The sequence below is a fragment of the Micromonospora sp. WMMD735 genome, from assembly GCF_049178995.1.
Taxonomy (GTDB): domain Bacteria; phylum Actinomycetota; class Actinomycetes; order Mycobacteriales; family Micromonosporaceae; genus Micromonospora; species Micromonospora wenchangensis.
In genome coordinates this window covers 6,742,241-6,856,818 of the sequence record NZ_JBMHMJ010000002.1, presented here as the reverse complement: position 1 = coordinate 6,856,818, position 114,578 = coordinate 6,742,241, and the positions used below count along the sequence as shown (strand labels likewise).

General features: G+C 73.5%; 104 protein-coding genes and 5 pseudogenes (2 of these 109 running past the window's edge). 42 read left to right on the top strand and 67 right to left on the bottom strand.

All coding sequences use genetic code 11. The features are described 5' to 3' along the window. Positions 1-1,341 carry the start of an FtsX-like permease family protein gene (locus ACN268_RS30100; RefSeq protein WP_421486407.1) on the bottom strand. 1,845 nt of this gene lie to the left of the window's left edge, so only the first 1,341 of its 3,186 coding nucleotides appear in the window; its start codon is at positions 1,339-1,341; the stop codon falls past the left edge of the window. 140 nt (positions 1,342-1,481) lie between these two features. On the opposite strand from ACN268_RS30100, the gene ACN268_RS30095 reads away from it, so the two are divergent. Next, positions 1,482-1,775, top strand: coding sequence for a hypothetical protein (locus ACN268_RS30095; protein ID WP_402890847.1), 294 nt, complete (start codon positions 1,482-1,484; stop codon positions 1,773-1,775). A gap of 390 nt (positions 1,776-2,165) precedes the next feature. Here the strand turns inward: ACN268_RS30095 and ACN268_RS30090 are convergent, their stop codons facing one another. After that, a complete protein-coding gene (locus ACN268_RS30090; protein ID WP_421486405.1) occupies positions 2,166-2,753 on the bottom strand; it encodes a GNAT family N-acetyltransferase in 588 nt (195 codons plus the stop codon). Between the two features lie 14 nt (positions 2,754-2,767). Then, entirely contained in the window at positions 2,768-2,956 is a 189-nt protein-coding gene (locus ACN268_RS30085; RefSeq protein ID WP_421486403.1) for a hypothetical protein, read from the bottom strand. 154 nt (positions 2,957-3,110) lie between these two features. On the opposite strand from ACN268_RS30085, the pseudogene ACN268_RS30080 reads away from it, so the two are divergent. Further along, a pseudogene (locus ACN268_RS30080) lies at positions 3,111-3,344 on the top strand (hypothetical protein); the annotation flags it as partial. Between the two features lie 103 nt (positions 3,345-3,447). Here the strand turns inward: ACN268_RS30080 and ACN268_RS30075 are convergent. Together ACN268_RS30075 and ligD are read right to left on the bottom strand one after the other, a co-directional pair. Then, the gene (locus ACN268_RS30075; protein ID WP_363656503.1) at positions 3,448-3,603 is read right to left on the bottom strand and encodes a hypothetical protein; all 156 of its coding nucleotides are present in this window, start codon (positions 3,601-3,603) and stop codon (positions 3,448-3,450) included. A gap of 345 nt (positions 3,604-3,948) precedes the next feature. Next, positions 3,949-4,989, bottom strand: coding sequence for a non-homologous end-joining DNA ligase (ligD, locus tag ACN268_RS30070; protein ID WP_421486402.1), 1,041 nt, complete (start codon positions 4,987-4,989; stop codon positions 3,949-3,951). 47 nt (positions 4,990-5,036) lie between these two features. On the opposite strand from ligD, the gene msrB reads away from it, so the two are divergent. Next, positions 5,037-5,447 (top strand): peptide-methionine (R)-S-oxide reductase MsrB, encoded by a 411-nt coding sequence (gene msrB, locus ACN268_RS30065; RefSeq protein ID WP_421486400.1) that lies wholly within the window; start codon positions 5,037-5,039, stop codon positions 5,445-5,447. A 79-nt stretch (positions 5,448-5,526) separates the two neighbouring features. On the opposite strand, the gene ACN268_RS30060 is transcribed toward msrB, so the two are convergent. Then, positions 5,527-5,802: an isoamylase early set domain-containing protein gene (locus tag ACN268_RS30060; protein WP_421486398.1), complete on the bottom strand. Its 276-nt coding sequence runs from the start codon at positions 5,800-5,802 to the stop codon at positions 5,527-5,529. Positions 5,803-5,959: 157 nt separating this feature from the next. On the opposite strand from ACN268_RS30060, the gene ACN268_RS30055 reads away from it, so the two are divergent. The 3 genes from ACN268_RS30055 (at position 5,960) to ACN268_RS30045 (ending at position 8,030) form a co-directional block, all read left to right on the top strand. Further along, positions 5,960-6,217: a Prokaryotic metallothionein gene (locus tag ACN268_RS30055; protein ID WP_088645482.1), complete on the top strand. Its 258-nt coding sequence runs from the start codon at positions 5,960-5,962 to the stop codon at positions 6,215-6,217. A 110-nt stretch (positions 6,218-6,327) separates the two neighbouring features. Further along, entirely contained in the window at positions 6,328-6,792 is a 465-nt protein-coding gene (locus tag ACN268_RS30050) for a GNAT family N-acetyltransferase (RefSeq protein ID WP_421486396.1), read from the top strand. A gap of 119 nt (positions 6,793-6,911) precedes the next feature. Next, positions 6,912-8,030, top strand: coding sequence for a lytic polysaccharide monooxygenase auxiliary activity family 9 protein (locus tag ACN268_RS30045; RefSeq protein WP_421486394.1), 1,119 nt, complete (start codon positions 6,912-6,914; stop codon positions 8,028-8,030). A gap of 130 nt (positions 8,031-8,160) precedes the next feature. Here the strand turns inward: ACN268_RS30045 and hemQ are convergent, their stop codons facing one another. Genes hemQ through hemE form a run of 3 tightly spaced genes read right to left on the bottom strand, consistent with a single transcriptional unit; the run spans position 8,161 to position 11,384 of the window. Beyond that, positions 8,161-8,874 carry a hydrogen peroxide-dependent heme synthase gene (gene hemQ, locus ACN268_RS30040; protein WP_363656387.1) on the bottom strand — a complete coding sequence of 238 codons (714 nt, stop codon included), beginning with the start codon at positions 8,872-8,874 and terminating at the stop codon, positions 8,161-8,163. Beyond that, entirely contained in the window at positions 8,871-10,283 is a 1,413-nt protein-coding gene (hemG, locus tag ACN268_RS30035; RefSeq protein ID WP_421486393.1) for a protoporphyrinogen oxidase, read from the bottom strand. The genes hemQ and hemG overlap by 4 nt, the downstream gene beginning before the upstream one ends. 3 nt (positions 10,284-10,286) lie before the next feature. Beyond that, positions 10,287-11,384 (bottom strand): uroporphyrinogen decarboxylase, encoded by a 1,098-nt coding sequence (hemE, locus tag ACN268_RS30030; RefSeq protein WP_421486391.1) that lies wholly within the window; start codon positions 11,382-11,384, stop codon positions 10,287-10,289. 302 nt (positions 11,385-11,686) lie between these two features. Between hemE and ACN268_RS30025 the strand changes: the two genes are divergently transcribed. The 6 genes from ACN268_RS30025 to ACN268_RS30000 all read left to right on the top strand — a co-directional run bounded on the left by ACN268_RS30025 (position 11,687) and on the right by ACN268_RS30000 (position 19,604). Further along, positions 11,687-12,259 carry a DUF3000 domain-containing protein gene (locus ACN268_RS30025; protein WP_302741547.1) on the top strand — a complete coding sequence of 191 codons (573 nt, stop codon included), beginning with the start codon at positions 11,687-11,689 and terminating at the stop codon, positions 12,257-12,259. Between the two features lie 204 nt (positions 12,260-12,463). Next, positions 12,464-13,780: a ribonuclease D gene (locus tag ACN268_RS30020; protein ID WP_421486389.1), complete on the top strand. Its 1,317-nt coding sequence runs from the start codon at positions 12,464-12,466 to the stop codon at positions 13,778-13,780. Between the two features lie 212 nt (positions 13,781-13,992). Further along, entirely contained in the window at positions 13,993-15,189 is a 1,197-nt protein-coding gene (locus ACN268_RS30015; RefSeq protein ID WP_421486388.1) for a thiolase family protein, read from the top strand. Beyond that, the gene (locus ACN268_RS30010; protein ID WP_421486387.1) at positions 15,186-17,252 is read left to right on the top strand and encodes a 3-hydroxyacyl-CoA dehydrogenase NAD-binding domain-containing protein; all 2,067 of its coding nucleotides are present in this window, start codon (positions 15,186-15,188) and stop codon (positions 17,250-17,252) included. Before ACN268_RS30015 ends, ACN268_RS30010 begins: the two co-directional genes overlap by 4 nt. Before the next feature lie 168 nt (positions 17,253-17,420). Further along, on the top strand, positions 17,421-18,695 hold the full coding sequence (locus tag ACN268_RS30005; RefSeq protein WP_421486386.1) for a hypothetical protein: 1,275 nt from the start codon (positions 17,421-17,423) through the stop codon (positions 18,693-18,695). Positions 18,696-18,872: 177 nt separating this feature from the next. After that, positions 18,873-19,604 (top strand): hypothetical protein, encoded by a 732-nt coding sequence (locus tag ACN268_RS30000; protein ID WP_421486385.1) that lies wholly within the window; start codon positions 18,873-18,875, stop codon positions 19,602-19,604. A 99-nt stretch (positions 19,605-19,703) separates the two neighbouring features. Here the strand turns inward: ACN268_RS30000 and ACN268_RS29995 are convergent, their stop codons facing one another. The 5 genes from ACN268_RS29995 to ACN268_RS29975 all read right to left on the bottom strand — a co-directional run bounded on the left by ACN268_RS29995 (position 19,704) and on the right by ACN268_RS29975 (position 24,928). Further along, positions 19,704-20,090, bottom strand: a complete 387-nt coding sequence (locus tag ACN268_RS29995) for a VOC family protein (protein ID WP_421486384.1) — start codon at positions 20,088-20,090, stop codon at positions 19,704-19,706. Positions 20,091-20,255: 165 nt separating this feature from the next. Further along, positions 20,256-21,407: a sensor histidine kinase gene (locus tag ACN268_RS29990; RefSeq protein WP_421486383.1), complete on the bottom strand. Its 1,152-nt coding sequence runs from the start codon at positions 21,405-21,407 to the stop codon at positions 20,256-20,258. Positions 21,408-21,628: 221 nt separating this feature from the next. Next, the gene (locus ACN268_RS29985) at positions 21,629-22,288 is read right to left on the bottom strand and encodes a response regulator transcription factor (protein ID WP_421486382.1); all 660 of its coding nucleotides are present in this window, start codon (positions 22,286-22,288) and stop codon (positions 21,629-21,631) included. A 79-nt stretch (positions 22,289-22,367) separates the two neighbouring features. Next, positions 22,368-23,642 (bottom strand): PQQ-binding-like beta-propeller repeat protein, encoded by a 1,275-nt coding sequence (locus ACN268_RS29980; RefSeq protein ID WP_421486380.1) that lies wholly within the window; start codon positions 23,640-23,642, stop codon positions 22,368-22,370. Then, the gene (locus ACN268_RS29975) at positions 23,639-24,928 is read right to left on the bottom strand and encodes a PQQ-binding-like beta-propeller repeat protein (protein WP_421486379.1); all 1,290 of its coding nucleotides are present in this window, start codon (positions 24,926-24,928) and stop codon (positions 23,639-23,641) included. The genes ACN268_RS29980 and ACN268_RS29975 overlap by 4 nt, the downstream gene beginning before the upstream one ends. 121 nt (positions 24,929-25,049) lie before the next feature. Between ACN268_RS29975 and ACN268_RS29970 the strand changes: the two genes are divergently transcribed. Next, positions 25,050-26,933 (top strand): hypothetical protein, encoded by a 1,884-nt coding sequence (locus tag ACN268_RS29970; protein ID WP_421487032.1) that lies wholly within the window; start codon positions 25,050-25,052, stop codon positions 26,931-26,933. Between the two features lie 158 nt (positions 26,934-27,091). On the opposite strand, the gene ACN268_RS29965 is transcribed toward ACN268_RS29970, so the two are convergent. Beyond that, on the bottom strand, positions 27,092-28,888 hold the full coding sequence (locus ACN268_RS29965; protein WP_421487031.1) for a hypothetical protein: 1,797 nt from the start codon (positions 28,886-28,888) through the stop codon (positions 27,092-27,094). Positions 28,889-29,310: 422 nt separating this feature from the next. Between ACN268_RS29965 and ACN268_RS29960 the strand changes: the two genes are divergently transcribed. After that, positions 29,311-30,507 carry a hypothetical protein gene (locus tag ACN268_RS29960; RefSeq protein WP_421486378.1) on the top strand — a complete coding sequence of 399 codons (1,197 nt, stop codon included), beginning with the start codon at positions 29,311-29,313 and terminating at the stop codon, positions 30,505-30,507. Between the two features lie 294 nt (positions 30,508-30,801). Here ACN268_RS29960 and dxs read toward each other — a convergent pair whose 3' ends face one another. From dxs to ACN268_RS29940, 4 genes are all read right to left on the bottom strand, one after another. After that, entirely contained in the window at positions 30,802-32,757 is a 1,956-nt protein-coding gene (gene dxs, locus ACN268_RS29955; protein ID WP_421486376.1) for a 1-deoxy-D-xylulose-5-phosphate synthase, read from the bottom strand. A gap of 122 nt (positions 32,758-32,879) precedes the next feature. Then, entirely contained in the window at positions 32,880-34,064 is a 1,185-nt protein-coding gene (locus tag ACN268_RS29950; protein ID WP_421486374.1) for an anhydro-N-acetylmuramic acid kinase, read from the bottom strand. A 13-nt stretch (positions 34,065-34,077) separates the two neighbouring features. Next, positions 34,078-35,349 (bottom strand): class I SAM-dependent RNA methyltransferase, encoded by a 1,272-nt coding sequence (locus ACN268_RS29945; RefSeq protein ID WP_421487030.1) that lies wholly within the window; start codon positions 35,347-35,349, stop codon positions 34,078-34,080. 140 nt (positions 35,350-35,489) lie between these two features. Then, complete coding sequence (locus ACN268_RS29940; RefSeq protein ID WP_421486372.1) at positions 35,490-37,559, bottom strand: APC family permease; 2,070 nt, start codon at positions 37,557-37,559, stop codon at positions 35,490-35,492. A 161-nt stretch (positions 37,560-37,720) separates the two neighbouring features. Here ACN268_RS29940 and ACN268_RS29935 point away from each other — a divergent pair, with 161 nt between their 5' ends. Further along, a complete protein-coding gene (locus tag ACN268_RS29935) occupies positions 37,721-38,386 on the top strand; it encodes a potassium channel family protein (RefSeq protein ID WP_204923984.1) in 666 nt (221 codons plus the stop codon). A gap of 3 nt (positions 38,387-38,389) precedes the next feature. Further along, on the top strand, positions 38,390-39,079 hold the full coding sequence (locus ACN268_RS29930; protein WP_204923983.1) for a potassium channel family protein: 690 nt from the start codon (positions 38,390-38,392) through the stop codon (positions 39,077-39,079). A gap of 71 nt (positions 39,080-39,150) precedes the next feature. On the opposite strand, the gene ACN268_RS29925 is transcribed toward ACN268_RS29930, so the two are convergent. The 4 genes from ACN268_RS29925 to dut all read right to left on the bottom strand — a co-directional run bounded on the left by ACN268_RS29925 (position 39,151) and on the right by dut (position 41,806). Continuing rightward, a complete protein-coding gene (locus ACN268_RS29925) occupies positions 39,151-39,834 on the bottom strand; it encodes a DUF3159 domain-containing protein (protein ID WP_204923982.1) in 684 nt (227 codons plus the stop codon). Continuing rightward, positions 39,831-40,211, bottom strand: coding sequence for an OB-fold nucleic acid binding domain-containing protein (locus tag ACN268_RS29920; protein WP_088646422.1), 381 nt, complete (start codon positions 40,209-40,211; stop codon positions 39,831-39,833). Before ACN268_RS29920 ends, ACN268_RS29925 begins: the two co-directional genes overlap by 4 nt. A 340-nt stretch (positions 40,212-40,551) precedes the next feature. Then, positions 40,552-41,208: a DUF3710 domain-containing protein gene (locus tag ACN268_RS29915; protein ID WP_421486370.1), complete on the bottom strand. Its 657-nt coding sequence runs from the start codon at positions 41,206-41,208 to the stop codon at positions 40,552-40,554. Between the two features lie 25 nt (positions 41,209-41,233). After that, on the bottom strand, positions 41,234-41,806 hold the full coding sequence (gene dut, locus ACN268_RS29910) for a dUTP diphosphatase (protein WP_421486368.1): 573 nt from the start codon (positions 41,804-41,806) through the stop codon (positions 41,234-41,236). 42 nt (positions 41,807-41,848) lie between these two features. Between dut and ACN268_RS29905 the strand changes: the two genes are divergently transcribed. Further along, positions 41,849-42,349 carry a DUF3093 domain-containing protein gene (locus tag ACN268_RS29905; RefSeq protein ID WP_421486366.1) on the top strand — a complete coding sequence of 167 codons (501 nt, stop codon included), beginning with the start codon at positions 41,849-41,851 and terminating at the stop codon, positions 42,347-42,349. 116 nt (positions 42,350-42,465) lie between these two features. Here ACN268_RS29905 and ACN268_RS29900 read toward each other — a convergent pair whose 3' ends face one another. Then, positions 42,466-43,395 (bottom strand): hypothetical protein, encoded by a 930-nt coding sequence (locus ACN268_RS29900; RefSeq protein WP_421486365.1) that lies wholly within the window; start codon positions 43,393-43,395, stop codon positions 42,466-42,468. 135 nt (positions 43,396-43,530) lie between these two features. Continuing rightward, positions 43,531-43,827, bottom strand: a complete 297-nt coding sequence (locus tag ACN268_RS29895) for a DUF4193 domain-containing protein (protein ID WP_067315205.1) — start codon at positions 43,825-43,827, stop codon at positions 43,531-43,533. Positions 43,828-44,260: 433 nt separating this feature from the next. On the opposite strand from ACN268_RS29895, the gene ACN268_RS29890 reads away from it, so the two are divergent. Then, positions 44,261-44,776, top strand: a complete 516-nt coding sequence (locus tag ACN268_RS29890; RefSeq protein WP_363656431.1) for a LytR C-terminal domain-containing protein — start codon at positions 44,261-44,263, stop codon at positions 44,774-44,776. A gap of 99 nt (positions 44,777-44,875) precedes the next feature. Here the strand turns inward: ACN268_RS29890 and ACN268_RS29885 are convergent, their stop codons facing one another. Then, on the bottom strand, positions 44,876-45,688 hold the full coding sequence (locus ACN268_RS29885; RefSeq protein ID WP_421486363.1) for an inositol monophosphatase family protein: 813 nt from the start codon (positions 45,686-45,688) through the stop codon (positions 44,876-44,878). A gap of 449 nt (positions 45,689-46,137) precedes the next feature. Between ACN268_RS29885 and ACN268_RS29880 the strand changes: the two genes are divergently transcribed. Beyond that, on the top strand, positions 46,138-47,745 hold the full coding sequence (locus tag ACN268_RS29880; protein WP_421486361.1) for an RNA polymerase sigma factor: 1,608 nt from the start codon (positions 46,138-46,140) through the stop codon (positions 47,743-47,745). Between the two features lie 248 nt (positions 47,746-47,993). Beyond that, on the top strand, positions 47,994-48,227 hold the full coding sequence (locus tag ACN268_RS29875; RefSeq protein ID WP_088646450.1) for a DUF7455 domain-containing protein: 234 nt from the start codon (positions 47,994-47,996) through the stop codon (positions 48,225-48,227). A 278-nt stretch (positions 48,228-48,505) separates the two neighbouring features. Here ACN268_RS29875 and ACN268_RS29870 read toward each other — a convergent pair whose 3' ends face one another. The 3 genes from ACN268_RS29870 to ACN268_RS29860 form a co-directional block, all read right to left on the bottom strand. Then, positions 48,506-50,239, bottom strand: a complete 1,734-nt coding sequence (locus tag ACN268_RS29870; RefSeq protein WP_088646427.1) for a DEAD/DEAH box helicase — start codon at positions 50,237-50,239, stop codon at positions 48,506-48,508. 164 nt (positions 50,240-50,403) lie between these two features. Continuing rightward, positions 50,404-51,054, bottom strand: coding sequence for a trimeric intracellular cation channel family protein (locus ACN268_RS29865; protein ID WP_421486360.1), 651 nt, complete (start codon positions 51,052-51,054; stop codon positions 50,404-50,406). Between the two features lie 41 nt (positions 51,055-51,095). Beyond that, complete coding sequence (locus tag ACN268_RS29860; RefSeq protein ID WP_176739083.1) at positions 51,096-51,320, bottom strand: DUF3039 domain-containing protein; 225 nt, start codon at positions 51,318-51,320, stop codon at positions 51,096-51,098. Between the two features lie 84 nt (positions 51,321-51,404). On the opposite strand from ACN268_RS29860, the gene ACN268_RS29855 reads away from it, so the two are divergent. Together ACN268_RS29855 and ACN268_RS29850 are read left to right on the top strand one after the other, a co-directional pair. After that, the gene (locus ACN268_RS29855; RefSeq protein WP_421486359.1) at positions 51,405-52,331 is read left to right on the top strand and encodes a pseudouridine-5'-phosphate glycosidase; all 927 of its coding nucleotides are present in this window, start codon (positions 51,405-51,407) and stop codon (positions 52,329-52,331) included. Beyond that, positions 52,328-53,236 carry a carbohydrate kinase family protein gene (locus ACN268_RS29850; protein ID WP_421486358.1) on the top strand — a complete coding sequence of 303 codons (909 nt, stop codon included), beginning with the start codon at positions 52,328-52,330 and terminating at the stop codon, positions 53,234-53,236. Before ACN268_RS29855 ends, ACN268_RS29850 begins: the two co-directional genes overlap by 4 nt. A gap of 33 nt (positions 53,237-53,269) precedes the next feature. Here the strand turns inward: ACN268_RS29850 and ACN268_RS29845 are convergent, their stop codons facing one another. Then, the gene (locus ACN268_RS29845; RefSeq protein ID WP_194821888.1) at positions 53,270-53,629 is read right to left on the bottom strand and encodes a DUF3099 domain-containing protein; all 360 of its coding nucleotides are present in this window, start codon (positions 53,627-53,629) and stop codon (positions 53,270-53,272) included. Between the two features lie 103 nt (positions 53,630-53,732). Between ACN268_RS29845 and ACN268_RS29840 the strand changes: the two genes are divergently transcribed. Beyond that, a complete protein-coding gene (locus ACN268_RS29840; RefSeq protein ID WP_281899565.1) occupies positions 53,733-54,020 on the top strand; it encodes a hypothetical protein in 288 nt (95 codons plus the stop codon). A 14-nt stretch (positions 54,021-54,034) separates the two neighbouring features. Further along, the gene (locus tag ACN268_RS29835) at positions 54,035-54,346 is read left to right on the top strand and encodes a hypothetical protein (RefSeq protein WP_302741505.1); all 312 of its coding nucleotides are present in this window, start codon (positions 54,035-54,037) and stop codon (positions 54,344-54,346) included. A 9-nt stretch (positions 54,347-54,355) separates the two neighbouring features. Here ACN268_RS29835 and ACN268_RS29830 read toward each other — a convergent pair whose 3' ends face one another. The 3 genes from ACN268_RS29830 to ACN268_RS29820 form a co-directional block, all read right to left on the bottom strand. Then, a complete protein-coding gene (locus tag ACN268_RS29830; RefSeq protein ID WP_421486356.1) occupies positions 54,356-55,555 on the bottom strand; it encodes a low temperature requirement protein A in 1,200 nt (399 codons plus the stop codon). 56 nt (positions 55,556-55,611) lie between these two features. Beyond that, positions 55,612-56,187 (bottom strand): HhH-GPD-type base excision DNA repair protein, encoded by a 576-nt coding sequence (locus tag ACN268_RS29825; protein WP_421486354.1) that lies wholly within the window; start codon positions 56,185-56,187, stop codon positions 55,612-55,614. A gap of 149 nt (positions 56,188-56,336) precedes the next feature. After that, positions 56,337-57,560, bottom strand: coding sequence for a S8 family peptidase (locus ACN268_RS29820; protein WP_421486353.1), 1,224 nt, complete (start codon positions 57,558-57,560; stop codon positions 56,337-56,339). Between the two features lie 191 nt (positions 57,561-57,751). Between ACN268_RS29820 and ACN268_RS29815 the strand changes: the two genes are divergently transcribed. Together ACN268_RS29815 and dtd are read left to right on the top strand one after the other, a co-directional pair. Next, positions 57,752-59,236: a DUF7059 domain-containing protein gene (locus ACN268_RS29815; RefSeq protein ID WP_421486351.1), complete on the top strand. Its 1,485-nt coding sequence runs from the start codon at positions 57,752-57,754 to the stop codon at positions 59,234-59,236. After that, positions 59,236-59,658 (top strand): D-aminoacyl-tRNA deacylase, encoded by a 423-nt coding sequence (gene dtd, locus ACN268_RS29810; protein WP_421486349.1) that lies wholly within the window; start codon positions 59,236-59,238, stop codon positions 59,656-59,658. The genes ACN268_RS29815 and dtd overlap by 1 nt, the downstream gene beginning before the upstream one ends. Before the next feature lie 191 nt (positions 59,659-59,849). On the opposite strand, the gene ACN268_RS29805 is transcribed toward dtd, so the two are convergent. Further along, the gene (locus tag ACN268_RS29805) at positions 59,850-60,638 is read right to left on the bottom strand and encodes a sporulation protein (protein ID WP_204924161.1); all 789 of its coding nucleotides are present in this window, start codon (positions 60,636-60,638) and stop codon (positions 59,850-59,852) included. A 222-nt stretch (positions 60,639-60,860) separates the two neighbouring features. On the opposite strand from ACN268_RS29805, the gene sigB reads away from it, so the two are divergent. Continuing rightward, entirely contained in the window at positions 60,861-61,877 is a 1,017-nt protein-coding gene (gene sigB, locus ACN268_RS29800; protein WP_377687505.1) for an RNA polymerase sigma factor SigB, read from the top strand. An 82-nt stretch (positions 61,878-61,959) separates the two neighbouring features. Here the strand turns inward: sigB and ACN268_RS29795 are convergent, their stop codons facing one another. From ACN268_RS29795 to ACN268_RS29785, 3 genes are read right to left on the bottom strand one after another with little or no spacing between them, the layout of a single operon-like run. Then, positions 61,960-64,503 (bottom strand): GNAT family N-acetyltransferase, encoded by a 2,544-nt coding sequence (locus tag ACN268_RS29795; protein ID WP_421486348.1) that lies wholly within the window; start codon positions 64,501-64,503, stop codon positions 61,960-61,962. A 23-nt stretch (positions 64,504-64,526) separates the two neighbouring features. Next, a complete protein-coding gene (locus ACN268_RS29790) occupies positions 64,527-65,708 on the bottom strand; it encodes an acetoin utilization protein AcuC (protein ID WP_421486347.1) in 1,182 nt (393 codons plus the stop codon). 48 nt (positions 65,709-65,756) lie between these two features. After that, a complete protein-coding gene (locus ACN268_RS29785) occupies positions 65,757-66,614 on the bottom strand; it encodes a sulfurtransferase (protein WP_421486346.1) in 858 nt (285 codons plus the stop codon). A gap of 97 nt (positions 66,615-66,711) precedes the next feature. Here ACN268_RS29785 and ACN268_RS29780 point away from each other — a divergent pair, with 97 nt between their 5' ends. Further along, positions 66,712-67,398, top strand: a complete 687-nt coding sequence (locus ACN268_RS29780; RefSeq protein WP_088646456.1) for a metal-dependent transcriptional regulator — start codon at positions 66,712-66,714, stop codon at positions 67,396-67,398. A 55-nt stretch (positions 67,399-67,453) separates the two neighbouring features. Here the strand turns inward: ACN268_RS29780 and ACN268_RS29775 are convergent, their stop codons facing one another. The 6 genes from ACN268_RS29775 to nrdR form a co-directional block, all read right to left on the bottom strand. Next, on the bottom strand, positions 67,454-68,005 hold the full coding sequence (locus tag ACN268_RS29775; protein ID WP_421486344.1) for a hypothetical protein: 552 nt from the start codon (positions 68,003-68,005) through the stop codon (positions 67,454-67,456). Positions 68,006-68,151: 146 nt separating this feature from the next. Continuing rightward, a complete protein-coding gene (locus ACN268_RS29770) occupies positions 68,152-68,394 on the bottom strand; it encodes a DUF5522 domain-containing protein (protein ID WP_421486342.1) in 243 nt (80 codons plus the stop codon). Between the two features lie 27 nt (positions 68,395-68,421). Continuing rightward, complete coding sequence (locus tag ACN268_RS29765; RefSeq protein ID WP_421486340.1) at positions 68,422-69,924, bottom strand: alpha/beta fold hydrolase; 1,503 nt, start codon at positions 69,922-69,924, stop codon at positions 68,422-68,424. Positions 69,925-70,144: 220 nt separating this feature from the next. Further along, a complete protein-coding gene (locus tag ACN268_RS29760) occupies positions 70,145-71,086 on the bottom strand; it encodes a DUF2332 family protein (protein WP_421486338.1) in 942 nt (313 codons plus the stop codon). A gap of 187 nt (positions 71,087-71,273) precedes the next feature. Continuing rightward, positions 71,274-74,162, bottom strand: a complete 2,889-nt coding sequence (locus ACN268_RS29755) for a vitamin B12-dependent ribonucleotide reductase (RefSeq protein ID WP_421486337.1) — start codon at positions 74,160-74,162, stop codon at positions 71,274-71,276. A gap of 80 nt (positions 74,163-74,242) precedes the next feature. After that, positions 74,243-74,731: a transcriptional regulator NrdR gene (gene nrdR, locus ACN268_RS29750; protein ID WP_363656466.1), complete on the bottom strand. Its 489-nt coding sequence runs from the start codon at positions 74,729-74,731 to the stop codon at positions 74,243-74,245. 581 nt (positions 74,732-75,312) lie between these two features. On the opposite strand from nrdR, the gene lexA reads away from it, so the two are divergent. Further along, positions 75,313-76,098, top strand: a complete 786-nt coding sequence (lexA, locus tag ACN268_RS29745) for a transcriptional repressor LexA (protein ID WP_088646445.1) — start codon at positions 75,313-75,315, stop codon at positions 76,096-76,098. A gap of 581 nt (positions 76,099-76,679) precedes the next feature. Here the strand turns inward: lexA and ACN268_RS29740 are convergent. Together ACN268_RS29740 and hflX are read right to left on the bottom strand one after the other, a co-directional pair. Beyond that, positions 76,680-78,332, bottom strand: a pseudogene (locus ACN268_RS29740) (hypothetical protein); the annotation flags it as partial. Between the two features lie 48 nt (positions 78,333-78,380). After that, positions 78,381-79,859, bottom strand: a complete 1,479-nt coding sequence (gene hflX / locus ACN268_RS29735; RefSeq protein ID WP_421486335.1) for a GTPase HflX — start codon at positions 79,857-79,859, stop codon at positions 78,381-78,383. A 148-nt stretch (positions 79,860-80,007) separates the two neighbouring features. On the opposite strand from hflX, the gene ACN268_RS29730 reads away from it, so the two are divergent. Continuing rightward, complete coding sequence (locus ACN268_RS29730) at positions 80,008-81,480, top strand: NAD-dependent malic enzyme (RefSeq protein ID WP_421486333.1); 1,473 nt, start codon at positions 80,008-80,010, stop codon at positions 81,478-81,480. A gap of 446 nt (positions 81,481-81,926) precedes the next feature. Here the strand turns inward: ACN268_RS29730 and dapF are convergent, their stop codons facing one another. The 4 genes from dapF to ACN268_RS29710 form a co-directional block, all read right to left on the bottom strand. Further along, positions 81,927-82,760 (bottom strand): diaminopimelate epimerase, encoded by an 834-nt coding sequence (dapF, locus tag ACN268_RS29725; protein ID WP_421486332.1) that lies wholly within the window; start codon positions 82,758-82,760, stop codon positions 81,927-81,929. Positions 82,761-82,767: 7 nt separating this feature from the next. Beyond that, the gene (gene miaA / locus ACN268_RS29720) at positions 82,768-83,679 is read right to left on the bottom strand and encodes a tRNA (adenosine(37)-N6)-dimethylallyltransferase MiaA (protein WP_421486331.1); all 912 of its coding nucleotides are present in this window, start codon (positions 83,677-83,679) and stop codon (positions 82,768-82,770) included. Continuing rightward, positions 83,676-84,653: a hypothetical protein gene (locus tag ACN268_RS29715; RefSeq protein ID WP_421487029.1), complete on the bottom strand. Its 978-nt coding sequence runs from the start codon at positions 84,651-84,653 to the stop codon at positions 83,676-83,678. The genes miaA and ACN268_RS29715 overlap by 4 nt, the downstream gene beginning before the upstream one ends. Positions 84,654-84,752: 99 nt before the next feature. Beyond that, positions 84,753-85,202 carry a hypothetical protein gene (locus ACN268_RS29710; RefSeq protein WP_421486329.1) on the bottom strand — a complete coding sequence of 150 codons (450 nt, stop codon included), beginning with the start codon at positions 85,200-85,202 and terminating at the stop codon, positions 84,753-84,755. 254 nt (positions 85,203-85,456) lie between these two features. On the opposite strand from ACN268_RS29710, the gene ACN268_RS29705 reads away from it, so the two are divergent. The 3 genes from ACN268_RS29705 (at position 85,457) to ACN268_RS29695 (ending at position 90,501) form a co-directional block, all read left to right on the top strand. After that, on the top strand, positions 85,457-86,665 hold the full coding sequence (locus ACN268_RS29705) for a DUF349 domain-containing protein (RefSeq protein ID WP_421486328.1): 1,209 nt from the start codon (positions 85,457-85,459) through the stop codon (positions 86,663-86,665). 486 nt (positions 86,666-87,151) lie between these two features. After that, entirely contained in the window at positions 87,152-88,819 is a 1,668-nt protein-coding gene (locus ACN268_RS29700) for a cellulase family glycosylhydrolase (RefSeq protein ID WP_421486327.1), read from the top strand. Positions 88,820-89,124: 305 nt separating this feature from the next. Further along, entirely contained in the window at positions 89,125-90,501 is a 1,377-nt protein-coding gene (locus ACN268_RS29695) for a cellulose binding domain-containing protein (protein WP_421486325.1), read from the top strand. Positions 90,502-90,547: 46 nt separating this feature from the next. Here ACN268_RS29695 and miaB read toward each other — a convergent pair whose 3' ends face one another. Further along, positions 90,548-92,062 carry a tRNA (N6-isopentenyl adenosine(37)-C2)-methylthiotransferase MiaB gene (gene miaB, locus ACN268_RS29690; protein WP_421486323.1) on the bottom strand — a complete coding sequence of 505 codons (1,515 nt, stop codon included), beginning with the start codon at positions 92,060-92,062 and terminating at the stop codon, positions 90,548-90,550. Between the two features lie 66 nt (positions 92,063-92,128). Between miaB and ACN268_RS29685 the strand changes: the two genes are divergently transcribed. After that, positions 92,129-92,353 carry a DUF2277 family protein gene (locus tag ACN268_RS29685; RefSeq protein ID WP_421486321.1) on the top strand — a complete coding sequence of 75 codons (225 nt, stop codon included), beginning with the start codon at positions 92,129-92,131 and terminating at the stop codon, positions 92,351-92,353. A gap of 70 nt (positions 92,354-92,423) precedes the next feature. On the opposite strand, the gene ACN268_RS29680 is transcribed toward ACN268_RS29685, so the two are convergent. Together ACN268_RS29680 and selD are read right to left on the bottom strand one after the other, a co-directional pair. After that, positions 92,424-92,903, bottom strand: a complete 480-nt coding sequence (locus tag ACN268_RS29680) for a hypothetical protein (RefSeq protein ID WP_421486319.1) — start codon at positions 92,901-92,903, stop codon at positions 92,424-92,426. A gap of 257 nt (positions 92,904-93,160) precedes the next feature. Next, positions 93,161-94,150 carry a selenide, water dikinase SelD gene (gene selD / locus ACN268_RS29675; protein WP_421486317.1) on the bottom strand — a complete coding sequence of 330 codons (990 nt, stop codon included), beginning with the start codon at positions 94,148-94,150 and terminating at the stop codon, positions 93,161-93,163. A gap of 197 nt (positions 94,151-94,347) precedes the next feature. On the opposite strand from selD, the gene ACN268_RS29670 reads away from it, so the two are divergent. Genes ACN268_RS29670 through ACN268_RS29655 form a run of 4 tightly spaced genes read left to right on the top strand, consistent with a single transcriptional unit; the run spans position 94,348 to position 97,751 of the window. After that, a complete protein-coding gene (locus ACN268_RS29670; protein WP_357758863.1) occupies positions 94,348-95,103 on the top strand; it encodes an amino acid ABC transporter ATP-binding protein in 756 nt (251 codons plus the stop codon). A gap of 57 nt (positions 95,104-95,160) precedes the next feature. After that, positions 95,161-96,039, top strand: a complete 879-nt coding sequence (locus ACN268_RS29665) for a glutamate ABC transporter substrate-binding protein (RefSeq protein ID WP_281899617.1) — start codon at positions 95,161-95,163, stop codon at positions 96,037-96,039. Between the two features lie 39 nt (positions 96,040-96,078). Continuing rightward, positions 96,079-96,786 carry an amino acid ABC transporter permease gene (locus ACN268_RS29660; protein WP_421486316.1) on the top strand — a complete coding sequence of 236 codons (708 nt, stop codon included), beginning with the start codon at positions 96,079-96,081 and terminating at the stop codon, positions 96,784-96,786. Next, a complete protein-coding gene (locus ACN268_RS29655; RefSeq protein WP_421486314.1) occupies positions 96,783-97,751 on the top strand; it encodes an amino acid ABC transporter permease in 969 nt (322 codons plus the stop codon). The genes ACN268_RS29660 and ACN268_RS29655 overlap by 4 nt, the downstream gene beginning before the upstream one ends. Before the next feature lie 61 nt (positions 97,752-97,812). Here the strand turns inward: ACN268_RS29655 and rny are convergent, their stop codons facing one another. From rny to ACN268_RS29605, 10 genes and pseudogenes are all read right to left on the bottom strand, one after another. Continuing rightward, on the bottom strand, positions 97,813-99,579 hold the full coding sequence (gene rny, locus ACN268_RS29650; protein ID WP_204923940.1) for a ribonuclease Y: 1,767 nt from the start codon (positions 99,577-99,579) through the stop codon (positions 97,813-97,815). 546 nt (positions 99,580-100,125) lie between these two features. Next, positions 100,126-100,830 carry a 3-keto-5-aminohexanoate cleavage protein gene (locus tag ACN268_RS29645; RefSeq protein ID WP_421486312.1) on the bottom strand — a complete coding sequence of 235 codons (705 nt, stop codon included), beginning with the start codon at positions 100,828-100,830 and terminating at the stop codon, positions 100,126-100,128. A 2-nt stretch (positions 100,831-100,832) separates the two neighbouring features. Further along, positions 100,833-101,546, bottom strand: coding sequence for a regulatory protein RecX (locus tag ACN268_RS29640; RefSeq protein ID WP_421486310.1), 714 nt, complete (start codon positions 101,544-101,546; stop codon positions 100,833-100,835). Positions 101,547-101,560: 14 nt separating this feature from the next. Then, positions 101,561-102,061, bottom strand: coding sequence for a hypothetical protein (locus ACN268_RS29635; protein ID WP_372445910.1), 501 nt, complete (start codon positions 102,059-102,061; stop codon positions 101,561-101,563). Positions 102,062-102,232: 171 nt separating this feature from the next. Beyond that, positions 102,233-102,805: pseudogene (locus tag ACN268_RS29630) on the bottom strand (LAGLIDADG endonuclease); the annotation flags it as partial. A 42-nt stretch (positions 102,806-102,847) separates the two neighbouring features. After that, positions 102,848-103,699, bottom strand: a pseudogene (gene recA / locus ACN268_RS29625) (recombinase RecA); the annotation flags it as partial. Between the two features lie 184 nt (positions 103,700-103,883). Beyond that, positions 103,884-104,084 carry a DUF3046 domain-containing protein gene (locus tag ACN268_RS29620; RefSeq protein ID WP_088647147.1) on the bottom strand — a complete coding sequence of 67 codons (201 nt, stop codon included), beginning with the start codon at positions 104,082-104,084 and terminating at the stop codon, positions 103,884-103,886. 4 nt (positions 104,085-104,088) lie between these two features. Continuing rightward, the gene (locus ACN268_RS29615; protein ID WP_421486308.1) at positions 104,089-105,402 is read right to left on the bottom strand and encodes an MFS transporter; all 1,314 of its coding nucleotides are present in this window, start codon (positions 105,400-105,402) and stop codon (positions 104,089-104,091) included. A gap of 82 nt (positions 105,403-105,484) precedes the next feature. Then, complete coding sequence (locus tag ACN268_RS29610) at positions 105,485-106,174, bottom strand: UdgX family uracil-DNA binding protein (RefSeq protein ID WP_421486307.1); 690 nt, start codon at positions 106,172-106,174, stop codon at positions 105,485-105,487. 71 nt (positions 106,175-106,245) lie between these two features. After that, positions 106,246-106,449, bottom strand: coding sequence for a helix-turn-helix transcriptional regulator (locus ACN268_RS29605; RefSeq protein WP_421486305.1), 204 nt, complete (start codon positions 106,447-106,449; stop codon positions 106,246-106,248). A gap of 312 nt (positions 106,450-106,761) precedes the next feature. Here ACN268_RS29605 and ACN268_RS29600 point away from each other — a divergent pair, with 312 nt between their 5' ends. Next, positions 106,762-106,968 (top strand): hypothetical protein, encoded by a 207-nt coding sequence (locus ACN268_RS29600; protein WP_421486303.1) that lies wholly within the window; start codon positions 106,762-106,764, stop codon positions 106,966-106,968. Beyond that, positions 106,965-107,225, top strand: a complete 261-nt coding sequence (locus ACN268_RS29595; protein WP_421486301.1) for a hypothetical protein — start codon at positions 106,965-106,967, stop codon at positions 107,223-107,225. The genes ACN268_RS29600 and ACN268_RS29595 overlap by 4 nt, the downstream gene beginning before the upstream one ends. Here ACN268_RS29595 and ACN268_RS29590 read toward each other — a convergent pair. Further along, positions 107,215-108,555: an aminotransferase class I/II-fold pyridoxal phosphate-dependent enzyme gene (locus ACN268_RS29590; RefSeq protein ID WP_421486300.1), complete on the bottom strand. Its 1,341-nt coding sequence runs from the start codon at positions 108,553-108,555 to the stop codon at positions 107,215-107,217. The genes ACN268_RS29595 and ACN268_RS29590 overlap by 11 nt on opposite strands. Before the next feature lie 38 nt (positions 108,556-108,593). On the opposite strand from ACN268_RS29590, the gene ACN268_RS29585 reads away from it, so the two are divergent. Together ACN268_RS29585 and leuE are read left to right on the top strand one after the other, a co-directional pair. Then, entirely contained in the window at positions 108,594-109,967 is a 1,374-nt protein-coding gene (locus ACN268_RS29585; protein WP_421486298.1) for a GNAT family N-acetyltransferase, read from the top strand. Beyond that, on the top strand, positions 109,964-110,629 hold the full coding sequence (leuE, locus tag ACN268_RS29580; protein ID WP_302741451.1) for a leucine efflux protein LeuE: 666 nt from the start codon (positions 109,964-109,966) through the stop codon (positions 110,627-110,629). Before ACN268_RS29585 ends, leuE begins: the two co-directional genes overlap by 4 nt. A gap of 57 nt (positions 110,630-110,686) precedes the next feature. Here the strand turns inward: leuE and ACN268_RS29575 are convergent, their stop codons facing one another. The 4 genes and pseudogenes from ACN268_RS29575 to mnhG form a co-directional block, all read right to left on the bottom strand. Beyond that, on the bottom strand, positions 110,687-111,616 hold the full coding sequence (locus ACN268_RS29575) for a sporulation protein (protein WP_421486296.1): 930 nt from the start codon (positions 111,614-111,616) through the stop codon (positions 110,687-110,689). 173 nt (positions 111,617-111,789) lie between these two features. Continuing rightward, positions 111,790-112,854, bottom strand: a complete 1,065-nt coding sequence (locus ACN268_RS29570) for a hemolysin family protein (RefSeq protein WP_204923927.1) — start codon at positions 112,852-112,854, stop codon at positions 111,790-111,792. Between the two features lie 143 nt (positions 112,855-112,997). Continuing rightward, positions 112,998-114,350, bottom strand: a pseudogene (locus tag ACN268_RS29565) (hemolysin family protein); the annotation flags it as partial. A 161-nt stretch (positions 114,351-114,511) separates the two neighbouring features. After that, positions 114,512-114,578: the 3' end of a monovalent cation/H(+) antiporter subunit G gene (gene mnhG / locus ACN268_RS29560; RefSeq protein ID WP_421487028.1), read on the bottom strand. Its footprint extends 281 nt past the window's final position; only the last 67 of its 348 coding nucleotides appear in the window; its start codon lies off the right edge, out of view; its stop codon occupies positions 114,512-114,514.

The window sequence follows — 114,578 nt, the reverse complement described above, 5'->3', positions numbered from 1 at the left end:
CCAGGCGAGGACGGCGAAGGCGACCAGGGCCAGGTCGAGTCCGGCCCGGCTGACGGTGGTGACCCGGTCGGGGCGGGACCGGGCGGCCAGGTCGGCCACGTAGGTGCCCGCGCCGCGCAGGGTGGGGGCGACCATCGCGACGAGGCAGCCGGCGGCGGTGACCAGGGCCGCCGCCCAGACCCACCGGCCGCCGCCGACGGCACCGCCGAGGTCGACCGGGCCGTCGGCGGCGACCCGGCGCAGCGCCCCGCCGGCGAGCAGGGGCCCGAGCAGGGCGGCGGGGACGACCACCAGGGTCGCCTCCCGGGCGGCGAGGCCGGCGAGTTGCCGGCGGGCCGCACCCCGGGCCCGCAGCAGCGCGGTCTGGGCGCGCCGGTCCTCGTGCAGCAGGGCGGCGATCAGCACCAGCGCGTACCCGCCGAGGACCACGATCAGCAGCAGCGGGGTGGCCAGGGCCGAGCGGCCGGCCAGGTCGGCCCGGCTGATCCGGTCGATGAGCCGGTCGAGGGTGGTCACCGCCTGGGCCGACGAGCCGAGCCCGGCCGCCTCGGGCACCCCGGTCGCGGCGGTGGCGACGGCCCGGCGCAGCGCCGCCAGCCGGTCCGCCCCGACCACGGTCAGGTCGGGCGCGACCACCCAGGCGGCGGAGACCGGGCCGGGGAAGGTGGCCGCGAAGTCGGCCGGGTCGAGCACGAACGGCCCGTGCGTGGCGTCGCCGTCCGCGTCGGTGCCCAGTCCGGGGGCGAGCCGCCAGTACGGGTCGGCCGGGTCGCGGGGACGCCAGGTGCCGGCGAGCACCACCTCGGTACGCCGGTCGGCGCTGCGGTCGCGCATCGGCACCCGGTCGCCGGTGCGTAGGCCCAACGCGCCGGCGACCTTCTCGGGCAGGGTGGCCTGGAGCGGGCCGGCCCCGGCGGTCGGCCAGACGCCGTCGACGAGGTCGGCGTGCCGGGCCAGGTCGTCCAGGGTGGCGAGGGTGGCGAAGACCGGTTCCTTTCCGGTCCGGATGCCCGGCCCGAGGGTGCCGGTGAGTTCCCGGCCGGTGCCGTAGCGGGCGGCGGAGACCTGGATCGAGGTGCCCTTGAGGGCGGTGGCGAAGCCGTCCCGGACGGCCCGGTCACGGGTGGCGTACTCGGTGCGGTCGCGGCCACCGGAGCCGCTGACCAGCAGGCTGCGTTCCTCGACGGGCGCGGCGGTGATCAGGGCGCGCTGCCCGGCGTCGACGGCCCGCCGGTTGTAGTCGGCCAGCCCGGTGACCAGTGCGATCGCGACCAGTGCGGCGGCGACCGCCGCGAGCAGCAGTCCCCGCGCCTCGCGGGCCCGCCTCCACACCAGCTTCATCCGTTGCCTCCCCGGGGCCCGGGGTCGGGCCGACGGAGAGCAAGAGCGGTGACCCGGCGGGAAAGGTTCGCACCCGTTACTTGATCGTTACCCTGCCCCGCCGGTTGGTCCGGCGGCGTGGATCTGGTGTGATCGGCGGCATGGAAACCGCGCTGATGCTGTCGACTCTCGCCCTCGTGCTGGCGCTGGTGATGCAGTTCCCGCTGCGCAACCGCCGCGACGACGTGTCGTTCCGGCTGGTGGAGATCGAGCGCCGCCAGCGGCTGATCATGGAGCACCTGGGCGTCGTGGACCGGGGCCCGGCCCTGCCGGGGGTGCGGGAGCACCTGGCCCGGGGCGACAAGATCCGGGCGATCAAGGCGTACCGGGAGGCGACCGGGACGGATCTGCGCACCGCCAAGGAGGCGGTCGAGGCGATCGCCGCCGGACGCTGACCCTATGATCGACTCAAGTGGGCCGACATTGCGCGGTCACACCGACCACCGAACGCAAGATCGACTCAAGTGGGCCGACGTTGCGCGATCACACGGCTTACATACCGCAACATCAGCGACATTGAGTTGATCACCCCGGCGATCGCAGCGCGATCACACCGGCCACTGAACCCACGATCGACTCAAGTGGGCCGACATTGCGCGGTCACACCGGCCACTGACCCCACGATCGACTCAGGTGGGCCGACGTTGCGCGGTCACAGGGCTTACATACCGCAACATCAGCGACAATGAGTTGATCACCTCGGCGATCGCAGCGCGCGCCGATCCGGCGTCGATCATGGGGTCGGCGTCCAGGCCCGGCCGGGACGCCTTGCGACCCGGCCAGGGTCAGCCCCGGACCGGCGTCCGGCGGGCCGGCCGGTACATGGAGCAGACCAGCGGGCCGCCCTCGATCGTGGTGCGCGCCAAAACCGCGAAGCCGAGGCGTTCGTAGAGGCGGACGTTGCGTTCGTCGGAGGTCTCCAGCGCGATGCCGTTCGGGTCGCCGGACTCGTCGACGAGGGTCACCCCCGCTGCGGCGACGGCGGAGCCGAGACCGACACCGCGCCGGTCCGGGTGGACGCCCAACGTCGCGAGTTCCCACGCGCCGGGTGGCCGCGTCGGCAGCTCGACGGCCATGAGTGCCGCCAGCCGGTCACCGTGCAGCTCCGCGATCCGCGCCTGGAGGTCCTCCCCCGGCGCGGGCGCGTCACCAGGCAGGAACGCGGCGACCGCCTGAGCGTCGTCAGCGACGAGGACGATGCCGTGCGCCAGGGCGTGCCCCAGGTAGAGGGCCTGTAGCTCTTCGAGTCGACGCGGGTAGTCGTCGGCCGGGATCGACCACCGCGTCCACGGGTAGTCGTGGAAGGCGACGGCGAGCGTACGCGCGGCGCGGGGCAGGTCGACGGCGGTGGCCCGGCGGATCTGGCTGGTCATCGGCCCGAGCCTAGTCAGTCCGTCGTCAGCTCCGGCCGGTGCTCACGGATCCACGCCTCGACGTCAGCCTTCCGCCACACCTTGCCCATCGCCAGCACCGCCACGGGTTCCGGGAAGTTCCTCTGGTTGGCGATCACGGACGCGCGCTGTCGGGAGACGTTCCCGAGCATCGTCCTGATCTCCGACACGCCGACGAGGTCCACGGGTTGACAATGACAGCACCCATCGCTCTCGACGCCGACAACTACGCAGGCTGTTGACATAGACAACAGGCAGAGTCACGATGGCGGCGTGACCGAGTCAAACGTTTCGCCTGTTCATGGTCGGCAGCGGCGGCCCGTGGGCGGGCATCCGCCGATGCGCCCGCTGTGGCACTGCCGGACGTGCGCCGCGCCCTGGCCGTGCCAACCCGCCCGGCTGCTGCTGACCAGGGAGTACCGGCGGGACCGGGTGGCCTTGTCGATCTACATGGCCAGCCAGTTGTTCGAGGCCACCGCCGATCTGGTGCGGCTCAATCCGAACCCGGCTCCGTCCCCGGCGGAACTGTTCGACCGTTTCCTCGCCTGGACGGCCCGACCGTCCACCCGGGCCGCCAACGCGTCCGGGCCGGACGACGGGCATCGGCCCGGGGCGGCGACCCCGGAACCGGAAACGGCTGCGGCTGCGGACCGTCCGGCCGACCGGCTGCCGGAAACTATCTGACGAGCAGGGTCAGCAGTCCGGTGAGGGCGACGAGGACGGCGGCCACCCCGGTGAGTACGGCCGGCAGGATCTTGAGGTATTCGAGGATCACGGAATGCCGGCCCGGCACCCCGCTGATCCGCTGCGTTCGTCTCGTCGTGGCCGCCATGGTGATTCCCCTGTCCGGTGCCCGCGTCCGGTCGGATGAATCGGAGCCGCTGACCGGCGAATCGTCTGCCGCCGCCGGGTAGCAGCCGACCGGACACTCCACAGCGAGGGCATAATCCCTGTTCACACGAGTGCAGCCGACTTCCGCGCATCCTACCTTTCATATTCGACCGTAGGCGTGACGACCAGTCGAGCGCAATCATCAGTACCGGAAAGAGTACGGAGGAATGCCATTTTCACGCGTGGGAGTGGCATGCCGCGCAACTGATTTCGGATTACCGGCAGGCACCCCGTACCGGCACCACCGCCGGCATTCCGATTTCCGCCGGTGGCGCGCGGTCGGTTGTCAGGCGGTCGCGTCGTCGGCCGGGCGCTTCGCCCGACTCGGCTGCACCCGTTTCGGTTCGCCGGGCATCTTCGGATGGTCGGGTGGATAGGGCAGGTCGCCCAGGCCCTGCCCGGCGTCCCGCTCGGCCCAGTCGAGCAGGGGGGTGATGTCGACCGGGTCGTCGTCGATGCCCGCGTGCGGGTCGCCCCGCTCGGCCAACCTGGCCGGCACCGTCCGCAGGTCGAAATCGTCGGGATCGACGTCGGGCAACTCGTCCCAGGTGACCGGGGTGGAGACGGTGGCCCGCGCGTTGGCCCGCAGCGAGTACGCGCAGGCGATGGTGCGGTCCCGGGCCATCTGGTTGTAGTCGACGAAGACCCGCCGCCCGCGCTCCTCCTTCCACCAGGCGGTGGTGACCAGGTCGGGCCGACGCCGTTCCAGCTCCCGGGCCAGCGCGATGGTGGCCCGGCGCACCTCGGTGAACGTCCACCGCGGGGCGATGCGCAGGTAGACGTGCAGCCCCCGGCCGCCGGAGGTCTTCGGCCAGCCGGTGACGCCCAACTCGGCGAGGATGCCCCGCAGCTCGGCGGCGGCCGTCGCCGCGTCGGTGAAGTCGGTGCCGGGCTGCGGATCGAGATCCACCCGCAGCTCGTCGGGATGGTCGACGGCGGCGGCCCGGACCGGCCACGGGTGGAACACCACCGTGCCCATCTGCGCGGCCCAGGCGACGTGGGCGAGGTCGGTCGGGCGCAGCTCGTCGGCGCCCCGGCCGCTGGGGAAGGTGATGCCGACCGTCTGCACCCACGGCGGCACGCCCCGGGTGGGCACCCGCTTGGAGAAGAATGCCTCCCCCGCGATGCCGTCGGGGAAGCGTTGCAGGGTGGTCGGCCGGTCGGTCAGTGCGCGCATGATGCCCTCGCCCACCGCGACGTAGTAGTGGAAGACGTCGGCCTTGGTGAACCCGCGCTCCGGGAAGATCACCCGATCCGGGCTGCTCAGCCGGACGCTGCGCCCGGCCACCTCGACCTCGGTCGCCGTCGTCTTCCCGCTGGCCGCCATGGCGCGACCATATGCGATGCCCCCGACATCCGACGTACGGTTGACAGGTGAGTCTTGACGAGAGCGAACTGCCCCGCACCGAGGACGAGTGGCGGGTCCGGCTGACCCCTGAGGAGTTCCGGGTGCTGCGCGAGGCCGGCACCGAACGCCCCTTCACCGGCGAGTACGTCGACACGAAGACCCCCGGCGTCTACCACTGCCGGGCCTGCGGGCTCGAACTGTTCTCCAGCGACACCAAGTTCGACTCGCACTGCGGCTGGCCGAGCTTCGACGACGCCATCCCGGGCCGGGTGCGGGAGATCCAGGACACCAGCCTCGGCATGGTGCGGACCGAGATCCGCTGCGCCCGCTGCGACAGCCACCTCGGGCACGTCTTCCACGGCGAGGGCTTCACCCCGAAGGACACCAGGCACTGCGTGAACTCGGTGTCGATCCGGCTGGAGCCGAATCAGGGCTGAGCCGGAGCGGGCCGCACCGGAGCAGGGCCACACCGACGCCGAGCCCGCGCCCGTGCCCGCGCATGGGCACGCCGGGCGGTCAGAGCAGGAGCAGGCTGCCCTCGTCGTCCACCCGGTCGGCGGCGGAGTCGTCGAGCCAGACACCCCCGGTGGCCAGGTAGCGGAACCGGTGCTCGCCGGGGCCGAGCCGGACGGTCACCGTCCGCGTGCCGTCCCGGCGCGGCACCAGCTCGTGCCGGCCCGGCTGCCAGTCGTTGAAGCAGCCGACGACGCTGACCGTGCCGGGCGGGGTGTCCCGGGGCAGGCAGAAGGTGACCCGGGTCTGGGTGCCGAAGAGTCTGGTGCGCTTGATCACGTGATCCTCCCGGGGTCGGGGCGTCCTACCGGGTCCAACGCCCGACACGCCGGGGCGAAACGCCGTCCGACCCAAGCGATCCGGGGCATTTCGCCCTGCGCGCCCGCCGGCCTGTCGCACCCTGGGGGCAGATGTCCGATGCGGAGGGGTGTGACAGGTGGCTACCTGCGAGGTCTGCGGCAACGACTACTGGATGGCGTTCGAGGTGCGTACGGTCAGCGGTGACGTGCACACCTTCGACTCCTTCGAGTGCGCGGCGCACAAGCTCGCGCCGATCTGCGAGCACTGCCAGGTGAAGATCATCGGGCACGGGGTGGAGGTCGGCGGCCGGTTCTTCTGCTGCGCGCACTGCGCCCGCGCCGTGGAGGCCCTGGGCGCGGAGATCCGCGACGCGGTCGGCGCCCGCCCGGCCTGACCAGCCAGGCCCGACCGGTCGTCCACCCGGCTTGGCCCACGGCCCGACCCGGCCGGCCCCGACGCCACGGGGCGTGCCGGGCCGGCGGGCGGGCCGCCTACCATCGCCTGATGGCACCGCAGACCGTCGACGTCCACGTCGCCAGCTTCACCGAGCTGGACGTACGCACCTTCCACGACCTGCTGCGGTTGCGGATCGACGTGTTCGTCGTGGAGCAGCACTGCCCGTACCCGGAGCTGGACGGGCGGGACGTCGAACCCGGCACCCGGCACCTCTGGCTGGCCCACGACGGCGTCGTGCGGGCCTACCTGCGGCTGCTCGCCGACCCCGGCGGGGTGGTGCGGATCGGCCGGGTGGTGGTGGCCCCGGCGGCCCGCGGCGGCGGGCTCGCCGGCCGGCTGATGACCGAGGCGTTGCGGCTGGTCGGCGACCGGCCGTGCGTGCTGGAGGCGCAGGCCCACCTGGCCGGCTTCTACGCCGGGCACGGCTTCACGGTGACCGGCCCGGAGTACGTCGAGGACGGCATCCCCCACCTGCCGATGCGCCGGAGCGGGCCGGGCAGCCCGAAACATTGACGGACACCGCTTTCCTGTGCAAGCCTGCGGGGGCAGTGGGAGCCGCACAGCAGGCACGGGAGGGGCAACTCCCGGCCGTCCGGGCGTCGATCGACAGACCCCTTCACCTCGGAGGCTCCATGTCCACCGTCCTACGCAGACGACCCACCGCGCTCGCGGGGTCGCTGCTCTCCATCGGCGCGATCATCGCGCTGCTGCTCACCACCGCCCTGGCCAACTCGGCGTCCGCGCACGGCGCGGTGGTGAACCCGGGGTTCCGCGCCTACAGCTGCTGGGAGCGCTGGGGTGCCGAGTTCCAGAACCCGCGCATGGCCACCGAGGACCCGATGTGCTGGCAGGCCTGGCAGGCCGACCCGCAGGCCATGTGGAACTGGAACGGCCTGTTCCGCGAGGGGGTCGCCGGCAACCACCAGGGCGCCATCCCGGACGGCCAGCTGTGCAGCGGCGGACGCACCCAGAACGGCCGCTACAACGCCCTGGACACCGTGGGCGCGTGGAAGACCACGTCGGTCGCGAACAGCTTCCGGCTGAAGTTCTTCGACCAGGCCAGCCACGGGGCCGACTACATCCGGGTGTACGTCACCAAGCAGGGCTTCAATTCGGCGACCACACCGCTGGGCTGGGGCAACCTGGAGCTGGCCGGGCAGATCGGCAACACGCCGGCCTCCCAGTGGGACAGGGACACCGGTGGCGTGTCGATCCAGATCCCGGTGAACGCGCCGGGCCGTACCGGTCGGCACATCGTCTACACCGTGTGGCAGGCCAGCCACCTGGACCAGTCGTACTACCTGTGCAGTGACGTGGACTTCGGCGGCGGCACCAACCCGACCACGCCGCCGCCCACCACGGCGCCGCCGACCACCCCGCCGCCCACCACGGCCCCGCCGACCACGCCGCCGCCCACCACCGCCCCGCCGACCACCCCGCCGCCAGCGACCGGTGGCTGCACCGCGACCTACCGGGTGACCTCCACCTGGAACGGCGGGTTCCAGGGTGAGGTGGACGTGACCGCCGGGTCCTCGGCGATCAAGGGCTGGACGGTGAACTGGACGTACTCCGGGGGCCAGCAGATCAGCCAGGCGTGGAACGCCACGCTGACCAGCAGCGGGTCTGCGGTGACCGTCCGCAACGTCAACTACAACGGTGCGTTGGCCGCCGGCGGGAAGACCACCTTCGGCTTCCTCGCCTCGGGCAGCAGCGGCACCAGCCCGACCCCGGTCTGCACCGCGACCGTCTGACCGGTCGGCACGGCACAGCAGACGCGACACCACGGAGGTAGTGGCCTCCCGCGCGGCGGGAGGCCACTACCTGTGCGATCGGGCACGATCTCGACCGCCGGGGCACCGCGACCCGGGGCGGGCGGGACAGTCAGACCAGGCAGTTGACGATGTCGGCGACCGAGCGACGCCGGCCGGTGTAGAACGGGACCTCCTCGCGGACGTGCCGGCGGGCCCCGGAGGCCCGCAGGTCCCGCATCAGGTCGACGATCCGGTGCAGCTCGTCGGCCTCGAAGGCGAGCATCCACTCGTAGTCGCCGAGGGCGAACGAGGCGACCGTGTTGGCCCGGACGTCCGGGTAGCCGCGCGCCATCTTCCCGTGCTCGGCCAGCAACTCCCGCCGCTCGGCGTCCGGCAGCAGGTACCACTCGTAGGACCTGACGAACGGGTAGACGCACAGGTACGGCCGGGGCGCCTCGTCGGCGAGGAAGGCCGGGATGTGGCTCTTGTTGAACTCCGCCGGCCGGTGCAGCGCCAACTGCGACCACACCGGGGTCAACGCCCGCCCCAGGGTGGTCCGACGCAACCGCAGGTAGGCGTCCTGGAGGGCGTCGCTGGACGACGAGTGCCACCAGATCATCACGTCCGCGTCGGCGCGCAGCCCGGCCACGTCGTACATGCCCCGGACCACGACGTCCTTGCCGGCCAGCTCCTCGAAGAGCGACTCCACCTCACCGGTGACGTTCTCCCGCAGCGCGGGCAGGGTGCCGGTGGCCCGGTACACCGACCACATGGTGTAGCGCACGGTGTCGTTGAGTTCCCTGATCCGGGCCGCGTTGGACTGCTCGGTGCTCTGCTCGGTCATGGACCCGATCCTCCCAGTGCTTCGATGATCTCGTCGGCCGCGCTCTCGCCGGAGCGGACGCAGACCGGGATGCCGACCCCGTCGAAACCCGCGCCGGCCACCGCCAGGGTGGGGTGCGACGCGCGCAGCGCCGCCCGGACGCCGGCCACCCGCCCGGTGTGACCGGGGGCGTACTGCGGCAGCGCGCCGCCCCAGCGCTGCACGTGACCGGCGACCGGCGTGGGCAGCGCCACCCCGAGCACCCGGGTCAGGTCCCGGTGCACGGTGGCGAGCAGGTCGTCGTCGGTGACCTGGAGCGAGGTCTCCTCGCCGTACCGGCCGACGGAGGCGCGGACCAGGGCCAGCCCGTCCGGCGCGGCCAGGTGGCCCCACTTGGTGGTGAAGAAGGTGGACGCCTTGATCAGCAGCCCCTCGGTCGCCGGCACCAGGAAACCGGAGAGCCGGGGCAGCTCCGGCGCGGGCAGCGCCAGGGTGACCAGCGCGACGCTGGCGTAGTCCAGCCCGCCGACGGTCGCCGCCTGCGCCGCGGCGAACCCGGTGAGCAGCCGGGCGGTGGGCCGGGCCGGCACGGTGAGCAGCACCGCGTCCGCCTCGACCGACTCCGGGTCGCGGGTCGGGCCGACGGTCAGCCGCCAGCCGTCGCCGACCGGGGCCAGCTCGCGGACCGCCGCGTTGCGGCGGATCGTCGCGCCGCTGGCCGTGGCCGCCGCCTCGACCAGGGTGCCCAGCCCGCCGGCCAGGGTGCCGAAGACCGGTGCGCCGGGGGCGCGCGGCGCGGCGGCCTGCGCGGCGCGGACCGCGCCGACCAGGGTGTGTTCCACCCGCGCCGCGCGGGCCAGCGCCGGCATGGTGGTGACCAGGGACAGGTCGTCGGCCCGCCCGGCGTAGACGCCGCCGAGCATCGGGTCGACCAGCCGCTGCACCACCTGCTCGCCGAACCGGGACCGGACCAGCGCGCCGACCGAGACGTCCTGGTCCGCGTCGAGCAGCGGCCGGCCGCCGTCGCGGTCGGCGTCCGCCGTGGGCTCGGCGACCGTCGCCACCGCCGCCAGGTCCCCGGGTACGCCGACCAGGGTGCCGCCCGGGACCGGGCGCAGTCCGCCGTCGACGACGAGCGCGGCCTGCCCGACGGTGGGGTGCACGATCCGCCCGGCCAGGCCGAGCCGGCGGGCCAGGGTCACCGCGGCGGACTCACCCCCGGCCGGGTCCCGCATCAGGAACGACTCCGCGCCGAACTCCACCGGCCGGCCGGCCAGCTCACCGGTGCGCAGCTTGCCACCGAGCGCGCCGGACTGCTCGTACACGGTGATCTCGGTGTCGGCGGGGGCGCGGTCGCGCAGCCGGACCGCGGCGGCCAGGCCGGTGATCCCGCCACCGACCACCGCCACCCGCCACGGCCGTGCCCGCACCGCTCAGCCCTGCTCGTCCCGGCGCGCGGACACCTCGTGCACCAGCGCGACCACCCGGGTCAGCACCTCGGGGTCGGTCTCCGGCAGCACGCCGTGACCGAGGTTGAACACGTGACCGGGGGCGGCCCGGCCCTGCTCGACGATCCGCCGCACCTCGGCCTCGATCACCGGCCAGGGGGCGAACAGCACGGTCGGGTCGAGGTTGCCCTGCACGGCCCGGTCCGGACCGATCCGGCGGGTCGCCACGTCCAGCGGGGTACGCCAGTCGACGCCGACCACGTCGGCGCCGGCCTCCCCCATCGCGCCGAGCAGTTCGGCGGTGCCCACCCCGAAGTGGATCCGGGGCACCCCCGCGTCGGCCAGGCCGGACAGCACGGCGGTGGAGTGCGGCAGGACGAAGCGGCGGTAGTCGGCCTCCGACAGCGCCCCGGCCCAGGAGTCGAAGAGCTGCACGGCGGAGACCCCGGCGTCGACCTGCACCCGCAGGAACGCCAGGGTGACCTCGGCGAGCCGGGCGCAGAGCGCGTGCCACAGCTCGGGCTGGCCGTACATCATCGCCTTGGTCCTGGCGTGGGTCCGCGACGGTCCGCCCTCGACCAGGTAGCTGGCCAGGGTGAACGGCGCGCCCGCGAAGCCGATCAGCGGGGTGTCGCCCAGTTCGGCGACGAGCAGCCGGACCGCTTCGTCCACGTAGGACACGTCGGAGCGGTCGATGCGGTGGACCCGCTCGACGTCGGCGACGGTGCGCACCGGCTCGGCCACCACCGGCCCGGTGCCGGCGACGATGTCCAGGTCGACGCCGGCCGCGGCGACCGGGACGACGATGTCGCTGAACAGGATCGCCGCGTCGACGCCGTGCCGGCGGACCGGCTGGAGGGTGATCTCGGCGACCAGGTCCGGCCGGCGGCACGAGTCGAGCATCCCCACGTTGGCCCGGATCTCCCGGTACTCCGGCAGGGACCGGCCGGCCTGGCGCATGAACCAGACCGGGGTGTGCGGGACGGACTCCCGGCGGCAGGCCCGGACGAAGGGCGAGTCGGCCGGCCCGCTGCGGCGGGATTCTCCGTCTCGGGCGGCGGTGCCCGTGGTGTCGGTGGTCATCGCGGCAATCGTGCCACGCACCCGCGCGGGCCCGACGGGCAGCGCCGCCATTTGTGACCCGCGCCCCCGGCGCGCGCCGGTCGGCGGCGGCCCGGGTGCACGGCCCGCGCCGGTCGGCGGTGGCCGGGTGCCCGCCCCGCCCGGCCGCCGTGGCCCGGGTGGGCCGGTCCGCCCGGCCGTGGGCCGGTCCGCCCGGCCGACGGTGCCACGCGGACCACCGGAACGTCCCGGTCGACGGCGGGACGCGGCACTTCGGCGTGCCGTCCCGGCGGGCGACGGCGGGTCGGCATAGGCTGCCGGTCATGGCCCCCCCGATCGCGCTCCCGGAGACGTTCGCCCGCGCGGTCGCCGGCCTGCGGTCGGTCACCCCCCGGGCGGAGATCGTCCTGGAGGAGGTCGGCGCGCCCCAGCGGCTCGCCCCCTACGCGTTCGCCCTCTCCGCCACCGTGCTGCGCGACGACGACGAGGTGGCCGACGGGCGGCTGATCCTGCTGCACGACCCGGCCGGGCACGACGCCTGGCAGGGCACCCTGCGGCTGGTCACCTACGTGACCGCCGACCTGGAGGTCGACCTGGCCGCCGATCCGCTGCTGCCGGGGGTGGGCTGGACCTGGCTCACCGACGCGTTGGAGGCGCACCAGGCGTGCTACCGGGCGGCCGGCGGCACGGTCACCCAGACCGTGTCGACCCGGTTCGGCGACCTGGCCGGCCCGCCCGCCGCCGGGGACGTCGAGATCCGGGCATCCTGGACGCCACTCGGCGAGGACCTGGGTGCGCACCTGTCGGCCTGGTGCGCGCTGCTCGCCTCCACCGCGGGGTTGCCGCCGCCCGGCGTCACCGCGCTCACCGACCGCCGGCCGGCCGGCGCGGCCTGACCACCGGCCGGCCCGCCGGTAGCGACGCGACACGCCCGGAGCACAAGCCGATGTCCCCGACGCCCCGGGGACGTCCCACCCGACGGCGAATGTCCCCCACGCGAGGTGGCCGTCCTCACCGCCCGGACCATCGCCGGACACCGGCACGACACACACCGGACCGCCTGCGCACACCATGTCGCCCGGGCGCACTAGGGTTGTCAGGTGACCGACGAACCACCCCTGCGCCGTCGGGCCGCCGAAAGCCGTACGGCAGACGTTCCGCCCCCGGCCGTCGCGGAGCCGGCGGACGCGGGCACCGAGCAGCCCTCCGGCGGGCCCGTACCGCTGACCGCGCCCCGTGACGGCACCCCCCAGCCGGTGGCCACCCCCGCCGAGCTGGACGAGGTCGTGGCCCGCTTCGCGGCCGGCACCGGCCCGGTGGCCCTGGACGCCGAGCGGGCCTCCGGGTACCGCTACAGCCAGCGGGCCTACCTGGTGCAGCTGCGCCGGGAGGGGGCCGGCACCACGCTGATCGACCCGCTGCCGCTGCCCGACCTGACCGCCCTCGACGAGGCGATCGGTGACGCCGAGTGGGTGCTGCACGCCGCCAGCCAGGATCTGGCCTGCCTGGCCGAGGTGGGGTTGCGTCCGCGCCGGTTGTTCGACACCGAGCTGGCCGCCCGGCTGGCCGGCTTCGAGCGGGTCGGCCTGGCCGCGCTGACCGAGCAGTTGCTCGGCTACACCCTGGAGAAGCACCACTCGGCGGCGGACTGGTCCAGCCGTCCGCTGCCCGAGTCGTGGCTGACCTACGCGGCGCTGGACGTCGAGATGCTCGTCGACCTGCGCGACGCGCTGGACGCGGAACTCCACGCGCAGGGCAAGTCGGCGTGGGCGGCGGAGGAGTTCGCCGCGCTGATCACCTGGGCCACCCGGCCGCCCCGGGTGCGGGCCGAGCCGTGGCGGCGGACCTCCGGCATCCACCGGGTCCGGGGGGCGCGGGCGCAGGCCCGGGTCCGGGCCCTGTGGTATGCCCGGGATCAGATCGCCGTGCGCCGCGACGCCGCTCCGGGCCGGGTGCTGCCCGACTCGGCGATCATCGCCGCCGCCGAGCTGGACCCGAAGGACGAGAAGACGCTGCTGACCCTGCCCGGGTTCGGCGGCCGGTCGGTGCGCCGGCTGGCCCGGTCCTGGCTGACGGCGCTCGACGAGGCCCGCCAGTTGGCCGACGACGCGTTGCCGGTCACCCCGACGGTGGAGGGGCCGCCCCCACCGCACCGGTGGGCGGAGCGCGACCCGGTGGCCGCCGGGCGGCTGGCCCGCTGCCGGGAGGTGGTGGTCCGGGTCGCCGGTGAGCACCGGCTCCCGCCGGAGAACCTGATCACCCCGGACTCGGTACGTCGGCTGGCCTGGCAGCCGCCCGACGAGATCACCGTGGACACCGTCACCGAGGTGCTGCGCGGCTACGGCGCACGCCAGTGGCAGCTCTCGCTCCTGCTGCCCGCGCTCGCCGAGGCACTGCTGCCCGCGCCCCGGGCCTGAGCCACCGCCACGCACCGCCGGGGACCCGGGTGCGCCGTCACCACCGGCGTACCCGGTCGGGGAGTGTGGGGTGGGCCACACCGGGGGTGGTGACGGCTGTGGTTACTGGCGAGTAGCATTCCTCGGGAAACGCCAGTGCCGGCCGACCCTCACCCGGCCCGTGCCGCCCCCGCGGCGCGTCGGCCGGGTCGTGGTCGATAAGGAGGCTCCAAGTGCCCCGAGAAGTTCGGGATGTCGTCTTCGTCGACGGTGTCCGCACCCCGTTCGGCAAGGCGGGTGGCATGTACGCCAACACCCGCGCCGACGACCTGGTCATCCGCTGCATCCGCGAGCTGCTGCGCCGCAACCCCCAGCTGCCCCCGGAACGGGTCGAGGAGGTGGCCGTCGCCGCCACCACCCAGATCGGCGACCAGGGCCTCACCATCGGCCGCACCGCCGCCCTGCTGTCCGGACTGCCCAAGACCGTCCCCGGCTTCGCCGTCGACCGGATGTGCGCCGGGGCGATGACCGCCGTCACCGCCGTCGCCGGTGGCATCGCGATGGGCGCGTACGACATCGCCATCGCCGGTGGCGTCGAGCACATGGGCCGGCACCCGATGGGCGAGGGCGTCGACCCCAACCCGCGGATCATCGCCGAGAAGCTCGTCGACCCGTCCGCCCTGGTGATGGGGGCCACCGCCGAGAACCTGCACGACCGGGTGCCGCACATCACCAAGGAGCGCACCGACGCGTTCGCGCTCGCCTCGCAGCTCAAGACCGCCAAGGCGTACGCCGACGGCAAGCTCCAGGCCGACCTGGTGCCGGTCGCGATCCGCGACGACGAGGGCGGCTGGGGCCTGGCCACCGCCGACGAGGCGCCCCGGGAGACCTCGCTGGAAAAGCTGGCCACCCTGAAGACCCCGTTCCGCCCGCACGGCAAGGTCACCGCCGGCAACGCGGCCGGCCTCAACGACGGTGCCACCGCCAGCCTGCTCGCCGACGAGGCCACCGCCCGTGAGCTGGGCCTGCCGGTCGCGATGCGGCTGGTGTCGTACGGCTACGTCGGCGTCGAGCCCGAGGTGATGGGCGTCGGCCCGATCCCGTCGACCGAGAAGGCGCTGCGCATCGCCGGCCTGAGCATCGACGACATCGGCCTGTTCGAGCTGAACGAGGCGTTCGCCGTGCAGGTGATCGCCTTCCTCGACCACTTCGGCATCGCCGACGACGACCCCCGGGTCAACCCGTGGGGCGGCGCGATCGCCATCGGTCACCCGCTCGCCTCCTCCGGCGTACGGCTGATGACGCAGCTCGCCAGGCAGTTCGCCGAGCACCCCGAGGTGCGCTACGGCCTCACCGCCATGTGCATCGGCATCGGCATGGGCGGCACGGTCATCTGGGAGAACCCGAACTGGGAGGGTGCAGACAAATGAGCCTCAGCGCACCGAACGAGGTCGTCACCCGGGCGCTGCTGCGTCAGGTGAACGTGCCCGGGCTGGACCGGCCCGCCGCCCTGATCACCCTGGACAACGGTCTCGACCACACCAAGCCGAACACCTTCGGCCCGGCCGGCCTCGCCAGCCTCGACGAGGCGATCAGCGCCGCCCTGGCCGCGGAGCCGGCGTTCGTCGCGGTCACCGGCAAGCCGTACATCTTCTGCGTGGGCGCGGACATCACCAGCCTGCCCGCGCTGGCCGACCGGGAGCAGGCGCTGGAGATCGGCCGGCTCGGCCACCGGGTCTTCGCCCGGCTCAAGGACAGCGCCGTACCCACCTTCGCCTTCGTCAACGGCGCGGCGATGGGCGGCGGACTGGAACTGGCCCTGCACTGCCACTACCGGACGCTGTCCGGCGGCGCGGCGGCGTTGGCCCTGCCCGAGGTCTCCCTCGGCCTGATCCCCGGCTGGGGCGGCACCCAGCTGCTGCCGAACCTGATCGGCATCCCCGCCGCCACCCAGGTGATCCTGCAGAACCCGCTGATGCAGAACAAGATGCTCAAGCCGAAGCAGGCCGCCGAGATGGGCATCGCGGACGTGCTGCTGGAGCCGGCCGACTTCCTGGAGCGGTCGCTGCAGTGGGCGGCCGGAGTGGTACGGGGCGAGGTCACCGTCACCCGGCCCGAGGTCGACAAGGACATGTGGGCGGGCGTGCTCTACTTCGCCCGGCAGACCCTCGACGCGCGGCTGCACGGCGCGGTCCCGGCCGCGTACAAGGCGCTGGACCTGCTGGAGACGGCGAAGGACGCCGACTTCGCCACCGGCACCGCCGCCGAGGACGAGGCGCTGGCCGACCTGATCTTCTCGGAGGAGCTGCGCAGCGGCCTGTACGCCTTCGACCTGGTGCAGCGGCGGGCCAAGCGGCCGGCCGGCGCGCCGGACAAGGGCCTGGCCCGGCCGGTCACCAAGGTCGGCATCGTCGGCGCCGGCCTGATGGCCAGCCAGCTCGCCCTGCTGTTCGCCCGCCGCCTGCAGGTGCCGGTCGTGCTGACCGACCTGGACCAGTCCCGGGTCGACAAGGGCGTCGGCTACGTGCACACCCAGATCGAGAAGGCCGTCAGCAAGGGCCGGATGGACAAGGGCACCGCAGCCAAGCTGTACGGCCTGGTCTCGGGCTCGGTCGACAAGTCCGTCTTCGCCGACGCCGACTTCGTCATCGAGGCCGTCTTCGAGGACCTGGACGTCAAGAAGCAGGTCTGGGCCGAACTGGAGAAGATCGTCGCGCCGGAGGCGGTGCTCGCCACCAACACCTCCTCGTTGTCGATCACCGCGATGGCCGCCGAGCTGGAGCACCCGCAGCGGCTGGTCGGCTTCCACTTCTTCAACCCGGTGGCGGTGCTGCCGCTGCTGGAGATCGTCCGGGGCGAGCGGACCGACGACGCCACCCTGGCCGCCGCGTTCGCCGTGGGCAAGCAGTTGAAGAAGTCCTCGGTGCTGGTCTCCGACGCCCCGGCGTTCGTGGTCAACCGGCTGCTCACCCGCTTCCTGGGCACCGTGTTCGCCGCCGTCGACGCCGGCACCCCGCTCGACGTGGCGGACAGCGCGCTGGACCCGCTGGGGCTGCCGATGCGCCCGCTCGCCCTGCTCCAGCTGGTCGGGCCGGCGGTGGCGTACCACGTGGGCGGCACCCTGCACGCGGCGTACCCGGACCGGTTCGACGTCAGCGAGAATCTCCGTCGGATCGCCGACTCGGGTCAGCCGATCGTCGTCGAGGACCGGATCAACGACGAGGTGGCCAAGCTGCTCGTCGTCGGAGACCAGCCACTCACCGCCGAGCAGGTCCGGCAGAACGCCCTCGACGCGCTGGCGCAGGAGATCCGGCTGATGCTCGACGAGGGCGTCGTCGCCGAGGCGCAGGACATCGACCTGTGCATGATCCTCGGTGCCGGTTGGCCGTTCCACCTGGGCGGGATCACCCCGTACCTGGACCGGACCGGCACCTCCGAGCGGGTCACCGGGCGGCGTTTCCTGCCCCGTGGGGCCGCCAGCCTGCGCGCCTGAACCATCCCCGCTCCCCCGCCGATCGCGGTGGCCGCCGATGTCCTCCCCCCGGGATATCGTGGCTACCGCGATCGTCGTTTGCGTACCCTCGTCAGACTCGGGGGGCTGCGCGGCCGGGCTCCGTCTGGCTACCATCACGCGTTCTCACCCTCGCCTGGAGCTGATCTGATGACCTCACCGCCGGTCGATCCCTGGTCCGGGCAGCCGGAGCACGGCTCGCCCACCGGTCACTACTCCGACGGCCCTCCGGTGCCGCCCGAGGGCCCGCACACCCCGCCGCAGGGTGGCGGCTGGCCCACCACGCCGTACCCGGCGGGATCGCAGCCCGGCGGGTGGCCGGCCGATCCGCAGTCGGGCCCGCCGGCCGACGCCTATCCCGGCCCGCAGTACGGCGGCTGGCCGCAGTCCGACCCGGCGCAGGGCGGCTACCCCGGCGCCCCGCACTCCGGGCCGCCCGCCACCCCACCGTCGGGCTACCCCGGCGCTCCCCACTCCGGCCCGCCCGCCACTCCACCGTCCGGTTATCCGGGTGCCCCGCAGCCCGGCTACCAGGCGACCCCGCAGCCCGGCTACCCGGGTGCGGCCCCGTCCGGCTATCCCGGCACCCCGCAGCCCGGTTACCCAGGCCCGCAACCGGGCTACCCGGGTGCCGCCGGGTCGGGCGGCTACCCCGACCCGGCCGCGCAGCAGTACGCCGGATTCGGCGGCGCGCCGTTCAGCTCCCCGCCCGGCCCCCCACACGCCCCCGCGCCCCAGCGGTCGAAGCTGCCGCTGCTGCTGTCGCTGGGGCTCGCCGGGCTCCTGGTGCTCTGCCTCGGCGGCGGCGGTCTCACCTGGGTCGCCCTGAGCGACGACGACGACCCGAAGACGCCGACCCCGTCGCCCACGCCCACCGCGGTCACGTCGCCCACCCCGAGTCCCACCCCCGTCGAGACCGACAGTCCGACCCCCGAGCCGACCCCCACCGAGAGCGCCGACGACCCGGGTCCGATCCGGCTGGTGACCCCGTCGACCCTCGGTGGCCGGTCCAAGAGCACCGACCCGGAGTTGCGCCGGATCGCCGACCAGATGGTCCGCGACATGAAATCCGAGGTCCGCAACGAGACGGGCGCGGTGAGCGCGTTCTACGGCAGCCCGGCCAGCAAGAACATGGTGATGATGGCGGGCGCGTCCGGCCCGGTCATCCTCCCCGAGCAGGAGCTGGACGACGCGGTCAAGGGGCTGGGCAGTTCGCTCTCGGTCACCAAGATGTCCACCATCGACCCGGGCCCGCTGGGCGGGGTCGCGAAGTGCGGTGACGGCAAGGCGTCCGGCATCGCGCTCGGCGTCTGCGTCTGGGCCGACCACGGCAGCGTCGGCATGGTGGTCATGTACTTCTCCTCGGCGGCCAAGGCGAAGTCCGAGTTCGTCGCCATCCGGGGTCAGATCGAGAAGCGGGACTGATCCGCCCGGGGGCGGTCACGGGTCCACCGGACCTCGTGGCCGCCCCTGCGGCTGTCCGCGCCCCAGTCGCGGCGGTGACCTCGGGGCGGACCCGGGCGGACCGGTCGGCGGCGAGGGATGTCGGTCGGGCTGGCTAAGATCACCCGGCCTCAACAAACGATCTCTGGAGCCGATCTGATGTCCCAGCCCCCGACCACCCCTCCCGCCCACCAGCCGGACGGCGACGCGCCGCAGGGCGGCTACCCGCCGCCGGCACCGCAGGGCGGCTTCCCGCAGCAGCCGGACGGCGTCGGAGCCACCCCGTACGCCGCCCCGCCCGCGCCGGCGAAGAAGCGGTCCGTCGGCAAGATCGTGCTGATCGTGCTGGCCGTGCTGCTGGTCCTCTGCCTCGGCGGCGCGGCGATCGCCGCCTTCGCCCTCAAGGACGACGTCAAGGAGGCGGTGGACGCCGCCAACACGACCGTGTCCGCCCCCGCCACCCTGGCCGGTCGCCCGCAGGTCACCGAGCCGGGCCTGAAGGCGGTCGCCGACAGCCTGGTCACCGAGATGAAGAAGTCCGTGCAGAACGAGACGAGCACCGCAGGTGCCTTCTACGGTGACCCGGCCAAGCGGGACCTGCTGATGATCGCCGCCGCGTCCGGTGTGATGGTCGACCCCAAGAAGGAACTCGACGACGCCGTCAACGGCATCTCCAGCCAGCTCAACGTCACCAACATGGCGGCCGTCGACGCCGGCCCGCTCGGTGGCGACGCCAAGTGCGGCGACGGCAAGAGCGAGGGCGTCCCGCTGGGCGTCTGCATCTGGGCCGACCGGGGCAGCGTGGGCCTGATCGTCCAGTACTACAAGTCGGCCGCCGAGCTGAAGTCCGAGTTCGTCACCATGCGCGGGCAGATCGAGAAGAAGGGCTGACCCACCGGGGTCGCCCCGACGGGCCCCGTCCACCCCACGGTGGACGGGGCCCGTCGGCGTCCAGGCCACGGCCCGCCGGCGGCTCGGCCGGGCCGACGGTCAGCCGGAGGTGGCGGCCCGCTCGGCGGCGCTGCGCAGCACGCAGAACTCGTTGCCCTCCGGGTCGGCCAGCACCACCCAGCCGGTGCCGTCGGGCCGACGCTGGTCGTCGACCTGCACGGCACCGACGGCCAGCAGCCGCGCGACCTCCTCGTCCCGGGTCCGGTCGACCGGCTCCAGGTCGAGGTGCAGGCGGTTCTTCACCGACTTGCCCTCCGGCACGGCCAGGAAGAGCACCTCCGGCCCGCCCGGCGGCAACAGCATCGCCTCCGGGTCACCGGGGTGGTCGTCGGGCTGGCGGGGGCACTCGAAGACCTGCGCCCAGAAGCCAGCCAGGGCGTAGGTGTCGTGACAGTCGATACCGATGTTGTGGATCCGTGCGCTCACGGGTCTGCCTTTCGCAGCAGTGGAACGCGCCCCGTGACGTGCGGTGTCAGCGGTGGGCAGGGCGGGGCGCGGGACAGGTCATGATGGACATCTACCGCACCCCCTCTCCTCGGACCGGGCCGACGGAGTGATCATTGCAGGCGTCCCGCCGGCCGGCAAGCCGGTTCAGCCCGGAGCCTGGTCGGCCGAGGGCAGCGTGACGGTCACCTCCAGACCCCCGCCCTTCTGCGCGGTGACCTGGACCGTCCCACCGTGCGCGTCGCAAACCGCCCGGACGATCGACAGGCCCAGCCCGGAACCCCGGGCCCCGGTGCGTTCCCGCCCGCCCCGGCGGAACGGCTCGAACAGCCCCGGCACGTCGGCCTGGTCCACCTCGAACCCGGTGTTGCGCACCACCAGCCACGACGAGCGCCCGTCGGTGCCGGTACGCACCCAGAGCCGGCCGTGCAGGTGGTTGTAGCGCACCGCGTTCTCGATCAGGTTCCCGGCCAGCCGGTCCAGCAGGCCCGGGTCACCGGTCACCGGGGCCGGTCGCAGCGAGGACTGCACCCGCAACCCGATCCGCTCCACCTCGCGGGACATGGCGGACAACGCGTTGGCCGTGCCGGTCGCCAGGTCGCACTCCGTACGCCGGGCCAGCCGTCGACCCGTCTGCGCCTCACTGCGGGCCAGCACCAGCAGCGCGTCCACCAGACCGTTGGCGCGTTCCGAGGCGTCCCGGACCACCGTGGCCATCCGGCGGTACTCGGCGGCATCCGCCTCGTCGTCGCTGAGCGTCACGTCGATCTCGGTACGCATCACCGCCAGCGGGGTCCGCAGCTCGTGCGAGGCGTTGGCGACGAAACGTTTCTGCGCCTCGAAGGCGGCGGTGATCCGGTCCAGCATCGCGTCGAAGGTGCGGGCCAGCTCGGCCACCTCGTCGTCCGGCCCGGACCAGCCGATCCGCTGGTCGAGCGTGGTCTCGCCGAGCCGGCGCGCGGTCGCGGTGACCTGGTGCAGCGGGCGCAGCGTCCGGCCGGCCACCCAGTACGCCCCGGCCACCCCGACCACGCTGATCGCCAGCAGCGCCAGCAGGCCCTTGACCAGCAGCTCGTCAGAGGCGGCGTCGACCAGTTGCCGCTGCCACACCGCCGCGTCCAACGAACGCCCGTCGGCCAGCAGCACGGTGGTGCCCGGCCGCAGCTCGTCGGTGGGCCGCAGCGCGTCGCGCACCAGCAGCCAGGCCAGCGTCACCAGGATCGCCCCGGCCCCGACCAGCAGCACCCCGTTGAGCAGCGTCAACCGCAACCGCAGGGTGGGCCGCAGCCGCCGGGTCACGACCGCACCCCGGGCCCCGGGCAGCCGCCCCGCCGCACCGTTGCGCCGTCCGGGCCGGGCCGCAGCACCAGGGCCGGCCGCACCGGCTCACTCCTCGCGCTCATCAGCCGACCTCGCTTCGCGACTGCGGGGCTCGCAACACCGGCTCACTCCTCGCGCTCATCAGCCGACCTCGCTTCGCGACTGCGGGGCTCGCAACACCGGCTCACTCCTCGCGCTCATCAGCCGACCGTCCGGTAGCCGGCACCGACCACCGTCTCGATCAACGGTGGGTCGCCGAGCTTCTTGCGCAGGGTCCGCACCGTCACCCGGACGATGGTGGTGAACGGGTCGGTGTTGGCGTCCCAGACCCGCTCCAGCAGCTCCTCGCTGGAGACCACCGCGCCGCGCGCCTTGACCAGCTCGCTGAGCACCCCGAACTCCTTGTTCGTCAACTCGACCGGGGCACCCGCCCGGGTGACCACCCGGCGGGCCGGGTCGAGCACCACGTCACCCACCTGGAGCACCGGCGGGGCGGCCGGGGTGGCCCGCCGGCCCAGCGCCTGCACCCGGGCCACCAACTCGTCGAAGGCGAACGGCTTGGGCAGGTAGTCGTCCGCGCCGAGGCCCAGCCCCTCCACCCGGTCGGCGACGCTGTCGCTGGCGGTCAGCATCAGCACCCGGGTGAGGGTGCCGGAGGCGGCCAGCTCGGCGCAGATCTGGTCGCCGTGCATGCCGGGCAGGTCGCGGTCGAGGACCACCACGTCGTACCGGGTGACGAAGGCGGCCTCGTGGCCGGCGTCCCCGTCGTACGCCACGTCGACCGCCATGCCCCGCTTGCGCAGCCCCCGCACGATCGCGTCGGCGAGGTTCCGTTCGTCCTCGACCACCAGCACCCGCATCCCGACCTCCTCGCCGACCTGTCCGACAACCTAGCGCCGCCAGCCAAACGCCCGACCGCAGGTGGGCCGCCCGACACCGTCAGTCGGGCATCCGCCACACGCCGATGCTGTCGCGTTGCCGCCAGCAGACCAGCACCCCCTGGCTCCGCCAGCAGGTCTCCCAACGGCCGGGCAGCACGTCGCGGACGCGCAGCGTGCCGTCGGTCGGGTCCAGCTCGGCCAGCAACTGCCGGCCGCCGCCGACCGGCCGGACGACCAGCAGCGCGTCGGTGGGCGGCCACTGGTGGACCAACTCCCACCGGCCCAGCTCGGCCACGGACCGACCGGTCGCCGCGTCGAGCAGGGCCAGGCCCTGCTGCCCGTCGGCGCTGACCCCGACCATCCGGCCGGCGACCGACGCGACCGGGGCCCACCAGTCGGAGGTCCAGCGCACCCGACCGGTCACCGGATCGAGCACCCGGGTCCCGAACGACTCCCCCAGGCAGACGGCGTCGCCGCAGGACCGGACGGACCAGCCGTCCGGCGTCGGCACCGGCGTGTCCCACCGTCGCCGGCCGGACGCCAGGTCGTAGCCGGCGAGCCGACCCGGTTCCCCGTCGACCAGCAGCAGGTCACCGACCGGTTGGGCCACGTGGTGATGGTCGCTGCGGGCGGGCGGCACCGGAAACGCGAGCCGACGTACGCCCGTGTCGACGTCGTACGCCTCGGCCCGGCCGGCGCTGGTCACCACGACGAGTTCCGCGACACCGCGGTCCCCGGTCCGGTAGCCGACGGTGGCCGGCCCGGCGGTGACCGTCCAGCGGGCCGCGCCGGTGGCCGGCTCGACCCCGCGTACCGCCACCCGGTCGACGTGCACGTCCTCCAGCAGCAGCCCGCCGTCGGCGGTCGGCACCGCCACCCCGGGCTGCCGCCACCGGGCCCGCCCGTCGACGTGGTCGAGCACCATGGAGACCGGTTCGCCGCCGGGGTCGGTGGTGACCACCACGTCGTCGCCGACCCCCTCCAGCACCACCAGTTGGTGCCGGGGCGACAGCGAGGTCTCCCAGCGGACCCGTCCGTCGGCCAGGTCGATCGCGGTGAGCTGCCGGCTGCCGGCCGGGGCCAGCGCCGACGGGTAGGCGAGCACCAGCAGGTCCCCGACGATCAGGTGGCTGGGCTCCGGCACGTCCGGCACGGGCACCGGGGTCAACCGGGTCGGCCCGGGTGCCGCGCCGGCCAGGGTGAGCAGCAGGAGCAGCACGGTCAGGGCGACGGCCGCCGGGTGGCCGGCCGACCGCCGCGCCCGGGGCCGGCGTGCCGGCGGGGGCGTCGGTTCGTCGTGGTGACCGACCTCACCCAGGTCGATCACCGTCACCGGGGCACCCGCCAGACCCCGAACCTGCCGTCCATCAGCCGGCACAGCAGCAACTGCGCGTCGGTCTGACAGTCGCCGGAGACGGCCGGCAGCACGTCGCGCACCCGGGCCCGCGCGGCGGCCACGTCCAGCTCGGCGACCAGCATCCGGCCGTCGCCGGCCGGGCGTAACCCGATCACCGGCCCGTCGGGGCCGTTCGACGCGGCGAGATTCCAGACGTCCAGTTCGGCGGCGACCCGCCCGGAGGCGACGTCGAGCACCACCAGCGGGTGCCAGACGCCCCGGCCCAGGCCGCTCGCCAGCATCCGGCCGCCGCGTTCGCTCCCGGACAGCTCCCACCGGTTGTCACGCCACACCGTCCGGCCGGTCGCCGGGTCCAGCGCCCGCACCCCGCCGGCGGTGCCCTGCGCGCAGATCAACGATCCGCACGCGACGAAGAAGGACGGCGTGGGCAACGGCACCTCCCATCGGCGGTCCAGCCCGTCGAGGCCGTACCCGGTGAGCCGGCCGGAGTTCTGCGCGACGGCGAGCAGCAGGTCACCGACGACGTCGAACCCGGTGTTCGACGGCGTTCCCCCGTGGTCGAGCTGTCCACTGTGCAGGTGTACCCCGCGTCGGGCGTCCCAGACCTCGGCCGGGCCACCGGGCCGCACCATCACGATCCGGTCCACGCCGTCGGCCACGGAGCTGAACAGGACCGTCCCCGGTGACACCGGCACCGACCAACGGTCCCGCCCGCTGCTCGGATCGACGGAGTTGATCGTCATGCGCCCGTCCGCGCCGTCTTCGAAGAGCAGGTCGGGGCCGGCGGACCGGGGAGACCCGGCGCGCTGCCACCGCACCCGACCGGTGTCCCGGTCGTGGGCGAACGCCCGGTACTCCCCGTCCGACCGGCCCACCGGGCCGGTGAGCAGCAGCACGTCGGCGTGCCGGCGCAGCTGCGTGAAGCCGTCGGTCACCGCCACCGGTACCGGCACCTGCCAGCGCCGCGCCGGCCGCGCCGCCGGGGAGGTGGGGATCGTCCACGCGCTCAACCGGCCGGGAGCGGCCGGGGTGCCGCCCGGTTCGAGCAGGAAGACCTCCCCGTCGTGGAGCAGCACCATCGAGCCGAGCGGGGCCGGCACCACGAACGCCGCCCGCTTCGCCACCGGCGCGGCGGCGGTCAACGCCAGCAGGGTGAGTGCCAGCACCACCGCCAGCCGCAGCGGCCGGCCCACCACCCGGGGCGCGGGGCCGGGTGGTCGCGGCGCGGCTTCGCGGAGTTCACCCAGATCGATGACCGTCACGCGCACCCTCTTTCGACCACCGTGCCCCGCCGACCGCCTGCCGGCGGACGCGCAGCGCCACACACCGGGTCACCGGAGCGGCCGGCCGTCGCCTGTACGATGGCCCGTCGTGGCCGTGCCGGTGGTAGATCCCTCGTTGAACCCGACGTCCGCGCGCGACGCGGTCGAGCCCGACGCGACCGACCCGCAGGGGCGGCCCCGCCGACGGCCGGGCCGGGCCGACGTGCTCGCCATCGGAGCCTATGCGCTGATCGGCGTTCTCGTGTGCCTGAACTACTGGGTGGACGTGCAGCACCGGGTGTCGTCCCACCTGCCGACCGACCACAGCTGGTTCGAGTGGCTGTTCACCCACGGCGCGTACTCGGTGCGGCACCTGGAGAACCCGCTGTTCAGCGCCCGGCAGAACGCCCCGGACGGGGTGAACATGATGGCGAACACCTCGCTGCTGGGCATGACCATCCCGCTGGCCCCGGTCACGCTGCTGTTCGGCCCGCAGGTGACGTACGCGCTCTACCTGGGCGGGGCGCTCGCCGCGACGGCGGCCACCTCGTACTGGATGCTCTCCCGGCACCTGGTGCGCTCGCGGGCCGGCGCGTTCGTCGGCGGCGCGTTCCTCGGTTTCGCCCCGGGCATCGTGCACCACGCCAACGGGCAGCCCAACTTCGTCTCCAACTTCCTGCTGCCGGTGATCGTGACCCGGGTGCTGCTGCTGGGCCGGCCCGGCCGGTGGCGGCGCGACGGGCTGGTGCTGGGGCTGCTGGTGGCGTACCAGGTCTTCATCAACGAGGAGATGCTGCTGCTGACCGCGCTGGCCTGCCTGGTGGCGGTGGCGGCGTACGTGGTGCAGCGGCCCCGCGAGGCCCGCGCGCGGGCCGGCGGCTTCCTGGCCGCGCTCGGGGTCGGCGGCGGTCTGGCGCTGCTGCTCACCGCGTACCCGATCTGGTACCAGTTCAACGGGCCGCAGTCCTACCGGGGCCTGCAGGGCGGGGTGTTCCACAACTGGGGCGAGGACCTGATGGCCTTCGTCACCTTCGCCCGGGACACGGTCGCCGGGGACGAGGCGGTCGAGAAGACCATCGGCCTGACCGAGCAGAACACCTGGTTCGGCTGGCCGCTGGTGCTGGTCGCGCTGGCCGCGCTGGTGCTGCTCTGGCGGCGGTCGCTGGCCGCCCGGATCGCCGGGGTGCTGGTGGTGGTCTTCACCGTCGCGGCGATCGGCCCCAAGGTGCGGTTCAACGGGGTGGAGACCACCGTGGACGGCCCGTGGGCGTACATCCCGGACGACCTGCCGCTGGTCGAGATGATGATGCCGACCCGGCTGACCCTGGTGGTGACCGGTGCGGTCGGCGTCCTGCTCGCGCTCGCCTGGGACGCGGTGGGCGGCCACGGCCGGTCCCGGGTGCCGACGCCGCGCGCCGCCGCCGACGACGCCGCAGCGCCCGAGACCACCACCGCCGTACCCGCCGCGCCGGCCCGTCGCCGGTGGGTCCGGCCGGTCGGGTACGCGGCGATCGCGCTGGCGGTGCTGCCGCTGTTCCCCCGTCCGCTGCCCGCGCAGCACATCGACCTGCCGCCGCACTTCATCACCGCCGGCGGCTGGCGGCCGTACGTGCCGCAGGGGCGCACCCTGGTCCCGGTGCCGATCCCGAGCAACGTGCACGGCCTGTCCACGCTGCGCTGGAGCGCGCTGACCGGGCACGAGTTCCCGGTGCCGGGGGGCTACTTCATCGGCCCCAACGAGCTGGGCGAGGGCGTCTTCGGCGCGCCGAACCGGCCGACCAGCACCCTGATCTACGCCACCATCGACGCCGGCACGGTGCCCGCGCTGACCCCGGAGAACCGCCGGCAGGCGGTGGAGGACCTGCGGTTCTGGCGGGCGTCCGTGGTGGTGCTGGGGGCCCATCCGCGCGAGGCGGTGCTGCGGGACCTGATGACCGGCCTGCTCGGCCCGGCGCAGCGGGTCGACGACGTCTGGCTCTGGGACGTCCGCCCCCTGGTCGACTGACCCGCCCGCCCCGGCGCGGCGGCCCGACCGGCGCGCAGCCCGACCGGCGCGCAGCCCGACCGGCGCGGCGGCCCGACCGGCGCGCAGCCCGACCCGGCCCGGCCGGACCGTGGGTCAGGTCAGGTCAGGTCCGGGCCGGCCGGGTCGGGTCGGAGCGGTCAGGCGGTGCGGGCGGACAGCGGCCGGACGTCCCACACCCACACGTCGAGTTCCCGGCGGGCGGGGCCGACCAACTGCTCGACGGTCCGACGCAGCGGCTCCGCGTTCTGCTGGCGCAGCGGCAGCACCAGCACGGCGGCGTTCCAGTGCCGCAGCTCGTCCAGGCTGCGGCGGCGCTGCCGGTCGTCCAGTTTGGTGGTCCGGCCGGTGGTGGCGACCTCGTCGAGGAGCTGCCCGATGCCGCTGGGTCGCCCACCGAACCGGCCCGGGTCGCCGGTGTTGCCGTTACGCGGGGCGAGGAAGTAGCCCCCCGGGATCTTGAAGTCCAGGTTGGTGGCCGCCGCCCAGCGCATCCCGTGGGTGTTGCCCATGCTGGGCACGGGCACCGGCACCAGGGTCTGCCCGGGTCCGACGTACTCGCGCCAGCGGTCGGCGGTGATGAAATCCGGCACCGGTGGGCGGGAGGTCACCTTCAGCGGCATCGGCACGATCGGCAGCAGCGCCAGCACCAGGGCCGCCACCGTGACGGTCTTGGCGTGCTGCCACTGCGCGCCGCGCAGCGTCCAGGCCCGCTGCACCGCCAACGCCAACAGCATGCCGATCACCACGGAGGTGATCAGGGCGAACCGGGTGGGCACCACCGCGTCCAGCAGGGGCAGCCGCACCAGCAGCTCCCACGGCCCGGTGACCAGGTCCCGCCCCCACCAGGAGATCCGCTCACCGAGGGAGAGCAGCGCGAAGAACGCTCCGGTGACGGCGAGCGCCCGGACGAGGCGTTCGCGGCGCAGCCAGAGCACGATGCCGACGGCGATCAGCGACAGGCTCCAGCCGAAGAAGGCGTTCTCCTCGGAGTAGTTCGGGGCCAGGTTGACGTTGGCCCGTTCGTTGCCGCCGAAGGTGGGCGAGCCGGGGGCGAAGAAGGCGGCGATGTCGTTGCCGTAGTCCTGCACCGCGTCGCTGAGCCCGTGGTACGCCATCGGCCCGGCGAACTGGATGTAGAGCGGGTACGCCAGCAGCGCCCCGGCCAGCACCGCGCACGCGGCCAGCCCTTTGGCCAGGGGCCGCCAGGCCGCCGACCAGAGCGCCGGGCGCTGGGCCACCATGGCGATCAGGAAGATGCCGCAGGCCAGGGCGGTGAAGAGCAGGATCTCCTCGTTGATGAACGCCTGCCCGGTGACCAGCACGGCGAGCAGCAGCCCGTCGCGTACCGGCCGGGTGGAACGGGTCAGCACCATCACCCGCCACACGATGAACGGCAGCAGGAACTGGCTGATGATGTTGGGGTGCCAGTTGGCGTGCGAGAGCATCGCCGGGGAGAACCCGCAGAACCAGCCGCCGACCGCCGCGGCGAACCGCCGCCGTACCAGGTGCCGGGACAGCACGTGGTACCAGGCGGCGGCGGTGCCGGCGAGGCCGAGGGTGACCAGCACCACGAAGGACACCGCCGGCCCGAACAGCAGGGTGACCGGCACCATCGGGATGCCCAGCGCCAGCACCGCCGTGTTGGCCATCAGGTTGACGCCGTCGGGGAAGTTGAACTGGTCGGTGTAGAACGGGAACTCCCCGTGCAGCACCACCCGCACCGAGTGGGCGAGGAAGAACTGCACCTGCGCCGGGTCGCTGCTGTAGAGCGAGGCCACCCGGCCGGCCGGGTCGGCCCAGATCCGGCTGGTCACCCAGAGCGCGACGAGCAGGAAGATGCCGTACACCACCAGGTCCTTGCGGCGGGCGGTCCAGCGCCAGCGCCGCCACCACGCGGCCGGCGTCGTGCCGTCACCGTCCGTGTCCGCAGTCACCCGCTCCGGTACGACCACCGCCGCCGCGTCGGCACCGTCGCCGTCAGGTGCCGTGGCCGCCCCGTCGGGTGCCGCCCCCACCGGCGGCGCGTCGACCGGGGTCGCCTCGACCGTCCGGTCGGCGGGTGCCGGCACGTCGGTGAGGCGCAGGTCGGCAGGGGTGGGACGGGTCACGGGTGGGGGCGCCGTCGCGGTGGCCGTCGTGCCGCGGGCGGAGCCCTCGGAGTCGTCGGGGGCCGGTGCGGAGGCGCCACGGGGCTCGGCAGACGTCACAGTCGGCGGAGTCTACCGGAGCCGGGAAAAAGCCCGAAATTCACTGTGGTGTCCCTTGTGGCCATCGGGACACGGCTGCGGGGCGTCACCGGGCGTTGCGTACCATGTGGGCTTCCGACAACGACGGCGACGCGATCGGGGGCGTAGGGATGGCTTCGGTTCGCCGTCGCGGCACGACGGTCGCCGCGCTGCTCGCCCTGTTGCTGGTGGCCCCGGCGTGCGGCCCGGTCGCCGGGCGTCAGGCCCACGAGCTGCGGGTCGGCTACGACAGCCTGGACGGCACCCGTGCGGTGTGGCCGCCGCGCGGAACGCTCGCCGGGGACGCCGCGGCGACGGCGGCGGTGACCGAGGCGGTCCGCGCCTGGCGTTCGCCGATCGACGACCGGGTCCACCTGCCGTCGTCGGGGATCCTCTGGTCCGGTGCGGTCGACGGTGTGCCGCTGGCCCTGGTCGCCGCCGACGTACCCGGGGAGAGCGCCTCCTGGCTGCTCCAGCTCACCGGCCGTGACGGCAGGTACGAGGTGACCCGCGCCAGCGAGTACACCGACCCGGGTTACCTGGTCTATGCCGACGTCCTCCCGCTGCGCCTGCCGGACGGCCGGCGCTACCTGACCTCCGGCCGGGTGGAGCGGCTGCTCGGCCCGGACGGTCGGGCGCTGATGCTGACCGACGGGCTGACCGGCGCGGTGAAGGTGCCCGACTGCCGGGCGGTGCCGGTGACGGCCACCCTGCGGGCCACCGAGTCGCTGCCCCGGGGGCGGGCCGCCGACCGCCTGCTCGACCTGGGCGCGGCCACCGCCGACCCGAGGTATCCCCTGGTCCGCGACGACACCGGCTCCGGTCGGCGGGCCCTCGACGGGTTGGACACCTGCATGCTGGCCGACGAGCAGGGGCCGTTCGGGAGCATCCCGCGCCGCATCGGCGACCGGGACGCTCCCCGGTCGGTGCCCGAGTCGTGGCCGATGGAGAAGGTGGCCGTCCGGGCCATCGGCGAGATGACGCTGGGCGGCGGAAACGAACCTGGCGACCTGGAGCAGCTCACCTGGGAGACCGACGCGGGGACGATGACCGCGGTGGTCTACCGTCCGGCCGGCGACGGCACCCCGGTGGTCTCCCCCGCCGACCGGTCCAACCCGCTGCAGACGTACGTGCTGCCGGTGCCGGGGCAGCCGCTGGTGGTGCTGACCTGGCGGGGCAACCGGGACGCCTCCCTGTCGGTGCCCCCGGGCACCCCCCGCCTGGTGGAACGTCCCGGCCTGGTGGTCGTCCCGATGCCCGCCTCCCGGCAGACCTTCAGCCTGGCCACCGCCGAGAAGACCTACTACCGCTCCGCCGGCGGCCGCTGACCCTCCCCCCACCCCACCCCGGCTCCCCCCACCCGCCCCGGCTCGCCCCGGTGATCAAGAGGTTTGCGTAAAAGTTGATCTCTGGGTTGACGCAAACCTCTTGATCACCGGGGAAACTGACGCAAACCTCTTGATCACGGGGGAAACTGACGCAAACCTCTTGATCACCGGGGTCAGCGGGGGCGGCGACACGCGCGAGGCGGGTGGACGGAGGGCGCGGGGGAGGCGCGGGGCGCGAGACGGCGCAGGGGCGGTCACGGCAGCGCCGTGACCGCCCCTGCGGGGTCGGGTGGGTCAGTTGGGGGTGGTGTCGGGGGCCGGGAGGCGGACCGTCTCCACGGAGGGGGCGTCGCCGTCCAGGCCGGAGATCCAGCCGGTGACGTCGCGGGCCACGTCCTGCGCGGTCAGCCGCAGGTCGGCCAGGATCTGCGCCCGGGTGCCGTGCGGGTGCCAGTCGGCCGGTACGCCCAGGTCGCGCAGCGGCACCCGGACGTCGGCGTCCCGCATCGCCTGGCCCAGCGCGTCGCCGACACCGCCGATGCGGACGCCGTCCTCGACGGTGACCACCAGGCGGTGCCCGGCGGCCAACTCGACCAGCTCGGCCGGCACCGGACGCACCCAACGCGGGTCGACCACGGTGACGCCGTAGCCCTGCTCGGCCAGCCGGGACGCCACCTCCATCCCGAGCAGCCCGAACGAGCCCACCGCCACCAGCAGCACGTCGGTACGGGCCGACTCCGCCAGCACGTCGACCGGGCCGACCCGGCGGACGGCCGGCAGGTCGGCGGCGACGGTGCCGGTGGGGAACCGGACGATCGTGGGACCGTCGTCGACGGCGATCGCCTCGCGCAGCTCCTCACGGAGGCTGGCGGAGTCGCGGGGGGCGGCGATCCGCAGCCCCGGCACCACCCCGAAGACCGACATGTCCCAGATGCCGTAGTGGCTCGGCCCGTCCGGCCCGGTGATGCCGGCCCGGTCCAGCACGAACGTCACCGGCAGCTTGTGCATCGCCACGTCCAGCAGGACCTGGTCGAAGGCACGGTTGAGGAAGGTCGCGTAGACGGCCACCACCGGGTGCAGGCCGCCCATCGCCAGCCCGGCCGCGGAGGTGGCCGCGTGCTGCTCGGCGATGCCCACGTCGTACACCCGGTGGGGGTGCTTGCGGGCCAGGGTGGCGATGCCGGTGGGCTCGGCCATCGCGGCGGTGATGCCCACCACGTCGGGCCGCTCGTCGGCGATGGCGACCAGCTCGTCGGCGAAGACCTGGGTCCACTTCACCGACGGGGCGGCGAGCAGCTTGCCGGTCTCGACGTCGAACGCGCCCGGACCGTGCAGGCAGTCCGCCTCGTCCTCCTCGGCCGGGCGGTAGCCGTAGCCCTTGCGGGTCACCGCGTGCACGATCACCGGGCCGCCGAAGTTCTTGGCCGCGCGCAGCGCCGACTCGACGGCGGCGATGTCGTGCCCGTCGACCGGGCCGACGTACTTGATGCCGAGGTCCTCGAACATGGCCTGCGGGGCGACCGCGTCCTTGATGCCCTTCTTGACCGCGTGCAGCACCTCGTACATCGGCTTGCCGACGAACGGGGTGTTGCCCAGCGCGTCCTTGACCGTGTCGAGGACCTTCTCGTAGCCGGGGTTGAGCCGCAGCGACGACAGGTGGTCGGCCAGACCGCCGATGGTGGGCGAGTAGGAACGGCCGTTGTCGTTCACCACGATCACCAGCCGGTTGCCGGCCGTGGCGATGTTGTTCAGCGCCTCCCAGCACATGCCGCCGGTGAGCGCCCCGTCGCCGACCACGGCGACCACGCTGCGCTGCTCGCCGCGCAGGGCGTACGCCTTGGCCAGCCCGTCGGCGTAGGACAGGGCGGTGGAGGCGTGCGAGTTCTCGATCAGGTCGTGCTCGCTCTCGGCCTGGCTGGGGTAGCCGGAGAGGCCACCGCGCTGGCGGAGCTTGTCGAAGCCGTCCTGCCGGCCGGTGATGATCTTGTGCACGTACGACTGGTGGCCGGTGTCGAACAGGAGCCGGTCGCGCGGGGAGTCGAAGACCCGGTGCATGGCCAGGGTCAGCTCCACCACGCCCAGGTTGGGGCCGACGTGTCCACCGGTGCGGGACACCTTGGCGATCAGGAAGTCACGGATCTCGGCGGCGAGGATGTCCAGCTGTTCGCCGGTCATCCGCTTCACGTCCTGCGGACCACGGACGGTGCCCAGTAGCCGACCGTGGTTGGCCGTGTCCTCGTCAACACTCATGACGAGAGAGTCTATCGGCCGCCGCACACTCCGCAGCCCTGCCGTGGATCACCGCAGGTGGGGGCCCTGATCGGCGGCGCGACGGCCACCGGTGCCGGTGTGCCGGCCGGGGACGGCCCGGGTCAGCGGAGCACCACCAGCCGGCGGGGCGGTCGCGGCACGGCCACCCCGTACGGCGGGCCGGACGGGGTCCAGGACCCCAGCACGGCGGCCCGCCGCGCGCCGGTCACCGAGGGCACCGCGCCCGGCAGGCCGTGCCAGGACAGCCACCCGAGCAGGGCGAACGCGTACGCCTCCCGGGCCTGGGCGGGCACCCCCAGCTCGTCGGTGGTGCGCAGCGTCCACCGGCCGCCGCCGAGGGCGGACAGCCGACCCCACAGGGCCGGGTTGCGGACCCCGCCCCCGGCGGCCACCAGCTCGGTCACCAGGTGTCGGGCGCAGGCGTCGGCGACCGTCCGGGCGGTCAGCTCGGTCAGCGTGGCGAACACGTCGTCGCTGGCGACCGGTTCCCCGAGCGCCGCCAGCCGGTCGTCGAGGTAGCCGGCGTGGAACAGTTCCTTGCCGGTGGACTTGGGCGGTGCCGCCGCGTAGTAGGGCTCGGCGAGCAGCAGCGCCAGCAGCCCGGGGTGCACCCGGCCGGCCGCCGCGCGTACCCCGTCGACGTCGCAGGGCCGGTCGAGGAACCGGCGGGCCGCCGCGTCGAGCAGGGCGTTGGCCGGGCCCACGTCGTAGCCGAGCACCGGGGCGTCCGGCGCGACGACGGTGAGGTTGGCGATGCCGCCCAGGTTGAGCGCCGCCCGAACCCCGCCGACGGGCCGCCCGCCCGGGTCGGCGGCCGGGGCGAGCAGCAGGGCGTCGAAGGCCGGGACCAGCGGCGCGCCCTGCCCGCCGGCGGCGACGTCCGCCGACCGCAGGTCCGACAGCACGGGTACGCCCACCCGGGCGGCGACCCGGGCCGGCGCGCCGAGTTGGAGGGTGCCCCGCACGGTGCCGCCGTCGACCCAGTGGAAGACGGTCTGCCCGGGTGAGACGACCAGGTCGGCCGACCCGCCGGCCAGCTCGACGCCGAGCGCGGCGGCGTCGGCGAACACCGCGCCGAGGGCGTTGTCGAGCCGGCAGACCGCCTCGACCGTGGTCGCCCCCGGCGGCAGCACCGCCTCGATCCGCTCCCGCAGCTCCGCGTCGTAGCCGCACTCCCGGTGCCCGAGCGGGCGCATCCGCAGGGTGTCCCCGGCGGTGCCGAACTCGGCGGCGACCACGTCCACCCCGTCGTACGAGGTGCCCGACATCAGCCCGACGATCCTCATCGGGCCAGGCTAGTCAGCGGACCGGGGGCAGGAACAGGCCGACGAGTTCGACGTGCTGGGTCATCGGGAACAGGTCGTAGCCGCGCAGGGTGGCGAGTCGCCAGCCGGCCCGGCCGAAGGTGCGTACGTCCCGGGCGAAGGCGGCCGGGTCGCAGGCCACGTAGGCGATCGCCCGGGGGGTGGCGGCGATCATGTCCCGCACCACCGCCGCGCCCGCGCCGGTACGGGGCGGGTCGAGCACCACCAGGTCGACCGGGCCGGTGATCCGGCGGCGGGCCAGCGCGGTCTCCACCCGGGCGGCGACCACCTCGACCCGGGACAGGTCGGCCAGGTTGCGCCGGGCGGCGGCGACCCCCTCGGCGGCGGACTCGACCACGGTGACCCGGGCGTCCGGGCCGACCCGGGCGGCGAGCGCGGCGGCGAACAGGCCGGCCCCGCCGTACAGGTCCCAGACGGATTCGCCGGGCCTCGGGTCGAGCAGGTCGAGGACCGCGTCGACCAGGGTGTCGGCGGCGGCCGGGTGCACCTGCCAGAACCCGCCGGCCGGCACCGTCCAGTCCCGGCCGGCGGCGACCTCCCGTACCGTCGCCGGGGCGTCGCCGGCCACCGGTCCGCCCGGGGCTCCGGGCAGGTCGGTCGTCGCCGGCCCGCCGGGGAGGTCGACCGGGGTGGGCGTCCCGTCGGCGAGGGCGGTGACCACGACGTCGCCGCCGGTGGAGGCGACCGTCGCCACCGCGTCGGCCGCCGGCCAGTTCCGCCCGAGCACCGGCAGCGCCTGGATCGCCGGGTGGGCGATCAGGCAGCGGTCGATCGGCACCACCTCGTGCGAGCGGTGCTTGAGCAGCCCGGCCCGGCCGGTGGCGTCGACCGCGTAACGGACCCGGGACCGCCAGCCCAGCGGGCCGCCGGGCAGCGGCGCGACGGTGACCCGCAGCGCGTCGATCTCGGCGTCGGTGAGCCCGCCGAGCCGGCTGAGCTGCTCGCGCACCACGGCCGTCTTCCAGTCGAGCTGGGCGGCCGGGGCCACGTGTTGCAGGTCGCAGCCGCCGCAGCCGCCCGGCCGGGCGTACGGGCAGGGCGGGGCGACCCGGTCCGGTGACGCCTCGACGATCTCGACGGCGTCGGCACGGGCGAAACCCCGGTGCAGCTCGGTCACCTCGGCGACCACCCGTTCCCCGGGCAGCGCGTGCCGGACGAAGACCACCTGGCCGTCGACCCGGGCCACGCAGTGCCCGCCGGGGGCGACCGCGTCGACTGTCAACTCGACCCGCTCGGCCTCCTCCAAGCCGGGCCGCTGCTCCGGTCCGGACCGCCGGCCCTCTCCAGCCCGCTGGTCCTCCCCGGCCGGCCGGTCCGGCCGGGCGGTGCCGCCGGCCGGCGCGGCGCGGTCGGTGGTCGCGGAACGGGCGGGGCCGGGGTGGGCGGTCACTGGCGGTCTCCGGTCGACGGGCCGGGCTCGCCGGGCGGGGCGGTCACCGGCGGTACGGGCGGCGGCAGGGTGCTGCGCGGCGCGACCCGGGGCCCCCGGGCGGGGGTGCGGCTCAGCGTCTCGTCGAGCCGGTCGAGGTTCTTGGTCGCGGTGGACGCCAACTGCCACGGCACACTGGTCACCATCACACCGGGCTCGAAGAGCAGCCGGCCCTTGAGCCGCAGCGCGCTCTGGTTGTGCAGCAGGTTCTCCCACCAGTGGCCCACCACGTACTCGGGGATGAAGACGGTGACCACGTCGCGGGGCGACTCCCGGCGGGTGTTCGCCACGAAGTTCAGGATCGGCCTGGTGATCTCCCGGTACGGCGAGTCGACCACGGTCAGCGGCACCGGCAGTTCCCGCCGCTCCCACTCCTGCTGGAGCTGCCGGGTGTCCTTCTCGTCCACGTTGACGGTGACGGCGGTCAGCGTGTCCGGCCGGGTGGCGCGGGCGTACGCGATGGCCCGCAGGGTCGGCTGGTGCAGCTTGCTGACCAGCACGATGGCGTGGTTGCGGGCGGGCAGCACCCCGCGTACCTCGGTCGGTTCCAGCTCGGCGGCGATCCGGTCGTAGTGCCGGCGGATGGCCAGCATCAGCACGTAGATCACCGCCATCGCGGCGATGGCGATCCACGCGCCGAGCAGGAACTTGGTGATCAGCACGATGACCAGGACGGTGCCGGTCATCGCCATGCCGAACGCGTTGATCGCCCGGGAGCGGAAGATCCGGCGGCGGGCCTCCGGGTCCCGTTCGTGGCGCAGGTGCCGGTTCCAGTGCCGGATCATCCCGGCCTGGGAGAGCGTGAACGAGACGAAGACGCCGACGATGTAGAGCTGGATCAGCCGGGTCACCTCGGCCTGGAAACCGACGATCAGCACGATCGCGAAGACGGCGAGGAAGACGATGCCGTTGGAGAAGGCCAGCCGGTCGCCCCGGGTGTGCAGCTGCCGGGGCAGGTAGCGGTCCTGGGCGAGGATCGAACCGAGCACCGGGAAACCGTTGAACGCGGTGTTCGCGGCCAGGAAGAGGATCAGCGCGGTCATCCCGGCGACCACGTAGAGCAGCACCGACCCGCCACCGAAGACGGTCTCGCCGAGCTGGGTGGTGACGGTCTTCTGCACGTACCCGTCGGGGCCGGAGAGGATCTGGGTGTTCGGGTCCTCGACGAACTGCAGGCCGGTCAGCCGGGCCAGCCAGATGATGCCGACCAGCATGGCCACCGAGATCGTGCCGAGCAGCAGCAGGGTGGTGGCCGCGTTGCGGCTCTTCGGGGCCTTGAACGCCGGGACCCCGTTGGAGATCGCCTCGACCCCGGTCAGCGCGGCACAGCCGGAGGAGAACGTCCGTAGCAGCAGGAACACCAGCGCGAAGCCGGTGACGCTGTGCTCGGCCTGGATCTCCAGCCCGGCGCTGGGGGCGCGCAGGTCGTCGCCGAGGACGAAGTACCGGACCAGGCCGGTGACGATCATGCCGCCGATGACGATCACGAAGCCGTACGTGGGGATGGCGAACGCGGTGCCCGACTCGCGCAGCCCGCGCAGGTTCATCGCGGTCAGCAGCACCACCGCGCTCACCGCGATCAGCACCTTGTGGGTGGCCACGAAGGGCACCACCGAACCGAGGTTGGCCACCCCGGAGGAGACCGACACGGCGACGGTCAGCACGTAGTCGACCAGCAGGGCGCTGGCCACCCCCAGCCCCGCCCGGGGACCGAGGTTCACGGTGGCCACCTCGTAGTCGCCACCACCCGAGGGGTACGCGTGCACGTTCTGCCGGTAGCTGGCCACCACGGTCAGCATGACCACGACCACCGCGAGGGCGATCCAGGGGGAGAACAGGAACGCCGACGCCCCGGCGATGGAGAGGGTCAGCAGGATCTCGTCCGGGGCGTACGCGACGCTGGACAGCGCGTCGGAGGCGAAGACCGGCAGGGCGATGCGCTTGGGGAGGAGGGTGTGCTGGAGCCGGTCCGACCGGAACGGTCGACCGACGAGGAGTCGCTTCAGCAGCGAGGTGGGACTGGCCACAAGCGCTAAGGGTACGACCACCGGATCGTGGTCGCCGGGGGGTGCCTGATCCCCTTCCCAGGTCCCGGCGCGGTACCGTTCGGTCCCCCGTGGTCGGGGTGGACGTGGCAGGCTCGCAGACGACAGTCGCCGGGAGGCGGGCACACCTTGGGAGGGACACCGTGCACGTCGTGATCATGGGCTGTGGGCGGGTCGGCTCGACGCTGGCCCAGAGCCTGGAGTCCCGGGGGCACTCGGTGGCCGTGATCGACCAGGACGCCGACGCGTTCCGCCGCCTCGGCCCCGACTTCGCCGGGATCACCGTCACCGGCGCCGGCTTCGACGGTGAGGTGCTGCGCCAGGCCGGCATCGAACGGGCGGACGCCTTCGCCGCCGTCTCCAGCGGCGACAACTCCAACATCATCTCGGCCCGGTTGGCCCGCGAGACGTTCGGCGTCTCCCGGGTCGCCGCCCGGATCTACGACCAGCGCCGGGCACAGGTCTACGAGCGGCTCGGCATCCCCACCGTCGCCACCGTCCGCTGGACGGCCGACCGGATGCTGCGCCACCTGGTCCCCGAGGGCAACGTGGAGATCTTCCGGGACCCGACCAGCACCGTGTCGATCATCGAGGTGCCGGTGCACAAGGACTGGATCGGCCGGCCGCTACGCCAGTTGGAGGAGGCGGCCGGGACCCGGGTGGCGTACCTGACCCGCTTCGGCATCGGCATGCTGCCCACCGCCTCCAGCGTCGTGCAGGAGGGTGACCAGCTCTACCTGATGGTCACCGACGACATCGCCGCCCAGGTCACCGCGGTGGCCGCCACGCCGCCCGAAGGAGGGCACTGAGCCATGCGGATCGCCATCGCGGGCGCCGGCAACGTGGGCCGGTCGATCGCCCAGGAGCTGATCGACAACGGCCACCAGGTGATGCTGATCGAGCGGCAGCCCCGGATGCTGCGCCCGGACCGGGTGCCGACCGCCGACTGGGTGCTGGCCGACGCCTGCGAGCTGGCCAGCCTGGAGGAGGCGAACGTCGCGGGCTGCGACGTGGTGGTCGCCGCCACCGGCGACGACAAGGTCAACCTGGTGGTGTCCCTGCTGGCCAAGACCGAGTTCGCGGTGCCCCGGGTGGTGGCCCGGGTCAACCGGGCCGAGAACGAGTGGCTGTTCACCGAGCAGTGGGGCGTCGACGTGGCGGTCAGCAAGCCCCGGGTGATGGCCGCGCTGGTCGAGGAGGCGGTCACCGTCGGCGACCTGGTCCGGCTGATGACGTTCCGGCAGGGCGAGGCGAACCTGGTGGAGATCACCCTGCCGCCGACCGCGCCCTACGTCGGTCAGCCGATCCACGCCGTGCCGCTCCCCCGCGACGCCGCGCTGGTGGCGATCCTGCGCGGCAAACGGGTGCTGGTGCCCAGCCCCGACGACCCCATCGAGGCCGGCGACGAGCTGATCTTCGTGTGCACCGCCCAGGTGGAGGACGAGGTGCGCGGGGTGATCCTCGGCCCGGACAGTGTGGAACGGACGCGCGGCGCGGGCTGACCGTCCCGCCCCGACGGGTGCCGGACGGTCGCGTACCGGCCGGCCGGGCCCGGGTGCCGGCCCTGGAGAGGTCAGCCGCCGGGCAGCGGCTGCGGGGCGGACTCCCGGGTCACCCGGCGTACCACCCAGACCGTGATCAGCAGCAGCAGCGCGTAGGGCGGGTAGCCGAGGGCGAGCCGGGCCACGCCCAGCGCGGTGTCCTGGTGGGCCAGGTAGAGCCCGGCCTGCACCCCGACCTTGGCCAGCCACACGACCCCCCAGAGCACGGTGAGCTGGGTGAAGGTACGCACCAGCCGAGGGTCGTCGCGCCACTCGGAGCGCCCCTTGGCCACCAGCACCGACCAGATCCACCCGACCAGGGGCTGCCGGATCACCGCGGAGAGCAGCAGGGCGATGCCGTAGCCGATGCCGTAGAGGATGCCCGGGAGGTAGAAGTCCCGCTCGTCCCCGGTACGCCAGGCGATGGCCGCGCCGACCGCGATGCCGAACAGCCCGTTGACGGCGTGCCGGACCGGACGGCGCTGGACCAGCCGGACGATCGCGATCAGCACCGCCACCCCGACCGAGGCGATCACCGCCGGCCGCAGCTCGCCGACCACGTTGGCCAGCACGAAGACCACCACGGGGATGCTGGACTCGACCAGCCCGCGCCAGCCGCCGAGCTGGTCGGCCATCTGCTCGGCGAGGCTGGGCAGCCGCTCGTCGTCCGGCGGGGTGGTCTGCGGCTCGGTGGCCGGGGGCTGTCCCGTCGTCACTTCGGCGACTCCAGCTCGTAGTACGGGTTGTAGATGACCTTGCGGTCGTCCCGGACGGCCACCCGGCCCCGGGCGGTCAGGTGCCGGCCCGGCTCGATGCCGGCGATGTGCCGTCGACCCAGCCAGACCAGGGTGACCACGTCGCTGCCGTCGTAGAGGTCCGCCTCCAGGGTGGGCAGGTTGGTCCGGGGCGTGTAGACCACCGTGCGGAGCCGCCCGGCGACCGAGACCACCTGCCCCCGCATGCACTGCCGGGCCAGCACGCCACCGGACTCGGCGCTCTCCCGGCGCAGCTCCTGCGCCTCGATCTCGGCCTCGCTGGCGGTGAACCGGCGCAGGATGCCCCGTAGCGACATCCGGCTCTCGTCGGTCGACATGACCTCCGCGTCACCCTCTCCACGCTGACCGGTCGGCACCGGCGTCACCGGGCCCCGGGTGGGACCGTGCCGCCAGCGTACGCCGATCCGGCCCCGCTGCGTCGTTCCGGTGCGACCACCCCCGGCCGACACCTCCACCGGGACGCCACCGCCGCCGGCCCCGGCCGGGCCGTTACCGCCCGCTCGTGGCCGGGACGCCACCGCAGCCGGTCGGCGGGAAAGTCACTGCCGGCCCGTGGCCGGGACGCGCCGCCGACCTCGGCCGGGCCGCCGGGGGCGGACAGCAGTCCGGGCCGGACCCGGCCACCTCAGGCGGCGGGGTCCGGCCCGGACGGGTCGGTCAGGCCTGGTTCGGGGCGGGCGTCGTCGCGCCGTCGCCGCCCTCGGCCTGGTCGGCCATCTCCCGGGGCAGCCGCAGCGGCAGTGGCTCGCGCACCGGCTTCGCCTCCTGGCCCCGGTCGACCACCAGGCCGTCCAGGCAGGTGGCGAGCGGGCCGGCCGCGGCCGGATCGGTGGCGGCGGCACCCTGGTAGACGCCCCGGACCATCCAGCGCGGGCCGTCGATGCCGACGAAGCGCAGGTCGGTCGGGCCGTCCGGGGTACGCACCCGGGCGTGCAGCTCGACGCCGTACTCACCCCGGGCCTCCTGGGCGGTGGCGCCGTCGGCGATCAGCGACTGCCGGATCTCGTCGCGCACCTCGTCCCAGATGCCCTCGGAGCGGGGGGCGGCGAAGACACCGAGCTGGAGGGCGTTGTCCCCGTGGACGAGCACCACCTGCTGGATGACGCCCTGCGGGTCGGCCTGCACCCGCACCTCGACCCCGGGCACCGCCGGGATGTGCAGGCTGCCCAGGTCGAGCCGCTGCACGTCGTCCGGCGCCTCGGCGACGTCGTACGGGCCACGGGCCGGGCCCGCCGTCTCGTACGCGTCGGGGCCACCGGCCCGCTCGTCACGGGCGTGCCGCCCGTTGTCGGCCCGCTTTCGGGAGAAGATCACTGCGCCCACCCTCCGCTGTTCGCACTCACCCTGCCACCTCTTCCGTCCGTTCGCCGACCCGATCGGTGTCCGCCGCCCGGGTCGGGCCACCGGGCGGGGGCACGAGCCCGGCGTGGCCACCGGTCGACCCGTGTCCGCCGGTCCCCCGTCGGGACCCGGGCAGCACCGCCGCCGGCTGGAAATCGGCCCGCTCCACCCGCTGGACAACGAGTTGCGCGATGCGATCGCCACGGGAGATCTTCGCCGGTGCGTCCCGATCGTGGTTGATCAGGTTGACCAGGATCTCACCCCGGTAGCCGGCGTCGACCGTACCGGGCGCGTTGAGCACCGTCACGCCGAGCCTGGCGGCCAACCCGGAGCGTGGGTGGACCAGGCCGACGTAGCCGTCCGGCAGGGCCAGCGCCACGCCGGTGGGGACCAGGGCCCGGCCGCCGGGCGGCAGCTCGACGTCCGCGGCGGCCACCAGGTCGGCGCCGGCGTCGCCCGGGTGGGCGTACGCGGGCAGCGGCAGCTCCGGATCGAGCTGCCGGACGGGCACGGGTACGACGTGGGTCACGGATCTGCCTCTTCCGTCGGCGTTCACGGGGTGCCCTGCCATCCTGCCGGGTCGACCGGCCGTCGTGTTCCGTACCCTCGAGGTGTGAGCCTGTCGCCTTCCCCGTCGTCGCCGACCCCGCACGTCGCGGCCGTGCCGACGTACTCCGAGCGGCTGGGCCTGCCGTGGTGGTGCTGGGCGGCCGGGGTGGCCCTGGCCGGGTTCGCCGCCGTCGAGCTGTGGATGGGTGCCGGCGGGGTACGCGCCTGGCTGCCCTTCGCGCTGCTGCTGCCGGCCACCCTGGCCGGGTTGTGGTGGCTGGGCCGGGTCCGGGTCGCGGTCGCCGACGGTGAGCTGTGGGTCGACGACGCCCACCTGCCCGTCCGGTACGTCGCCGACGCCGTCCCGCTCGACGCCGGTGGCCGGCGCGAGGTGCTCGGGGTGGGCGCGGACCCGCTGGCCTTCGTGGTGCAGCGGCCCTGGATCGGCGGCGCGGTGCAGGTGGTGCTCGACGATCCGGAGGACCCCACCCCGTTCTGGGTGGTGAGTTCCCGCCGGCCGACCGAGCTGGCGGCCGCCCTGCTGGCCGCCCGCGACGCGGCCTGAGCGACACGGCCTGGGCGACACGGCCTGAGCGACATGGCCTGAGCGAGGCCCGACGCGCCGCCCGGACCGGTCGGCCGGGGTCGGTTCGGGGTGGTTCGAGGTCAGGGCCGGCCGGGTCAGGGCTGGCCGGGGGCAGGCAGGGCGGGTGGCCCGCCGGGCAGCTCCCGGCGCTGCTTGCGCAGGTCGCGGCGGAGCTGGTCGGCCAGGGACCGGGTGGCCCGCCGGTTGAGGTAGCTGGCCACTGCCGCACCGGTGAGGAACGGGCCCAGCGTGGTCAGGTTGCGGCCGAATCGCTTGAGCAGGGTGTCCCGCAGCTCCTTGCGGGCGGCGGTGCCGAGCACCGCGCTCACCCCGACGCCCGGCATCATCGGGTTGATCCCCCGCTGGCTGGCCCAGGACTGGACCAGGGCGATGGTCCGGGGGGTGCCGCCGGTGGGCAGCGGTGCGCCGTAGATCTCGTGCAGCTCACCGATCAGCTTGAGTTCGATCGACACCACGGCCACCGTCTCGGCGGCGAGCAGCACCGGCGCGGACAGCAGGGTCGGGGCGACCGCCCACTCCACCGCGGCGACGCCGCCTCCGGCCGCGCCCACCCCTGCGGTGGCCCGGGTGGCGTTGCGGACCAGCCGGTCGGCGAGCGCCTCGTCGTCCAGGCCGGGGAAGTGCCGCCGCAGCGTCGCCAGGTCGCGGACGGGGATGTGCGGCGCGACGTCGGCGACCGTGTCGGTCATCCAGCGCAGCGCCGCCCTCGGCTTGAACAGGTCGGCGATGCCCCGGCCCCGGGCCTGCCCGACGAGCCGGGTGAGCAGTTGCCGACGGCGGGCGGGCGCGATGTCGTCGGCGGTCAGCGCCGCCACCGTGGCACCCAGCTCGTCGCCGGCCGGGTCGGCGCCGGGCCGGACGGGCGGATCGGTACCAGCCGGATCGGCACCGGCCGGGTCGGTGCCGGTCGGGTCGGTGCCGGTCCGGCCGTCTCCGGGAACGACGACGGGCGGGCCGGCGTCGGACTTCGGACCGTCCGGATCGGACCCGCCGTGCTCGTTCATCCGTCTGCCCCTCCCGTGGTGTCCACCGGTCCGGTGGACGCGCCTACCACGAGTCAAGCAGCAACCCGCCGTACCCGCACGGCGGCTCGGGCAGCGGCGGCCCCGCGAGGAGGCCGCCGCTGGTGTGGTGGGTGCTCAGACGCACTCGCGGCAGATCAGGTCGCCGTTGCGCTCGACCGCCAACTGGCTGCGGTGGTGCACCAGGAAGCAGCGTCCGCACCGGAACTCGTCCTGCTGCATCGGGAGGACCTTCACGGTCAGCTCCTCGTCGGCCAGGTCGGCGCCGGGCAGCTCGAAGCTCTCGGCCACCTCGGCCTCGTCGACGTCCACGGCGCCCGACTGTGAGTCGACCCGCCGGGCCTTGAGCTCTTCCAGGCTGTCCTCGCCGAGGTCGACCTCGTCGCGACGCGGGGCGTCGTAGTCGGTGGCCATCGGTTTCACTCTCCCATATCGATGTTGTCGCTTCCGGTTGTAACGCCGGGCGACGCTGTTTCGGTTCCCACTGGCCGGCCACCAATGTGTGTCGGTCGCCCGACCCGACGGCCTCTGGATCAAGGTCGCCGGGGGCAGGACCCGACGAGCGCGGTACCTTACCCCCTACCGGGCGAGGCATGTATACCGCCCTCGCGGCAGACATGTACGCCCCAGCGGCCCAAGATGTTCCCAATGTGACTCAGGCGACACGAAGATAGGGGTAGTAGTACCCCGTTCCCGGTTGGCGCGCCGGCATGTCGGACTGTTTCCACGCGTCCGCCGGACAACCGTTAACCTCAGCGGCGTACTCGACGGCCGACGGCGCCGCCCGCCGCCGACGTTCGCCGCCACCACCCACTGTCCGGGGAGCACCCAGATGAGCTTTGCGCGAGTGCGAGCACTCGTTGTCGTCGGCCTGCTGGCGGTCGTCGCCCTGGTCATCGTCATCGTCGCCGTGGTCCGCGACACCCAGGGCAGCGGGGCCAACGCCAAGGGCTGCCCCGAGGGCTGGCCGCTGGCCGACCTGTCCCTGCGCACGTACAAGGATGTCAAGATCAACATCCTGAACGGCACCGGCGAGCCGGGCCTGGCCAGCAGTGTGGGCGACGACTTCCGCAACCGGAAGTTCCAGGTCAAGAAGGAGGGCAACGCCGCGCACTTTGACGGCGTCGCGCTGCTGCGGTTCGGCCCCAAGGGGGTCGGCTCGGCGCACCTGCTGCGCGCCTTCTTCCTCAACAACGCCGAACGCGACTACGACCCCAAGCGCCAGGACGACACGGTCGACGTGGTGCTGGGCGACAGCTTCCAGCAGCTGGCCACCACCACCGAGGTCAACCAGTCCCTCGGCGACCTGGGCGCGCCGGTCGCCCCCGAGGGCTCCTGCCCGATGCCGGTGGAGGACAAGTAACCGGCCCCGCCGGTCCCCGGCGACCGACCGACCCCACCGCCGTTCCCCGCCGTCCGGCTGCCTCGCCATGTTCCGGCAGCCGGACGGCGGCCGCCCGGTTCAGGGGCCGCCGGAGGCGTCCAGCGCGGCCAGTCGGGTGTGCAGCGGCGTGAACAGCGCCGGTGGGGCCGCGATGACCAGGTCGGGGCCGGCCGGGCGGCCGTTCAGGCCGGTCACCCGCAGTCCGGCCTCCGCGGCGACCAGCCCGCCCGCGGCCAGGTCCCAGGCGGCCAGCCCCTTCTCGTAGTAGGCGTCGACCCGCCCCTCGGCGGCCAGGCACAGGTCCAGCGCCGCCGCCCCCATCCGCCGGATGTCCCGCACGTCCCCGATCAACTCGGCGACCACCCTGGCCTGATGCCGGCGACGGCCGGCGTCGTAGCCGAATCCGGTGGCGACCAGCGCCTGTCCCAGCTCCGTCTCCGCTGAACAGCGCAGCCGCCGGCCGTCGCGCCAGGCCCCACCACCGGCGGTGGCGGTCCACTCCTCGCCGGTCACGACGTTGCGCACCACTCCGGCGACCACCCGGCCGGCCACCTCGGCGGCGAGCGAGACCGCGCAGTACGGCAGCCCGTACAGGTAGTTCACCGTGCCGTCGATCGGGTCGACGATCCAGCGCACGCCGTCCGCGCCGGCCTCCACACCGCCGTACTCCTCGCCGTACACCACGTCGGCCGGACGGGCCGCACGCAGGGCTGCCACCACCTGCCGTTCCACCGCCCGGTCGGCCGCGGTGACGACGTCGGTGGCGGTGCTCTTGGTCGCCGCGACCGAGACCCCCTCGGCCCGCATCCGGGCCGCCGTGCCGGCCGCCTCCCGGGCCACCTCGACGGCGATCCCGAGCAGTTCCCGCGCGGTGGGCGTCGAACCCGTCATCGAACCCTGCCCCCTTCGCGGCCGCCGGGCGCGCACCGGGCGTACCGGTCGGGAGCCGACCGCGTCCCGCCCCGCCGTCCGGCGCGGCGCGTGCCCCGCCGCGCGTCGTCGATCTCGTCCGGACAGCATAGGCAGGCGCCGTCGCGGCCGGGCGCACCCGGTGCGACAGGCGGTTTCCGGCATCGACCGACCGACCGGCGGGGCGGGTCGATAAGATGGCCGCAAAGTCGACATCCGTGCCGAACCGGCGGTACAGACGGCCGGTTGCCGTGCGCCGCAGGATGATCGCGCCAACCGGGGTTACAATTCACCCTGCCCACGCGCCACGGACCACCGCCGCACAGCCGGCCCGGGACACGGGGGCCACTCAACGACGTCGACGGCGCGGCATGCCACGCTGCGCCGGACGACTCCGGCCGTGCTCGCTCTTCGCCTCCGGAAGGTCATTCGTGACAGAACCCCGCCAGCCCGGCGCCGACGTTCGCTCGCTCACCGACACCCTGATCGCCCACGCCCAGAGCGCCGGTGGTCAGTTGACGTCGGCCCAGCTCGCGCGCACCGTCGAGTCCGCCGAGGTGACCCCGGCCCAGGCCAAGAAGATCCTGCGGGCGCTCTCCGAGGCGGGCGTCACCGTGGTGGTCGACGGCTCCGCCAGCACCCGTCCCCGCCGGGTGGCCGCCGCCCGGTCGGCCACACCGGCCTCGCGGGCCACCACCGCCAAGACCACCAAGAAGGCCGTCGCGCCGGCCCCGAAGCAGGCACCCGCCGCCGAGGAGGCCACCGCGCCCGCCCCCCGCAAGGCGGCCCCGCGTAAGGCGGCCACCACCGCCGGGGTGGCCGCGAAGGCCGCCACGCCGGCCGCCAAGGCGACGAAGTCGACCCGTGCCACCAAGGCGACGGTGGCCGCCGCCGGGGCCGGCAAGGTCGCCACGAAGGCCAAGGGCGAGGGCGCCGAGGGCGAGATCGATCCCGAGCAGCTGGCCGCGGAGATCGAGGACGTGGTGGTGGAGGAGCCGGCCGAGTTGGCCCGGGCCGCCGAGACCGACGCCGCCGCCTCCGCCACCGACAACGACTTCGAGTGGGACGACGAGGAGTCCGAGGCGCTCAAGCAGGCCCGTCGGGACGCCGAGCTCACCGCCTCCGCCGACTCGGTCCGGGCGTACCTCAAGCAGATCGGCAAGGTTCCGCTGCTCAACGCCGAGCAGGAGGTCGAGCTGGCCAAGCGGATCGAGGCCGGGCTCTACGCCGCCGAGCGGCTGCGTGCCGCCGACGACGGCGAGGAGAAGCTGACCCGCGACATGCAGCGTGACCTGCTCTGGATCTCCCGGGACGGCGAGCGCGCCAAGAACCACCTGCTGGAGGCGAACCTCCGGCTGGTCGTCTCGCTGGCCAAGCGGTACACCGGGCGGGGGATGGCCTTCCTCGACCTCATCCAGGAGGGCAACCTCGGCCTGATCCGTGCCGTCGAGAAGTTCGACTACACCAAGGGCTACAAGTTCTCCACGTACGCCACCTGGTGGATCCGGCAGGCGATCACCCGGGCGATGGCCGACCAGGCCCGTACCATCCGCATCCCGGTGCACATGGTCGAGGTGATCAACAAGCTCGGCCGCATCCAGCGCGAGCTGCTCCAGGACCTGGGCCGCGAGCCCACCCCGGAGGAGCTGGCCAAGGAGATGGACATCACACCCGAGAAGGTGCTGGAGATCCAGCAGTACGCTCGGGAGCCGATCTCGCTCGACCAGACCATCGGTGACGAGGGCGACAGCCAGCTCGGTGACTTCATCGAGGACTCGGAGGCCGTGGTCGCGGTCGACGCCGTCTCGTTCTCCCTGCTGCAGGACCAGCTCCAGCAGGTCCTGCAGACGCTCTCCGAGCGGGAGGCGGGGGTGGTCCGGCTGCGTTTCGGCCTGACCGACGGCCAGCCGCGCACCCTCGACGAGATCGGCCAGGTCTACGGGGTGACCCGGGAGCGGATCCGGCAGATCGAGTCCAAGACGATGTCCAAGCTCAGGCACCCATCGCGCTCCCAGGTCCTCCGGGACTACCTGGACTGAGCCGGTCACGTCAACCCGTCGTGTCGGTTTGATCACCAGGCGTAGAACATGCGATGGTGACCCGTCCAATACGTGTTTGTGATCGTTGACGTGGCACCCTGGGTGCACGGCACACTGTCCTTCCCGCCAGGTGTGACCTCGGTCCCCCGCGGGCACACTGGGAAGGCGGGGCCCGGTAAGGGTGTTGCACGATGAGTGAGCAACGACCGAAGAGAGTGTTCATCGGTGACGACCAGAGGAGGAAGGCGATGACCCCGACCCTCACGCCGCCGCCCGAAACGGTGGCTCCCCCAGCCGCCGATGAACGGTGCGACCGCTGCAATGCTGCCGGCAAGCTCCGTATCACTCTGGCGGGTGGGAGCGAGTTGGTGTTCTGTGGGCACCACGCGAACAAGTACGCCGAGGATCTCGTGAAGATCACGGTGAAGTTCGCGACGGACCCCGAGTTCAGCTGGCGAGGCGCCGATCTGATGGCGAACTGACCCGAAACCCCTACGACGACGCAGCGGGGCGGAGGCACCCACAGGGTGCCTCCGCCCCGCTGTTCCCGGCTGCACGCACTCCCCCACCACACTCCGGCGGCCCACCCCTCCCGGCCCCGGATTCCCCTTCACCGGCCCGGTGATCAAGAGGTTCGCGTCACCATCCGACCGGTTTCTGACGCCAACCTCTTGATCACCGGGAAAAGCTGGGGCATCCGGGGCCGGGAAGAACGGGGGCCGGGGCGGGGCCGGGCCGAACGGGAGGGGAACGGGGAGCGTCAGAGGGTCTGGACGGTGGCTATGCGTTCCTCGAGCTGTTCGATGGTGGCCTGGGCGCTGGGCGGGCCACCGCAGAGTCGGCGCAGCTCGGCGTGGATCTTGCCGTGGGGCAGTCCGGTGCGGTGGTGCCGGGCGGCCACCAGAGCGTTCAGCTGACGCCGGAGCGCTACCCGACGCTGGGCGGCACTCAGAGGTACGGCGGGCGCGGCCGGAGCCGCAGCGGCCGGCTCAGCGGCCTGGACGGCCGTCCGACGCCGCTGCGCGGCGAGCTGGTCGGCCTGCCGTTTGGTCAACAGCAGCGACACCTGGTCGGCGGTGAGCAGACCGGGCAGCCCCAGGTACTCCTCCTCCTCGGGGGTGCCGGCCTGGGCGGCGGTGCCGAAGGACGCCCCGTCGAAGATCACCTGGTCCAGTTCGGCGGTCGCGGACAACGCGGTGAACCGCTTCTCCAGCTCGCCGCTGGCCTGCTCGTCGCGTTGGGCCCGCTCCAGCAGGTCGTCGTCGAAGCCCTCGCGGTCCTTGGGCTTGCCGAGCACGTGGTCCCGCTCGGCCTCCATCTCGCTGGCCAGGCCGAGCAGGTGCGGCACGCTCGGCACGAACACCGAGGCGGTCTCGCCGGGGCGGCGGGCCCGGACGAACCGGCCGATGGCCTGCGCGAAGTACAGCGGGGTGCTGGCGCTGGTGGCGTACACCCCGACCGCCAGCCGGGGGATGTCGACGCCCTCGGAGACCATCCGGACCGCCACCAGCCACCGCTGCTCGGACGCCGCGAACGTCGCGATCCGCGCGGACGCGCCCTGGTCGTCGGAGAGGACCACGGTGGCCTTCTCCCCGGTGACCTGTTCGATCAGCTTCGCGTACGAGCGGGCGTTCTGCTGGTCGCTGGCGATGATCAGGCCACCGGCGTCGGCCATCCCGGCGTTGCGCAGCACGGTCAGCCGGGCGTCGGCCGCCCGCAGCACCTGCGGCATCCAGTCCCCGGCCGGGTCCAGCGCGGTCCGCCAGGCCTGGGCGATCAGGTCCTGGGTCATCGGCTCGCCGAGCCGCGCCGCCAACTCGTCCCCGGCGTTGGTGCGCCAGCGGGTCTCCCCCGAGTACGCCAGGAACAGCACCGGGCGTACGACGCCGTCGCGCAGCGCGTCGGAGTAGCCGTAGACCGAGTCGGCGCGGGAGCGCAGCAGCCCGTCGCCGCCGCGCTCGTAGGTGACGAACGGGATCGGGTTGTCGTCGGAGCGGAACGGCGTCCCGGTGAGCATCAGCCGGCGTACCGCGGGTTCGAAGGCGTTCTTGACCCCGTCGCCCCAGGAGCGGGAGTCCCCGGCGTGGTGGATCTCGTCGAGGATGACCAGGGTGCGGCGGGTCATGGTGCGCCGCCGGTGCACCTGCGGGGCCATCCCGACCTGGGCGTAGGTGACGACCGCGCCGTGGAAGTCGGCGGCGGAGTGCAGGTCGGCGTTGCGGAACGCGGAGTCGAGCTGGATGCCGACCCGGGCGGCGGCCTGCGCCCACTGGGTCTTCAGGTGCTCGGTCGGGGCGACCACGGTGACCGCCTCGACGGTGCCGTCGACCAGCAGCTCGGCGGCGATCCGCAGGGCGAAGGTGGTCTTGCCGGCGCCGGGGGTGGCGACGGCGGTGAAGTCTTCGGTACGACGGCGCAGGTACTCCACCATCGCCTTGCGCTGCCAGGCGCGCAGGGGCGGGAACGTCTCCAACGCCGGCAACCGGGGTGCCACCCGAGGCTCCTCTCCGACCGCACGAGGCGGATCCGGGCCGAGGGCCACGGTACCGCCGCCCATGAAAACGCCTCCGCGCAGAGCATGCCGCGAAGGCCGGCCCAGCATAACCAGCCGGGCCCGGCAACCCCAGCCGACACCACGCCGACCGGTCCCGCCGCCGGTCAGCGGGGTGGACGACCGAGGCCGGTCTCCGGCGGACGCATCGTCGGCACCGGTGCCGACCACCGTCGCCGCAGCGCCACCAGACGCAGCACGAAGACCAGCAGCGCCGCGGCGGTCAGCCCGCCCGCCCCGGCGTACCCCAGCGCCGACAGCAGCACCACCATGATCGATCCGGCGAGCGCGGCGACGGCGTAGATCTCCCGGCGCAGCACCACCGGGATCTCGGCGGTGAGCAGGTCCCGGCCCAGCCCGCCGCCGATCGCGGTGAGCATGCCGATCACCACCGCGCCGACCGCCGGCACCCGGGCGTCGAGCGCCTTGAGCGTGCCGGTGACGGTGAACAGGCCGAGCCCGGCGGCGTCGAGCACCAGCACGGTGGTGCGCAGCCGGGCGAGCTGCGGGTGCAGCCAGAACACGGCGCTGGCGGTGACCGCGGCGGTGGCGGCGTAGCGCCAGTCGGCGAAGGCGAGCGGCGGGACCTCGTCGATGACCAGGTCACGGAAGATCCCACCGCCCAGCGCGGCGACGAACCCGACGAAGACGACGCCGAACAGGTCGAGCCGCTTCGCCACCGCCGCCGAGGCACCGGAGGCGGCGAAGACGGCCACCCCGGTCAGGTCGGCCAGGAGCAGGGCGGTGGAGGTGGTCACACCGCCGAAGGTTACGGGGGCGGTCCGGCGGACCGCCCGGATCACTCGCGGTACGAGTCGTAGATCTCCTTGCACTTCGGGCAGACCGGCGAGCCGGGCTTGGCGGCCTTGGTCACCGGGAACGTCTCGCCGCAGAGCGCCACCACGTAGGTGCCCATCACGGCACTCTCGGCGATCTTCTCTTTGCGCACGTAATGGAACATCTCGGGACCCGTGTCGGCGTCCTTCAACTCCGGACGCTCAAGAACCTCGGTACTCACAGTCACACCTCCAACTGCACAAGTTTGGCAGGTCGGCCGGGTCCGGTCCACCGCAGCCCACCCCGACGGCGGCCAGTTACGGTAGCTGACGTGACCACCTTTCACATCCGGCCCGGTACCGAGGTCGCCGAAGCCCTGCGTGACGGCCGTCCCGTCGTCGCCCTGGAGAGCACGATCGTCTCGCACGGTCTGCCCCGACCGGACAACCTGCGGGTCGCCCGGCAGATCGAGCAGACGGTACGCGACGCCGGGGCCGTTCCCGCCACCATCGGCATGGTCGGCGGCGAACTCGTCGTCGGCCTCGACGACGCCGAGCTGACCCGGCTCGCCACCGTCGACGGTGTGGCGAAGCTCTCCGTCCGCGACCTCGCCGTGGCCGCCGCCACCGGCGCCGACGGGGCCACCACCGTGGCCGCCACCAGCGCGGTGGCCGCCGCCGTCGGGATCGGCGTCTTCGCCACCGGCGGCCTGGGCGGGGTGCACCGGGAGGCGGCGCAGACCTTCGACGAGTCGGCCGACCTGGTCACCCTGGCCCGTACCCCGATCACGGTGGTCTGCGCCGGGGTCAAGTCGATCCTCGACGTCGGGGCGACCCTGGAGCGGCTGGAGACCCTCGGCGTCGGGGTGGTCGGCTACCGCACCCGGCGTTTCCCCGGCTTCTACCTGACCGAGTCCGGGTTCGACCTGGACTGGTCGGTGGACTCCCCCGAGCAGGTCGCCGCGGTGCTCGCCGCCCGCGAGCAGCACGGGGTGCACGGCGGCGGCCTGATCGTGGCCAACCCGCTCCCGGTCGACGAGCAGCTCGACCCGGCGCTGCACGACCGCACCCTCGCCGAGGGCCTGGCCCGGTTGGGCCGCGAGGGCGTCACCGGCAAGGCGGTCACTCCGTTCCTGCTGGCCCACTTCCACTCGGCGACCGAGGGCGCCAGCCTGGCGGTCAACGTCCGGATCATCCTGCGCAACGCCGACCTGGCCGCCCGGATCGCGGTCGCGGCGGCCGGACGCGCCGCCGCATGACCGCTCCCGGTCGGATCGTGGTGGTCGGCGACCTGATCACCGACGTGGTCGCCGTGCTGGCCGGAGCGCTGGCCACCGGCTCGGACACCCCGGCGACCATCAAGGTCACCGGCGGCGGGCAGGCGGCCAACACCGCCGCCTGGATCGCCGCCCAGCGCGCGCCGGTGACGCTGGTCGGGGCGGTCGGCGACGACAGCGCCGGCCGGGACCGGGTGGCCGAGCTGGAGCGGGCGGGGGTGGACTGCGCGGTCGAGGTGCACCCGCAGGCCACCACCGGAACGGTGATCGTGCTGGCCACCGCCGACGAGCGGACCATGGTCACCGAGCGGGGGGCGAACCTGCGGCTGACCGCCGACCACGTGGACCGGGCCCTGGCGGCGCTACCCGACGCCGCCCATCTGCACCTGTCCGCGTACTGCCTGCTGGATGCCGGGTCGCGACCGGCCGGACTGCGCGCGTTGGCCGCCGCCCGCGAGCACGGGCTGACCACCAGCGTCGACGCCGCCTCCGCCGCGCCGCTGCGGCGCATCGGCGCGGCGGCCTTCCTGTCCTGGGTACGCGACGTCGACCTGCTGCTGGTCAACGCGGACGAGGCGGGGGTGCTGGCCGGCGGGCTGGATCCGGCGGCCCAGGCGCGGGCGTTGTCGGCGGCGGCCCGGCGGGTGGTGGTCAAGCGGGGCGGGGCGGGCGCGATCTGGGTGGACCGGCGGGCCACCGTCGGGGTGACGCCGTCGCTGCGGGTCGCCGTGGTGGACGTCACCGGGGCCGGGGACGCCTTCGCGGCCGGCCTGCTCACCGCCTGGACCACCGGCGCGACCCCGAGGGCCGCGTTGACCAGGGCCGCCGACCTGGGCGCCCTGGCGGTCTCGATGGTGGGTGCCCGGCCGGAGGCGACCGGCGGGTAACGGTGCCGGCCACGCCCGCACCGGCCGGCCCCGTCAGGGTTCGGCGTCGATGATCCGGTGCGGGCGTTCCTCGGCGGTGAGGCTCATCGGCGGGGTCTCGTCGCGGTGCCGGGGCTGGAACCTGGTGGCCAGCCGGTGTTCCTCCTTGGGCGGGCGGTCGTTGGCGAGCAGCACCGCCAGCCAGGGGATGAGGATCATGCCCAGCGCCACCAGGGGCAGCCAGAGCCAGAGCAGCGGGGCCTTCGTGCCGACCAGGACCGCTCCGGCGATCACGCAGGCCACCCGGATGCCCATCATCAGCACGTACCGCTTCTGTCGGCTGGTGAGCTGGTCGTCCTGGCTGCGCGAGGCGTCGGTGATCAGAATCGGCTGGTACGCCTGACGCTTCACCATGGACCTCCTGAGGGGATTACCCACCATCCTGTCACCGCACCACCTTGATCAGCGAAAATCGACGCATACCGGGATCGTGTTACGTGCGTGGTACGCTCCGGCGGTGGGCAGCCGGTTCAGCTTCACCGAGGAGGCGTTGGCCAACCTGCGGGTCTACGACGTCACCCCCGGGGAAGTCTGGGAGGCGTTGCACAGCACCCGCCGGGTGATCCGGCACCTCGGCGAGGACCTGACGGTCGTCTACGCGGCGAGCGGTCGCGGCCGACGGCTGGCCGTCCTGCTCGCCGAGGCCGACGGCACCGACCACGACTGGGACGTCCTCTCCGCCCGCGACCTGAGCGACGTCGAGGCCAAGCGCTACGACGAGACCGTGCGGAGAACGCGCCGATAGAGGAGGCGACGGCGATGAACCGTGACGAGGCCATCAAGCGATTCCACGGCGGCGACGACACGTTCGCCGAGCTGATCGACGACAGTCAGCCGGTGGAACTGCCCGCCCCCGACACCGACGTGCCGATGGTCAGCCGTTCGGTACGCCTGCCGATGGACACCTACGAGCGGGTCCGGGCGGCGGCCGAGGCGCGGGGCATCGGCGTCACCACCCTGATGCGGCAGTGGATCGAGGCCGGCCTGGCCGACCTGGACGACTCGGCCACCGTCTCGCTCGCCGACGTACGCCGGGCGCTCGCCTCGCTGTCCCGCCCCACCGCCGCCTGACCGGCCCGTTCACAGGGCCGGGCGGGGCCGCTCCGGTGGCCGCCCGTACGCCCGGCGGAAATCCGCGACCGTGACCGCCGCGAGCACGGTCGCGGTCGCGGCGAGCGCCACAACGCTGACCGTCAGGGTCACCAGGGGCGTCAGCACGGCCAGGACGAGCACCGCGACGATCCGGGAGCGGGACACCCGCCCGAACACCTCGTGCTCGAAGCGGGCGCGGGCGAGCAGGAAGACCGCCGGCCCACCCGTCAGGAAGACCGCCCAGGCCAACTCGGTCCGCTCGTACGGGTGCACGATCGCCAACTCGTAGCCGACCGCCGTGGTCAGCACTCCGGCGACGATCGCCAGATGGGTCCAGCTCATCGACTCCCCCAGCCGGCCGGGCGCACGGGCCACCCGGATCGCCTCGGCGAGCAGGTGACCCGCCCGGTGGAAGTAGATCCGCCAGAACAGCACGGTGGTGACGAAGGAGAGCAGGAACGCCCCGGAACTGGCCGTGGAGAAACTGTGCCCGCTGAACGCCAACCCGATGACGAGAATGTTCTCGCCGAGGGCGATCAGGAAGAACTGCTGGTGCCGCTCGGCCAGGTGCTCCCCCAGCACCGCCCAGGTGGAGGCGCGGGTCGCCCCCAGTCGGGGCACCGGCCAGCCGACCATCAACCCGGCGTAGTCGACGACGACGGCCACCGACCAGCAGGCCAGCCGCCACACCCCGGGCAGCACCGCCCCGAGCACCCAGGGCACGGCGCTGACCACCGCCCAGGCCGCGACCCGCACCGTGACCAGCCGGCGGGGGTGGCCGCGCAACGCCAGGGTGAGGAAGAGCGGCCGGCCCACCTGCACCGCCACGAACGCGAGGGCGAAGGCCGGCGCGCGGGTGTCGAACGCACGCGGGGTGGCGACCGCCATCACCATGCAGCCCAGCATCGCGTAGACCACCACGAACTGGATCTCCGGCCGTTCCGGCTCGTACCGGCTGGTGACCCAGGCGGTGAACGTCCAGACCGCCCAGAAGGCCAGGAAGATCACCAGGGTCTGGACGATCTCGACGGGCAGGTCCTCCCCGGCCGCACCCAGGTCGTCGATGATCCGCTGGGAGACCCGGGTCAGGGCGAAGACGAAGACCAGGTCGAAGAAGAGTTCGAGGAAGGTCGCCCGGGGCGAACTCCCCCCGCCGCGCAGCAGCGCCGCCCCCCGCTCGTCCGCCATCGTCCACCCGTCGCCGCTGTCGCGGATCTCAACGAGCCGGCCCGGCTCCGGTTGCGTCAGCCCCTGTCCGCCCTCGCCGCCGCCTTCACCTGCTGCTTGTACTCGCGCACCCGGCGCAGCGACTCCGCGTCCGTGACGTCGGCGACCGAGCGGAAGGTGTCGGGGTCGCCGTACCCGCCGGCGGCCTCCCGCCAGCCGTCGGGACGCACGTCGTACCGCTTGCCGAGCAGGGCGACGAAGATCTGCGCCTTCTGGGTGCCGAAGCCGGGCAGGTCGGCGATGCGGCGCAGCAGTTCCCGCCCGTCGGTGACGTCCGCCCAGAGCCGGCCGGCGTCACCGGCGTACCGGTCGACCAGGACCCGGCACAGCTCCTGCACCCGGCCGGCCATCGCCTTCGGGAACCGGTGCAGCGCGGGCGGCCGGGCGAAGACCTCGACCAGTTCCTGCGGATCGTAGCCGGCCAACTCCCGGGCGTCCGGGTCGTGGCCCAGCCGCTGGGCCAGCACGTACGGCGAGGAGAACGCCTTCTCCATCGGCACCTGTTGGTCGAGCAGCATCCCGGTCAGCAGGGCCAGCGGGCTGCGCTCCAGCAGCCGGTTGGCCTCACCGTCGATGGGCAGCGAGAGCGTCATGCCCCCATCCTGCCCGCCCCGGCCGCCCGGCCGGCCGACATCCGCCTCCGGCCCGCCGCGCCGGGCCCGTCCCGACGCGAAGCGGCCCGGTGGACACGGCGCGGCCCGGTGGACACAGGTGTCCACCGGGCCGTCGGTGCCGTGGGGCGTCAGTTCACGACGTAGAGCAGCCGGTTCGGCGAACCCGAGCCGGGGCTGGTCACCACGTTGGGGGTGGCGCTGCTGGTCAGGGAGCTGGCGACCTGCGCCGGGGTGTACGAGGGGTTGGCCGACAGGACCAGGGCGGCGGCACCGGCGACGTGCGGGGACGCCATCGAGGTGCCACTGATCGAGTTGGTGGCGCTGTCGTTGGTGTTCCACGACGAGGTGATGTTCGAGCCCGGCGCGAACAGGTCGACGCAGGAGCCGTAGTTGGAGTAGGAGGCCCGCGCGTCGGTGTTGGTGGTGGCGCCGACCGTGATGGCCGAGGCGACCCGCGACGGCGAGGAGTTGCAGGCGTTGGCGTTGGAGTTGCCGGCCGCCAGGGCGTACGTGACGCCCGAGCTGATCGAGCTGGCCACCGCGTTGTCGAGGGTGGTGCTGACCCCGCCGCCGAGGCTCATGTTGGCCACCGCCGGCTTGACCGCGTTGGCGGTCACCCAGTTGACGCCGCTGATCACACCGGTGGTGCTGCCGCTGCCCCGGCAGTTGAGCACCTTCACCGCGATCAGCCGGACGCCCTTGGCCACGCCGTACTTGGTGCCGCCGACGGTGCCGGCGACGTGCGTGCCGTGGCCGTTGCAGTCGGTGTTGTTGGAGTCGACCGTGTTGGTGCCCCAGGTGGCCCGGCCGCCGAAGTCGGTGTGGGTGGTCCGGATGCCGGTGTCGATGATGTACGCCCGCACGTTGGTGGCCGTGTTCGGGTAGGTGTAGCTGGAGTTCAGCGGCAGGTTGCGCTGGTCGATCCGGTCCAGGCCCCAGGAGGGCGGGTTGGTCTGGGTCGCCTGGACGGTCATCACCCGGTCCTGCTCGACGTACGCCACCGACGGGTCGGCGGCGAGCCGACGGGCCTGGCTGGCGCTCATCTTCGCGCTGAACCCGGTGAGCGCGGCGCTGTAGACGTCGGCGACGTTGCCGCCGTACCGCTTGGTGAGGCTGGCGGCCCGGTCCGGCACGGCGGTCCGGGCGGCGCGGCTGTTGGCGGCGCCGACGGCCTCGCCCTTCAGCACGACCAGGTAGCTGCCGCTGATCGCGTCCGGGGCGGAGGCGTAGCGGATCTGGCCGGTGGGGGCGGCGAGGGCGGGGGCGCCCGCGGCGACGGAGAGGGCCGCGGCGGCGGCCGCGACGGCGACCGCGCGGAGCGCGTGACGCCGGGGGACGGACACGTCGGACATCGTCTGAACTCCCTACCGGGTACGACCGGACAGACGGGGGCCGTCCGAACGTCCCATCGACGGATGTTGGAGGGAATGTTAACGAGACATCGACGTACGTAACAGAGATAACGGCCAGGGGATTGAGCTGGTGTTATGGAAGTCGACGGGTGCCCACCACCCCCCGCCCCCGGGGCAGGCAGGATGACGAGGTGGACCGTTACGACATGCTGCTCTCCCCCGCCGGCGTCGACGCGCTGCGCACCGCGCTCACCGACGCCGACTTCACCGCCAACGGCATCGCCGGCCGGCTCGGGCCGCAGGCCACCGGCGGGGTGGCCCGCAACGACTTCCGGGCCGCGCTGCGCGCCACCGAGGAGCGGGACCCGCTGGCCACCCTGATCCGGGTGTTCGTCTGCGACCAGACCGAGCCCGAGTCGGCGGTCGCCGCCGCGCTCGCCCCGCTCGACCTCGCCGAGGCCGTCGCCGCCGGCCTGGTCGAGCCGTCCGGCGACGGCCTGCGCGCCGGGGTCGACCTGGAGCCGTACGGGGACGACTGGTGGGTGCTCGCCGACGTGCCGGCCAGCGCCCGCCCCGGCCGGCCGCTGCCCAGCGAACACGTGCTCGGTATCGGCGGAGCCACCCAGACCCTGATCGGGGCGACCGTCCGCCGCCCGGTGGACACCGCGCTGGACCTCGGCACCGGCTCCGGTGTGCAGGCCCTGCACCTGGCGACCCGGGCCCGGCGGGTCACCGCCACCGACGTGTCGGAGCGGGCACTGCGCTTCGCCGCCACCACCGCCGCCCTCAACGGGCAGGACTGGGAACTGCTCCGCGGCGACCTGGTCGCCCCGGTGGCCGGCCGCCGGTTCGACCTGGTGGTCAGCAACCCGCCGTTCGTGGTCGGGCCGGGCACCACCACCCACGTCTACCGGGACTCCGGCCGGGTCGGCGACGCGATCGGCGCGGAACTGGCCGCCGCCGCCCCGGGCCTGCTCACCGAGGGCGGCACCATGCAGTACCTGGCCAACTGGGTGCACGTCGCCGGGGAGGACTGGGCCGAGCGGGTGACCGGCTGGTTCGCCGGCACCGGCCTGGACGCCTGGGTGATCCAACGCGAGGTCGCCGACCCGATGGCGTACGTCAACCTGTGGCTGACCGACGTCGGCGAGGCGGCCGACCCGCACCGGGCGGCGGCCTGGCTGGACTGGTTCGACACGCACAAGATCGAGGCGGTCGGGTTCGGCATCGTCTCGCTGCGCCGGGGCGGGCACACCGATCCCGTCGTCCGGGTGGAGGATCTGCGGCAGCGGGTCGAGGCCCCGCTGGGCGACCAGGTGGCCGCCTGGTTCGACCGGCAGGACTTCCTGCGCGCCCGCGGCGGGGACGGGGTGCTCGACGCCCGCTACCGGGCCGCCCCGGGGCTGCAACTGCGGCAGGAGGCGACCATCGGCGACGAGGGCTGGGCGGTGGACCGGCAGGTCCTGACGATGCCGCACGGGCTGCGCTGGAGCGAGGAGATCGACCCGCTGGTGCTGGCCCTGGTCGGCGGCTGCGACGGGCGGTTGCCGCTGCGCGACCAGCTCGCCCTGCTCGCCGCCGCGCACGACGTCACCACCGACGAGCTGGCCGAGGCGGCCGGCCCGATCGTGGCGCACCTGGTCGAGCGGGGCATCGTCGAGCCGGTGACCGACTGATGCGGGCGGTGGTGCAGACCGTCGGCCGGGCCAGCGTCACCGTCGACGGCGAGGTGGTCGGCGCGATCACCGACGGCCTGCTGGTGCTGCTCGGGATCACCCACACCGACACCCCCGAGCTGGCCCGCACGATGGCCCGCAAGGTGCACGAGCTGCGCATCCTCGACGACGAGCGCAGCGCCGCCGACACCGGCGCCCCGGTCCTGCTGGTCAGCCAGTTCACCCTCTACGGCGACACCCGCCGGGGCCGCCGGCCGGGCTGGACCGCCGCCGCCCCCGCCGAGGTGGCCGAACCGCTGGTCACCGCCGTGGTAGAGGAGCTGCGGGCCCGGGGCGCGACGGTCGAGACGGGCCGCTTCCGCGCCCACATGCTCGTCGAGAGCATCAACATCGGCCCCCGCACGCTCCTCCTGGACCTCTGACAGCCCTCCCGCCCCACCACTCCCTCCCCCCGCGCCCCCGCGCGTCCCCGCGCCTGCCCCGGTGATCAAGAGGTTTGCGTCATCCTGAAGATCGAACTTGACGCAAACTTCTTGATCACCAGGGGGGCGGGGCGGGGCGGGCGGGCGGGGCGGGGGGCGGGGCGGGAGGGGGGATGCGGGGGCGGGGTGGGTCAGGAGAAGAGGCCCCGGCGTTGGAGGGACTGGCGGAGCCAGCCGTCGAGCTGGGCGGCCCAGTCGGTGCGGTCGGCGTTGGCGTGGTCGACGGTGAACCGGCCGAAGGTGTCCCGGCCCTCGGTAAACAGCCCGCCGCGCTTGTCCAGCTCCAGCACCACCTGCATCTGGTGCGGGTCGGTGACGAAGGTGACCTCGAGCTGGTTGATCGCCCCGGCGTACTGCGGGGCGGGGTAGAACTCGATCTCCTGGTAGAACGGCAGGCTCTGCCGTACGCCATAGATGTGGCCGCGCTCGACGTCGGCGCGGGCGAACCGGAAGCCCAGCCGCAGCAGCGCCTCCAGCAGCCGCTCCTGGGCCGGCAGCGGGTGCACCGACACCGCGTCCAGGTCACCCTTGTCGACCGCGCGGGCCACCTCCAGCTCGGTACGCAGCCCCATCGTCATCCCGTGCAGCCGGTGGCCGTACAGGTCGGTCAGCGGGGTCTCCCACGGCACCGCGAACCGGAACGGGATGTCGTACCGCTGGCCCGCCTCCAGCCGGAACGGGCCGGTGACCTGCTGCCGGGCGAACTCCTGGGTGGTCTCGTACTCGGAGTCGGCGCCCTCCACCTCGACCCGGGTGACCAGACCGAGCGCCACGTACTCGATGTCGGTGGCGTGGTCGCCGCCGGCCACGTGCACCCGTCCCTCCAGCACCCCGCCCGGACGGCAGTTCGGGTTGGCGAGCACGGTCTCCACCGACGGACCGCCCACCCCCATCGACTGCATGAGCCGCTTGAAGACCACCACGTCCTCCATTGCCTGTTCGCGTGCCGGCCACCATGGTCGACCGCTGGCACGGTAACCGGACCTGGCAAGACCCGCGACGGCCCACCCCGTACCCGACCGGATTGGTGTCGGTTCCCCGATCACCTCACCCCCGTTTCACGTCCCGGTTGGAAAGCTGTTCGTCACCGGGGCCGATGGCGTCGGTACGCGACACGAAAGCGGACACGGGGAGACACAGAGATGGCCCTGCAGATGATCGATAACAAGACGCGCCCGGCCACCACCATCGACGCCGAGCACGGCACCGAAGCCCTCACCGACCTCGACGCCACCGACGAGCGCGGGGTCTCCACCGACCTGGTCCGGGCCTACCTCAACGGCATCGGCCGGACCAAGCTGCTCACCGCGGCCCAGGAGGTGGAGCTGGCCAGGCGGATCGAGGCCGGGCTGTTCGCCGAGGAGAAGCTGTCGACGTGCACCCCCGTCTCCGGCGACCTGCACGCCGACCTCGCGCTGATCGCCCGGGAGGGACGCGCCGCCAAGGACCACCTGCTGGAGGCGAACCTGCGGCTGGTGGTCAGCATCGCCAAGCGCTACACCGGGCGGGGGATGGCCTTCCTCGACCTCATCCAGGAGGGCAACCTCGGCCTGATCCGCGCGGTCGAGAAGTTCGACTACGCGAAGGGTTACAAGTTCTCCACGTACGCCACCTGGTGGATCCGGCAGGCGATCACCCGGGCGATGGCCGACCAGGCCCGCACGATCCGCATCCCGGTGCACATGGTCGAGCAGGTCAACCGGATGGTCCGGGTCCGCCGGGAGCTGTCGGTCACGCTGGGCCGCGAGCCGATCGTGTCCGAGGTGGCGCGGGCGATGGAGATCCCCGAGTTCCAGGTCATCGAGCTGATCTCGTACGACCGGGAGCCGGTCAGCCTCGACCAGGCCGTCGGCGAGGACGGCGAGAGCGCCCTGGGTGACTTCGTCGCCTCGGTGGACCCGCGCACCGAGCCGGGTGACGCCGCCGCCAACGGCGAACTGCGCAACGAGGTACGCATCGTGCTCGCCACCCTCTCCCAGCGGGAGCAGGCGGTGATCCGGCTCCGGTTCGGCCTCGACGACGGCCGGCAGCGCACCCTCGACGAGGTGGGCAAGGAGTTCGGCCTGTCCCGGGAGCGCATCCGGCAGATCGAGAAGGTCACCCTGCTCAAGCTGCGTGACCCGGAGCGGGCGCAGCGGCTGGAGGCGTACGCCTGCTGAGCGGGACGGTTCGCGGTCAGGCCCCCGGCGGTTCGCCGGGGGCCTGCCTCCTTCCGCGGTGACCGGCCGGCGGCACCCCCGGTCAGAGCCGGCGCGGGCCGGTGTCGGGGCGCGCCCCGGCCGTGCCGACCCCCACCGCCGCGTGCAGCACCGCGATGCCGTCCGGGCGGGCCAGCACCGGGTTGAGGGTGAGCGTCCGCACCCGGGGCTGCTCGTCGGCCAGCCGTCCCACCCGCAGCAGCAGGTCGACCAGGGCCGCCCGGTCCACCGGGGCGGCTCCCCGGTGCCCGCGCAGCAGCGGCGACGCCCGGGGCTCGTCGACCAGTTCGGCCGCGTCCCGGTCGGTCAACGGCACCGCCCGCCAGGCCCGGTCGCCGAGCAGTTCGGTGGCGACGCCCCCCAGCCCGAAACCGACCACCGGCCCGAACGCCGGGTCCTCCCGCAGCTCCACCACGCAGGCCACCCCGGGCGGCACCATCGGCTGCACCAGCACCTGCGCGCCGAAACCGGCCGCCAGGTCCGCGTACGCCCGGCGCAGGGCGACCGGGTCGGCCAGGTCGAGGCGGACGGCACCCAGGTCGAGGCGGTGCCGCAGGCCGGGCGCGGCGGCCTTCAACGCCACCGGCCACCCGCAGCGGTCGGCGGCGGCGAGCGCCTCGTCGACGCTGCCGGCGGGCACCGACCCGACCACCTCGACGCCGTACGCGGCGAGCAGCGCGACCGGGTCGGCGGTGTCACCGCGCAACGCGGCCCGACCGGCGGCCCGGTCCACCCCGGTCAGCTCCGGCACCGTGCCCGGGTCCCGCCGCAGCCACCCGGCGTACCGGCCGACCCGGCCCAGCGCCCGTACCGCCTCCTCCACGCTCGGGTACGCGGGCAGCCCCGCCGGCACCCGCCCGGCGAGGAACGTCGCCACGGTCGGCTTCCCGGCGGCCAGCGTCGCCGGCAGGGCGGCGGTGACGTCCGCCTCCTCGACGGTGAGCTGCCCCGGCAGCGGCGGGGCGAAGACCGCCACCAGCGCGTCCACCCGGTCGTCGGCGGCGGCCCCGGCCAGCGCGGCGGTGAACTCGGCGACGCCGGCGTGCGGGCCGACGTCGAGCGGGTAGCCGTCGGCGACGGTGAGGCCCTGCCCGACGCAGGCGGCGGCGGCCAGCCCGGTCAGCGCCGACGAGTTGCCCACCACCGCTACCCGGTCCCCGGCGGGCAGCGGCTGGTGGGCCAGCAGCACCCCGACGTCGAGCAGTTCGGCGACGGTGTCCACCCGGATCACCCCGGACTGGGCGAACAGCGCGCTGACGGCCGCCTCGTCCAGCGCCGGGCCGGCCGGGCGGGCCAGCGAGGCCAGCGCCACCACCGGCTTGGCCCGGCCGATCCGGCGGGCCAGCCGGGCGAACTTACGCGGATTGCCGAAGGTCTCCAGGTAGAGCAGGATCACGTCGGTGCCCGGGTCGTCCTGCCAGTACTGGAGCAGGTCGTTGCCGGACACGTCGGCCCGGTTGCCGGCCGACACGAAACTCGACAGACCCAGCCCGCGCCGCTGCGCCTCGGCCAGCAGCGCCACCCCGAACGCGCCGGACTGGCTGAAGAAACCCACCCGGCCGGGGGCCGGCAGCACCGGGGCCAGGGTGGCGTTGAGGCGTACCCGCTCGTCGGTGTTCGCCACCCCCAGACAGTTCGGGCCGACGACCCGCATGCCGGCGGCGTGCGCCGCCCGGACCAGGGACCGCTGGGCGGCCGCGCCCGCCGGCCCGGCCTCGGCGAAGCCGGCGGAGATGACCACCAGGCCGTGCGCGCCGGCCGCGGCGGCGTCGGCCACCACCCCGGCCGCCGCCTCGGGGGGCACCGCGACGACCGCGAGGTCGACCGCCACCCCCGCGTCGGCCGCCGACGGGTACGCGGGCAGCCCCGCCACCGTGCGCGCCCCCGGGTGCACCGGCACGATCGCCCCCGGGTAGCCGCCGTCACGCAGGTGCCCGAGCAGCGCCGCGCCGACGCCCTGACCGGTGGCGCTGGCCCCGTAGACGGCCACCCCGCGTGGGGCGAGCAGCCGGGCGATGGACCGCGCCTCGGTGCGGTGTTCCCGGCCACGCTGCACCGCCAGGGTCGCCTCGGTCGGCGCGATCGGGAAGGTCAGGTGCACCACCCCGTCGGCGAACTGGCGTTGCACCTGGTAGCCGAAGTCGGCGAAGACCCGCAGCATCGCCCCGTTGGTGGGCAGCACCTCGGCGACGAAGTGCGCGATGCCGGCCCGGCGGGCGGCGTCGGCCAGGTGCTCCAGCAGCACCGAACCGATCCCCCGGCCCTGGTAGGCGTCCTCCACCACGAACGCCACCTCGGCCTCGGGGGCCGCCGGCCCGAGCCGCTCGTACCGGCCGACGGCAACGATCCGGTCGCCGGCCAGCACCACGAACGCCTCCCGGTCCCGGTGGTCGACGGTGACGAAGCGGTGCAGGTCCCGTTCCGGGATGCGCGGGTACGGCGAGAAGTAGCGCAGGTAGCGGGTGCGTTCCGAGAACCGCCCGTGCATGGCGACGATCTCCGGGGCGTCCTGCGGCCGGATCGGTCGCAGTCCGACGGTGCTGCCGTCGCTGAGCAGCACGTCCACCGGTTGGTCGACAGTGGTCACCGGTCCCTCCCCAGGTTCCCGGCTCAGTCGCGCGGGTCGTACGGGTCCAGCCCGAGCAGCGGGAACACCGCCTTGCGGGTGGCCGCCACGGCCCGGTCCACCGAGTTCGGCTCCCCGGTCGGCTGCCACGGCCGGTGTTCCGGGTCGACGTCGTCGGTCATCCGCAGCGGCACGTCATGGCCGGGTCGCCGGTGGGCGGCCAGCGTGCACCAGCCGGGCGGGGTGAGGGTGGCCGGGTCGAGCGGGTCACCGGTGGCCACCGCCAGCAGGTGCGTCCAGGCCCGGGGGACCACCTCCACCAGGGCGTACCCGCCGCCGCCGGTGGCCACCCAGCGGCCGTCGCACAACTCGTCGGCGAGGGCCCGCAACGCCAGGTAGGTGGCGCGCTGCCCGTCCACCGACAGGTGCAGGTCGGCCAGCGGGTCCATCCGGTGCCCGTCGGCCCCGCACTGGGTGACCAGGATCTGCGGCCGGAACGCGCGCAGCACCGACGGCACGACCGCGTGGAAGGCCCGCTGCCACCCGGCGTCGTCGGTGCCCGGCGGAAGCGGCACGTTGACCGCGCTGCCCTGCGCCCCCGGCCCACCGGTCTCGTCGGGGAACCCGGTGCCGGGGAAGAGCGCGAGCGGGGTCTCGTGCAGGCTCACCGTCAGCACCCGGGGGTCGTGGTAGAAGACCTCCTGCACGCCGTCGCCGTGGTGCACGTCCACGTCGACGTAGGCGACCCGCTCGGCACCGAGGTCGAGCAGGCGGGCGATGGCCACCGCCGGGTCGTTGTAGACGCAGAACCCGGCGGCCCGGTCGGGCATCGCGTGGTGCAGCCCACCGGCCACGTTGACCGCGCGGCGGGCCTCGCCCCGCCAGACCGCCTCGGCGGCGGTCACGCTCGCCCCCGCGATCAGCGCGCTGGACTCGTGCATCCCGGCGAAGACCGGATTGTCCGAGGTGCCCAGTCCGTACCCGGCGAAGAGCGGATCGCGCGGCGCGGCCCGGACCGCGTCCAGATAGTCGGGCCGGTGCACCCGGGTCAGCGTCGCGTCGTCGGCCGGCTCGGGCTCCACCAGCCGCACGCCGGGCCGGTCGAGCACGCCCAACTCCCGGGCCAGCGCCACGGTCAGCTCGACCCGGACCGGGTCCAGCGGATGCTCCCCCATGTCGTAGTCGAGCAGGGACTCGTCCCACACCACCAGCGTGTCGTCCGACATGGGGCCATCGTCGCACGACGGTCACCGCCCGCCCACTACACGTGCAGGTCAGCCGCCGGGTGTCGGGCCGGTCGCCACCGGGCGGGACGAGTCGGCGACCCATCCGCTCCACGATCCGACATAGAGCGCGGCGTCCGGCCGCCCCGCCAGGTGCAGGGCCAGCACCGCCTGCGCGGCGGTCACCCCGGACCCGCAGTACGCCCCCACCGGGCCGTCGGCGCGCACCCCGACCGCGGCGAACCGGTCCCGCAGCACGTCGGCCGCCGGGTAGCGTCCCTCGGTGACGTACCCGGGGGCGGGCAGGTTGACCGCGCCCGGCACGTGTCCGGCGACCGGGTCGATCGGCTCGGTCTCGCCCCGGTAGCGGGGCGCGGCCCGCACGTCGATCAGCACCCCGTCGTCGGCCGCCGCGAGGGCCGCCGCCGCGTCGGCGTCCAGCACCGGCAGCGCGCCCGGCCGGACGGTCACGTCACCGGGCGTGACGGTGGGCACCTCGACCGTCTGCGGCAGTCCGGCGGCACACCAGGCCGGCCAGCCGCCCGCCAGCACCCGGACCGGCCGGTGCCCCGCCCAGCGCAGCGTCCACCAGGCGCGGGCGGCGGCCAGGCCGTCGCCGCCGTCGTACACCACCACGGGGTGACCGGTACGCACACCGGCGGCCCGCAGCGCGGCCTGGAGGGCGGCCGGGTCGGGCAGCGGGTGCCGGCCCGCCGCGCCGGGCGGACCGCACAGGTCGGCGTCCAGGTCGACGAAGACTGCGCCGGGCAGGTGCCCGGCGACGTAGTCGTCCCGGCCCGGCGGGCCGGCCAGCCGCCAGCGGACGTCCAGCAGGGTCGGTGCGTCGGGCCGGGCCAGCTCGGCGGCGAGCCGGTCCGGCTCGATCAGGGGGTCATCGGTACCGGACATGACGTCCAGTCAACACCATCGGTGCAGCGACCTCGCGTTTCGGCGCAGGTCGATCTTCGCGCGCCGGGGTAGCATCGACCACCGGGAGGCCGCTGACGTGAAGCATGACCTGGTCGACACGACCGAGATGTACCTGCGCACCATCCTCGAACTCGAAGAGGAGGGCGTGCCGCCGTTGCGTGCCCGGATCGCCGAGCGGTTACGGCAGAGCGGGCCGACCGTCAGCCAGACCGTGGCCCGGATGGAACGCGACGGGCTGCTCACCGTCGAGGGCGACCGGCACCTGGCGCTCACCGAGCTGGGCCGGGGCAGCGCCGTGTCGGTGATGCGCAAGCACCGGCTGGCCGAGCTGCTGCTGGTCAACGTGATCGGGATGCCCTACGAGGAGGCCCACGAGGAGGCCTGCCGGTGGGAGCACGTGATGAGCGACGCGGTGGAGAAGCGGGTGTACGACCTGCTCAACCGTCCCACCCGCTCGCCGTACGGCAACCCGATCCCGGGGCTTGAGGAGCTGGGTCCGCCGCAGGCCGGGGCCAGCGAGCCGGTCGAGGGTGAACGCAACCTCGCCTTCCCGGGGCTGACCGGGCAGGTGGTGGTCCGGCGGATCTGCGAGAGCGTACAGACCGACGCCGACGTGCTGCGGCAACTGCACGCCGCCGGGGTGGACCCGGGTGCCACGGTCACCGTCGCCCAGGAACGCGACGGGGTGTTCATCGACCGCTCCGGCGAACGGGTCCGGCTGCCCCGCGAGGTCGCCTCGCGGGTCTTCGTCGCCGCCCACTGACCGCCCCGGCGGCAGCCCGGCCGTCACCGTGACCGGCCGTCACCGCGACCGGCCGTCACAACGACCTGGTGTCGAGCGTCCTGGCCAGGTCGGCGAGGTGGCCGGCGACCTCGCCGGCGGTCGCCCGGTCCTCGTCCGGTCGGCAGGTCCAGCGGAGCGTGGCCAGCCGGTCCTCGGTGGCGAGCCAGCCCACCTCGGCCGTCGGGCCACGCTTCGCGGTCTTCGCGCCGGTCCGGCGGTAGGCGGCCTGGCCCAGTTCCGACACCTTCTTGGCCCCGGCGGGCAGCACGTCGGCGGTGAAGGTCGGCACGTCGATCGAGGTGTCGGTGACCGTCAGGGTCAGCTCCGGCCAGGTGGCGTCGGTGGCCCGCACCACGCAGGTGCGGGTGTCACCGCGCTCGCTGGCGGCGGCCACGTCGAAGCGGGCCCCGGTGTGTTCCTCGATGACCGCGAAGTCGAGCAGCCGGCACGCCCCACCTGACGAGGCGGCCCCCACCTGCACGGTGGCCGGTTCCCCGGTCGGCAGCGGCACCGGCTCGACCTCCGACGCACCACAGCCCGTGGTCAGCAGCACGCCCACGCCGGCCAGCCAGATCCGCCCGTGCACGGGCACACCTCCGTGATCGTCGGCGGGAAACCCGCCGGTGTCCGTCGGAAACCGTACGGGTTGGGGTTGCCGGACGGAAGACCCGCCCCTCCTGTCCGGACCGGGTCAGGTCGCGCAGGGTCCGCAGTGGAGCCGACGGCGGTGCGCTAGTCGTCGACGTACGGGCAGTGCCGGCAGCCACGCCCGCAGCAGGTGCCGCGCCGGGCCAGGAAACCGGCGGTGAGGACGAACAGGCCGGTGGCCGGGTCGGGATAGCCGGCGTCCCCGGCGGCGAGCGCAGCGGCGTGTGCGGTCAGGATCCGTGCCCGGTCGGGGTGCTCCGGCGGCAGCCGGGACGGGTGCGGCTCGGTCAGCGGCCGGTCCGCCAGCGGACGTCGTTCGCCACTCACCACGAGGAGTCTACGGACCGGGCGGGTTCACCGCCCCGGGCCGGCGGTCTCGGCGCGGACCCGGGTCAGCAGGTCGACGAACGGGCCGGGCCGTTGGTAGAGCGAGCGGTGACCGGCGGCGTCCAGCACCAGGTGCTCCTTGTGCGGGGCGTCGAGTTGGGCGTACCACTGGCTGGTCAGGGTCAACCGGCCCGGCACCTCGTGCGCGCCGTCGACCAGGTAGACAGGCACCGCGAGCTGCCGCACCCGGACACGCAGGTCGACCTGCTGGACCTTCGGGTAGAGCACGTCCCAGCCGTCCAGACCGCCGCCGAGCACGTGCGCCTTCTCCAGCAGGGTGTACTCGGCGACGCCGAGGTTCTCCCCCGTCCCGCCCCGGCCCTCGTGGTTGCCGGTACGGTCGAAGTCGAAGGCGGCGGCCTCGTTGGCCAGCAGCGGCTCGTAGTGGTACATGTCCGGATACGGCGGCGGCCCCAGCTCGGTCAGCTGCCGCACCAGATCGGCCCGTCCGGTACGGCCCGCCCAGGCGACGGTGTCGGTGTACTGACTGCGGTCGGCTTCCCGTAGGTCGACCGCCTGCCCGACCCCGACGTAGGCCCGGAACAGCTCCGGCCGGCGCTGCACGGCGACGGCGGCGACCAGCGTCCCCCCGGAGTGCGCCACCAGGTAGACGTCCGGTCGGCCGAAGCGCTGCCGCAGCCGGTCGGCGACGGCGAGCAGATCGGCGACCTCGCTGTCGAGGGTCAACGACGAGGAGGGCGCGAACGCCGCCCACGACCGTGCCGCGCCCCGCCGGTCCACGGTGGCCACCACGAACTGCCGCTCCAGCCCGGCGAGGTGCCGCCGGACCGCCCCCACCTCGGAGCTGCCCGGCCCGCCGGGCAGGAAGATCAGCACCGGGGCCTGCCGGTCGGCGCCCCGCAGCAGCACCCCCAGCTCCCGGTCGCCACCGCCGCGCACCGTGGTCAGCTCGGCGATCCCACCCGGTACGGCGGCCGTCGCGGCCGGCAGCGCCACCGCGACCGTCACCAGGGCGACCACCGCGGTGAGCAGGCCCGCCCCGGCCCGCCCCAGCCAGGTCCACACCGGACGGCGACCCGCCGTCGGGGCGGCCCGTCGCGCCAGGCCCGCCCCGTACGCCGCGCCGACCAGCAACGGCAGCAGGGACAGCAGTCCGTGTACGCCCCGGCCCAGCAGCAGCGCGCCGACACCGAAACCGCTCAGGTGCGGGGCGTCGACGGTCGGCCCCCGCAGCGGCCAGCGGACCAGCTCGACGGCGAGCGCGAAGAGCACCGGAGCCGCGAACATCGCCCCACGGGACCGGCCCGCCCAGCCGGCGAGCCCGCCGACCGCCAGGCTGACCAGGATCGACGTCAGGGCCTCGGCACTGGTGCCGGGACCACGCGGGGTCCACCAGCCGACCAGCAGGCCCCAGCCGAGCGGAGCGACGCCGGCGGCGATCCACCGGACCGACGGCGTCGACCGGGCGCGGCTGAGCAGGGCGGGACGGGGCAGCGACGGCTTCGCCATGACACCTCACCGGAGTCGTCGGCACCTCAGCCTAATGATGATCGATCTCATCCGCTGTCCCGTAACACTCACGGAACGTCATGGCCCGCGTCACGTCCCCGCCGGATCGGGCGGGTCACCCGACGCTCGACCGCCTGGCCGCCTGGCCGCCTGGCCGCCTGGCCGCCTGGCCGACTGGCCGCCCAGCCAACTGGCCGCCCGGTCGCCCGGTCGCCCGGGGTCAGCCGAACCAGTGCGCCTCCTGGCCGTGCGAACGCATCCAGGCCAGCGGCGTCCCGTCGAGGGCGAGCACGTTGTGCAGCGTCCCGTCGGGCGGGGGCGGCAGCGCGTCCACGTCCCAGCCGAGCACGTCGGCCGCCTCGGCGGACACCCGGTGGCCGGGCAGGGCGGCGGCCAGTGCGACGAAGGCCTCCCGGCGTGGCGGCGGCACCTGGTAGAGCACGGAGGTGTGCAGGACCACCAGCGTCGCGCCGACCGGTGCCCGCGCAGCCAGCGCCGGCAGGTCGTCCACCAGGTCGCCCCGCACCAGTTCCGGTGGGTCGGCGGCGGCCACCGCCGCTGCCGCCCGCAACCGGGCCCTGCGATGGGTGTGCTCCGGCCAGATCAACGCGTCGAGCCAGCCCACGTCGGCCGGGTCGGTGACGTCGAGCGGGTTCAGGTCGAGGCCGGCCCGCCACACCACCTCGGGACGGGTGGTCGGCGGCCCGGTCCCGGTCAGCGTGCAGTCGAGGACCGGGTCGCCGGCGCCGAGCAGGTGGTCGCCGTAGCGGTAGGCGTACCGGTCGGGGTAGAGGCAGAGGCCGGCGGACGCCCCGATCTCCAGCAGCGCCAGTGGCTGCGGCAGGGCGGCCAGCACCGGCAGCAGCGCCGCGCAGCGGCCGGCCTCGTTGGTCTGCACCGCCCGGGTGAGCATCGCGGCCCGGACGGCGGGCCAGTGCGCCAGGGTGTGGGCGCGGAAGGCGGCCGGGTCGTCGACCGGGCCACCGAGCCAGCGGACCACGCCGAGGAGCAGTTGCGGCTGCCGCTTGGCCGGCGGCAGGTCGTCCAGCAGGGCGAGCAGCTCGTCGTCGCGGGCGACCGCGTGGGCCAGCCGTTCGTAGGCCGGGGAGACGCCGTGCGCCTCCCGGGTGGCGAACTCGACGTACCGGTCGGCGGTGGTCATGCCCCGATCATTCCCGCCGCGCCCGCCCGGCGGGGTCCCCGGTGCGCCGCCGTCGGCGTGATCCGCGCAACGGGAGCGAGGTGGCGGTGTCCGGGTGGGACCGATGCCGCTACCTCGCCCCACCGGGGTCGATCATGCGGACGGGACGCGGGAGGGCCGGCACCCGTCGGGTGCCGGCCCTCGTACGTCAGCTGCAACCGCTGGTGGAGCCGCAGCCCTCGCAGACGTAGCAGCTACCGGCCGGGCGCATCTTCGTACCGCAGGTGAAGCAGAGCGGCGCGTCGGCGGCCTTGCCGATCACGGCCTCCAGCAGCTCGGTGGAGGAGCCCACGGCGGGCGCCGGCTTGATGGCGGCCACCTCGGCCAGCTCCTGGGCCGGCTGGGCCACCGGGCCGGTCTTCGGCTCGGCCGCCTCGACCGGGGCGGAGGACGCCATCGCCGTCAGGTCCGTGCCGGCGGCCTCCGCGTCGGCCTCGGCCCGCAACTGCGCGGCCCGCTCCTTGGCGGTGAAGATGCCCAGCTCGGCACGGCGCTCGTAGGGCAGGAAGTCCAGCGCCAGGCGACGGAAGATGTAGTCCATCACCGAGGCGGCCATCCGCACGTCCGGGTCGTCGGTCATGCCCGCCGGCTCGAAGCGCATGTTGGTGAACTTGCTGACGTACGTCTCCAGCGGGACGCCGTACTGCAGGCCGATGGAGATCGCCACCGAGAAGGCGTCCATCACCCCGGCCAGGGTGGAGCCCTGCTTGGACATCTTGAGGAAGACCTCGCCGAGGCCGTCGTCCGGGTAGGACGAGGCGGTGAGGTAGCCCTCCGCGCCGCCGACCGAGAAGGAGACCGTCTGCGAGGGGCGCTTCTTCGGCAGCCGCTTGCGCACCGGGCGGTACTCGACGACCTTCTCCACGGTCTTCTCGACCTCGGCGGCCGGAGTCGCCGTCTCGGCCGCGCCCTTGCCGGGCTTGGCCACCGACAGCGGCTGGCCCACCTTGCAGTTGTCCCGGTAGATCGCCAGCGCCTTCAGGCCGAGCTTCCAGCCCTCGAAGTAGATCTTCTCGACGTCGGCGACGGTGGCCTGCTCCGGCATGTTGACCGTCTTGGAGATGGCCCCGGAGATGAACGGCTGGACGGCCGCCATCATCCGCACGTGCCCCATCGGGGCGATCGACCGCTCGCCCATCGCGCAGTCGAAGACCGGGTAGTGCTCCGGCTTGAGGCCGGGGGCGTCCACCACGTGTCCGTGGTCGGCGATGTGCTCGACGATCGCCTCGACCTGCTCCTCCGGGTAGCCGAGGCTGCGCAGGGCGCGCGGCACGGTCTGGTTGACGATCTGCATCGAGCCGCCACCGACCAGCTTCTTGAACTTCACCAGCGCCAGGTCGGGCTCGACGCCCGTGGTGTCGCAGTCCATCATCAGGCCGATGGTGCCGGTCGGGGCGAGCACGCTGGCCTGCGCGTTGCGCCAGCCGTTGCGGTCGCCGACCTTGTTGCCCTCGGTCCACTGCCGGGTGGCCTCGCGCTGGATCGCGGTGGCCACGGTGCCGGCCGGCTTGATGGCGTCGTTGGCGGCGGCGTGCTTGCGCATGACCCGCTTGTGCGGCTCGGCGTTACGGGCGTAGCCGTCGTACGCGCCGACGATGCCGGCCAGCTCGGCCGAACGGCGGTACGCCGTGCCGGTCATCAGCGAGGTGATCGCCGCGGCCACCGACCGGCCCTGCTCCGAGTCGTACGGCAGGCCGGAGGCCATCAGCAGCGCGCCGAGGTTGGCGTAGCCGATGCCCAGCTGCCGGTAGGCACGGGTGGTCTCGCCGATCTTCTCGGTCGGGAAGTCGGCGAAGCAGATCGAGATGTCCATCGCGGTGATGACGAACTCGACCGACCTGACGAACTTCTCCACCTCGAAGCCGCCGTCGGCGCGGAGGAACTTCATCAGGTTGAGCGAGGCCAGGTTGCACGAGGAGTTGTCCAGGTGCAGGTACTCCGAGCACGGGTTCGACGCGGTGATCCGGCCGGTTTCCGGGCAGGTGTGCCAGTCGTTGATGGTGTCGTCGTACTGCAGGCCGGGGTCGGCGCACTCCCAGGCGGCCTGGGAGATGGTGCGGAACAGCTTCTTGGCGTCGATCGTCTCGATGGTCTGCCCGTCGAGCCGGCCGCGCAGGTCGAAGTGGCCGTTGTTCTCCACCGCCGACATGAACTCGTCGGAAACCCGGACGGAGTTGTTGGCGTTCTGGTACTGGACGCTGACGATGTCGGCACCGCCCAGGTCCATGTCGAAGCCGGCGTCCCGCAGCGCGCGGATCTTGTCCTCCTCCCGCGCCTTGGTCGCCACGAACTCCTCGATGTCCGGGTGGTCCACGTCGAGGATGACCATCTTGGCCGCGCGCCGGGTGGCGCCGCCGGACTTGATGGTGCCGGCGGAGGCGTCCGCGCCGCGCATGAAGCTGACCGGGCCGGAGGCGGTGCCGCCGGAGGAGAGCAGTTCCTTCGAGGACCGGATACGGGAGAGGTTGACCCCGGCGCCGGAGCCGCCCTGGAAGATCCGCCCCTCCTCCTTGTACCAGTCAAGGATGGAGTCCATCGAGTCGTCGACCGAGAGGATGAAGCAGGCGCTGACCTGCTGCGGCGACGGCGTGCCGACGTTGAACCAGACCGGCGAGTTGAAGCTGAACACCTGGTGCAGCAGCATCCAGGTCAGCTCGTGCGCGAAGACCTCGGCGTCGCCGGGAGCGGCGAAGTAGCCGTGCTGCTCACCGGCGGTCCGGTAGGTGCTGACCACCCGGTCGATGAGCTGCTTGAGCGACCACTCGCGCTGCGGGGTCCCCACCGCGCCCCGGAAGTACTTGGTGGTCACGATGTTGGCCGCGTTGACGCTCCAGGACTCGGGGAACTCCACCCCGCGCTGCTCGAAGTTGATCGAGCCGTCGCGCCAGTTGGTCATGACGACGTCGCGGCGCTCCCACGCCACCTCGTCGTACGGGTGCACGCCCTCGGTCGTCCAGACCCGCTGCACCTTGAGCCCGGTCACCGCGCCGTTCTTCGCCGCCCGCGACCGGCTTGTTGTCACGCCGTCCCCCGCCATCTCATCGGCCCCCTCGTCTGCGCGGCCACCCGCCACGCGTCGTCACTGTCAGAATCCAGGTCGTTGCTGTCGGAAAAGACTCAGTCGGTACGGTCGGCGGTCCCGGCCGCGTCGGCGCGGGCCTGTGCGGCGGCCCGCAGCGTCTCGATCTCGCGTTCGAAGTCGGCAAGCGAGTCGAACGAGCGGTAGACGCTGGCGAAGCGCAGGTAGGCCACCTCGTCCAGGTCGCGCAGCGGGCCCAGGATCGCCAGTCCCACGTCGTGGCTCGGCAACTCGGCCGCGCCCTTGGCCCGGACGGTCTCCTCGACCTTCTGGGCCAGCAGGGCGATCGAGTCCTCGTCGACCGGTCGCCCCTGGCACGCCTTGCGCACTCCGCCGATGATCTTGGTCCGGCTGAACGGCTCGGTCACGCCGCTGCGCTTGACCACCGCGAGCACGGCCTCCTCGACGGTGGTGAACCGCTTGCCGCACTCCGGGCAGGAACGCCGACGCCGGATGAGCTGACCGTCGTCGGCCTCACGGGAGTCGACCACCCGGGAGTCGGCGTGCCGGCAGTACGGGCACCGCATCGCCTGACCTCCTTGATCGACCGGGGCCCGCCCGCCCACCTCCGGGCACGCGTCGGCCCGGCGGAGCCGGCTTCGCCGGCCGTCGCCGTGGTCGACGATACGGGAGTGCGGTGGGTAGTCGAACCCAACCTGTGGGCAACTTACGCCCGTGTGACTACTACATCTAGGGGTCGACCGTAGGCCGCCGAGGGGGTCGGGTCAAGTTGCCGGCGTGTCCGGCGCGTCACCTCCGACCACCGGCGGCGACCCGCCGTCCCGGGGGCACGCTGGGTGCAACCGACGGGGCCCACGGGAGGTTACCGGCCGTCCAGACAGGCCCCCCGGACGGAGGACGCGACCCGGCCGACGACCCGCCGGACGCCGGCCCGCCGGGGACGTACCATCTACCAGAACAGACGTACGAAAGGCCAGGATTTCCACCCGACACGCCGAGTTGCGTCGTACAGATGTTTGAAAATGACCGATCTCACCTATACGGTCATGAACGACCGGGCACGGCGCACCACGTCGGTCCGGCACCGCGACACCCCGCACGCACCACGAGCCGCCAAGGCACCCAGCGCCGACCAGGGAGGACGGACGTGACCGAGGACCGGGCCAGCCGGCAGAAGAACCCGCAGCCGATCGCCGAGGCGGGTTCCCCGGCCAGTCGGCGTCCCCGCGCCGCCCGCAGCCGTACCGGCCAACCGGCCGTCCGCCCGGTCACGCCGGTGGTCAGCGGCTTCCCCGACCCGACCGCCGTCGACCTGACCGCCCGGCAGCGCCGCATCCTGGAGTTCATCCGCAGCTGGGTCGAGCGGCACGGCTACCCGCCGAGCGTCCGCGAGATCGGTGAGGCCGTCGGCCTGGTCTCCCCGTCGAGCGTCGCCTACCAGCTCAAGGAGCTGGAGAAGAAGGGCTTCCTGCGGCGCGACCCCAACCGGCCCCGCGCGGTGGACGTGCGTGCCCCCGGCGGGGACGCCGACGACGAGCTGAGCCGCGCCCAGCGCCCCACCCCGGCGTACGTGCCGATGCTCGGCCGGATCGCCGCCGGTGGGCCGATCCTCGCCGAGCAGGCGGTGGAGGACGTCTTCCCGCTCCCCCGCGAGTTGGTGGGTGAGGGCGAGGTCTTCATGCTCCAGGTCAAGGGCGACTCGATGCTCGACGCGGCGATCTGCGACGGCGACTGGGTCGTCGTCCGGCAGCAGCCGATCGCCGAGGCCGGTGACATCGTGGCCGCCATGCTCGACGGCGAGGCGACCGTCAAGACCTACCGGCGGCGCGACGGCCACGTCTGGCTGATGCCGCAGAACCCGGCCTTCGACCCGATCCCGGGTGACGACGCCACCATCATGGGTCGGGTCGTCGCCGTGCTCCGCCGGATCTGACTCCCTGACCTGACCCGTACCCTGGCCGGTCGTCCCTCCCCGGGAAGGGCGGCCGGTCAGGTGTCGACGGGAGGCCCGCCGCAGCGTCAGTAGCGTTCGCCGCTGCGACCGGGCGGTGGGCCGTACTGGCCGCCGCGCCGGTCGTCGTGGCCGTCGCGGGGCGGGCCGGAGCGCGGCTCGCGGGGGCCGGCCGCATCCCGGCGCGGCGGCTCTGCCCGCCCCCCGCCGTAGACACCGCCACCACCACGGCCACCCGCGGGCGCGCCACCACGGCCACCGGCAGGGGCACCGCCACGCCCACCGGCCGGCGCGGCACCACGGCCACCAGCCGGAGCAGCGCCACGGCCACCGGCGGGCGGACCGCCCCGACCACCGTCACGTCCGCCTGCGGGCGGACCGCCCCGACCACCGGCCGGGGCAGCACCACGGCCACCGGCGGGCGGACCACCTCGACCATCGGCCGGGGCACCACCGCGCCCACCGGCCGGGACGCCACCACGGCCACCCGGCGGCGTGCCGCGCCCGTCCACCGGGGCACCGCCACGGGCACCCGGAGGAGCACCACGGCCGCCGTCCGGAGCACCGCCACGCCCACCGGTGGGAACACCGCCACGCGGGTCCGCGGCGGGCGGACCGCCCCGGGACGCGCCGCCGGCCGGGGCCCCGTGGGGCGCGCCGCCACGCGGACCAGCGCCGTTGCCCGCCGGACCCCCCGCCGGGGCGGCACCGTAGACCCCACCGCCTGCGGGACGGCCGCCGCCGTACACACCGCCACCCGCCGGACGGCCGCCGGACGGTGGTGGACCACCGCCCGGACGGCCGGCGGGAGCAGCACCGGCCCCGGCCGGGGGCCGGCCGCCGCCGTAGACCGCACCGCCGGCCGGGCGGGCAGCCGAGCCGCCGGCCGCCGCCGGAGCACCGTAGACACCGCCGCCGCGCGGCCGGTTCGCGACCGGCTCCGCAGCGGGGGGAGCATCGCCGACCGAGGGCCCCTCGGCCCGGGAGACCGCGCCGGAGGTGAACACGTCGTCGTCGGGGCCGTCAGGGTCGTCGCCGGCCGTGGCGGCCCGCCGCCGGGACCTGACGATCCCGACGATGCCGGCCCCGACCAGGAGCGCGCCGATCACGCCGACCGCACCGATCAGATAGGTGATCTGGTCCAGGCTGAGGTTGTCGTACCAGGACCTCTCGGCCGCCGGCTTGGCCCCCGCCGCGCCCTCGATCGGCTCGGCGCCCTTGGTCGACGGCGTGTAGCCGAGGATGTCGATCGGGTCCTCCGGGGCGAGTTCCCCGCCGTCGGAGACGGTGACGAACCCGGTGCCGTCGGGGGTGTACGAGATGGCCTCGCCGAACGGGTCGGCCAGCGGGGTGACCCGGGGCTTGCCGGTGGTCAGGGCGGCCACGACGTCCCCGCCGCTGACGTCGTACTCGAAGGCGTCGGCGTAGGTGCGCACCACCACCCGGCTGCCGTCGGGCGAGCGGGCCGCCCCGGTGATCGCCACCCGGCCGATGATGTTCAGCGGGTTGTCGGTGGTGGTCTTGGGCAGGGTGATCTCGCCGACCTTCTTCATCGGCACCGGCTCGGTGTCGCCGTCGGGGTCGAGCTTGGCCTCCGGAGTGAAGATCTCCGCCTTGCCGCTGGGCACCTTGGTGATCACCAGGGGCAGGCCGTCCGCGCCGATCAGCAGCGCCTCGGCGTCGTGCGGCTTGCGTTCCGGGTAGGACAGCCGGTGCAGCACCGGCTGCTTCGACCCGCTGACCGGCATCGTCCAGACCGCGACCCGGGTACGCCGCTCCCTGCTGGTGACGTTGTCGCCGGTGTCGGCGATCCAGAGGGTCTTGCCGTCGGGCGAGAGGGCCAGGTCCTCGGTGTCGAAGGGGCCGTCACCTGAGTACTTCACCGGTTCCTTGGCGATCTTGCACTTGGTGTCCAGGAAGAAGACCCGCTTGCGGCTCTCCTGGAGGGTGCCGTCGTTGATCACGATGTAGCCGGTCTTCGTGGCGACCAGACCGGACAGCTCGCGCAGCCGCTCGTCGGTGATCGTGCACTTCTTCTTGCCTGCTGCCGCCGCGAGCGGACCCGCCCCGACAGTCAGCGGCCCCGCGCCGGTGACGGGCGGGGCCACCCCGGCGGGGACGGCGGAGACCGGTGCCGCCCCGGCGGCAGCAGCGGGTGCCACGGCCGCGCCGAACAGGGCGAGGGCAACCGTGACCGAGGAGACAGCGCGGCGCATGGCGTCAGTGTCGCATGCCGCGATGAACCTCAGGTCACACCGGAGCGCTCACCGACTGCCGGCCACCGCCGGGTCACCCGCCGCCACGAACGGCGTCAGCTCGGCGGCCAGCGCCTCCCCCACCCGGACGTGCAGGAGCGTGCCCTCGGGCAGGTGGGAGGTGCTGAGCACCTCGCCCTGCCGGTGCAGCCGGGCCACCAGGTCACCCCGGTCGTACGGCAGCACCGCGCGGACCTCGACCGCCGGGCGGGGCAGCCGCTGCTCGATCACCTCGCGCAGCCCGTCGATGCCACGCCCACTGTGCGCGGAGACGAAGACCGCGTCCGGCCAGAGCCGCTTGAGCCGCAGCAGGGTCTCCTCGTCGGCGGCGTCGGTCTTGTTCACCACCAGCAACTCGGGCAGCCGGTCGGCGCCGACCTCGGAGAGCACCTCACGGACAGCCCGGACCTGCTCCTCCGGGTCGGGGTGGGTGCCGTCGACCACGTGCACCACCAGGTCGGCCTCGGCGACCTCCTCCAGCGTCGAGCGGAACGCCTCGACGATCTGGTGCGGCAGGTGCCGCACGAAACCCACCGTGTCGGAGAGCGTGTAGAGCCGCCCGTCCGAGGTGGTGGCCCGGCGGGTGGTCGGGTCCAGGGTGGCGAAGAGCGCGTTCTCCACCAGCACGCCCGCACCGGTGAGCCGGTTGAGCAGGCTCGACTTGCCGGCGTTGGTGTAACCGGCGATGGCCACGGCCGGCACCGCGTTGCGGGAACGGCGGGCGCGCTTGGTCTGGCGTACAGTGCGCATGGCCTTGATCTCCCGGCGCAGCCGGGCGATGCGGTGCCGGATGCGCCGCCTGTCGGTCTCCAGCTTGGTCTCACCCGGGCCGCGCAGGCCCACGCCGCCGCCGGCGCCGCCACCCCGCCCGGAACCACCGGTCTGCCGGGAGAGCGTCTCGCCCCAACCACGCAGCCGGGGCAGCAGGTATTCGAGCTGGGCCAGCTCGACCTGAGCCTTGCCCTCCTTGCTCTTGGCGTGCTGGGCGAAGATGTCGAGGATCAGCGCGGTGCGGTCGACGACCTTGACCTTGGTGCGCTGTTCCAGGTTCCGCAGCTGGGACGGGGACAGCTCACCGTCACAGATCACCGTGTCGGCGCCGGTGGACAGCACCACGCCGGCCAGGTCGTCGACCTTGCCCCGGCCGACGTAGGTGGCCGGGTCGGGGCGGCTGCGGCGCTGGATGAGCCCTTCGAGCACCTGTGAACCGGCGGTCTCGGCCAGGGCGGCCAGCTCGGTCAGCGAATTGTCGGCGTCGCGCTGGGTGCCCTCGGTCCAGACGCCGACGAGGACGACCCGCTCCAGCCGGAGCTGGCGGTACTCGACCTCGGTGATGTCGGTCAGCTCGGTGGAGAGGCCGGGGACCCGCCGCAACGCCTGCCGCTCCGACAGCTCGTACTCGCCGGTCGTGGCGTCGAGGTCGTCGTCCGAGTAGGGGGTGTGGGTCTCCTGGTCTCGCAAGCTGCGACTCCTGTCCGTTCTGTGCATGTACCAAGTAATCCTGACATGGGTCAACGCCGAGCGCGACTGCTATATGCCCGTGGTGGAGGTCGCCGAACGCGGGGGCGGCTGCCGCCGTGGCCCGGTGGGCGAGTAGAAATGCTGACGAGCCGCCAGCGACGACGGAGGTATTTCCGTGGCCATCACCCGACTGCCGAGTGCCGGATTCTCGATCACGATCCGGATCGCGGTCCCCGCGGACGCCTCCTCGATCGGCCGGCTGACCACGTCGGTCGGTGAGGCCGGTGCGATCGTCACCGCGCTGGACGTGGTCGACTCCGACCCGACCAACGTGATCGTGGACCTCACCTGCGACACCGCCGACGCCGGCCACGCCGACCAGGTCGTCGAGGCACTCACCGCGCTCGACGGGGTGGACGTGCGCAAGGTCTCCGACCGGACCTTCCTGCTGCACCTCGGCGGCAAGATCGAGGTGCACTCCAAGGTCGGGCTGCGGACCCGTGACGAGCTGTCCCGGGCGTACACCCCGGGGGTGGCCCGGGTCTGCCAGGCGATCGCCGACAACCCGGCCGACGCCCGCCGGCTCACCATCAAGCGCAACACGGTCGCCGTGGTCAGCGACGGCTCGGCCGTGCTCGGCCTGGGCAACCTCGGCCCGGCGGCGTCGCTGCCGGTGATGGAGGGCAAGGCGGCGCTGTTCAAGCGGTTCGGCGGGGTGGACGCCTGGCCGGTGGTCCTCGACACCCAGGACACCGACGAGATCGTGGCGATCGTCAAGGCGATCGCCCCCGCGTACGGCGGGATCAACCTGGAGGACATCGCCGCGCCGCGCTGCTTCGAGATCGAGGCCCGGCTGCGCGAGGCCCTCGACATCCCGGTCTTCCACGACGACCAGCACGGCACCGCGATCTGCGTACTGGCCGCGCTGACCAACGCGCTGCGCGTCGTGGGCAAGCAGCTCGCCGACGTCCGGGTGGTCGTCTCCGGGGCCGGCGCGGCCGGCACCGCGATCATGAAGCTGCTGCTGCGCCAGGGCGTCGGCGACATCATCGCGTACGACCGGCAGGGTGCCCTGCACCGCGACCTGCCCGACCTCAACCCGGCCTGGCAGTGGCTGGCCGAGAACACCAACCGGTACAACTACTCCGGCGACCTGGCCGGCGCGGTCCGGGACGCCGACGTCTTCATCGGGGTGAGCGCCCCCAACCTGCTCACCGGTGACGACATCGCCACCATGGCCAAGGACGCGATCGTCTTCGCGCTGGCCAACCCCGACCCGGAGGTCGACCCCCGGGAGGCCCGCAAGCACGCCGCGATCGTCGCCACCGGCCGCTCCGACCAGCCGAACCAGATCAACAACGTGCTCGCCTTCCCGGGGGTGTTCCGCGGCATGCTCGACGCGCACGCCGAGGAGTTCACCGAGGAGATGGCGATCGCGGCGGCCCGCGCCATCGCCGACGTCGTCGGCGAGGACAAGATCAACCCGACGGTGATCGTGCCGAGCGTCTTCGACTCCCGGGTCGCCCCGGCGGTCGCCGCCGCCGTCCGGGCCGCCGCCCAGAACCCGGCCGTCACCCCGCCGCCGGCCGCCGACCCGGGCCCCGCCGACCTCCCCGAGATCGCCGCCACCGCCAGCGCCACCCCCTGACCCCTCCTCCCCTTCCAAACCCCGCCTCCCGCCAGCCGCCCCAGCCCGGCTCACCCCGGCCCGGCTCACCCCGGCCCGGCTCGCCCCGGTGATCAAGAGCTTTGCGTCACCCCGGCCGGCACCCGGTGACGCAAACCTCTTGGTCACCGCGCACCCGCCCCATCCGGCCTCGGTGATCAAGAGGTTTGCGTCATCCCGCCCACCATCTCTGACGCAAACCTCTTGATCACCGCACACCACCCCGTCAGGGCCGGGTGACCAAGAGGTTTGCGTCATCCGCTCGCGGGATGTTGACGCAAACCTCTTGATCAACGAAGCGAGGCGAGGCAAAGCGGGGCGAGACGAGGCAAAGCGGAGTGGGGCGGGGCAAAGCGGGGCGGGGCAGAGCTGGGTGGGTGGGGTGGGGCAGAGCCGGGTGAGGCAGGGCAGAGCGGGGAGGGCAGCGGTCAGGGGAGGGTGAGGGTGCCGGTGGCGACGAGGACGGCGGGGCCGGCGAGCCAGCAGGAGTCGGCGGTGACCGTGACCGTGAGCCGGCCACCGGGGACGTCCACCGCCACGACCCCCGTGTCCAGGGTGGCGTCGCGCAGCGCCACGGCGGCGACCGCGCAGGCGCCGGTGCCGCAGGACAGGGTCTCGGCCGAGCCGCGCTCGTAGACCCGCATCAGGACGTGGCCGTCGGTGCCGTCGACCGGGTCGGCGGGGGCGGTGAACTCGACGTTCACCCCGTGCGGGAAGACCCGGGGATCGACGTCGGGCGCGCGGGTCAGGTCCAGGTCGGCCAGGTCGATGCCGGTCGGCAGGGCGCAGACCAGGTGCGGGTTGCCCACGTCCACCGCCGTGCCGGGCAGGGTCAGCCCGCCGAGGACGGCGCGGGAGGTGTCGTACAGCCGGGGGCGGCGCATCTCGACGGCGATGGTGTCGCCGTCGACCCGGGCCCGCACGAGGCCGGCGCGGGTCGCCACCGGCAGGGTTGCGCCGGTGGGGGTGGCCAGCCCGGTCTCCAGCAGGTAGCGGACGAAGACCCGGGACCCGTTGCCGCACATCTCGGCGAACGAGCCGTCGGAGTTCCAGTAGTCCATGAACCATTCGGCCTCACCGGCGAGGGCGACCCCGTCGGGGTGTTTCGCCGCGCGGACGACCCGCAGCACGCCGTCGCCGCCGAGGCCGCGCCGCCGGTCGCAGAGCGCGGCGACCAGGCCGGGGGTCAGGTCGAGGGTGCCGTCCGGATCGGGCAGGACGACGAAGTCGTTGCCGGTGCCGTGGCCCTTGGTGAACTCCACGCCCCCATCATCGCCGATGCCCGGCGACCACCCGCAGGGCAGTCTCGACAACCGTCGGCGCGGTCGGGTCCAGCCAGTGGATGCGCTGGTCACGGCGGAACCAGGAGCGTTGCCGTCGGACGAACCGGCGGGTGGCCCGGATCGTCTCCTCCCGTGCCTGCGCCTCGTCGGTCTCCCCGGCCAGGAACCGCAGCACCTGCTGGTAGCCGAGCGCCCGGCTGGCCGTCCGGCCGTCGGCCAGGCCCTGCCCGCACAGCGTGCGTACCTCGGCGACCAGCCCGTCGGCCCACATCCGGTCGACCCGCGCCGCGATCCGCTCGTCGAGCAGCGCGGTGTCCAGGTCGACGCCGAGTTGCACCGCCGGGTAGTACGGGGTCGGGTCGGGCAGTGAGGCGGTGAACGGCGCACCGGTCAGCTCGATCACCTCCAGCGCCCGGACGATGCGTCGGCCGTTGCCGGGCAGGATGCCCGCCGCCGCCACCGGGTCCGCCCCGGCCAGCCGGGCATACAGCGGGGCCGGGCCGAGCTGCGCCAGTTCCGCCTCCAGCCGTTCGCGTACCGCCGGGTCGGTGCCGGGGAACTCGAACTGTTCGAGCACCGCCCGCACGTACAGGCCGGAGCCGCCGACGAGCAGCGGCACCCGCCCCCGGGCCAGGATGTCGTCGACCGCCGCGCGGGCCAGCCGCTGGTATTCGGCGACGCTGGCCGGCTCGGTGACCGGCCAGATGTCCAGCAGGTGGTGCGGCACCCCGTCGCGCTCGGCGGAGGTGAGCTTGGCGGTGCCGATGTCCATGCCCCGGTAGAGCTGCATCGAGTCGGCGTTGACCACCTCACCGCCGAGGGCGTGCGCCAGGGCGATGCTCAGCGCCGACTTGCCCGCCGCGGTCGGGCCGACCACGGCGACGACGGTGCCGCTCACCGCGTCACACCGCCCGCCGCCGTCCCGGCGTCAGCCGCCGTTGTCCCGGCATCGCCCGCCGGTGTCCCGTCCGGGCCGGGCGGGTCCGTCCGTGTCCAGGAGGCCACCAGGTAGCCGACGCCGTAGGGGACGCCGTGGTGGCGCAGTTCGCCGTGCCAGTCGCCGCCGGCCGCGCGGACCGCCCCGGCCAGCACCTGCCAGGCCGGCCGACCGGCGACCCCCAGCTGCGCCGACAGCTCCGGGTCCAGGCCGAGCAGCGCGTCGGCGTCCGCGTCGGCCAGGGCACGGGCGACCCCCTCGTCGTACGCCCCGGCGCGCGGGTCGTCGTAGCCTGGCGCTTTCGGGCCGTGGCAGGCCGACCCGTCACCGAGCACCAGCAGGGCCCACGGCCCGTCCACCCGCAGCCCGGCACCGAGGGCGGCACACCGGTCGGCCGGCTCGTCCGACGCGACGCTCACCATCCGCCAGGCGGTCGGGGTCGGCGGGGCGGTCCGGTCGACCAGCCAGGCCCCGACCAGCAGACTCAACGGCAGCCCCTCGCCGTCGGCCGGCGGCGACACCGGCTCGACGCCGCCCGACGGTGGCACCGCTGACAGCGCCGCCGGGACACCGCCCACCGACGGTGGCACAGAATCACCGCCGCCCGACGGAGACACCGGGTCACCGCCGCCCGACGGAGGCACCGGGTCACCGCCGCCCGACGGAGGCACCGGGTCACCGCCGGCCGTTGCGAGACCGACCGTGAGGGGCAGGCCCCAGGGGGCGAAGCTGCCCCGGCGGGGCAGCGCCAGTTCGGTGGTGCGCTCGCCGGCACCGACCAGCACGACGGTGTCCGCCCCGGCCGCGTAGAGGGCGGCGACGGCGGCGGCGCAGGCGTCACGCAGCTCCGCCAGCTCGGGCGCGGCGGCCCCGGCCAGCTCGGGCACGATCAGCGGCGGGTGCGGGCAGACGGCGGCGGCGAGCAGTGGCACCAGGCAACGGTAGCGGCCGGGCCCCGCCCGCCCCGCCCACCCCGCCGCCCTGCCCCGGGCGCACCGGCTCTGCGCCAGCCGGAGCGGGCGGCGGGAACGGGTTCAGCCGGTCTGGCCGCCCCAGCCGCCCTGGACCATGGTCTGGAACCGCCACTGCCCGCCGGTGCGGACCAGCAGGTCGGCGTAGCGCACCCGCTGGCGTTGGCCGTCGAGGGTGAACTCGGCCTCGGTGAGCACCACGGCCAGGCTGCGGGTGAGGAAGTAGGGCGTGCGGCGGCTCTCCATCCGCAGGTCACCCCCGCCACCGAGGACGCCGCCCATCATCTCCAGGTAGGCCGCCCGGTCGAGCTGGCGGGCCGAACCCTCGCCGGCCGCGTCGTCGGTGACCGTGTTGAGCGGGAACATCGCCAGGTCGGCGGTGCCGGGCACGTCGCCCGCCTCGGCCAGGGCGTCGTACCGCCGGAACCACTCGTCCAGCTCGGCGAGATCGGCGGCGTCGGGCACGAACCCGGGGTCGGCGGGGGGCGTCATCCGGGTGTGGGACTGCGTCATCCTGCTCCTCCTCGCCCGCCCGCGGCACGGGCGGCAGCTTCGGTGTACGGCCTACCGTACACCGTACGGCGGTTTGCGACACTCGCCCCACGGAGCCTGTGTGTGGGTGCTAGGACACCGTATGGTCACGGTCAGAGACAGGCGCTCGACGCGGACGGGGGCGGACCTGTGACAATGCCGGGAGCAAGTTGGCTGCGCCGTGGCGGCGATCGCGGGGGGTTTCCCGACGACGCCGGGAGAACGAGGATGGGCACATGAGCGACTGGACTGCCTTCGGACGGGTGGACGCGGACGGCACCGTGTACGTGAAGACCAGCGAGGGCGAGCGGGTGGTCGGTTCCTGGCAGGCGGGCGCGCCCGAGGAGGGGCTTGCCCACTTCGCCCGCCGCTTCGCCGACCTGGTCACCGAGGTGGACCTCACCGAGGCCCGGCTCAACTCGGGCGCCGCCGACGCGGGAGGTTCGCTGAGCACCGTGCGGCGGATCCGCGCCTCGCTGGCCGAGGCCCACGTCGTGGGGGACATCGACGCCCTCGCCGCGCGCCTGGACAAGCTCGCCGTGCTCGCCGAGGAGAAGGCCGGCGAGGCCCGTGCCGCCCGGGAGGCCGCCCGGGGTGAGGCGCTCGCCCGCAAGACCGCCCTGGTCGAGGAGGCCGAGAAGCTGGCCGCCGAGTCGACCGGTTGGAAGACCGCCGGTGACCGGCTCAAGGAGATCCTCGACGAGTGGAAGACCATCCGCGGGGTCGACAAGAAGACCGACGGTGAGCTGTGGAAGCGGTTCGCCGCCGCCCGGGACGGCTTCACCAGGCGTCGGGGCGCCCACTTCGCCTCCCTCGACCAGCAGCGCAAGCAGGCGCACACGGTCAAGGAGGAGCTGGTCGCCGAGGCCGAGAAGCTCTCCGACTCCACCGACTGGGCGGCCACCGCCAACCAGCTCAAGGAGCTGATGAACCAGTGGAAGGCCGCCCCGCGCGCCTCGAAGGAGTCGGAGCAGAAGCTCTGGGAACGGTTCCGCGCCGCCCAGGACGCCTTCTTCAGCCGGCGCAGTGAGGTCTTCTCGGCCCGGGACAACGAGCAGCGGGCCAACCTGGAGCGCAAGCAGGCGCTGCTGGCCGAGGCCGAGGCGCTGGACGTCGACGGCGACCCGAAGGGCGCCCAGGCGAAGCTGCGCGAGATCCAGGCCCAGTGGCACGAGGCGGGTCGGGTTCCCCGGGAGGCCGCCGCCGGCCTGGAGCGGCGGCTGCGGGCGATCGACGACAAGGTCCGCGAGGTGATGGACTCGGCCTGGCGGCGGACCACCAAGGAGGACAACCCGCTGCTCGCCCAGATGCGGGCGCAGGTCGCCGAGGCCGAGGAGCGGCTCGCCCGCGCCCAGGCCGCCGGGGACGCCCGCCGGGTCAAGGAGGCCGAGCAGGCGCTCGCCTCCAAGCGGCAGTTCCTCCAGCTCGCCGAACAGGCCGGCTGACCCCGGCCGGCCGTCCGCGCCGGCTGGATGGACACGCCGGCTGGATGGGCACGCCGGCTGAACGGGCACACGCGTGAGCCCCCGGTCCCGGGTCAAGGGACCGGGGGCTCACGCGTGTCCGCCCTGGTCGCCGAGCGGACCACCTGGGCGGGGCCTGGGCGGGGACCATCCCGGGCACGCCCGCGACCAGCCGGAACGACCCCTCCGGCGGAGCCGCCGCGACCTGCGGTTGACGCATCGAGACCGGCTGATCAGAATGGGCGGCAGAGCCAGGTCGATCCCACCGGCGCGAGGGCACCGACGACGGACACCGTCGTCGGGAGTCGCCGGTGCACAGCAGCGAGTGGCCGTGTCCACGTAACCCGGCACGTCGCGCACTGTCCGCGTATCCCGAAACGAGCGGGACGGACGGCGGCGGCCGGCGTTTCCCCCGGTTTTCCGCCCCGCGTCGCCGTCGCGACGCCGGGCATCCGAAGTGGAGCCCGCATGTACCGACCCCGCACTCTCGGCGCCGCGCTCACCGCGCTCGCCACCGCTGCGGCCGGCGTGTTCGTCGCCGCCGCCGTCAGCACCACCCCGGCCGCCGCCGCCGTCGGCGGCACCGGCACCGGCTACCTGCACACCAACGGCAACAAGATCGTCGACAGCACCGGCGCGACGGTACGGCTGACCGGCATCAACTGGTTCGGCATGGAGACCGACAACCGCACGTTCCACGGCCTGTGGTCGAACAACCCGTGGCGCGGGCAGCTCGACAAGATGGCCAGCCTGGGCTACAACACGCTGCGCATCCCGTACTCGAACGACTCGGTGAAGCCGGGCGCGACCGCCACCGGGATCAACGACTTCGTCAACCCGGACCTGATCGGGCTCTCCCCGTTGCAGATCCTCGACAAGGTGATCGCCTACGCCGGCAGCAAGGGCATGCGGGTCATCCTGGACCGGCACCGGCCGACGTCGGCCGGTCAGTCGCCGCTCTGGTACACCTCCACGGTCTCCGAGGCGACCTGGCTCGCCGACTGGAAGATGCTGGCCCAGCGGTACGCCGGCAACACCACGGTGATCGGCGCGGACCTGCACAACGAGCCGCACGCCGAGGGCACCAACCCGGCCGCGACCGGCGCCTGCTGGGGCTGCGGCGACACCACCCGGGACTGGCGGCTGGCCGCCGAGCGGGCCGGCAACGCCATCCTCGGGGTGCAGCCGAACTGGCTGATCTTCGTGGAGGGGGTGAGCTGCCCCAGCGGCGGCCTGTCGAACGTCTGGGACAACGACACCAGCAACGACGAGGACTGCGGCTGGTGGGGTGGCAACCTGTCCAAGGCCGGGCAGTTCCCGGTCCGGCTGAACGTGGCGAACCGGCTGGTCTACTCGCCGCACGAGTACGCCACCAGCGTCTACGAGCAGGAGTGGTTCAAGGCGGCCGACTTCCCGGCGAACCTGCCGGCGGTCTGGGACCGCTACTGGGGTTACCTCTACAAGCAGAACATCGCCCCGATCATGATGGGCGAGTTCGGCAGCACCCTGGCCGACCCCCGGGACAAGGTGTGGCTGGAGAAGCTGATGGCCTACACCGGCACCGGCGTCAACGGGATGTCCTTCACCTACTGGTCGTGGAACCCCAACTCGGGTGACACGGGTGGCATCGCGCTCGACGACTGGACCAACATCAACACCGCCAAGCAGGCGATCCTCCAGCCGTACCTGATCCCGCCGGTGGCCGGTGGGGCCGACCCGACGGGCACCCCGACGCCGAAGCCGCCGACCACCACCCCGGTGCCGCCGACCACCACCCCGCCGCCGCCGACCACGACGCCCCCGCCGCCCACCACCACGCCCCCGCCGGCGGGTGGCTGCACCGCCACCTACAAGCAGGTCAACGCCTGGCAGGGTGGTTTCCAGGGCGAGCTGACCGTCAAGAACACCAGTTCGGCGGCGGTCAACCCGTGGTCGGTGACCTGGACCTGGCCGGCCGGGGTCACCCTGGTCAACGGCTGGAACGCCACGGTCACCCAGTCCGGCACGACGGTGACCGCCGCCGGGCCGAGCTACGCGCCGTCGCTGGCGGCGGGCGCGTCGATCACCGTGGGCTTCACCGCCAACGGTACGGCCGCCGCCCCGGCCTCGGTGAAGCTCAAGGGCACCGCCTGCTGAGCTGAGCCTGTCCACACCCGGCGGGCCGCCGGTCGACTCGTGCGTCGACCGGCGGCCCACCGGCTGGTTCGGCACCGTCGGGGCGGTGACCGGCACGCCGATTTACATCTGTCACTGTCTATGCTTTGCTCGGGAAAGCGCTTGTCCGGGCCGCGGGCGCACCACACGGGAGCCACCTCGTACCGACCTGACCCCCCGGCAGGGGCCGATCGGCGCACGCGGCGAGTCACCGGTGCCCACGGGCGCGGCAACCACCGGCGGCTCCCCCGTCGACGGTCGCCTGTCCCACCCGAAAGGGACGCAGCATGCGCACACCTCGGCGTCGTACGACGCTGATCGCCGCCACCACCGTCGCCCTGCTCGCCACCGGCACGCTCACCGCCGTCGCCGCCCACGCCGCCCCCGGCTGCGCGGTCAGCTACACCGTCGGCGGGCAGTGGCAGGGCGGATTCACCGGCAACATCACCATCAGCAACCTCGGCGACCCGCTGTCGGGCTGGAGCCTGCGCTGGTCGTACTCGGCCGGCCAGACGGTCAGTGACGCCTGGAACGCCACCGTGGCCCAGAGCGGCAGCACGGTGACCGCCACCAACGTGGGCTACAACGGAAACGTGCCGACCGGCGGCAGCGTCTCGTTCGGCTTCAACGGCACCTGGAACAACTCCAGCAACCCGACGCCGACCAGCTTCACCGTCAACGGGGTGACCTGCACCGGAAGCACCGCCCCCACCGGTGCGCCGACCACCCCGCCGTCGGCGACACCCCCGCCGGTCACGCCCCCGCCGATGACGCCCCCGGCGACCACCCCGCCGCCCAGCGTGCCGCAGACCGGCCTGGTCGGCTGGGCCACCCAGAACGGCGGCACCACCGGCGGCGGCAGCGCGGGCGCGACGACCGTCTCCACCGCCTCGGCGCTGACCAGCGCGTTGAACGCCACCGGTGCGGCGGTGATCCGGGTCTCCGGCACCATCAACTGCTCGGGCATGCTGCGGGTCCGCTCCAACAAGACGATCCTCGGCAACGGCGGGGCGACGATCGTCGGCTGCGGCTTCACCGTCAACGGCGACCGCAACGTCATCATCCGGAACCTGACGTTCCGCAACTGGAGCGACGACGCGATCAACGTGGAGAGTTCCGCCACCAACATCTGGATCGACCACAACACGTTCAGCAACGGCTACGACGGCACCGTCGACATCAAGCGCGGCTCGGACTTCGTGACCGTCTCCTGGAACCGGGTCTACAGCCACGACAAGACGATGCTGCTCGGGCACAGCGACGACAACGGCGGCCAGGACATCGGACACCTGCGGGTGACCTACCACCACAACTGGTACGACGGCAGCAAGCAGCGCAACCCCCGGGTCCGCTTCGGCAACCCGGTGCACGTCTACAACAACTACTACTACAACAACGCCGGCTACGGCGTGGCGTCCACGATGAGCGCCGGGGTGCTCGTCGAGGGCAACTACTTCGAGAACGTCAAGGACACCTACCACCTCGGCGAGGCCGACTCCGGGCCGGGCAGCCTGGTGGCCCGCAACAACCACTTCGTCAACTCGCCCGCCGGGCAGACCGGCGGCAGCGTCGCCGGCATCCCGTACGCGTACACCCTGGACAGCGCGAGCAGCGTGAAGTCCATCGTGACCGCGGGTGCCGGCGCGGGCCGGATCTCGGTCTGACCGGGCACCGGTCGGGGTCCGCCGGTGGCGGGCCCCGACCGGGGCGTCAGTGCGCGGCGCAGCCGGTCGTCGGCGCGGGCGGCACGGCCGGCGCGCCGACCGTGGGCAGTCCGAGCAACACCCCGGGGGTACGCGGGGCGCGGCCCGCCTCGGCGGCGTCCCCGGCCCGGGTGCGCCGGTGTGCCAGCGGCACGCCGTCGGCGTTGAGGTGGTGCGGGGCGGCGTAGGTGACCGTGGTGTGCACGATGTCGCCCGGCCGGACGGTGCCGGCCGCGCCCGGCTCACCGGGCGCGCCCATGGCGAAGTGCACCAGGCGGCCGTCGCGGGCCCGGCCGGAGAGCCGGCCGGTGCGGTCGTCCTTGCGCCCCTCGCCGACGGCGACCAGCACCTCGACGGTCTCGCCGACCAGACGCCTGTTCTCCGCCCAGGTGATCTCCTCGACGCAGGCGATCAGCCGCTCGTAGCGTTCCTGCACGACCTGCTTGGGCAGTTGGCCGTCCATGGTCGCGGCGGGGGTGCCGGGGCGCTTGGAGTACTGGAAGGTGAACGCCGACGAGAAGCGGGCCGCGCGGACCACGTCGAGGGTCCGCTCGAAGTCCGCCTCGGTCTCGCCGGGGAAGCCGACGATGATGTCGGTGGTGATCGCCGCGTCGGGCATCGCCGCGCGGACCTTCTCGATGATGCCGAGGTAGCGCTCCGACCGGTACGAGCGGCGCATCGCCTTCAGCACGTCGTCCGAGCCGGACTGCAACGGCATGTGCAGCGAGTGGCAGACGTTGGGGGTCTCGGCCATCGCGGCGATCACGTCGTCGGTGAAGTCCTTCGGGTGCGGGCTGGTGAACCGGACCCGTTCCAACCCGTCGATCTCACCTGTCGCGCGCAGCAGCTTGCCGAAGGCGTACCGGTCGCCGAACTCGACGCCGTAGGAGTTGACGTTCTGCCCGAGCAGGGTCACCTCCAGCACGCCCTCGGCGACCAGCGCGCGCACCTCGGCGAGGACGTCACCGGGGCGGCGGTCCTTCTCCCTGCCGCGCAGCGAGGGCACGATGCAGAACGTGCAGGTGTTGTTGCAGCCCACCGAGATCGACACCCAGCCGGCGTACGTCGACTCGCGCCGGGTCGGCAGGGTGGACGGGAAGACGTCGAGGGATTCGAGGATCTCCACCTCGGCGGCGGTGTTGTGCCGGGCCCGTTCCAGCAGCACCGGCAGCGAGCCGATGTTGTGGGTGCCGAAGACCACGTCCACCCAGGGGGCCTTGCGGACGATGTCGCCGCGGTCCTTCTGGGCCAGGCAGCCGCCGACGGCGATCTGCATCCCGGGGTGCCGGTCCTTCACGGGGCGCAGGTGACCGAGGTTGCCGTAGAGCCGGTTGTCGGCGTTCTCCCGGACGGCGCAGGTGTTGAACACCACCACGTCCGGGTTGTCGTCGGCCTCGGCGAGCCGCACGTAACCGGCCTGTTCCAGCAGGCCGGAGATGCGCTCGGAGTCGTGCACGTTCATCTGGCAGCCGTACGTGCGCACCTGGTAGGTGCGCGGGCTGCCCGCGGCTGCGGTAGTCATGACGTGCACAGCGTATCCGGGCCGACCGACCCGGGCCGACCGGGAAGACCCCGACGAGGAGGAACCATGTGCCGGAGCATCAAGACCCTGCGCGAGCCGTACGTCCCGACGGTCACCCCCGCCGACATCGAGGCGGCGGCGTTGCAGTACGTGCGGAAGGTGTCAGGTTTCCGGGACCCGGCGGCGCACAACGCGGCGGCGTTCGAGGCGGCGGTGCAGGCGGTGACCGCCGCCACCGCGACCCTGCTGGACCAGTTGCAGGTCCGCAGCACCCGCCCGACCGCCCCCTGACCCCGGCGCACCGGCCCGGATCGGGGCGGGGCCGGGTCGGACCGCGGCGGGGCCGGGTCGGGCGGGGCGGTCAGGCGGCGGCGAGGGCCGGGTTGACCGAGTCCGGCGCCCAGCGCGACCGGCCGCACCGCGACCAGCCCCGGCAGCCCGGGTGCGCCAGGGTGCAGAGCCGGCGGGCGGAGAGCACCTCGCCGTCGTCGGTCTCGGTGATCGCGAAGTGCACCGGGCGGATCGTGCCGTCCGGGGCGACCAGCAGGTGCCGGCCGGCGTCGAGGGTGTCGTCGGCCAGCAGGCAGTCCCGGTCGAGCAGCCGGGCCAGCGCGGCGATCGCGCTCAACTCGTGCAACGACTCGGGTACGCCGTAGCAGTCGACGATCGTCCCGAACTCCCCCGGGGCCTCCCAGACGTCGCAGATCACCGCGTACGTGGGCAGCCGGGCCGGGTCCGCCACGGCCAGGGGCATCACCACCCGGCCGAGGGCCTCGGCCAGCGCCGGGTACGCCTCCTCGGGTGCGATCCCGTCGATTCTCCAGTTCCACAGCTCGGTCATGCCGCCTCCTCGCTGCGTTCGTCCCACCGGCCTCCGGATCGGGCCTTAATGACGATGGTGGGGGGCATATGACCTCAGCCGGGGACAAGTTACCGGTCTGTGACCATTCCGGGCAAAATTTCCTGACGCTCCGCTGCGCCGAGTAGCGGGAAAATGACAGTTTATCGGGTACGGTGCCCTGCCGCCGTCGTCGTCCGCGCCGCCGGTCCGGGCCACCCGGCCCGCACCGGGGCGGATGGCACCGCGCGGCCGGCGCATCAGCGGACGACGACCATCGACTCCCCCCGGGGCAGCAGCTCGCCGATCACCGTGCCACCGGGCACCTCGCCGGCCAGCAGCAGCCCGCCGGAGGTCTGCGCGTCGGCCAGCAGCAGCCGGTCGGCCTCACCCGCCGACCCGAACCCGGTCCACGGGCTGACCCAGTCCAGGTTGCGTCGGGTGCCGCCGCTGACGTGCCCGTCGCGCGCCGCCTGGCGGGCACCGGGCAGGTAGGGCACCCGGGCGGCGTCGATCGCCACCGTCAGGCCACTGGCGCGGGCCAGCTTCGAGGCGTGCCCGAGCAGCCCGAACCCGGTCACGTCGGTGCCGCAGCGGATGCCGGCCGCGACGGCGGCGCGCGCCGCGTCCCGGTTGAGCGTGGTCATCGACGCCACCGCCTCGGCGGAGACCTCACCGGTGGCCTTGTGCCTGGTGTTCAGCACCCCGACGCCGAGCGGCTTGGTCAGCGACAGCGGCAGCCCGGCCCGCCCGGCGTCCAGGGTGATCAGCTCGTCGGGGCGGACCAGCCCGGTCACCGCCAGCCCGTACTTGGGGCCGTCGTCGTCGACGCTGTGCCCGCCGGCCAGGTGGCAGCCGGCCTCCCGGGCCACGTCCTGCCCGCCGCGCAGCACCTCCCGGGCCAGCTCCAGCGGGAGGGTGTCCCGGGGCCAGCAGAGCAGGTTGATGGCGACCAGCGGGGTGCCGCCCATGGCGTACACGTCGGACAGGGCGTTCGCGGCGGCGATGCGCCCCCAGTCGTAGGCGTCGTCGACGACCGGGGTGAAGAAGTCGGCGGTGGTGACCAGGCCGGTCCGCGCGTCCAGCCGGACCACCGCGGCGTCGTCGCCGTGGTCCAGGCCGACCAGCAGTTCGGCGGTGCCGGTGGCCGGTCCGAGGCCGGCGACCATCGCCTCCAGCTCGCCCGGCGGGATCTTGCAGGCGCAGCCGCCACCACGCGCGTACTCGGTCAGGCGGACCCGGTCGGTCATCCCCCCATGATCTCCGTCACTCCGCCGTACCGCCACCTGACGGCCCGTCGGGGTGACGGAATTCGGACGTCGGCGTACACCCGACACCGGTGTTACCTCTCCGTGACCCGTTGGGTTGCGATCCGCCACGTCGCCCCGCCTACAGTGGCCCAACCGGGGGTCGACCGACCCCGCTTTCCGGTACGACGACAGGGACGGTGGACGACGTGGCGACCGGCGAACCGCTGATCGTGCTGGACAAGGTCAACAAGTGGTTCGGCCCCCTGCACGTGCTCGACGACGTGTCACTCTCGGTGGGCAAGGGCGAGGTCGTGGTGGTGATCGGGCCGTCCGGCTCGGGCAAGTCGACGCTCTGCCGGACGATCAACCGGCTGGAGCCGATCAACGACGGGACGATCACCTTCGACGGCCGGCCGCTGCCGGCCGAGGGGCGGGCGCTGGCGAAGCTGCGCAGCGAGGTCGGCATGGTCTTCCAGTCGTTCAACCTCTTCGCCCACAAGACCATCCTGGAGAACGTCACCCTCGGGCCGGTCAAGGTCCGCAAGGAGAAGCCGGCCGCCGCCCGCGAGCGCGGCCTGGCCCTGCTCGACCGGGTCGGCATCGCCAACCAGGCCGACAAGTACCCGGCCCAGCTCTCCGGCGGTCAGCAGCAGCGGGCGGCGATCGCCCGCGCGCTGGCCATGCAGCCCAAGGCGATGCTCTTCGACGAGCCGACCAGCGCGCTCGACCCGGAGATGGTCGGCGAGGTGCTCGACGTGATGACCTCGTTGGCGAGCGAGGGCATGACCATGGTGGTGGTGACCCACGAGATGGGCTTCGCCCGGCACGCCGCCAACCGGGTGATCTTCATGGCCGACGGGCAGCTCGTCGAGGACGCCCCGCCGACGGAGTTCTTCGCCAACCCGCGCAGCGAGCGGGCCCGGGACTTCCTCTCCAAGATCCTCACGCACTAGGCGTCCGTAGTGGAGCGCGCCGGTCACCGGTGCATTCCGACGAAGAAGGAGTTCAGTATGCGTATGAAGCGCGTGGCGGCAGTCGCCGCGGCGGCCACCCTGGCGCTCGGTCTGGCCGCCTGCGGTGGCGACGACGCCGACGAGGGCACCGGCGCCGGCAGCAAGTCCTTCGCCGCCGGCAGCACCATGGAGAAGCTCAACAAGGCGCAGAAGATCAAGATCGGCACCAAGTTCGACCAGCCCGGCTTCGGCCAGAAGGGCCTGTCGGGCAAGCCGGAGGGCTTCGACGTCGAGGTCGCCAAGCTCATCGTCAAGGAGCTGGGCATCCCTGAGGACAAGATCGAGTACGTCGAGACGCCGTCGAAGGTCCGTGAGGACGCCATCGTCAACGGCACCGTCGACCTGGTCGCGGCGACGTACACGATCAACGACAAGCGCAAGGAGCGGATCGCCTTCGCGGGGCCGTACTACGAGGCCGGCCAGAACATCCTGGTCAAGAAGGACGACACCACCATCACCGGGCCGGACTCCTTCAAGGACGGCACCAAGAAGGTCTGCTCGGTGACCGGGTCCACCCCGGCCGAGGAGATCAAGAAGTACATCAAGGACGTCGGCACCCAGCTGGTGCTCTTCGACACCTACCCCAAGTGCCGCGACGCCCTCAAGGGTGGTCAGGTCGACGCCGTCACCACCGACAACGTGATCCTGCTCGGCTACATCGCCGAGGACGAGGCGTCGTTCAAGCTGGCCGGGGACAACTTCACCAAGGAGCCGTACGGCATCGGGGTGAAGAAGGAGGACAACGACTTCCGCACCTTCATCAACGACACGTTGGAGAAGGCGTTCAACGACGGCAGCTGGAAGAAGGCCTGGGACGACACCGCCGGCAAGTTCGGCGCGGAGCTGGGCAGCGCGCCCACCATCAACCGCTACTGATCTGACCTCGATCTGGAGGGTGGGGAGGAACACCGACCCGTGAGTGTGCTCATCGACAAGTTCGACGTCTTCGCGGGTGGTTTCTGGCTCACCCTCCAGATCTGCGTCCTCGCCGCGATCGGTGCCCTGATCCTGGGCGCCGTCGTGGCGGTGCTGCGCATCTCGCCGGTGCCGCCGCTGCGCGCCGTCGGCACCGCGTACGTGAACGTCTTCCGGAACATGCCGCTGACCGTGGTGATGTTCTTCGCCGCCTTCGGCCTGCCGGCGCTCGGCTCCAACGCCGACTTCCTGCGCGTCCCCGTGCTGGACTCGCTCTTCACCCGGCTCGGCACCGACCTGCCGTACTTCCGTTTCGCGCTGCTCGCCCTGGTGCTCTACACCGCCGCGTTCGTCTGCGAGGCGCTGCGCTCCGGGGTCAACGCGGTGCCGCCGGGCCAGGCCGAGGCCGCCCGCTCGCTCGGCCTGACCTTCGGCCAGAACCTGCGGCACGTGGTGCTGCCGCAGTCCTGGAAGGCGTCGGTGGTGCCGCTCGGCTCGGTGATCATCGCGATGATCAAAAACTCGGCTCTGATCGGCTTCTTCGGCGTGGTCGGCGACCTGTCCCAGAGCGCCGACCAGCTCACCTCCGCCGAGGGCTACGCCTTCATCCCGGTCGCCATCGGCATCTCGATCGGCTACCTGATCATGACCGTGCCGCTCGGCGCACTGCTCGACCGGCTGGAGAAGCGACAGGCGGTCGCCCGATGAGTCAGCAGACCAGCGTCCTGTACGACGTCCCCGGCCCGCGCCAACGCCGGGTCACCCTGATCAGCAGCATCGTCGCCACCGTGCTGCTGGCCGTCGGCGCGTACTTTCTGATCTACCGCCCGCTGGACGACAAGGGCCAGTTCTCGATGGAGCTGTGGGGGCCGCTGGTCGACCCTTCCCACGAGAACTTCTCCCAGGTCTGGGACCGGATCGGCTTCGGCCTCAAGAACACCCTCACCGCCGCCGCGCTGGCCATCGTCGCCTCGCTGGTGGTCGGCACCCTGCTCGCGATCCTCCGCATCCAGCTCAAGAGCCTCACCCAGCGACGCTTCACCGGAATGGCCACCCCGGTGGCCTACCTGCTGCGCGGGCTCAGCGTCACCCTCTCGGCGGTCACCCGGGTCTGCGTCGAGGTGTTCCGGGGCCTGCCGGTGGTGCTCACCATCTTCTTCGTGGCCCGGGGCTTCCCCGAGTTCGGCATCTCCTTCGACACGCTGTGGTACCTGGTCATCGGCCTGACCGTCTACAACTCCGTGGTCATCGCCGAGATCCTCCGCTCCGGCATGGAGGGGCTGCCTGGCGGGCAGGCCGAGGCCGCCGCCGCGATCGGCCTCTCCCCCGCGCAGACCACCCGGATGATCCTGCTCCCGCAGGCGTTCCGGATCATGCTGCCCGCGCTGATCAGCCAGCTCGTCGTAGTGCTCAAGGACACCTCGCTGGGCTTCATCATCAGCTACGAGGAGACCCTCAACATCGGCAAGCAGATCATCGGCGTGCTGGACAACCCGATCCAGGTCTACGTGGTGATCGCCGCGCTGTTCATCCTGGCCAACTACTCGCTGTCGAAGCTGGCCCAGTTCGTCCAGCGGCGGCTGTCCCGGGGGCGCAAGTCGGCAGGCACGCCGGCCCCGCAGGCCCCGCCCACCGTGCTCGCCTCCCAGGCCGAGGGCACGGGCGGCAACTGACCCATCCCAGGCGACGAGGGCCGGCCCGGAGTTCCGGGCCGGCCCTCGCGGTCGTACGGGGTCAGCGGGCGATCTCGGTGACCCGGGACTCGCGGACCACGGTCACCCGGATCTGACCCGGGTAGGTCAGCTCCTCCTCGATCTGCTTGGCCACGTCCCGGGCGAGGACCGCCGCGCCGATGTCGTCGACGTCGTCCGGCTTGACCATCACCCGGATCTCCCGGCCCGCCTGCATCGCGAAGACCTTCTCCACGCCGAGCTTGCCGGCCGCGATCTCCTCGATCCGTTCCAGCCGCTTGACGTACGCCTCCAGGCTCTCCCGCCGGGCCCCCGGCCGCCCGCCCGAGCACGCGTCGGAGGCCTGGGTGAGGACCGCCTCGATGGTCTGCGGCGGCACCTCGTTGTGGTGCGCCTCGATGGCGTGCACCACATCCTCGCTCTCGCCGTACTTGCGGGCCAGGTCGGCACCGATGATGGCGTGACTGCCCTCCACCTCGTGGGTGAGCGCCTTGCCGATGTCGTGCAGGAACGCCGACCGTTTGATCGTCGGCACGTCCAACCGCAGCTCGGCGGCCATGATCCCGGCGATGTGCGCGGTCTCCACCAGGTGCTTGAGCACGTTCTGCCCGTACGACGTGCGGTAGCGCAGCCGGCCGAGCAGGGTGACCAGCTCGGGGTGGATCTCGGTGATGCCCACCTCGACCAGGGCGTCCTCGGCGGCCCGGTGGCACAGCTCCTCCACCTCTTGGCGGGCCAGGTCGTGCACCTCCTCGATCCGGTGCGGGTGGATGCGCCCGTCGAGGACCAGCTTCTCCAGGGTGAGCCGGCCGACCTCGCGGCGCACCGGGTCGAAGCAGGACAGCAGCACCGCCTCCGGGGTGTCGTCGATGATCAGGTTGACCCCGGTCACCGACTCGAAGGCGCGGATGTTGCGACCCTCCCGGCCGATGATCCGCCCCTTCATCTCGTCCCCCGGCAGGTGCAGCACACTGACCACGCTCTCCGCGGTCTGCTCGCTGGCCACCCGCTGGATGGCGTCCACCACGATGTGCCGGGCGCGCTGCTCGGCGGTGTTGCGGGCGTCGGACTCGATGTCCCGCACCAGCAGCGCCGCCTCCCGCTTCGCCTGCGTCTCGATCGCCTCGATCAGCTCGGTGCGGGCCGAGTCGGCGGTGAGCCCGGCGACGCGTTCCAGTTCCCGCCGGCGCTGCTCCTCGGCCACCGTCAGGGCGGCCTCCCGGGCGGTGACCGCCGCCTCCCGCTCGGCCAGCGCGGCACTGGCGGCGGTGAGCTGCCGCTCCCGTTCGGCCAGCCGCTCCACCTCCTCGGTGTGCAGCCGCTCCCGCTCGTCCATCCGGGCGGCCCGGCGTTCCACCTCGGCCGCCTGCTCCCGCGTCGTCGCGGCGAGCACCGCCACCTCACGCTCACCGCTGCGCCGGGCGCTGGCCCGCAACTGCTCGGCGTCCGCCTCGGCCTGCTTGTGCGCCCGCTCCAGGACGGTGTCCGCCTCGGCGCGGGCGTCGTCGAGGACCCGGCGGGCCTCGGCACGGGCCGACTTCGCCTCCGCCTTGGCCCCGGCCGCCTCGGCCCGCGCCGCCGAGGCGGCGGACTTCGCCACGTCGATGGTGCTGTTCACCTCGTCGGCGGCGCTGCGCAGCGCGGCCAGCGACTGTTCCTGCCGGTCCTTCTCCGCGATGAAGGCGGGATCGTCCGGGGCGGGGGCGGTGCCGATCCGGCGCAGCGCCCGTACGCCGACCAGGACGACGCCGACCACGACGAGGGCGAGGAGCCCGACGACGATCAGGAGCACCACGTCGAAGGTGCTCATGCCGGCGTCCCGTCACCCGGGCCGGTGGGCCGCAACACCGTGCCGGCGCGACCGTGCGCGCCACCACCTCCTGGGGACCCCCGGTCCCTGTGCCGACCAGCCATGGTCGCGCCTCCCCAAACGTCTACGCCGCAGGGGAACCGTGCCGACGGGCACGCCACCTCTGCGGCTCCGGACGCCCGACCGAGCGGCTGGCCGTGGGGATAGCTCTCCGTCGGCGATGCCCATGCGGCATCGCCGACAGCCGGGTGCAGTTGTCGGGTCGGCTCCGGACCGGCTGTCCGGAGGGACCGTCAAGGCCGGTGGAGCTGGCCAAAGTGATGCGGTTCTGTTACGCGATCTATGTTGTGCGCTTAGCCTGCGCTTGGTCGGGCAAAGTGAGCCTGTATGGCGAGGCTAGGTCGCGGGAGGCCGTTCGGTCAAGAACTCATGATCAAACCCCCCGAACGGAGAGAGTTGGCAACGTCACCCACTGGTGATCCAAATCCGGACACGGCGCTGCAAAAATCCCAAAAATCCGCAGTGGTGGGGCCGGACCCGGTCGGGTCAACGGGCACCCAGTGCGCGGGCGCAGCCCGCCAGGGCGGCGTTGTCGGGGGCCGGTGAGCCGTCCGGCAGACGCAGGGTGTCCTCCAGACCGATCCGGGTGTCCAGACCCCGGCGGACCGCCTCCAGGAGCACCGGCCAGGTCGCCGGCCCCTCGCCGTGCAGCAGCACCGGAGGATCACCGGGGGCGAGGAGGGCGAGCATGTCGGCGGCGTCGGCCAGCGCCCGGTCCGGCTCGTCGGCCAGGCACTCGACCAGGACCCGCCCGGCGGGCACCCGCCAGCCCCGCCAGGCGCGGACCGCGTCCACCGTCCAGAGGCCGGCCTCGACCAGCACGTCCCGCCCGTGCAGGGTCGCCGCGACCGCCTCGGCACCGTCCTCGTGGGCGTTGACCGAGGCGAAGTCGGGTAGCACCGACCAGGCGCGGACGGCGGCGACCCGGTCGGCCGGGTCGGGTGCGATCCACGCGCCGGTGCTCACCCCCACCGGCAGCCCCGGCCGGGCGGCGCGGATCGCGGTCACCGCCTCGGCGATCACCGACGGCGACAGCGACTCGACACCGTAGGCGTCCCGGGGATGGACGTGCACCGCCGCCACCCCCAGCGCGGCACAGCGGACCGCGTCGGCGGCCAGTTCGGCCGCGGTCAGCGGCACGGCGGGGTGCTCGTCGCGCCGCCGCGCACCGTTGAGGGACGCCTTCCACACGGTCAGCCCCGTTCGCCCTCGGCGTCGGCCAGCGCGTCGGCGTCGATCTGCTCGGCGAACTCGGCCGCCTCGGCGCTCTGGGCGGCCAGGGCGTCCTTCACCGCCCGGATCGCCACCCCGGGCGGATAACCCTTGCGGGCGAGCATGCCGACCAGCCGGCGGAACACCGCGTCGGGCTCACCCCGGGCGGTCCGCAGCTTCCGGTCGACCAGGGCGCGGGCGGTCTGTGCCTCGGTCTCCTCGTCCAACTCGCCGAGCGCCTCGCTGGCCACCTCGCCGTCCACGCCACGCTGGCGCAGCTCGTTGGCCAGGGCCCGGCGGGCCAGCCCGCGACCGTTGTGCCGGCTGGAAACCCAGGCGCGGGCGAAGGCCGCGTCGTCGATGATGCCGACCTCGTCGTAGCGATCGAGCACCTGGGCGGACACCTCGTCGGAGATGCCCTTCTTCGCCAGCGCCCCGGCCAGCTCGGCCCGGGTCCGCGGGCGCACCGCGAGCTGCCGCAGGCAGATCTCCCGGGCCACCTCGCCCTCGTCCCGGACGGTCGGCTCGACCGGCCCCGACGCGTCCTCGTCGGCCCGCCCCCGGCGACCCCGACGGGGGCGGGGCCCACCGGCCCGGGTCGGATCGTCGGCGTCGGTGCGGAAGGGGTCGTCGGCACCCGCACGGGGTGGGGAGGCGTCCCACCCCCGCCCCGTGCGGGCGCGTCGTCCTGCCATCGGGGGGCGACCGGTCAGAAGTCGACGGGCGGCAGCTCAGGGCCACCGGCGGCGTCACCCGCGCCGACCCCGACCCCGAGCTTCTCCAGGATCTTCTTCTCGATCTCGGCGGCCACGTCCGGGTTCTCCTTCATGAACTCCCGGGCCTTCTCCTTACCCTGGCCGAGCTGGTCACCGTCGTAGGTGTACCAGGCGCCCGACTTGCGGATGATCGCCTGCTCCACGCCGACGTCGATCAGCGAGCCCTCGCGGGAGATGCCCTTGCCGTACATGATGTCGAACTCGGCCTGCTTGAACGGCGCGGCGACCTTGTTCTTCACGACCTTGACCCGGGTGCGGTTACCGACCACGTCGGTGCCGTCCTTGAGGCTCTCGATGCGGCGCACGTCGAGCCGGACCGAGGCGTAGAACTTCAGCGCCCGACCACCGGTGGTGGTCTCGGGGCTGTTGTGCACCATGACCCCGTCGACGAAGTAGTTGTGGTTGCCCTCCACCTCGATGTCGAACCGGTTCATCGAGCGGGTCCTGGGCTTGACGTGCACGTCGATGATCCGGGCCGGCACCGGGGTGAGTTCCGCCGGGGCGAACTGCGGCTCGACCGCGCACCGCCCCTGGAACCGGGGAAGCAGCTTCGAGTGCATCGCCGCCGGCACGTACGGCGCAACCAGTTCCTGGAACCGGGCGGACGACGCCGTCGTGAAGATGATCGACGCGGTCCCCCGGGCGCCCCGGGAAACCAGCTTCACCTCCATGCCGTACGCGTCACGCAGATGCTCCACCAGCCGCTCACGGCTGCCTTCCGCCATCGCCTCGACGCAGATCTCGATCCGGCCGGAGCCACCGGCGGTGCGCTCCTGCACGCCCTTGGAGCGGACCGTGAAGCACCCGTCGTCCATGTACCACACAGCGAGGGCAAGCGGCGTGAGGGCCTTGAGGTAGTCCCAGCTGAGGTGCTTCCTGCCGTCGCCCAGGTAGACCGCACGACGCAACTCGTCCAGCTCGGGCAGGGGCGTGAAGTCGGCAAACGCGGCGCCGCGCTCGTCGGTGCGGCGGGAGTGGGTGATGTTGCCGAGCAGGGACACCTTCCAGTCGAGGTAGTCGACCTGCGCAGCGCCGTGCCCGAGGCGGAAACGGACACCGGAGCGGTCCGCCCGGTTGGGCGAGAGGGCACCGTCACCCATCAGCGAACCGAGCACGACCTGCCACTGCTGCTCACTCAGCCGCCGCGGCTCGGCCAGCATCACCCGGTCACCGGCGATCAGTTCGCCGGCCTCCCGCCAACCGCCGGGCGTGCGGATCAGGTGGTTGGCGGTGGCGGCGAACTGTGCACGGCCGTTGCCGCCCGACTTGGCCACGGTGAACTGGAGGAACTGCTCGGCGGGGCCGTTGTTGAACCAGTTGGTGATTCGCTTCGGCTCCACCCGGTCGGTTTCCGGGTTGTAGGAGAGAATCTCGACGTCCATCCGCTGATTGACGATCTTGCCGATCTTCTCCTGCGTGCCGTCGGCCAGGGTCACCCTGGTCGAGTACGACATACAGCCGAACATGACGCCGATCTTCTCGCGGAGCTGGTTGATGAAGATCGCCGTGGTGCCGGTGTTGTTGAGCACGCCGGTGATCTTCCGCAGCGCCTGGCTCATCAGCCGGGCCTGGAGACCGACGTGACTGTCGCCCATCTCGCCCTCGATCTCGGCGCGCGGCACCAGGGCCGCCACCGAGTCGATCACGATGATGTCGATCGCGCCGGAGCGGACCAGCATGTCGGTGATCTCCAGCGCCTGCTCGCCGGTGTCCGGCTGGGAGACCAGCAGGGCGTCGGTGTCGACACCGAGCGCCTTGGCGTAGTCGGGGTCGAGCGCGTGCTCGGCGTCGACGAAGGCGGCGATGCCGCCGGCCCGCTGGGCGTTGGCCACCGCGTGCAGGGCGACCGTGGTCTTACCGCTGGACTCGGGGCCGTAGATCTCGACGACCCGGCCCCGGGGCAGGCCGCCCACGCCGAGCGCCACGTCGAGCGCGATGGAACCGGTCGGGATGACCGAGGTCTGGACGACCGGACGCTCGCCCAGCCGCATCACCGACCCCTTGCCGAACTGCTTGTCGATCTGAGCGAGAGCAAGGTCGAGTGCCTTCTCCCGGTCGGGCCCTGCGGCCATGTTTGCCACTCCTGCCTTCGCCGGCGTCTTTCCTGAGCTTCGCGTCACGCGGACACGCTAGGCGCTGGGTCCGACAGAAAACCAGCCGACGGGCCGCGAGCTGTGGACGAGCACCCCGCTGTGGACAATAGCCGAACAGGTGTACGAGCCGGCAAGCGACACGCGGACGGGGTGCGACGGCAGCTCAGCGTAGTCGCGCGGGCACCCGGTCGGGGTACGCGGCGACCACCGCCCGCCACACCACGTGGGTCTGCTCGCCGGCCGCGAGGGCCTGTTCGATGGTCCGCCCGTCGAGTTGGGAGAGCACCTGGTCGCTGGCGATGCTGGCCGCGTAGCCCGACCCGAACGCCTCGTCCAGCCGGGTCCAGAAGTCGGTCAGCCGCACGTGATCACTCCTCCTCGTCGGGTGCCGTCGGTGGCACCCGCCGCAACGCTAGCGCCACCAGCGGCACCACCGCGATCGCCGCCAGCAGGGACAGGGTCGGATAACCCGCCACCCGCATGACAAACCCGCTGGCCGCCGCCGCGCCCGCCCCGGCCAGCCCCATCGTCAGGTCGGAGAGCCCCTGCACGCTGGGGCGTACCCGGGACGGCACCGCCTCGGACAGCAGCGTCGAACCGGCCACCATGGTCGCCGACCAGCCCAGCCCGAGCAGCGCCAGGCCGACCGAGAGGCGCGGCGTGTGGTGCCCGGCGGTGCCGGCGACCGCACACGCCGAAAGCAGGGTGCCGACGCCGGTGAGGATCACCGCACGCCGGCCCCACCGGTCGGTGAGCCAACCCACCACCGGCGAGAACGCGTACATGCCGGCGATGTGCACGCTCAGCACGATGCCGACGACCCGCAGCACGTCCGCGTCGGAGTGCGACTCGCCGAGGCGTACCGGGGTCATCGCCATCACCGCGACCATCACCAGGTGGCCGACCGCGACGGCGACGATGCCCAGCCGGGCCGCCGGCCGGCGGCGCACCACCTGCCACGCCACCCGCATGCCGGCCCGCCGTGCGCCCGGCGCGGCTGTCGCCGGGGTGGCGGCCCCGGGCGGCGCACCCGCCTCGGCCGCCGCGAGCCGCCGCGCGGTCAGCAGCGGGTCGGGCCGCAGCAACAGCAGCAGTACGACCGCGGCCAGGCCGAACGCGACGGCACTGAACGCGAACGGGCCGGCCAGCGACGGCAGCCCCCGGGACCGGGTGACCCGGTCGGCGAGCGCGGCGAAGTTGGGGGCCGCCACCGAGCCGATGGTGGTGGCCCAGACGACCAGGGAGAGCTGCCGGCCCCGACGGGCCGGTTCGGCGAGGTCCACCGCCGTGTAGCGGGCCTGGAGGTTGGCCGCCGTGCCGCCGCCGAACAGCAGCATCCCGAGGAAGAGCAGCGGCACCCCGCCGGTGGCCGTGGCGAGCACCACCAGCAGCGCCCCGACCGCCCCGGTCAGGTAGGCCACCACCAGCCCCGGCCGCCGGCCGTGCCCGTTCATGATCCGGGTGACCGGTACGGCGAGCAGCGCCGCGCCGACCACCCCGCAGCTCTGCGCCAGCCCGGCCACGGCGGTGCCGGCGACCCGGGCCGCCAGCAGCGCCCCGACGGAGATCCCGATCGCCACCCCGACCCCACCGATGGTCTGGGTGGCGACGAGCAGCCGCAACGTACGTCGCTGGATCGGGGCGACGTCGGGCCGGGTGGGCACGCGCAGGTCGACGGTCATCGCAGCTCCTGGTCCGGGGAGGCCATCCTCGCGCAGCCGGCCACCCATCCGCACCGGGGTTCCCGGGCGTGCGGTCCGGCGGTCAGCCGGCCAGGGCGCGGGCGGCCACCGTGAGGTCGTCCACCAGCCCCCGATAGGCGACGTCCTGGTTGTCGGCGCGCAGCACCGCCGACGGGTGGATGGTGGCGAGTACCCGGGCGGCGGGCGCGTCGGCGCGGTCCACCGGAGCCCGGGTGAAGTCCGCCGGGTGCTCGGCGGCGGCCGGCCAGGGCAGCAGCCCGCCACGCTGCCGGGTGACCCGGAACGTCGGGCCGAGCAGGGCCTTCGCCGCCGTCGCGCCGAGCACCACCACCAGGTCGGGGCGGAGCCGGGCGAACTCGGCGACCAGCCACGGCCGGCAGGCGGCGATGTGCACCCGGTCCGGGGTCTGGTGAATGCGACGCCGGCCGCGCAGCTCGTGCCGGAAGTGCTTCACCGCGTTGGTGATGTAGAGGTGGGCCGGGTCGAGGCCGGCGTCGTCGACCGCCCGGCGCAGCAGCCGGCCGGCCGGGCCGACGAAGGGCAGCCCGTGCTGGTCCTCCAGGTCGCCGGGCTGCTCGCCGACGAAGACCACCCGGGCGCTCTCGTCGCCCCGACCGAAGACGGTCTGGGTGGCGTCCCGGTACAGCTCGCAGCCCCGGCAACCGGCGGCCGCGGCCCGCAGCTCGGCCAGTGTGCCGGCCTGCGGCGGGATGAACTGCTGGGCACCGGGTGCGTCGGTCTGCTCGGCCATGGCGACTGTTCTACCCGGTCCCGTCGGGAGTCCACGAGGGACCCGCCGGGCGTCCCGTCGACCCGGGTTCCCTACGCTTCGTCGTCGCTTTCGAGCAGGTGCGGACGCTTCTCGGCGATCCACGCCTCCACATCGGACTTGAGCCAGACGTTCCCCATCCTGAGGGTCGCCGCCGGAGCCGGGAAGTCCCGTCGGTTGATCAGGATGTAGGCGCGCTGCCGGGAGACGCCCAGGCGTTCCTGGATCTCTGCCGCACCCATCAACGCTACTTCCACCCGTCAGACGCTACGGATACAGCGTGCGCACGCTTCCAGAAGCGGAGACTCTATACCCAACTCACTCTTCGGATGTAAGGTTTACGTCACGTAAACTCCTAGCGTCAGGAGCGCTCGGCATGTCCCGTTGCAAGTGGTTCCACCGGCCGACTGAGCCCGTCGACGTCGTACAACGGGCCAGACCCCTGCCCCCGACGGCGGCTGCCGTGCGGCACTCCCCCGCCGGCCGGCGGGCCGCGCCGCATCGACAGGTCCCCGAGGTGAGGTGGGGCGCGCGCCGCTCCGACCGGCCCAACCGGGGGTGCTGGCCCGATGCCTGAGCCGCGCTCCGGCGAGCCACCGTTCGCCGTGGTGATGGCCGGTTACGTCGTCGACTTCCACCACCGCAACGTCTGCTCCAGGTGCCGGCCGGACGACTCGTGCGCCCGCCTCGCCGACGCGGGCGCGACGTTGCGCGCCTGGCGGGACCGGCGCGTCCAGCGGGAGCTGCGCGCCCGACGGGACCGGGACGGCCGGTGAAGGCCGGCGACCTGGTGTACGTGACCAGCGCCGCCAGCGTGCAGTTCCTCCGGCCCATCCGGTTGCGGGTCATCCGGGTGCTCGACTGGCCCACGTACGACGGATGGGTCTGGTTGGAGGGCTACCAACTGGACGCGGCCGGCGACGCGGTCTCCCGCCGCAAGGTCTTCGTACGCCCGGCGGGGTTGACCGCGCCGCCGGAGCCCACCCCCGCGCAACCGGGCGGGAGCAGGCCGACGGCGCGGGTCAGGCGGTGAAACCGACCGGGCCGGCGGGACGGACCGCCGCCGCCACCGCGTCGGCCAGCGGCACGAGATCGGCGTCGTCGAGCGCGCTGACCGTGATCCGGACGGCGGGCGGGCTGCCGAGCCGGGAGAGGCCGCCGGGCGCCACCGACCAGCCGGCGTCGCGCAGCGCGGTGACCGTGGCGGTCTCGTCGGGCACCGGCAGCCAGACGTTGATGCCGCTGCGGCCGTGCCCCGCCACGCCCCGCTCGGCGAGCGCGGTGAGCAGCCCCCGGCGGCGACGTTCGTAGGCGTCGGCGGCCCGGTCGACCAGGGCGGTGGTGGCCGGATCGTGCCAGAGCGACAGGACGAGTCGTTGCAGGACGGTGGAGACCCAGCCGGCCCCCACCCGGGCCCGGCCGGCCACCCGGGACACCGTCACCTCGTCTCCGGCCAGCACCGCCAGCCGCAGGTCGGGCCCGTAGGGCTTGCTCACCGAGCGGATGAAGGCCCAGGTCGGGGTGGCACCGGCCAGCGGGTGCACCGGCAGCCGGGACAGCTCGGCGGCGTGGTCGTCCTCGATCAGCAGCAGGTCGGGGCGGTCGGCGAGCAGGGCCCGCAACTCCCCGGCCCGGCCGGCGGAGACGGCGGCGCCCGTCGGATTCTGCGCCCGGCTGGTCACCACCAGCGCCCGCACCCCGAGGGCGAGGGCGTCGCGCACCCCGGCCACGACGGGCCCCTCGTCGTCGACCGGGAAGCCGACCGGCCGCAATCCGAGCGCCGCGACGAGGTCGAGCAGGTTGGCCCAGCCCGGGTCCTCCAGGCCCACCGCGTCACCGGGGCGCAGGTGGGTGGCGAGCAGCCGTTCGATGCCGTCGAGCGCACCCCCGGTGAGGGTCAGCTCGTCGGCGGGCACCCCGTCGGCGGCCAGCCGGGAGCGGGCGGCCTCGGCCAGGGCGGGGTGCACGCCGGTCGTGGCGTATCCGACGGGTGGGCCGACCGTGTCGGCGAGCGCGGCCAGGTGCGGGCCGAGCGGCGGCAGGAGCCGGGGGTCGGGTTGCCCGTGGGACACGTCCCGGGTGCCGGGGGCGGGGGCCGGGGCGTGCGCGGCGCGGCGGGGGGCGACCGGCGGCCGGGGCCGCACCCGGGTGCCGTGCCGGCCGGCGGTGACCACCAGACCCCGCTGGCGCAGCTCCTGGTAGGCGCGGGCGACGGTGGCCGGGCTGACCGCCAGCGCGGTGGCGAGGGCGCGGACGGGCGGCAACGCGTCACCGGCGGCGAGCGCGCCGCTGCGGATGCCGGTTTCCACGCTCGCCGAAATCGCGGCGGACGTGGACCCGAGGATCTGATAATGTGCTGCCACAGTTTCAGGATCGTACTAGAACAAAGGCGGGATGTCACATGTACGCGCCGACCGCACGCACCACCGCCAACCGCAGCCGGGACCGGATGAGCTACGACCGGGCCACCGCCCACGCGGTGCTCGACGAGGCCTACCACTGCGTGCTGGGGTTCGTGGTCGACGGTGAGCCCCGACTGCTGCCCACCCTGCACGTCCGCGTCGGTGACACCCTCTACCTGCACGGCTCCACCGGCAGCCGGCCGCTGCTCGCCGCCCGGGGCGACGCCGGGCTGCCGGTCTGCGTCACCGTGACCCTGCTCGACGGGCTGGTCTTCGGCCGTTCCCAGTTCCACCACAGCGCCAACTACCGCTCGGTCGTCGCCCACGGCACCGCCCACCTGGTGACCGACGACGACGACAAGCGCACGGTGCTGACCGCCCTGGTGGAGAAGGCCGCCGCCGGGCGGGCCGCCGACAGCCGTCCACCGAGCCGGCGGGAGCTGGCCGAGACCGCCGTCCTGGCGCTGCCGCTGCGCGAGGTGTCGGTCCGGACCCGTACCGGCGGGGTCCGCGACGAACCCGCCGACCTCGACCTGCCGTACTGGGCCGGGGTGGTGCCGTTGCGGCAGGTCGCCGGCCCGCCGGAGCCCGACACCGGGGTGGCCGCCCCGCTGCCGGCCTACCTGTCCGGCACCCCGGTGCGGGAGCCGGCCGGACCGGCCCGCCCGGGCCCGGCGCACGTCACCGGCCCGTCCGACGCCGCCGGGCCCGTCGAGGCGGAAGCGCGGGCCGCCGGACCGTCGGGGGCGGGTTCCGCCACGTCACCGTGGTACGAGCCGGTGCCGCTGCACGGCGGGCACGTGCTGCTGGAACCGCTCACCGCGACGCACGCCGACGACCTCTTCACCGCCACCGCCGAGCCGGAGGTCTGGGCCCACCTGAGCCACCCGACGCCCACCGACCCGGCCGCGATGCGGGCCGTCGTCACCACCGCGCTGGACGCCCGGCAGCGCGGCGAACGGGTGCCGTGGGTGCAGCGCTGCGCCCGCACCGGCGCGGTCATCGGGTCGACCTCCTACTACGACCTCGACCCGGCGCGGCGCTGCGTCGCCATCGGGTACACCTGGCTCGGCCGCGCGTGGTGGGGCAGCGCCGTCAACACCGAGGCCAAGCTGTTGCTGCTCGGTCGGGCGTTCGACGACCTGGGGGCGGTGCGGGTGGTCTGGCAGACCGACATCCGCAACACCAGGTCGCAGGCCGCGATCGCCCGGCTCGGCGCGACCCGGGAGGGCGTGCTGCGGATGCACCGGCAGCGCCCGGACGGCTCCTGGCGGGACACCGTGCAGTACGCCATGACCGTCGACGAGTGGCCGAACGCACAGGCCAGGCTGCGGGAATGGCTTCACCGTCCGGCACCGGCGGAGCGAGGATGACGGGCGTGCTGGGCATCACCGACATCTGGACGTACGTGTTGGGCACCGTGGCGATCATCCTGCTGCCGGGGCCGAACTCCCTCTTCGTGCTCTCCACCGCCGCCAAGCGCGGCGTGGCGACCGGCTACCGGGCGGCGGGCGGGGTCTTCCTCGGCGACTCGGTGCTGATGATCCTCTCCGCCGCCGGGGTGGCGTCGCTGCTCAAGGCGTATCCGCCGCTCTTCCTCGTGATCAAGTACGCGGGCGCGGCCTACCTGGGCTACGTCGGGCTGACCATGTTGCGGGGGGCCTGGCGGCGGTGGCGCGACCGCAACGACCCCGCGACACCCCGGCTGATCGACGCCGCCGAGCCGGAGGCGCTGCGCAGCCCGTTCCGCAAGGCGCTGGTGATCAGCCTGCTCAACCCGAAGGCGATCCTCTTCTTCATCTCGTTCTTCATCCAGTTCGTCGACCCCGGCTATGCCTGGCCGGCGCTGTCGTTCCTGCTGCTCGGGCTGATCGCCCAGGTGACCAGCGCGCTCTACCTGACCGCGCTGATCTTCGCGGGTACCTTCCTGGCCGCCCAGTTCCGGCAGCGTCGCCGGTTGGCCGCCGGAGCCACCACCGGCGTCGGCATGCTCTTCCTGGGCTTCGGCATCAAGCTCGCCACCGCCTCGGTCTGACCCGCCCCACCCCGCACACGACACACGGCACCTGACCCGCCCGCTGCGGCCGGCGGGTCAGGTGCCGTCGCCACCTCCGCCCCCGCTGCCGATCCCCCCACTCCCGGCGGTGCCGCCCAACCCGAAGCCCGGCCGCACCGGTTCGTCGGGCGGGCGGCTGACGTGGGCCGACTCGGTGATCCGGGCCGACCAGTGCGCGTCCGAGGCCGCCGCCGCGTGCCGGTCGATCGCCGTACGCAACCAGCCGTCCACCACCGAGACCCAGTCCTGCTGGTCGGTACCGGTGTGCCAGATCCGGAACCGGCTGATGCTCTGGTGACTGATCCCGGTCAACGACAGCCGCCGGTCCATCCACAGCAGCACCTCCAGGCCGGCGGAGTTGGTCACGAAGATCAGCTCCAGCTCGGTGATCGGGCCGGCGTAGAGCGGGGCGACCCAGTAGCCGAGCCGCTGGTGCACCGGCAGGGTCTGCGCGACCCCCGGCAGCCGGCTCGACACCAGTCCCGCCTGCCGCAGCACGAAACCCAGCGTGTCCAGCGCGGCGAGCACATGCTGCTGGGCGGGCAACGGATGGATGAAGACCGGCACCATCGCGCCCTGCTCCAGCTCCGGGTCCACCGACACCTCGGTACGTAGTCCGGTACGCAGGCTCATCAACGGCACCCCGCCGAAGATCGTCACCGGGGTCTCCCACGGCAGCGGTACGGCGAAGTCGATGGCCCGTCGCCGACCGGCCGGTACGACGAACCGTCCCCCCACCGGCACCTGGTGGTACTGCACGAGGCGACGGGGCGAACGGGGGTCCTCCGGTTCGGCGGTCGCCACCAGACCCAGCCGTACGTGCCGGATCGGCACGTCCTGCGACCCGGCGCTGAGGGTCACCCGCCCCGGCAGCCGCAGCCCCGGGCGGGTGCTCGGATTGGTGAGGGTGGTGCTCACCGACAACCCGGTCACACCGGATTCCCGGGACACACCGGTCAACCGCATGACCGTGCGGGTTCCCGCTCACCGGCTCCGCACTCCTCGACCCGGCGCCAGACCAGGCAGGGCTACCGCATTGTTCGACGCGAAGGGGGCGATGTAGCGGTGTCAACTCCTGTCCGACACCACCACATCGCCCCCGTTGTGTCGATCTTGCTCAGCGCCGGGCGCTACGGCCGTCAGCGCATCCGGCGGCCCCGCGGGATCGGGTCGGTCTCGTCGTCGAACTCGCCGATGACCTCTTCGAGGAGGTCCTCCAGCGCCACGAAACCGATCGGCCGGGTCGGGCCGCCACCGTTGCGGACCAGCGCCAACTGGGCCTGGTCGGCGCGCATCGCGGCGACCGCCTCGGTGACCGAGGAGGTGGCCGGCAGGGTGAACGACCGGGTCATCAGCTCGGCGGCGGTGGCCGCCCGGCTGGTGGTGACGGCCCGGACCGCCTCCCGTACGTGCACCAGCCCGCACACCTCACCGCCGTCGTCGAGGACGGCGAGCCGGGACCGGCCGCTGTCCCGGCTGACCTGCTCGATCCGCTCGGCGGTGTCGTTGCGGTGGACCGTGACGATCTGGTCGAAGGGTTCCATCACCTGGGCGACGGTGGTGCCCTGCAACTCCAGCATGCTGGTCAGCATCTGGTGCTGTTCGGCACCGAGCAGCCCGTGCTCGCGGGACTGTTCGAGCAGGATGCGCAGCTCATCCGGACCGTGGACCTGGGCGAGCTGGTCCTGCTGCTGCACCCCCACCAGCCGCAGCATCGCGTTGGCCAGGGCGTTGAGCACGGACAGCACCGGGCGGGCGACCCGGGCGAAGGCCCGGAACGGCAGCGCCAGCAGGGTCGCCGAGCGCTCGGCGTCGGTGATCGCCCACGACTTCGGGGCCATCTCGCCGACCACCAGGTGCAGGAACGTCACCAGCCCCAATGCGAAGATCAACGCGACGACGTGGCTGGCCGCCTCCGGCAGGCCGACGGTGTGCAGCAGCGGGCTGATCAGGTGTTCGATCGCCGGTTCGGCGAGCGCACCCAGGCCCAGGGTGCACAGGGTGATGCCGAGCTGCGCGCCGGCCAGCATCAGGGACAGCTCGCGAACCCCGTCCAGGGCGGCGCGGGCGGCCCGGCTGCCGGTGGCGGCGGTCTGTTCCAACCGGTAGCGCTTGGCCGCCACCAGGGCGAACTCGGCGGCCACGAAGAAGCCGTTGAGGGCGAGCAGCAGCACCGACACCAGCAGTGCGACGGTGGGGCTCATGACCGATCCTCCCGACCCGGGGTGACGCGCACGTCGGCACCGCCGGTGGCACGGGCGTTCGCGCCGCCGCGTCGATCGCCCCCGGTGCCGCCGGCGCGGACGTTCGTGGCGCGGCGTCGCTCGCCCGCGCCACCGGCGGCCGGAGGTTCCCCGTCGGCGGCCTGGTCGGCGGCCAGGGTGAGCCGGACGGAGTCGGCCACGTGCCGGTCCACGGCGAGCACCTCGACCAGGGCCGTCGGCCGTTCCGCCGGCTCGTCGTGGTCGACCGGCAGGCTGATCTCCAGCCGGTCACCCACCTCGGGCACCCGGCCCAACTCCCGCATGACCAGCCCGGAGAGGGTGTCGTACTCGGGGGCCTCGGGCAGGGCGATGCCGGTGCTGTCGGCGACCTCGTCGATCCGCCAGCGGGCCGGCACCACCCAGGAGCCGTCCTCCTGCCGGATCGGGGCCGGCTCGGGCGGGTCGTCCTCGTCGCGGATCGGTCCGACGAGTTCCTCGGCGATGTCCTCCAGCGTGATCACGCCGGCGAAGCCGCCATACTCGTCGACCACGCAGGCGAGCTGCCGGTGCCCGGAACGCAGCCGGTCCAGCACCGTGGGCAGCGGCAGCGTCTCCGGCACCAGCAGCGGCGGTACGGCCACCGCGCTGACCGGGGTGGTGGCGCGCTCGGCCGGCGGCACCCCGAGCACGTCGGCGATGCCGACCACGCCGACGAGGTCGTCGACGCCGTCGACGCCGCGTACCGGGAAGCGGGAGTGACCGGTGTCGAGCAGCTCGACCACCCGGCTGACCGGTTCGTGCGACCGGATGGTGTGCACGTCGACCCGGGGCACCATGGCCTCCCCGGCGGTCAGCTCCCGGAAGTCGAGACCCCGGTCGAGCAGGTCGGACATCTCGGCGTCGAGATGCCCCTCCTCCCGGGACTCGGCGATGATCTGCTCCAGGTCGGCCGGGGTGGCACCACTGGGCAGCTCCTCGATCGGCTCGATGCCGACCCGGCGCAGCAGCCGGACGGCGGCCCGATCGAAGAGCGTGATCAGCGGCCCGGCGATCTTCAGGTAGATCAGAGTCGACCGGCTCAGCGCCCGCGCCAACACCTCGGGGCGGGCGATGGCCAGGTTCTTCGGGGCCAACTCACCGAGGACCATCTGCACGACGGTGGCGATGACCAGCGCCAACGCCACCGACAGCGGCAGGCTGACGCCGGTTGCGACGCCGACGCCGCCGAGCAGTTCGGCCAGCCCGGCACCGAGGTAGGGCTCGGCGGCGTAACCGACCAGCAGGGCGGTCACGGTGATGCCGAGCTGTGCCCCGGAGAGCATGAACGACAGCCGCCCGGTGACCTCCAGGGCGCGGGCGGCCTTGGCGTCGCCGTCGTCGGCGAGCTGCTTGAGCTTGCCCCGGTCCACGGCGACGTAGCCGAACTCCTGGGCTACGAAGTAGCCGGTGGCGGCGGTGAGAACGATGATGAGTGCGAGGCCGACGACGATCAACACGGGTCGCTCAGGGCTCCCGTGGACGTCGGGGCGGAGGATTGCCGGGCACGACCCGGCTGGCTACTGCTGCCCTCCTGGGCAGAGGAGTCGATCATGCCGCAATTCTATCGGCGGTTGCTGGATGCCCGCTGAGGGTGGGCGCAAAGTTCCTGCTCGTCGCGTTAGTCAGGGGCGCGGGGCGGGTCCCCGGCCAGCTCGTCGACGTCGAGCAGGCTGCGGTCGACCCGG

Coding starts and splice junctions, on each gene's coding strand:
- ACN268_RS30095 (WP_402890847.1), top strand. CDS start 1,482: ATGGAAACCGCGCTGATGCTGTCGACTCTCGCCCTCGTGCTGGCGCTG.
- ACN268_RS30090 (WP_421486405.1), bottom strand. CDS start 2,753: ATGACCAGCCAGATCCGCCGGGCCACCGCCGTCGACCTGCCCCGCGCC.
- ACN268_RS30075 (WP_363656503.1), bottom strand. CDS start 3,603: ATGGCGGCCACGACGAGACGAACGCAGCGGATCAGCGGGGTGCCGGGC.
- ligD (WP_421486402.1), bottom strand. CDS start 4,989: ATGGCGGCCAGCGGGAAGACGACGGCGACCGAGGTCGAGGTGGCCGGG.
- ACN268_RS30050 (WP_421486396.1), top strand. CDS start 6,328: ATGGCACCGCAGACCGTCGACGTCCACGTCGCCAGCTTCACCGAGCTG.
- ACN268_RS30045 (WP_421486394.1), top strand. CDS start 6,912: ATGTCCACCGTCCTACGCAGACGACCCACCGCGCTCGCGGGGTCGCTG.
- hemQ (WP_363656387.1), bottom strand. CDS start 8,874: ATGACCGAGCAGAGCACCGAGCAGTCCAACGCGGCCCGGATCAGGGAA.
- hemE (WP_421486391.1), bottom strand. CDS start 11,384: ATGACCACCGACACCACGGGCACCGCCGCCCGAGACGGAGAATCCCGC.
- ACN268_RS30025 (WP_302741547.1), top strand. CDS start 11,687: ATGGCCCCCCCGATCGCGCTCCCGGAGACGTTCGCCCGCGCGGTCGCC.
- ACN268_RS30010 (WP_421486387.1), top strand. CDS start 15,186: ATGAGCCTCAGCGCACCGAACGAGGTCGTCACCCGGGCGCTGCTGCGT.
- ACN268_RS30005 (WP_421486386.1), top strand. CDS start 17,421: ATGACCTCACCGCCGGTCGATCCCTGGTCCGGGCAGCCGGAGCACGGC.
- ACN268_RS30000 (WP_421486385.1), top strand. CDS start 18,873: ATGTCCCAGCCCCCGACCACCCCTCCCGCCCACCAGCCGGACGGCGAC.
- ACN268_RS29985 (WP_421486382.1), bottom strand. CDS start 22,288: ATGCGGGTGCTGGTGGTCGAGGACGAACGGAACCTCGCCGACGCGATC.
- ACN268_RS29960 (WP_421486378.1), top strand. CDS start 29,311: ATGGCTTCGGTTCGCCGTCGCGGCACGACGGTCGCCGCGCTGCTCGCC.
- dxs (WP_421486376.1), bottom strand. CDS start 32,757: ATGAGTGTTGACGAGGACACGGCCAACCACGGTCGGCTACTGGGCACC.
- ACN268_RS29950 (WP_421486374.1), bottom strand. CDS start 34,064: ATGAGGATCGTCGGGCTGATGTCGGGCACCTCGTACGACGGGGTGGAC.
- ACN268_RS29930 (WP_204923983.1), top strand. CDS start 38,390: ATGCGGATCGCCATCGCGGGCGCCGGCAACGTGGGCCGGTCGATCGCC.
- ACN268_RS29920 (WP_088646422.1), bottom strand. CDS start 40,211: ATGTCGACCGACGAGAGCCGGATGTCGCTACGGGGCATCCTGCGCCGG.
- dut (WP_421486368.1), bottom strand. CDS start 41,806: ATGGCAGGGCACCCCGTGAACGCCGACGGAAGAGGCAGATCCGTGACC.
- ACN268_RS29900 (WP_421486365.1), bottom strand. CDS start 43,395: ATGAACGAGCACGGCGGGTCCGATCCGGACGGTCCGAAGTCCGACGCC.
- ACN268_RS29895 (WP_067315205.1), bottom strand. CDS start 43,827: ATGGCCACCGACTACGACGCCCCGCGTCGCGACGAGGTCGACCTCGGC.
- ACN268_RS29885 (WP_421486363.1), bottom strand. CDS start 45,688: ATGACGGGTTCGACGCCCACCGCGCGGGAACTGCTCGGGATCGCCGTC.
- ACN268_RS29875 (WP_088646450.1), top strand. CDS start 47,994: ATGACCCCGACCCTCACGCCGCCGCCCGAAACGGTGGCTCCCCCAGCC.
- ACN268_RS29850 (WP_421486358.1), top strand. CDS start 52,328: ATGACCGCTCCCGGTCGGATCGTGGTGGTCGGCGACCTGATCACCGAC.
- ACN268_RS29845 (WP_194821888.1), bottom strand. CDS start 53,629: ATGGTGAAGCGTCAGGCGTACCAGCCGATTCTGATCACCGACGCCTCG.
- ACN268_RS29835 (WP_302741505.1), top strand. CDS start 54,035: ATGAACCGTGACGAGGCCATCAAGCGATTCCACGGCGGCGACGACACG.
- ACN268_RS29830 (WP_421486356.1), bottom strand. CDS start 55,555: ATGGCGGACGAGCGGGGGGCGGCGCTGCTGCGCGGCGGGGGGAGTTCG.
- ACN268_RS29825 (WP_421486354.1), bottom strand. CDS start 56,187: ATGACGCTCTCGCTGCCCATCGACGGTGAGGCCAACCGGCTGCTGGAG.
- ACN268_RS29820 (WP_421486353.1), bottom strand. CDS start 57,560: ATGTCCGACGTGTCCGTCCCCCGGCGTCACGCGCTCCGCGCGGTCGCC.
- dtd (WP_421486349.1), top strand. CDS start 59,236: ATGCGGGCGGTGGTGCAGACCGTCGGCCGGGCCAGCGTCACCGTCGAC.
- sigB (WP_377687505.1), top strand. CDS start 60,861: ATGGCCCTGCAGATGATCGATAACAAGACGCGCCCGGCCACCACCATC.
- ACN268_RS29790 (WP_421486347.1), bottom strand. CDS start 65,708: ATGTCGGACGACACGCTGGTGGTGTGGGACGAGTCCCTGCTCGACTAC.
- ACN268_RS29785 (WP_421486346.1), bottom strand. CDS start 66,614: ATGTCCGGTACCGATGACCCCCTGATCGAGCCGGACCGGCTCGCCGCC.
- ACN268_RS29765 (WP_421486340.1), bottom strand. CDS start 69,924: ATGGCGAAGCCGTCGCTGCCCCGTCCCGCCCTGCTCAGCCGCGCCCGG.
- ACN268_RS29760 (WP_421486338.1), bottom strand. CDS start 71,086: ATGACCACCGCCGACCGGTACGTCGAGTTCGCCACCCGGGAGGCGCAC.
- ACN268_RS29755 (WP_421486337.1), bottom strand. CDS start 74,162: ATGGCGGGGGACGGCGTGACAACAAGCCGGTCGCGGGCGGCGAAGAAC.
- nrdR (WP_363656466.1), bottom strand. CDS start 74,731: ATGCGGTGCCCGTACTGCCGGCACGCCGACTCCCGGGTGGTCGACTCC.
- hflX (WP_421486335.1), bottom strand. CDS start 79,859: ATGCACAGAACGGACAGGAGTCGCAGCTTGCGAGACCAGGAGACCCAC.
- ACN268_RS29710 (WP_421486329.1), bottom strand. CDS start 85,202: ATGACGCAGTCCCACACCCGGATGACGCCCCCCGCCGACCCCGGGTTC.
- ACN268_RS29705 (WP_421486328.1), top strand. CDS start 85,457: ATGAGCGACTGGACTGCCTTCGGACGGGTGGACGCGGACGGCACCGTG.
- ACN268_RS29700 (WP_421486327.1), top strand. CDS start 87,152: ATGTACCGACCCCGCACTCTCGGCGCCGCGCTCACCGCGCTCGCCACC.
- ACN268_RS29695 (WP_421486325.1), top strand. CDS start 89,125: ATGCGCACACCTCGGCGTCGTACGACGCTGATCGCCGCCACCACCGTC.
- miaB (WP_421486323.1), bottom strand. CDS start 92,062: ATGACTACCGCAGCCGCGGGCAGCCCGCGCACCTACCAGGTGCGCACG.
- ACN268_RS29685 (WP_421486321.1), top strand. CDS start 92,129: ATGTGCCGGAGCATCAAGACCCTGCGCGAGCCGTACGTCCCGACGGTC.
- ACN268_RS29680 (WP_421486319.1), bottom strand. CDS start 92,903: ATGACCGAGCTGTGGAACTGGAGAATCGACGGGATCGCACCCGAGGAG.
- selD (WP_421486317.1), bottom strand. CDS start 94,150: ATGACCGACCGGGTCCGCCTGACCGAGTACGCGCGTGGTGGCGGCTGC.
- ACN268_RS29665 (WP_281899617.1), top strand. CDS start 95,161: ATGCGTATGAAGCGCGTGGCGGCAGTCGCCGCGGCGGCCACCCTGGCG.
- ACN268_RS29655 (WP_421486314.1), top strand. CDS start 96,783: ATGAGTCAGCAGACCAGCGTCCTGTACGACGTCCCCGGCCCGCGCCAA.
- rny (WP_204923940.1), bottom strand. CDS start 99,579: ATGAGCACCTTCGACGTGGTGCTCCTGATCGTCGTCGGGCTCCTCGCC.
- ACN268_RS29640 (WP_421486310.1), bottom strand. CDS start 101,546: ATGGCAGGACGACGCGCCCGCACGGGGCGGGGGTGGGACGCCTCCCCA.
- ACN268_RS29635 (WP_372445910.1), bottom strand. CDS start 102,061: ATGAACCGGTTCGACATCGAGGTGGAGGGCAACCACAACTACTTCGTC.
- ACN268_RS29615 (WP_421486308.1), bottom strand. CDS start 105,402: ATGACCGTCGACCTGCGCGTGCCCACCCGGCCCGACGTCGCCCCGATC.
- ACN268_RS29610 (WP_421486307.1), bottom strand. CDS start 106,174: ATGGCCGAGCAGACCGACGCACCCGGTGCCCAGCAGTTCATCCCGCCG.
- ACN268_RS29600 (WP_421486303.1), top strand. CDS start 106,762: ATGCCTGAGCCGCGCTCCGGCGAGCCACCGTTCGCCGTGGTGATGGCC.
- ACN268_RS29585 (WP_421486298.1), top strand. CDS start 108,594: ATGTACGCGCCGACCGCACGCACCACCGCCAACCGCAGCCGGGACCGG.
- leuE (WP_302741451.1), top strand. CDS start 109,964: ATGACGGGCGTGCTGGGCATCACCGACATCTGGACGTACGTGTTGGGC.
- ACN268_RS29575 (WP_421486296.1), bottom strand. CDS start 111,616: ATGCGGTTGACCGGTGTGTCCCGGGAATCCGGTGTGACCGGGTTGTCG.
- ACN268_RS29570 (WP_204923927.1), bottom strand. CDS start 112,854: ATGAGCCCCACCGTCGCACTGCTGGTGTCGGTGCTGCTGCTCGCCCTC.